Annotated in this window: 101 protein-coding genes, 2 tRNA genes and 1 other RNA gene (2 of these 104 cut by a window edge); 46 read left to right on the top strand and 58 right to left on the bottom strand. The window is 62.8% G+C overall.

Annotation, left to right across the window (positions count from 1 at the left end; translation table 11 throughout):
* On the top strand, positions 1-807 hold the 3' portion of the coding sequence (locus K3146_RS08295) for a LacI family DNA-binding transcriptional regulator (RefSeq protein WP_221545796.1). It extends 222 nt beyond the left edge of the window; only the last 807 of its 1,029 coding nucleotides appear in the window; its start codon lies off the left edge, out of view; the stop codon is at positions 805-807.
* Between the two features lie 83 nt (positions 808-890).
* Complete coding sequence (locus K3146_RS08290; RefSeq protein WP_221545795.1) at positions 891-4,223, top strand: amidohydrolase family protein; 3,333 nt, start codon at positions 891-893, stop codon at positions 4,221-4,223.
* Positions 4,224-4,293: 70 nt separating this feature from the next.
* Here K3146_RS08290 and K3146_RS08285 read toward each other — a convergent pair whose 3' ends face one another.
* From K3146_RS08285 to K3146_RS08245, 9 genes are all read right to left on the bottom strand, one after another.
* Entirely contained in the window at positions 4,294-5,616 is a 1,323-nt protein-coding gene (locus K3146_RS08285) for a methyl-accepting chemotaxis protein (protein ID WP_221545794.1), read from the bottom strand.
* 71 nt (positions 5,617-5,687) lie between these two features.
* Positions 5,688-7,466, bottom strand: a complete 1,779-nt coding sequence (locus tag K3146_RS08280; protein WP_247711127.1) for a methyl-accepting chemotaxis protein — start codon at positions 7,464-7,466, stop codon at positions 5,688-5,690.
* Positions 7,463-9,001, bottom strand: coding sequence for a putative bifunctional diguanylate cyclase/phosphodiesterase (locus K3146_RS08275; protein WP_345724029.1), 1,539 nt, complete (start codon positions 8,999-9,001; stop codon positions 7,463-7,465). The genes K3146_RS08280 and K3146_RS08275 overlap by 4 nt, the downstream gene beginning before the upstream one ends.
* A gap of 135 nt (positions 9,002-9,136) precedes the next feature.
* The gene (locus K3146_RS08270) at positions 9,137-10,009 is read right to left on the bottom strand and encodes a CheR family methyltransferase (RefSeq protein WP_221545793.1); all 873 of its coding nucleotides are present in this window, start codon (positions 10,007-10,009) and stop codon (positions 9,137-9,139) included.
* Positions 10,000-11,091: a chemotaxis-specific protein-glutamate methyltransferase CheB gene (gene cheB / locus K3146_RS08265; protein ID WP_345724026.1), complete on the bottom strand. Its 1,092-nt coding sequence runs from the start codon at positions 11,089-11,091 to the stop codon at positions 10,000-10,002. The genes K3146_RS08270 and cheB overlap by 10 nt, the downstream gene beginning before the upstream one ends.
* Before the next feature lie 21 nt (positions 11,092-11,112).
* Complete coding sequence (locus K3146_RS08260; protein WP_221545792.1) at positions 11,113-11,478, bottom strand: response regulator; 366 nt, start codon at positions 11,476-11,478, stop codon at positions 11,113-11,115.
* A gap of 56 nt (positions 11,479-11,534) precedes the next feature.
* Positions 11,535-11,969 carry a chemotaxis protein CheW gene (locus K3146_RS08255; protein ID WP_221545791.1) on the bottom strand — a complete coding sequence of 145 codons (435 nt, stop codon included), beginning with the start codon at positions 11,967-11,969 and terminating at the stop codon, positions 11,535-11,537.
* A complete protein-coding gene (locus K3146_RS08250) occupies positions 11,966-14,353 on the bottom strand; it encodes a chemotaxis protein CheA (RefSeq protein ID WP_221545790.1) in 2,388 nt (795 codons plus the stop codon). The genes K3146_RS08255 and K3146_RS08250 overlap by 4 nt, the downstream gene beginning before the upstream one ends.
* Before the next feature lie 50 nt (positions 14,354-14,403).
* The gene (locus tag K3146_RS08245; protein WP_221545789.1) at positions 14,404-15,771 is read right to left on the bottom strand and encodes an MATE family efflux transporter; all 1,368 of its coding nucleotides are present in this window, start codon (positions 15,769-15,771) and stop codon (positions 14,404-14,406) included.
* Positions 15,772-15,894: 123 nt separating this feature from the next.
* Here K3146_RS08245 and K3146_RS08240 point away from each other — a divergent pair, with 123 nt between their 5' ends.
* A complete protein-coding gene (locus tag K3146_RS08240) occupies positions 15,895-16,659 on the top strand; it encodes a class II aldolase/adducin family protein (protein ID WP_221545788.1) in 765 nt (254 codons plus the stop codon).
* A gap of 41 nt (positions 16,660-16,700) precedes the next feature.
* On the top strand, positions 16,701-17,267 hold the full coding sequence (locus K3146_RS08235; protein ID WP_221545787.1) for a (2Fe-2S)-binding protein: 567 nt from the start codon (positions 16,701-16,703) through the stop codon (positions 17,265-17,267).
* On the opposite strand, the gene K3146_RS08230 is transcribed toward K3146_RS08235, so the two are convergent.
* Entirely contained in the window at positions 17,264-19,339 is a 2,076-nt protein-coding gene (locus K3146_RS08230; RefSeq protein WP_221545786.1) for a TonB-dependent receptor, read from the bottom strand. The two genes, K3146_RS08235 and K3146_RS08230, sit on opposite strands and share 4 nt — an antisense overlap.
* A gap of 164 nt (positions 19,340-19,503) precedes the next feature.
* Between K3146_RS08230 and arsC the strand changes: the two genes are divergently transcribed.
* Positions 19,504-19,848, top strand: coding sequence for an arsenate reductase (glutaredoxin) (gene arsC / locus K3146_RS08225; protein WP_221545785.1), 345 nt, complete (start codon positions 19,504-19,506; stop codon positions 19,846-19,848).
* Here arsC and K3146_RS08220 read toward each other — a convergent pair.
* Positions 19,845-21,206, bottom strand: coding sequence for an MFS transporter (locus tag K3146_RS08220; protein ID WP_221545784.1), 1,362 nt, complete (start codon positions 21,204-21,206; stop codon positions 19,845-19,847). The genes arsC and K3146_RS08220 overlap by 4 nt on opposite strands.
* Before the next feature lie 111 nt (positions 21,207-21,317).
* Between K3146_RS08220 and K3146_RS08215 the strand changes: the two genes are divergently transcribed.
* On the top strand, positions 21,318-21,935 hold the full coding sequence (locus K3146_RS08215) for a class I SAM-dependent methyltransferase (protein WP_221545916.1): 618 nt from the start codon (positions 21,318-21,320) through the stop codon (positions 21,933-21,935).
* Here K3146_RS08215 and K3146_RS08210 read toward each other — a convergent pair.
* Complete coding sequence (locus K3146_RS08210) at positions 21,932-22,765, bottom strand: DUF7847 domain-containing protein (RefSeq protein WP_221545783.1); 834 nt, start codon at positions 22,763-22,765, stop codon at positions 21,932-21,934. The two genes, K3146_RS08215 and K3146_RS08210, sit on opposite strands and share 4 nt — an antisense overlap.
* A 60-nt stretch (positions 22,766-22,825) precedes the next feature.
* Here K3146_RS08210 and lipB point away from each other — a divergent pair, with 60 nt between their 5' ends.
* Both lipB and K3146_RS08200 read left to right on the top strand, forming a co-directional pair.
* The gene (gene lipB, locus K3146_RS08205) at positions 22,826-23,497 is read left to right on the top strand and encodes a lipoyl(octanoyl) transferase LipB (RefSeq protein ID WP_221545782.1); all 672 of its coding nucleotides are present in this window, start codon (positions 22,826-22,828) and stop codon (positions 23,495-23,497) included.
* Positions 23,494-23,796 (top strand): hypothetical protein, encoded by a 303-nt coding sequence (locus tag K3146_RS08200; RefSeq protein ID WP_221545781.1) that lies wholly within the window; start codon positions 23,494-23,496, stop codon positions 23,794-23,796. The genes lipB and K3146_RS08200 overlap by 4 nt, the downstream gene beginning before the upstream one ends.
* 3 nt (positions 23,797-23,799) lie before the next feature.
* Here K3146_RS08200 and K3146_RS08195 read toward each other — a convergent pair whose 3' ends face one another.
* Together K3146_RS08195 and K3146_RS08190 are read right to left on the bottom strand one after the other, a co-directional pair.
* Positions 23,800-24,678, bottom strand: coding sequence for an HpcH/HpaI aldolase/citrate lyase family protein (locus tag K3146_RS08195; protein WP_221545780.1), 879 nt, complete (start codon positions 24,676-24,678; stop codon positions 23,800-23,802).
* Between the two features lie 46 nt (positions 24,679-24,724).
* Positions 24,725-25,834, bottom strand: a complete 1,110-nt coding sequence (locus K3146_RS08190) for an alkene reductase (protein ID WP_221545779.1) — start codon at positions 25,832-25,834, stop codon at positions 24,725-24,727.
* Between the two features lie 55 nt (positions 25,835-25,889).
* On the opposite strand from K3146_RS08190, the gene K3146_RS08185 reads away from it, so the two are divergent.
* On the top strand, positions 25,890-26,807 hold the full coding sequence (locus tag K3146_RS08185) for a DMT family transporter (RefSeq protein WP_221545778.1): 918 nt from the start codon (positions 25,890-25,892) through the stop codon (positions 26,805-26,807).
* On the opposite strand, the gene K3146_RS08180 is transcribed toward K3146_RS08185, so the two are convergent.
* The 4 genes from K3146_RS08180 to K3146_RS08165 form a co-directional block, all read right to left on the bottom strand.
* Complete coding sequence (locus K3146_RS08180) at positions 26,808-28,124, bottom strand: DUF2254 domain-containing protein (RefSeq protein ID WP_221545777.1); 1,317 nt, start codon at positions 28,122-28,124, stop codon at positions 26,808-26,810. It lies immediately after the preceding gene.
* A 34-nt stretch (positions 28,125-28,158) separates the two neighbouring features.
* Entirely contained in the window at positions 28,159-29,145 is a 987-nt protein-coding gene (nadA, locus tag K3146_RS08175; protein ID WP_221545776.1) for a quinolinate synthase NadA, read from the bottom strand.
* Between the two features lie 84 nt (positions 29,146-29,229).
* Positions 29,230-30,009 carry a hypothetical protein gene (locus K3146_RS08170; protein ID WP_221545775.1) on the bottom strand — a complete coding sequence of 260 codons (780 nt, stop codon included), beginning with the start codon at positions 30,007-30,009 and terminating at the stop codon, positions 29,230-29,232.
* 106 nt (positions 30,010-30,115) lie between these two features.
* On the bottom strand, positions 30,116-30,991 hold the full coding sequence (locus K3146_RS08165; RefSeq protein ID WP_221545774.1) for an MBL fold metallo-hydrolase: 876 nt from the start codon (positions 30,989-30,991) through the stop codon (positions 30,116-30,118).
* A gap of 48 nt (positions 30,992-31,039) precedes the next feature.
* Between K3146_RS08165 and glpK the strand changes: the two genes are divergently transcribed.
* The gene (gene glpK / locus K3146_RS08160; protein WP_221545773.1) at positions 31,040-32,506 is read left to right on the top strand and encodes a glycerol kinase GlpK; all 1,467 of its coding nucleotides are present in this window, start codon (positions 31,040-31,042) and stop codon (positions 32,504-32,506) included.
* Here glpK and K3146_RS08155 read toward each other — a convergent pair.
* Positions 32,503-32,964: a DUF1465 family protein gene (locus K3146_RS08155; RefSeq protein ID WP_221545772.1), complete on the bottom strand. Its 462-nt coding sequence runs from the start codon at positions 32,962-32,964 to the stop codon at positions 32,503-32,505. The two genes, glpK and K3146_RS08155, sit on opposite strands and share 4 nt — an antisense overlap.
* 82 nt (positions 32,965-33,046) lie before the next feature.
* A complete protein-coding gene (locus K3146_RS08150; RefSeq protein WP_221545771.1) occupies positions 33,047-33,253 on the bottom strand; it encodes a YdcH family protein in 207 nt (68 codons plus the stop codon).
* Positions 33,254-33,405: 152 nt separating this feature from the next.
* On the opposite strand from K3146_RS08150, the gene K3146_RS08145 reads away from it, so the two are divergent.
* From K3146_RS08145 to tilS, 5 genes are all read left to right on the top strand, one after another.
* The gene (locus tag K3146_RS08145) at positions 33,406-33,561 is read left to right on the top strand and encodes a YdcH family protein (RefSeq protein WP_221545770.1); all 156 of its coding nucleotides are present in this window, start codon (positions 33,406-33,408) and stop codon (positions 33,559-33,561) included.
* An 87-nt stretch (positions 33,562-33,648) separates the two neighbouring features.
* Complete coding sequence (gene ptsP / locus K3146_RS08140; protein WP_221545769.1) at positions 33,649-35,919, top strand: phosphoenolpyruvate--protein phosphotransferase; 2,271 nt, start codon at positions 33,649-33,651, stop codon at positions 35,917-35,919.
* 142 nt (positions 35,920-36,061) lie between these two features.
* Positions 36,062-36,895, top strand: a complete 834-nt coding sequence (locus tag K3146_RS08135) for a helix-turn-helix domain-containing protein (protein WP_221545768.1) — start codon at positions 36,062-36,064, stop codon at positions 36,893-36,895.
* A 106-nt stretch (positions 36,896-37,001) separates the two neighbouring features.
* Complete coding sequence (locus K3146_RS08130) at positions 37,002-37,874, top strand: tetratricopeptide repeat protein (RefSeq protein WP_221545767.1); 873 nt, start codon at positions 37,002-37,004, stop codon at positions 37,872-37,874.
* Position 37,875: 1 nt separating this feature from the next.
* Positions 37,876-38,862, top strand: coding sequence for a tRNA lysidine(34) synthetase TilS (tilS, locus tag K3146_RS08125; protein WP_221545766.1), 987 nt, complete (start codon positions 37,876-37,878; stop codon positions 38,860-38,862).
* Here tilS and eda read toward each other — a convergent pair.
* From eda to rimO, 7 genes are all read right to left on the bottom strand, one after another.
* Entirely contained in the window at positions 38,859-39,473 is a 615-nt protein-coding gene (gene eda, locus K3146_RS08120) for a bifunctional 4-hydroxy-2-oxoglutarate aldolase/2-dehydro-3-deoxy-phosphogluconate aldolase (RefSeq protein WP_221545765.1), read from the bottom strand. The genes tilS and eda overlap by 4 nt on opposite strands.
* On the bottom strand, positions 39,470-40,441 hold the full coding sequence (gene glk / locus K3146_RS08115; RefSeq protein WP_221545764.1) for a glucokinase: 972 nt from the start codon (positions 40,439-40,441) through the stop codon (positions 39,470-39,472). Before glk ends, eda begins: the two co-directional genes overlap by 4 nt.
* Before the next feature lie 4 nt (positions 40,442-40,445).
* On the bottom strand, positions 40,446-42,260 hold the full coding sequence (gene edd / locus K3146_RS08110) for a phosphogluconate dehydratase (RefSeq protein ID WP_221545763.1): 1,815 nt from the start codon (positions 42,258-42,260) through the stop codon (positions 40,446-40,448).
* Positions 42,253-43,701 (bottom strand): glucose-6-phosphate dehydrogenase, encoded by a 1,449-nt coding sequence (zwf, locus tag K3146_RS08105; protein WP_221545762.1) that lies wholly within the window; start codon positions 43,699-43,701, stop codon positions 42,253-42,255. The genes edd and zwf overlap by 8 nt, the downstream gene beginning before the upstream one ends.
* A gap of 98 nt (positions 43,702-43,799) precedes the next feature.
* On the bottom strand, positions 43,800-44,597 hold the full coding sequence (locus K3146_RS08100) for a transglutaminase-like domain-containing protein (RefSeq protein WP_221545761.1): 798 nt from the start codon (positions 44,595-44,597) through the stop codon (positions 43,800-43,802).
* Positions 44,598-44,834: 237 nt separating this feature from the next.
* The gene (locus tag K3146_RS08095) at positions 44,835-47,180 is read right to left on the bottom strand and encodes an EAL domain-containing protein (RefSeq protein WP_221545760.1); all 2,346 of its coding nucleotides are present in this window, start codon (positions 47,178-47,180) and stop codon (positions 44,835-44,837) included.
* A gap of 246 nt (positions 47,181-47,426) precedes the next feature.
* Entirely contained in the window at positions 47,427-48,800 is a 1,374-nt protein-coding gene (gene rimO, locus K3146_RS08090) for a 30S ribosomal protein S12 methylthiotransferase RimO (RefSeq protein ID WP_221545759.1), read from the bottom strand.
* A 92-nt stretch (positions 48,801-48,892) separates the two neighbouring features.
* Here rimO and K3146_RS08085 point away from each other — a divergent pair, with 92 nt between their 5' ends.
* Positions 48,893-49,303, top strand: coding sequence for a DUF1761 domain-containing protein (locus K3146_RS08085; RefSeq protein WP_221545758.1), 411 nt, complete (start codon positions 48,893-48,895; stop codon positions 49,301-49,303).
* Positions 49,304-49,333: 30 nt separating this feature from the next.
* On the opposite strand, the gene K3146_RS08080 is transcribed toward K3146_RS08085, so the two are convergent.
* The 4 genes from K3146_RS08080 to K3146_RS08065 form a co-directional block, all read right to left on the bottom strand.
* Positions 49,334-50,440: a potassium channel family protein gene (locus tag K3146_RS08080; RefSeq protein WP_221545757.1), complete on the bottom strand. Its 1,107-nt coding sequence runs from the start codon at positions 50,438-50,440 to the stop codon at positions 49,334-49,336.
* Between the two features lie 43 nt (positions 50,441-50,483).
* The gene (gene surE, locus K3146_RS08075) at positions 50,484-51,248 is read right to left on the bottom strand and encodes a 5'/3'-nucleotidase SurE (RefSeq protein ID WP_221545756.1); all 765 of its coding nucleotides are present in this window, start codon (positions 51,246-51,248) and stop codon (positions 50,484-50,486) included.
* Positions 51,245-52,525, bottom strand: coding sequence for a serine--tRNA ligase (gene serS, locus K3146_RS08070; RefSeq protein WP_221545755.1), 1,281 nt, complete (start codon positions 52,523-52,525; stop codon positions 51,245-51,247). Before serS ends, surE begins: the two co-directional genes overlap by 4 nt.
* A 125-nt stretch (positions 52,526-52,650) precedes the next feature.
* Positions 52,651-54,963: a TonB-dependent receptor gene (locus K3146_RS08065; RefSeq protein WP_221545754.1), complete on the bottom strand. Its 2,313-nt coding sequence runs from the start codon at positions 54,961-54,963 to the stop codon at positions 52,651-52,653.
* Between the two features lie 122 nt (positions 54,964-55,085).
* On the opposite strand from K3146_RS08065, the gene K3146_RS08060 reads away from it, so the two are divergent.
* Both K3146_RS08060 and K3146_RS08055 read left to right on the top strand, forming a co-directional pair.
* Positions 55,086-55,733, top strand: a complete 648-nt coding sequence (locus K3146_RS08060) for a TetR/AcrR family transcriptional regulator (protein WP_221545753.1) — start codon at positions 55,086-55,088, stop codon at positions 55,731-55,733.
* Between the two features lie 20 nt (positions 55,734-55,753).
* Positions 55,754-56,017, top strand: a complete 264-nt coding sequence (locus tag K3146_RS08055) for a hypothetical protein (protein ID WP_221545752.1) — start codon at positions 55,754-55,756, stop codon at positions 56,015-56,017.
* 127 nt (positions 56,018-56,144) lie between these two features.
* On the opposite strand, the gene K3146_RS08050 is transcribed toward K3146_RS08055, so the two are convergent.
* Positions 56,145-56,219, bottom strand: a tRNA-Val gene (locus K3146_RS08050).
* 70 nt (positions 56,220-56,289) lie between these two features.
* A complete protein-coding gene (gene sppA, locus K3146_RS08045; RefSeq protein ID WP_221545751.1) occupies positions 56,290-58,170 on the bottom strand; it encodes a signal peptide peptidase SppA in 1,881 nt (626 codons plus the stop codon).
* 111 nt (positions 58,171-58,281) lie between these two features.
* Here sppA and K3146_RS08040 point away from each other — a divergent pair, with 111 nt between their 5' ends.
* Both K3146_RS08040 and K3146_RS08035 read left to right on the top strand, forming a co-directional pair.
* Positions 58,282-59,307, top strand: coding sequence for an aspartate carbamoyltransferase catalytic subunit (locus K3146_RS08040; RefSeq protein WP_221545750.1), 1,026 nt, complete (start codon positions 58,282-58,284; stop codon positions 59,305-59,307).
* Positions 59,304-60,533, top strand: a complete 1,230-nt coding sequence (locus K3146_RS08035) for a dihydroorotase (protein WP_221545749.1) — start codon at positions 59,304-59,306, stop codon at positions 60,531-60,533. Before K3146_RS08040 ends, K3146_RS08035 begins: the two co-directional genes overlap by 4 nt.
* A 69-nt stretch (positions 60,534-60,602) precedes the next feature.
* Here K3146_RS08035 and K3146_RS08030 read toward each other — a convergent pair whose 3' ends face one another.
* From K3146_RS08030 to K3146_RS08020, 3 genes are read right to left on the bottom strand one after another with little or no spacing between them, the layout of a single operon-like run.
* The gene (locus tag K3146_RS08030) at positions 60,603-61,928 is read right to left on the bottom strand and encodes an SPOR domain-containing protein (protein ID WP_221545748.1); all 1,326 of its coding nucleotides are present in this window, start codon (positions 61,926-61,928) and stop codon (positions 60,603-60,605) included.
* A gap of 42 nt (positions 61,929-61,970) precedes the next feature.
* Positions 61,971-62,684, bottom strand: a complete 714-nt coding sequence (locus tag K3146_RS08025; RefSeq protein ID WP_221545930.1) for a hypothetical protein — start codon at positions 62,682-62,684, stop codon at positions 61,971-61,973.
* A gap of 31 nt (positions 62,685-62,715) precedes the next feature.
* Entirely contained in the window at positions 62,716-63,438 is a 723-nt protein-coding gene (locus tag K3146_RS08020; protein ID WP_221545747.1) for a ParA family protein, read from the bottom strand.
* Between the two features lie 279 nt (positions 63,439-63,717).
* Here K3146_RS08020 and K3146_RS08015 point away from each other — a divergent pair, with 279 nt between their 5' ends.
* The 3 genes from K3146_RS08015 (at position 63,718) to bfr (ending at position 65,873) form a co-directional block, all read left to right on the top strand.
* Positions 63,718-64,992 carry a DUF418 domain-containing protein gene (locus tag K3146_RS08015; RefSeq protein ID WP_247711124.1) on the top strand — a complete coding sequence of 425 codons (1,275 nt, stop codon included), beginning with the start codon at positions 63,718-63,720 and terminating at the stop codon, positions 64,990-64,992.
* 70 nt (positions 64,993-65,062) lie between these two features.
* Positions 65,063-65,257, top strand: coding sequence for a (2Fe-2S)-binding protein (locus K3146_RS08010; protein ID WP_221545746.1), 195 nt, complete (start codon positions 65,063-65,065; stop codon positions 65,255-65,257).
* A 124-nt stretch (positions 65,258-65,381) separates the two neighbouring features.
* Complete coding sequence (gene bfr / locus K3146_RS08005) at positions 65,382-65,873, top strand: bacterioferritin (RefSeq protein WP_221545745.1); 492 nt, start codon at positions 65,382-65,384, stop codon at positions 65,871-65,873.
* Here bfr and K3146_RS08000 read toward each other — a convergent pair.
* The 5 genes from K3146_RS08000 to K3146_RS07980 all read right to left on the bottom strand — a co-directional run bounded on the left by K3146_RS08000 (position 65,870) and on the right by K3146_RS07980 (position 70,500).
* Positions 65,870-66,082, bottom strand: a complete 213-nt coding sequence (locus K3146_RS08000) for a hypothetical protein (protein WP_221545744.1) — start codon at positions 66,080-66,082, stop codon at positions 65,870-65,872. The genes bfr and K3146_RS08000 overlap by 4 nt on opposite strands.
* A 130-nt stretch (positions 66,083-66,212) precedes the next feature.
* Positions 66,213-67,991, bottom strand: a complete 1,779-nt coding sequence (locus K3146_RS07995; RefSeq protein ID WP_247711123.1) for a tetratricopeptide repeat protein — start codon at positions 67,989-67,991, stop codon at positions 66,213-66,215.
* 76 nt (positions 67,992-68,067) lie between these two features.
* Complete coding sequence (locus K3146_RS07990; RefSeq protein WP_221545743.1) at positions 68,068-68,556, bottom strand: DUF2721 domain-containing protein; 489 nt, start codon at positions 68,554-68,556, stop codon at positions 68,068-68,070.
* Entirely contained in the window at positions 68,549-69,988 is a 1,440-nt protein-coding gene (der, locus tag K3146_RS07985) for a ribosome biogenesis GTPase Der (protein ID WP_221545742.1), read from the bottom strand. The genes K3146_RS07990 and der overlap by 8 nt, the downstream gene beginning before the upstream one ends.
* A 215-nt stretch (positions 69,989-70,203) precedes the next feature.
* Positions 70,204-70,500: a DUF3297 family protein gene (locus tag K3146_RS07980; RefSeq protein ID WP_221545741.1), complete on the bottom strand. Its 297-nt coding sequence runs from the start codon at positions 70,498-70,500 to the stop codon at positions 70,204-70,206.
* Between the two features lie 153 nt (positions 70,501-70,653).
* Between K3146_RS07980 and K3146_RS07975 the strand changes: the two genes are divergently transcribed.
* Together K3146_RS07975 and tig are read left to right on the top strand one after the other, a co-directional pair.
* Positions 70,654-70,738 (top strand) — tRNA-Leu (locus K3146_RS07975).
* 60 nt (positions 70,739-70,798) lie between these two features.
* On the top strand, positions 70,799-72,358 hold the full coding sequence (gene tig, locus K3146_RS07970; protein WP_221545740.1) for a trigger factor: 1,560 nt from the start codon (positions 70,799-70,801) through the stop codon (positions 72,356-72,358).
* Between the two features lie 74 nt (positions 72,359-72,432).
* Here tig and K3146_RS07965 read toward each other — a convergent pair whose 3' ends face one another.
* From K3146_RS07965 to K3146_RS07955, 3 genes are read right to left on the bottom strand one after another with little or no spacing between them, the layout of a single operon-like run.
* Positions 72,433-73,797, bottom strand: coding sequence for a cation:proton antiporter (locus tag K3146_RS07965; RefSeq protein WP_345724004.1), 1,365 nt, complete (start codon positions 73,795-73,797; stop codon positions 72,433-72,435).
* 6 nt (positions 73,798-73,803) lie between these two features.
* Positions 73,804-75,291, bottom strand: coding sequence for an amidase (locus K3146_RS07960; RefSeq protein ID WP_221545739.1), 1,488 nt, complete (start codon positions 75,289-75,291; stop codon positions 73,804-73,806).
* 42 nt (positions 75,292-75,333) lie between these two features.
* Positions 75,334-77,400 (bottom strand): TonB-dependent receptor plug domain-containing protein, encoded by a 2,067-nt coding sequence (locus K3146_RS07955; protein ID WP_247711122.1) that lies wholly within the window; start codon positions 77,398-77,400, stop codon positions 75,334-75,336.
* Between the two features lie 305 nt (positions 77,401-77,705).
* Here K3146_RS07955 and K3146_RS07950 point away from each other — a divergent pair, with 305 nt between their 5' ends.
* The 3 genes from K3146_RS07950 to K3146_RS07940 all read left to right on the top strand — a co-directional run bounded on the left by K3146_RS07950 (position 77,706) and on the right by K3146_RS07940 (position 80,596).
* The gene (locus tag K3146_RS07950; protein WP_221545737.1) at positions 77,706-78,419 is read left to right on the top strand and encodes an ATP-dependent Clp protease proteolytic subunit; all 714 of its coding nucleotides are present in this window, start codon (positions 77,706-77,708) and stop codon (positions 78,417-78,419) included.
* 180 nt (positions 78,420-78,599) lie between these two features.
* Positions 78,600-79,856: an ATP-dependent Clp protease ATP-binding subunit ClpX gene (gene clpX, locus K3146_RS07945; RefSeq protein ID WP_221545736.1), complete on the top strand. Its 1,257-nt coding sequence runs from the start codon at positions 78,600-78,602 to the stop codon at positions 79,854-79,856.
* Positions 79,857-79,924: 68 nt separating this feature from the next.
* The gene (locus tag K3146_RS07940) at positions 79,925-80,596 is read left to right on the top strand and encodes a glycosyltransferase family 25 protein (RefSeq protein WP_221545735.1); all 672 of its coding nucleotides are present in this window, start codon (positions 79,925-79,927) and stop codon (positions 80,594-80,596) included.
* A gap of 117 nt (positions 80,597-80,713) precedes the next feature.
* Here the strand turns inward: K3146_RS07940 and K3146_RS07935 are convergent, their stop codons facing one another.
* The 7 genes from K3146_RS07935 to K3146_RS07905 form a co-directional block, all read right to left on the bottom strand.
* The gene (locus K3146_RS07935) at positions 80,714-81,286 is read right to left on the bottom strand and encodes a fasciclin domain-containing protein (protein WP_221545734.1); all 573 of its coding nucleotides are present in this window, start codon (positions 81,284-81,286) and stop codon (positions 80,714-80,716) included.
* Positions 81,287-81,368: 82 nt separating this feature from the next.
* Positions 81,369-82,082, bottom strand: a complete 714-nt coding sequence (locus K3146_RS07930) for an anti-sigma factor (RefSeq protein WP_221545733.1) — start codon at positions 82,080-82,082, stop codon at positions 81,369-81,371.
* Entirely contained in the window at positions 82,079-82,648 is a 570-nt protein-coding gene (locus K3146_RS07925) for a sigma-70 family RNA polymerase sigma factor (protein ID WP_221545732.1), read from the bottom strand. The genes K3146_RS07930 and K3146_RS07925 overlap by 4 nt, the downstream gene beginning before the upstream one ends.
* On the bottom strand, positions 82,648-83,586 hold the full coding sequence (locus K3146_RS07920; protein WP_221545731.1) for a cation diffusion facilitator family transporter: 939 nt from the start codon (positions 83,584-83,586) through the stop codon (positions 82,648-82,650). Before K3146_RS07920 ends, K3146_RS07925 begins: the two co-directional genes overlap by 1 nt.
* A 190-nt stretch (positions 83,587-83,776) precedes the next feature.
* Entirely contained in the window at positions 83,777-84,445 is a 669-nt protein-coding gene (gene mtgA / locus K3146_RS07915) for a monofunctional biosynthetic peptidoglycan transglycosylase (protein ID WP_221545730.1), read from the bottom strand.
* A gap of 43 nt (positions 84,446-84,488) precedes the next feature.
* Complete coding sequence (locus K3146_RS13465) at positions 84,489-85,088, bottom strand: sortase domain-containing protein (RefSeq protein ID WP_221545729.1); 600 nt, start codon at positions 85,086-85,088, stop codon at positions 84,489-84,491.
* The gene (locus K3146_RS07905) at positions 85,085-87,175 is read right to left on the bottom strand and encodes a marine proteobacterial sortase target protein (RefSeq protein ID WP_221545728.1); all 2,091 of its coding nucleotides are present in this window, start codon (positions 87,173-87,175) and stop codon (positions 85,085-85,087) included. The genes K3146_RS13465 and K3146_RS07905 overlap by 4 nt, the downstream gene beginning before the upstream one ends.
* A 162-nt stretch (positions 87,176-87,337) precedes the next feature.
* Between K3146_RS07905 and K3146_RS07900 the strand changes: the two genes are divergently transcribed.
* Complete coding sequence (locus K3146_RS07900; RefSeq protein ID WP_221545727.1) at positions 87,338-88,087, top strand: helix-turn-helix domain-containing protein; 750 nt, start codon at positions 87,338-87,340, stop codon at positions 88,085-88,087.
* 57 nt (positions 88,088-88,144) lie between these two features.
* Here K3146_RS07900 and rpoH read toward each other — a convergent pair whose 3' ends face one another.
* Together rpoH and K3146_RS07890 are read right to left on the bottom strand one after the other, a co-directional pair.
* Positions 88,145-89,104 carry an RNA polymerase sigma factor RpoH gene (gene rpoH, locus K3146_RS07895; protein WP_247711121.1) on the bottom strand — a complete coding sequence of 320 codons (960 nt, stop codon included), beginning with the start codon at positions 89,102-89,104 and terminating at the stop codon, positions 88,145-88,147.
* Positions 89,105-89,172: 68 nt separating this feature from the next.
* Positions 89,173-90,117 carry an RluA family pseudouridine synthase gene (locus tag K3146_RS07890; protein WP_221545725.1) on the bottom strand — a complete coding sequence of 315 codons (945 nt, stop codon included), beginning with the start codon at positions 90,115-90,117 and terminating at the stop codon, positions 89,173-89,175.
* Between the two features lie 16 nt (positions 90,118-90,133).
* On the opposite strand from K3146_RS07890, the gene K3146_RS07885 reads away from it, so the two are divergent.
* The 7 genes from K3146_RS07885 (at position 90,134) to K3146_RS07855 (ending at position 97,310) form a co-directional block, all read left to right on the top strand.
* Positions 90,134-90,529 carry a M67 family metallopeptidase gene (locus tag K3146_RS07885; protein ID WP_221545724.1) on the top strand — a complete coding sequence of 132 codons (396 nt, stop codon included), beginning with the start codon at positions 90,134-90,136 and terminating at the stop codon, positions 90,527-90,529.
* 36 nt (positions 90,530-90,565) lie between these two features.
* Positions 90,566-91,225 (top strand): histidine phosphotransferase family protein, encoded by a 660-nt coding sequence (locus K3146_RS07880; protein ID WP_221545723.1) that lies wholly within the window; start codon positions 90,566-90,568, stop codon positions 91,223-91,225.
* Positions 91,222-91,971, top strand: coding sequence for an N-acetylmuramoyl-L-alanine amidase (locus tag K3146_RS07875; RefSeq protein WP_221545722.1), 750 nt, complete (start codon positions 91,222-91,224; stop codon positions 91,969-91,971). The genes K3146_RS07880 and K3146_RS07875 overlap by 4 nt, the downstream gene beginning before the upstream one ends.
* 80 nt (positions 91,972-92,051) lie before the next feature.
* The gene (locus K3146_RS07870) at positions 92,052-95,315 is read left to right on the top strand and encodes a S41 family peptidase (RefSeq protein ID WP_221545721.1); all 3,264 of its coding nucleotides are present in this window, start codon (positions 92,052-92,054) and stop codon (positions 95,313-95,315) included.
* Positions 95,316-95,354: 39 nt separating this feature from the next.
* Positions 95,355-95,746: RNase P RNA component class A (rnpB, locus tag K3146_RS07865), an RNA gene on the top strand.
* A 48-nt stretch (positions 95,747-95,794) separates the two neighbouring features.
* Entirely contained in the window at positions 95,795-96,484 is a 690-nt protein-coding gene (locus K3146_RS07860) for an aquaporin (protein WP_221545720.1), read from the top strand.
* A 43-nt stretch (positions 96,485-96,527) separates the two neighbouring features.
* Positions 96,528-97,310, top strand: a complete 783-nt coding sequence (locus K3146_RS07855; RefSeq protein ID WP_221545719.1) for a hypothetical protein — start codon at positions 96,528-96,530, stop codon at positions 97,308-97,310.
* Between the two features lie 24 nt (positions 97,311-97,334).
* Here K3146_RS07855 and K3146_RS07850 read toward each other — a convergent pair whose 3' ends face one another.
* Both K3146_RS07850 and K3146_RS07845 read right to left on the bottom strand, forming a co-directional pair.
* Positions 97,335-98,690 (bottom strand): UDP-glucose dehydrogenase family protein, encoded by a 1,356-nt coding sequence (locus tag K3146_RS07850; RefSeq protein ID WP_221545718.1) that lies wholly within the window; start codon positions 98,688-98,690, stop codon positions 97,335-97,337.
* On the bottom strand, positions 98,691-99,494 hold the full coding sequence (locus tag K3146_RS07845) for a metallophosphoesterase family protein (RefSeq protein ID WP_221545717.1): 804 nt from the start codon (positions 99,492-99,494) through the stop codon (positions 98,691-98,693).
* 275 nt (positions 99,495-99,769) lie between these two features.
* Here K3146_RS07845 and K3146_RS07840 point away from each other — a divergent pair, with 275 nt between their 5' ends.
* Both K3146_RS07840 and K3146_RS07835 read left to right on the top strand, forming a co-directional pair.
* The gene (locus K3146_RS07840) at positions 99,770-100,522 is read left to right on the top strand and encodes a TorF family putative porin (RefSeq protein ID WP_221545716.1); all 753 of its coding nucleotides are present in this window, start codon (positions 99,770-99,772) and stop codon (positions 100,520-100,522) included.
* 112 nt (positions 100,523-100,634) lie between these two features.
* Entirely contained in the window at positions 100,635-101,072 is a 438-nt protein-coding gene (locus K3146_RS07835; protein ID WP_221545715.1) for a VOC family protein, read from the top strand.
* An 18-nt stretch (positions 101,073-101,090) separates the two neighbouring features.
* Here the strand turns inward: K3146_RS07835 and nhaA are convergent, their stop codons facing one another.
* Entirely contained in the window at positions 101,091-102,308 is a 1,218-nt protein-coding gene (gene nhaA / locus K3146_RS07830; RefSeq protein WP_221545714.1) for a Na+/H+ antiporter NhaA, read from the bottom strand.
* Positions 102,309-102,390: 82 nt separating this feature from the next.
* Between nhaA and K3146_RS07825 the strand changes: the two genes are divergently transcribed.
* From K3146_RS07825 to K3146_RS07805, 5 genes are all read left to right on the top strand, one after another.
* The gene (locus K3146_RS07825) at positions 102,391-103,791 is read left to right on the top strand and encodes a glycosyl transferase family protein (protein ID WP_247711119.1); all 1,401 of its coding nucleotides are present in this window, start codon (positions 102,391-102,393) and stop codon (positions 103,789-103,791) included.
* Complete coding sequence (locus tag K3146_RS07820) at positions 103,788-104,210, top strand: hypothetical protein (RefSeq protein WP_221545712.1); 423 nt, start codon at positions 103,788-103,790, stop codon at positions 104,208-104,210. The genes K3146_RS07825 and K3146_RS07820 overlap by 4 nt, the downstream gene beginning before the upstream one ends.
* 56 nt (positions 104,211-104,266) lie before the next feature.
* Positions 104,267-105,172 carry a sulfite exporter TauE/SafE family protein gene (locus tag K3146_RS07815; protein ID WP_221545711.1) on the top strand — a complete coding sequence of 302 codons (906 nt, stop codon included), beginning with the start codon at positions 104,267-104,269 and terminating at the stop codon, positions 105,170-105,172.
* Positions 105,169-105,918: a TIGR02186 family protein gene (locus K3146_RS07810; RefSeq protein ID WP_425594593.1), complete on the top strand. Its 750-nt coding sequence runs from the start codon at positions 105,169-105,171 to the stop codon at positions 105,916-105,918. The genes K3146_RS07815 and K3146_RS07810 overlap by 4 nt, the downstream gene beginning before the upstream one ends.
* Positions 105,919-106,039: 121 nt before the next feature.
* Positions 106,040-108,022, top strand: coding sequence for a helicase HerA domain-containing protein (locus K3146_RS07805; protein ID WP_247711118.1), 1,983 nt, complete (start codon positions 106,040-106,042; stop codon positions 108,020-108,022).
* A gap of 79 nt (positions 108,023-108,101) precedes the next feature.
* Here K3146_RS07805 and K3146_RS07800 read toward each other — a convergent pair whose 3' ends face one another.
* Positions 108,102-108,836: a 7-carboxy-7-deazaguanine synthase QueE gene (locus tag K3146_RS07800; RefSeq protein ID WP_221545710.1), complete on the bottom strand. Its 735-nt coding sequence runs from the start codon at positions 108,834-108,836 to the stop codon at positions 108,102-108,104.
* A gap of 102 nt (positions 108,837-108,938) precedes the next feature.
* Positions 108,939-111,803: a valine--tRNA ligase gene (locus tag K3146_RS07795; RefSeq protein ID WP_221545709.1), complete on the bottom strand. Its 2,865-nt coding sequence runs from the start codon at positions 111,801-111,803 to the stop codon at positions 108,939-108,941.
* 104 nt (positions 111,804-111,907) lie between these two features.
* Between K3146_RS07795 and K3146_RS07790 the strand changes: the two genes are divergently transcribed.
* The 3 genes in view from K3146_RS07790 to K3146_RS07780 are tightly spaced (at most 3 nt apart) and all read left to right on the top strand, a layout consistent with a single transcriptional unit that may run on beyond the window.
* Positions 111,908-113,017 carry an ABC transporter permease gene (locus K3146_RS07790; RefSeq protein WP_221545708.1) on the top strand — a complete coding sequence of 370 codons (1,110 nt, stop codon included), beginning with the start codon at positions 111,908-111,910 and terminating at the stop codon, positions 113,015-113,017.
* Entirely contained in the window at positions 113,017-113,919 is a 903-nt protein-coding gene (locus tag K3146_RS07785; protein ID WP_221545707.1) for an ABC transporter ATP-binding protein, read from the top strand. The genes K3146_RS07790 and K3146_RS07785 overlap by 1 nt, the downstream gene beginning before the upstream one ends.
* A 3-nt stretch (positions 113,920-113,922) precedes the next feature.
* Positions 113,923-114,410: the 5' portion of an MlaD family protein gene (locus tag K3146_RS07780; RefSeq protein WP_221545706.1), read on the top strand. 460 nt of this gene lie beyond the right edge of the window; the window shows 488 of its 948 coding nt (coding positions 1-488); its start codon is at positions 113,923-113,925; the stop codon falls past the right edge of the window.

Genomic DNA, 114,410 nt, shown 5'->3' with positions numbered 1-114,410 from the left:
GTCGTGATCGGGCGCGATGGGCAGGGACCGGCAGCGATCAACCCCTTTTACTACAGCCTTCTCGGCAGCACCTGCGCTGCTGCAGCGGAGCGCGGCTACGAAGCGCTGGTATCCTTCCAGGCGAAGGAAGACGAGCTCTTCGGCCACTACGTCGGACGCCGCCAGGCCGATGGCGTCGTCGTGATCGGAACCGCAACCAACCGGCCCGCGTGGGACTATTTCCGCGAAGTTGCAGCCGGCAGCGATGCCATCGCGTTTTGGGGTTCGCCCTTCGACGATGCGGTGTGGGTGCGTTCCGATAATGCCGAGGGCGGGCGGCTAGCGGTTGAGCGACTTGTTGCGGGCGGAGCGAAGGACATCGTCTTCGTCGGTGATCCCAATTCCTCCCAGAAACAGTTCCGCGAACGCTACGAAGGGTATCGTGTCGCGATGGAGAAGGCAGGCCTTGCCGTACGCGATCCCGCGATCGCCAAAGGCGAAGACAGGGTGTCGCAGGGGCGCAGTTCGGTCGGCCAGCTGTGCGACAGCGGTGAGAAGTTCGACGGACTATTTTTCGCCTGCGACGCGATGGCGCTGGGGGCACTGGAAGAATTGTCCTCGCGCGGGGTGGATGTGCCGGGCAAAGTCGGCGTTGTGGGCTTCGACGGCCTTGGTTCGGGCGAATTCAGCAGCCCGCCTCTGACCACGGTCGAGCCAGACTTCGCCGAAGCGGGTCGCCTCCTCGTCGAAACTGCGCTGGCGGGCGAGGGGGAGCGTGCCGAACGACGCGTACCCGTTCGCCTCGTGGAGCGTTCGAGCGCGAAATAGCGCGGTTCGTCGAAAGCGCGTTTGCCAAGCGGCGCGCGCAAGGTCTAAGCCTCCCCGCCTTATCTCAAGGGGAGAGATCTTCGATGAAAACCAGCATTGCTTCCGCCCTCGCGCTCGTCCTGTGTGCGGGAACCGTTCACGCACAGAGCCAGGAGCCGGAGCCGAGCCCGAACCCGGTCGAGGAACAGGAAGTCGATGCCTCGCAGGACGCGCTTCCTCCCGAGGGTAGCGGCGAAGCGGTCGATGCTGCCGCTGCCACCGTGCCGATGCCGGATGCTGAAAAGAAGGAAGAGGGCTGGGACGTTACCGCCCCGCGCGGTGCCACTTTACGCGAAGTGGCGATCGATACGGACGAAGGCACCTGGATGGATGTCGACGTTTCCCCCGATGGACGAACGCTGGCCTTCTCAATTCTGGGCGACGTCTACACCATGCCGATCTCGGGCGGGACGCCCACCCGGATCGCCGAAGGGCTTGCCTGGGAAATCCAGCCTCGCTTCTCGCCCGACGGGTCCAAGATCGCCTTCATCTCGGACCGCGGGGGCGGTGACAATATCTGGCTCATGAATGCCGACGGGTCGGACAAGCAGCAGGTCACGAAGGAGGACTTTCGCCTCTTGAACCAGCCCAGCTGGTCGCCCGACGGGCGCTATATCGTCGCCAAGAAGCATTTCACCACGCAGCGCAGTGCAGGCACGGGCGAGATCTGGCTCTATCACGTGTCCGGTGGCGGCGGGGTGCAACTCGTCAAGCGCGCCAGCGAGGCAGTTCAGAAGGAGCTGGGCGAGCCGATCTACGCGCCAGACGGGAACGCGATCTACTACACCCGCAACGTCACTCCCGGTGCGACCTTCATCTATGCGCAGGATTCGACCCAGGGCACGTTCAATATCGAGCGTTACGACATCGATACGGGCGAGGTAACGACGGCAGTAGGCGGCTTTGGCGGCGCGGTCCGGCCGACGCCTTCGCCCGATGGCAAGAGCATCGCTTTCGTGCGGCGCGACAAGGACCAGTCGCAGCTCTGGGTGAAGAACATATCGACTGGCGAAGAGCGCATGATCTACGGCGCGCTCGACCTCGATCTGCAGGAAACCTGGGCGGTCTATGGCGTCTATCCGATGATGGATTGGATGCCGGACGGCGAGAGCATGGTCGTTTGGGCCGGCGGTAAGCTGCGCCGTGTATCCGCCGACGGGTCCGGTGCGCAGGAAATCCCCTTCCGCATCACCGACAGCCGCATGGTCGCCGAAGCTCCGCATCCGGTGATCGAAGTCGCACCGGAAAGCATCACGACCAAGATCCCGCGCTTCGCCAGCGTCTCTCCCGACGGGCGCCGGGTGGTGTTCGAGAGTATGGGCAAGCTTTACACCAAGCCGGTCGGCCGCAGCTCCGCCCCGCAGCGCCTCCTCTCGGGTGGCGGCGACAGCCTGGAACTTTGGCCGACATGGTCGCGCGACGGCAGCCGCATCGCCTTCGTACGCTGGACCGACGACGGGCTCGGGCAGATCGTCACGGTCGACGCGCGCGGCAGGAACGAGAGAGCCGTTACGCGTCAACGGGGCCACTATGCGGTCCCGCAATTCTCGCCCGATGGCGACACGATCGTCTTCGAGAAACGCGGAGGCGGTTATCTTACCTCACCGGAGTTCTCCGAGAATCAGGGTGTTTACGCGATCGCGGCGAGTGGTGGTTCGCCGAGGCTTGTCGCGCGCGATACGGCAACGCCGCAATTCGGTGCCGATGACGACCGCATCTTCATGCTCGCGCAGGAAGGCGGGAACCTCCAGCTGATCTCGGCAGACCTCGATGGCGAGGCGCGCCGGGTCCATGCGCAAGGCGATCTGGCGAATGATTTCCGGGTTTCTCCGCGCGGGGACTACGTCGCATTCCGGCAGAACTACGAAGTCTTTGCCATGCCCCTGCTTCCGGGCGGCCAGACCGTGACGGTGGGGGAGAAGGCGAGTTCTCTACCGGTGACCAAGGTCAGCACCGGCGGCGCGGACTATATCGGCTGGGCGGAGAACGGCTCGACCCTCCACTGGTCTATGGGTCCGGTGCTCTACCGAGCCAGCACCTCCGCGCTTACGCCGACATCTCCCGGCAGTGAGGCACCTTCTTTCACGCCGCCCGATACGGGCACGTCGCTTGCCCGCACCGTCCGGGCCGACAAGGCTGAAGGCACCGTGGCAATTACGGGCGCGCGCATTCACAGCATGGCGGGAGACGGCTCGGGCACGATCGAGAATGGCACGATCGTCATCGAAGGCGACCGGATCGCAGCTATCGGGGCTGCTGCCTCGATCCAGATCCCTGCTGGTGCCACGGTTGTCGAGGCCAATGGTCGCACGATCATTCCCGGCCTTGTCGATGCGCACGCGCATGGACCGCAGGGGACGGGCGATCTCATCCCGCAGCAGAACTGGTCGTTGGTGCAGGATCTCGCCATGGGCGTCACCACGATCCACGACCCGTCATCTTCGGCAAGTATGATCTTCGCAGCCGCCGAGCGCCAACAGGCAGGCAGCCTTCTCGCCCCGCGGATATTTTCGACGGGCGAGATCATCTACGGGGCCAAGGCACCCAGCGTCTACGCTCGGATCGACAGCTACGAGGATGCGCTGGCCCATGTTCGCCGGATCAAGGCGCAGGGCGGGATCAGCGTCAAGAACTACAACCAGCCTCGCCGTGAACAGCGACAACAGGTCGTTGCAGCGGCCCGGGCCGAGAACATGCTTGTGGTCGCGGAAGGCGGTTCGCTCTTCGGCATGGATATGAACCTCATCGCCGACGGCAATTCGACTCTCGAACACAACATCCCTGTCGATGTGATGTACGAGGACGTGCTGCAGATGTTCGCCGGTTCGGACACGAACTATACGCCGACGCTGACGGTAACCTACGGAGGTCTCGCGGCCGATCCCTATTGGCGCCAGGCGACGGATGTATTCGACAATCCGCTGCTGGTTCATACTCCGCCCAAGATCCTTCTCGCATCGACAGCCCGGCGGACCAAGGCGCCCGACTGGGCGTTTGTCGATGACAACTCGGCAAGGGAGGCGCGCAAGCTCGCGCAGCGGGGGGTGAAGGTCAGCATCGGTGCGCATGGCCAGCAGCCGGGCATTGCGGCCCATTGGGAACTGTGGAGCTTTGCGCGCGGGGGCATGTCTCCGGTCGAAGCGCTGCGCGCTGGCACGATAGAGCCGGCCAAGTCGCTGGGTATGGAGCGCGACATCGGGAGCCTCGAGGTCGGCAAGCTGGCGGACCTCGTGATCCTCACGGCAGATCCTGCGGAGGACATCCACAATTCGGACGACATCGCGCAAGTGATGATTGGCGGCCGCCTCTACGATGCGAGCACCATGAACGAGGTCGAGACCGGCGACGAGCGACGCCTCCCCTATTGGTGGGAGTGAAGGAAAGGGCGGCTCCGGCACAGTGCCGGGCCGCCCCTTAAGCCCATCTCCTGAGCGCCGGTTTCACGGCCTATGCTGCGCGAATGTGCTTGAGGAATTCGTCTACTTTGGCACGCAAAGTCGATGCCTGAGCTTCCAGATCGCTGGATGATGCCAGGACCTGGCTCGCGGCCGCGCCGGTTGCGACGCTGGTATCGCGCATGCTGTCCAGGTGACCAGAGACCTCATCCGTGCCCTGTGCGGCGCGATCGATACTGCGTGCAAGGTCTTGTCCGGCGACCGACTGCTGGTCGACCGCGCTGGCGATCGAGATAGCCGTCGTCTCCAGCTGCTTGATCTGATCGCCGATGGAGCGCAGCGCGGAGACGCTTGCACCGGTCGATTCCTGCATCGTGCGGATCTGATCGGAGACCTCTTCGGTCGCCCGGCTGGTCTGCGCCGCCAGTTCCTTGACCTCGCTGGCGACCACGGCAAAACCGCGGCCCGCTTCACCGCCGCGTGCAGCTTCGATCGAAGCGTTGAGGGCGAGCAAGTTCGTTCGCTGGGCAATCGACTGGATAAGTTCCACGATCTGTCCGACCTGTTCGGCGGAAGAGGCGAGGGCGGAGATGGTCTCGTCGGCCTGCCCGGCGTCGTCGGAAGCCTTGCGTGCCAGTTCTGCAGAATGGGATGCCTGGCGGCTTATCTCACCGATCGACATGGCGAATTCGTCCGACGCAGCCGCTGCCGCAGTAACGCCCCCCGATGCGGTTTCCATTGCACCGCTGACCTGGTTTGCCTGTCCTGCAGCACCTTCGGCCGCCTGCGCCATGGATGCGGCAGTCGCGTTGAGCTGGCTCGATGCGGCAGCAACACCGCCGACCACATCGCCGACGCTCTTCTCGAAGCTGTCGGCCAAGCGCATCAGCTCTTGCTTGCGCTGCTCGGCTGCCTGCTTGCGGCCGCTGAACAGTTCGTCGAGCTTGTGGCCGGACTTGGCAAAGACCTCGAGCGCCCGCGACAGGTCACCGATTTCGTCGGGGCGATTGGTGTTGCGGACCTGGATGTCACGCGCACCCTCTGCAAGACGGCCCATCTCGGTCGCAACGTGCTGGAAGGGCTCGATTATGTGCGTGAGAATGAACCGAAGACTATACAGCCCTCCGAAGAGAGACAGCGCCATGAAACCGATGATCCAGCCCTTCGCCGTGCTCGAATACTCGGGGTAGGACAGGCCGATCAGTGCTGCAGCCCCGACCGAAACGACGCCGCCGAGCGTGAAGAAGGAGGCGATGATCGACTTGGCCGAGAGGGACTTCTCCATGAACCAGCCGTGGAGCCCGGAATGGGTCGTCGAATCCGCGAATGTCGCCATTTCGACATCCGCGATTTCGCGGGTCAATTCCTCGGTCATGATACTACCTTGAGCATTCACGTTGCTACCCCCCATTCTTCGGCGCCGTCCCGACGCTGCGATTTGTTCGATCAGGCCGCCCGCACCTGTTGCAGGAACTGGTCGACCTGCTGGCGTAGAACGCCCGCCTGCGATTCCAGCGATGTGGCCGAACCGAGCACCTGGCTCGCGGCAGCGCCGGTCGCCACGCTGGCCTCGCGCACCTGCGAGATGCTGCTGGAAACCTCATCGGTGGAACGTGCGGCAAGATCGATGCTGCGGGCCAGATCCTGTCCTGCGACCGATTGCTGATCGACCGCGCTGGCAATCGAGATCGCGGTGGTTTCGAGCTGCTTGATCTGGTCGCCGATGGACCGCAATGCGCTGACGCTCGCACCGGTCGAAGCCTGCATCGCCTGGATCTGCTCGGCCACCTCTTCGGTGGCGCGGCTGGTCTGTGCGGCCAATTCCTTCACCTCGCTGGCTACAACGGCAAAGCCGCGTCCAGCTTCGCCGCCGCGAGCGGCTTCGATCGAGGCGTTGAGCGCGAGAAGATTGGTGCGCTTGGCGATCGACTGGATGAGTTCCACGATCTGGCCGACCTGGTCGGCCGAAGTGGCGAGCGCCGAAATCGTTGCGTCCGCACCCTCGGCATCGTCGGAGGCCTTGCGGGCGAGCTCCGCCGAGTGCGAGGCCTGGCGGCTGATTTCGCCGATGGATATGGCAAATTCGTCGGATGCAGCCGCGGCAGCGGTCACACCGCCCGATGCCGTTTCCATCGAGTGCGTTACCAACTGGCTTTGCTGGGTCGCCTGCTCGGCTGCTGCGGCCATCGTCGATGCCGTTGCGTTGAGCTGGCTCGATGCCGCTGCGACGCCGTGAACGACCTCACCCACAGTGCTCTCGAACTGCTTCGCGAAACGCTGCAGATCCTGACCGCGTTCGGCGCGCAGGGTCTCCTTTTCGGCTGCCATTCTCTCGAAGCGGAAGGCAGCTCGAAGGAAGACATGGAGCGAACGGGCAAGGCCGCCCAACTCGTCACGGCGTTCGAGGCCAGGAATTTCGATTGACTTGTCACCCGTAGCGAGACGCTCGGATGCATCGGTGAGCTGGCTTACGGTGCCCGAAATATCCCGCGCGATGATACGGGTGGATGTCAGGATCAGGCCGATGCCCAAAGCAGCAACGATCACGAATGCAACCAGGAGCCAGGTGATCGTGGTTTCACCGGCTGCGTCGCTACTCTCACCGCTGACGAAGAGGGTGGTCTTGAGCTGCTTGGCCAAGGCGCTGAAGGCGATACCGTGTTCCAGGGCGCGTTCAGCGATTTCGGCACGGCTCGCGACGTCGATCGCCGCGCGCTGGGCGGTCAGATCGTTCTGCATCCGATCGAGGCCGTTACGCAAGTCGTCGATAGTAGCGAGTTGATCGGGAGCGATGTCGAGTGCGCCGTCCTCGATCGAGTTGAGGTCGCGACGTGCCTCGTCGAGACTTTCGCCGGCCTGGACGAGGGATGCGGTGTCACCCGAATAGGCATAGCGCTGCATATGGAGAAGGGTTTCCTCCGTGTCGTTCTGCAGCTCGGTCGACAGGATCAGCATTTCGCTGATCTGCATGCGTTCATGACGCAGTTCGATCGCGATCCATCCGCCGACCGCGATGGACAGCAGCATAAGCACGACCGCACCGATATTGGCATAGGCCACAAGGCTCAGCTTGCTGCCGATCGAGAGATCGGCAAACCTGCCGCGGATACCTTCGCCGCCTGCGCCGATGTCGGCGAGGATCGCTCGGTCTTCGGCGATCTCGTCCGAGTAATACTTGCTGGTGTCGGAATCGATCGAATCGAATCCGCCCGTCATCGCATTCATGCTATCTTGACCCCCTGGTCGTCATTTGCCCCGGTGTCGGCGATAGCGATCGCCTTTCCGAGGTGCTGTTTGATTTCTTCGGCAGGCATGGCCTTGAAATAGAGCCAGCCCTGGATCTGGTCGCATCCGGCGGCGCGAACCATGTCTGCCTGTTCCTCAGTCTCGACGCCCTCGGCCGTGACCGCCATGTCCATCGCCTGCGCCATGGTAATGCTGGAGAGCATCATCGCGCGGCTCGATTCGTCCTCGCTTGCCTGCATGACCAGGCTGCGGTCGATCTTCAGCTTCTCGAAGCGGAACTGGCGCAGGAATCCGATCGAGGCATAGCCGGTCCCGAAATCGTCGAGGGCAATGCTGACGCCGAAACCGCGAATGAGGTTGAGACTGCGTTCGGCAACGACGGGGTCGAGCACGAGGCAGGTCTCGGTGATTTCCAGCTCGAGGCGTTCTGGGTCGAAACCGGTCTCTTCGAGTATGTGTCCGAGCTGGATCGGGAACTCTGGATTGCGCAACTGGGCGGCAGAGATATTGACCGAAAGTGTCACCCCCTCCCACTCGAGCGCGTCGCAGCAGGCGCGGCGCAGGACCCACAGGCCGATAGGGTTGATCAGGCCCGATTCCTCGGCAACCGGGATAAAGGTATTCGGGCCGACCGCCTTTCCGTCGGCACGTTCCCACCGCATCAGGCTTTCTACGGCGACGATCTTGCGCGTCCGGCTGTCCACCAGCGGCTGGTAATGCATCCGGAACTCGCCCAGTGTGAGGGCGCGGCGCAGGTCGTCGTCGAGCTGCTTGATCTGTTCGCGGCTGCGGTCGAATGCCTCGTTGAACCAGGTGCAACGCATCTTGCCGCCCCGCTTGGAGGCGTACATTGCCACATCGGCCCGGCGCAGCATTTCCGAAGAGGTTACCGTTTGCCCCGGCGCATTTCGAGCGAGGCCGATGCTGGCGCCCAGCGTCAGGCGGCGTTCCTCGACCTTGATCGATTTGGCAAGCCGCTCGATGATCCTGCGGCAATGCCCTTCGAGCAGCGTGCCGGCGAGTTCTCCGTGCATCATGATCGCGAATTCGTCGCCGCCAAGGCGGTAGATGTCGGCATCCGCGCCGCAGATGTCGCGGATGATCTGGCCGATGGCGCCGATGGTCGCATCGCCGACGATATGGCCGTAGTGATCGTTGATGATCTTGAAGCCGTCGAGATCGACGATTGCGAGAGCGAGCTCGTGCTCGGCAGACATGCTGGCGGCAACGTCCCGGTGCAGTGCGCGTCGGTTAGGAAGGAGCGTCAGGGCATCGCTGTTGGAGAGGCGTTCAAGCTTGCCGAGATGCCTGATCCCGAGCACGGCGAACCCGCCCACGCTCGCCAGGAAGGCGATCAGCCCGCCGCTCAGTACCGAACGGATCGAGGCGATGCCCATGTCCGGTCCCACCACTGCGAGGAGTGCGGTCGTGCCCACGATGCCCGCCAGCGCAGCGAGCGGCGCGAAGATCATGACGCGCGTGCTTTTCTGAGCCAATTCGGTATGTGAACGCACGCAAATTCCCCTTGGCATACCAGGCGTATTTTGTTCTGTCTTTTCGTTACCGCGCATTCGCTAATTAACGGTAAACTCAATATTTACCTTGCGCGTAGGGCAACCCAGATGTCCTAGTGATCGGGGCCAATTCGATCAGGCCGTGGCGGCCCGCGGAGCGAAATCGCCAAGCACCGCTCCCACTGCGCTGGTGGCGACTTTGGGCAGGTACATTGCCGAGCCGCAGGGTGCGGGTTCGAACTTGTCTGTCTGCCCGACGACGGTTTCACCGGCGCCGAGCATGAGGAATCCGTCAGGCGCAATGCCTCCAGCCAACCGATCGAAGGCGTCGCGGCGGGTCTGGGGATCGAAATAGAGCAGGCAGTTGCGGCACAAGACGAGGTCGAAGCGACCAGGCGGCGGCAAGTCCAGAATGTTGCGCTGCTCGAAGCGGGTCATGCCGAGTACACGGTCGGACACCTTCCAGCCCTTTCCGGTCTCGGAGAAGAAGTTGAGCATCTGGGCAACCGAAATTCCGCGCTGGATTTCGAACTGCGAGTAGATCCCTGTGCGCGCCTGTTCGATGGCCTTGCCCGATACGTCTGTCCCGAGGATTTCGATCGTCCAGTCGTTCCAGCGCCCCGGCTGTTCGCAGAAGGTCATCGCCAGGCTCAGAACTTCCTGCCCCGTGGAGCATCCGGCCGACCAGATCGAAAGCTTGCGTGTCGATGCACGCTTCTTTGCCAGCTCGGGAAGGACCGTATTGGCGAGCGTCGCGAAATAGGCGTGATCGCGGAAGAAGTAGGTCTCGTTATTGAGCAAGGCTTCGACGACGCGCGTCGCGAGGCGGTGCTCGCCCGGCCGCTCTAGCATGCAGGCGAGCTGGTCGACATTCTCGATCCCGAACTCACGAAACAGGCCGGACAGTGCGGTGGAGATACGCCACCTGCGGCTTTCAGTCAGAGTCTGTCCGGTACGCGAATTGAGCAAGTCGGCAATGATCGTGTGGGAAGCGTCTTCTAGCGCCATGCATCGGCTCCCACGCTGGCAAGGACTCGGTCCGCCAGTTCGGCGGGAGGAAGGACGGCGGATGCAAGTCCCCGTTCGGTGATATCGCGCGGCATGCCCCAGACTGCGCAGGTGTCTGCGCTCTGTGCGTACATGGAGCCTCCGGCGGCGATGATCGCATCTGCCCCGTCAGTCCCGTCGCGGCCCATGCCGGACAGGAGGATGCCGGCCACCTTGCCTTCGTAGGCTTCTGCAAGAGTTTCGAACATCGGGTCGACCGATGGCGTGCAGCCGCTCTTCACAGGGTGGTGGGCGAGGCCGGTCACGAAACGGGCGCCCTTGCGGCGTACGACCATATGGCCGTGACCGGGTGCGATCACGATGGTGCCGCGGGTAATCTCGACACCCTCGTCCGCCAGCACTGCCTTGCGGCCGGCGGCCGTTTCCATCTGGCTGGCGAAAACGGGGATGAAGCTTCCCGGCAGGTGCTGCGTGATCAGGATCGGCAGGTCGAAATTCTTCGGGATCTGGCGAAGGAACAGGTTGAGCGCGTGGATGCCACCGGTCGATGCACCGATGGCAAGTACTTGCGGCTTCTTGCCCGCCCGGCGCTGCGCCGGCGCCGGTGCAATCGGAGCTGGCCGCTCGTAGGGAGCCAGTCCCTTCAGCGCACGGATCTTGGCGATCAGTTGCGCGCGGTAATCGTCGTTGAATCCACCGGGGCGGGGTTTGAGCATGGTGTCGGCGGCGCCCATGCGCAGCGCCTTGACCGTATGCTCGGCACCTTCTGCGGTGAGCGAGGAAATGACCAGGACCTTGGTGCGCGGTGAGGCCGCCAGGATCTTGGGAAGCGCCTCTATGCCGCCCATTCCGGGCATTTCGAGGTCGAGCAGGGTCACGTCGACGCGATGCTTGCGCAGTTCCTCGAGGCCGCGTTCCGCGGTGCTTGCACTCGCGACAATAGTCATTTCCTTCTCGCGCTCGATCATGCGCGAAAAGACTGTTCGCACGGTCAGCGAATCGTCGACCAGCATCACCCGCACCGAGGCGGGGGCAGGCGACGCGCTAGCCGTATCGGTCCTGGTAGATCGGAGCGCGGTCACCACGGCTCACATCCTTTCGGATCAGGCCATGCCGACGAGCTGAAGCTTGATCTGCAGGGTTTCGTGGTCGAACGGCTTCATCACGTATTCGTCGGCACCGGCGCTGATGGCCTCACGGATGTGCGCAACGTCGTTTTCGGTGGTGCAGAACACGACCTTCGGCTTGTCGCCACCTTCCTTGGTACGCAGTTGCGTGATGAATTCGATCCCGGTCATCACCGGCATGTTCCAGTCGAGCAGGACCACGTCGGGCATGCTCTCAAGGCACTTGTTGAGGCCTTCCTGGCCGTTTTCCGCTTCGTCGACCGAGAAGCCGAGAGTTTCGAGAATGTGACGCGAAACCTTCCGGATAACGCGCGAATCGTCGACGATAAGACAGGTCTTCATTTCATGTGATCCCTTAACTTGCCTGCTCCTGTTACCAGCAGGCGGTAACCAATCGCTTAAGCTGCTTCCCGCAGACCTCCGGAGACGAGCTGTTCGATATCGACCAGCAGCGTGGGGCCGCCATCGGTCTCGACCATCCCGCGGGCGGCGCGCTGCCATCCGTCTCCGAATCCGCCGGGGACTTCGACCGGCGCACTGTGCGCTTCACCCACGTCATGCGCTTCCTCGACGAGGAGCGCGTAGAGATGGCCTTCGATCTCGACCACCGCCGCGCGCTGTTCCGCCGATTCGCATGCCATGTCGAGGCCGAGCGCGAGCGAACAGTCGATCACGGTCAGCGCCTGACTGCGCAGGGCAGTGAGACCGAGAATGAAGTCGGGTGTGCCCGGGATGGGCGTGATGTTTTCGATCTCGATCACCGACTGGACCTGCACGGCGTGGATCGCGGCACGTCGTCCGGCGATGGTGCACATCAAAAGCAGTTCGTTCATGCCGCCCTCCCGGTGCGGATGCGGCGAAGAGCTGCGAGCAGCCCGTCGCGGTCGTAGCGGTAAATGGTGTCGTCTCCGGCATCCTCGGGATCCGGGCGCAGACGGATGGTCTCGCGCGCCTCGCCCTTCGGAGCGTCGCCATCTTCGGCGAGCGCGATGGCGAGGTCTGCCTCGGTGTCATCGTCTTCGGCGATGCGATAGCCCGCGGCTTCAACCAGCGGTTCGAGGATGGTTTTCGCCCATTCGCTGTCGCCGGGAATGCGGCAGGTCAGCGCCTGCTGACGCTTTCTTGCAGTCCGATACCGCGCGAACACGGCATGGCCGTCGAGCAGCGGAATGGGCTTGCCGCCGATGAGAGTCACGCCCTCGATCGACTTGTCGGCCTCGCTCGGTACGACATCATCGGTGATGTCGGCGGCATCGAGAACCTCCCTGACCGCATAGACCAGCTCGTGGTCCCCATCGGAGAGGCGCAGCAGGCGGATCTTCTCTTCAGGGAGCGGTCCGAGATCGTGACCTGCAAGCGTGAGGATCTCGCCATCGATGACCGCCTGCGAGCGATCGCCTTCGATGTCGATGGCGTCCACCGAAATGGTATCGATACGGCGCACGAGCTCGAGGCGTACCGCGCGGTGCCGACCGTCGAGGCCGGCGAACATCATCACCGGTACGGCGCGACTGCGTTCGCTGCGTTCGTCCTTCTCGACCTCGGTCGCCTTGGTGCGCACTCCGCCGGTCATGCCCCTCATCTGCGCAATCGAAGGCAGATCGATGAGCATCATCGGGCGACCGTCATCGAGCAGCGTTGTGCCGGCATAGAGGCGCGTATCCATAATGGCCGGCGCAATCGGCTTCACCACGACGTCCTCGTGATCGAACACACGATCAACCGCGAGCGCGAAAACATCGTCGCTTGCGAGCCTCACGAGGATGAGAGTCTTCTCTTCCCAGATGCATTCCTTGCCGGTTTCGGTGCCAAGCACTTCGCCGAGCGAGAGGCAGGGAACGCGCTTGTCGCGGAAGGTGACCAGGCGGCGATCCCCGGCCTGTGCGAACTCTACATGGCTCGAATTGCCGAACACAATCTCTTCGACATAGCTGCGCGGGATCGCATAGTGCTGATTACCCGACCCCACCGTGAGCGCGGCGATGATCGAGAGCGTCAGCGGCAGCTGGAGGTGGAAGCTCGTGCCTTCTCCGGGCTTGCTCGACACTTCGATGGAGCCACCAACGCGTTCGATGTTCGCGCGGACAACGTCCATGCCGACACCGCGGCCCGAAACAGAACTTACCGCCTCTGCGGTCGAGAGGCCCGGTTCGAAAATCAGGTTCTGCTTCTGCTTCTCCGACATCTTCTCGATTTCGGACTTGGAGTAGAGCCCGGCAGAAATGGCCTTCGCGGTCAGCTTGTCCAGATTGATGCCGCCGCCGTCATCGGTGATCACCAGGCTGATCTGGTTGCCCGACTGGCGCGCCGCGAATTTCAGCAGGCCGATTTCGCGCTTGTTGGCCTTGAGGCGGGTGGCGGGGGTTTCGATGCCGTGGTCGATCGCGTTACGGATGATGTGGGTCAGCGGGTCGCGGACCATCTCGATCATCTCGCGGTCGAGTTCGACCTCGCCGCCTTCGAAATCGACCATGACCTGCTTCCCGAGCTCATTCGAAAGATCTCGGACCAGACGAGGGAGCGAGGAGAAGAGATGCTCGAGGCGCTGCATGCGCATGCGCGTGATGGAGGTGCGCACGTCGGCCAGGATGGCAGAGAGGCGTTCGAAGGGGCCGTCGATGGTCGGCTGTTCGCCCGCTTCGCGCAAGCGGCGAGCAAGGTCGTTGCGCGCGAGAACCATGTCGGAGACGCCCTTCATCACCTCGTCGAGGAGATCCACCGGCAGGCGGATCGAGCGCTGGACAGTCTGGCGCGGGGACTTAGCGGCCGCGCTGTCGCCATTTTCCTTCTCGGACCTGCCTGCGTCGTCTTCCTCGGAAACTTCGAGGTCGCTCTGGACCACGACTTCGGCGCCGGGCTCAAGCGCCGCGATCAGGTCGTCATCGCCGCTGCCGGGAAAGTCCTCGCCGGCCTCGATGCAATCGGTCATCTCCGAGATGCGATCGATGACCGCGAGTACCGCGGTCACGAGTGCGCTATCGGGTTCCCGGCGACCGGCGCGGCATTCTGCCAGCGCATCTTCGGCAGCATGGCTGAGTTTTTCGAGGCGGGGAAAGTCGAAGAAGCCGCAGTTGCCCTTCACCGTGTGCACGAAGCGGAAGATCGTATCGATGCGACCCTTGTCGGAAGGATCGGCTTCCCAGGCGACGAGTTCGCTGCCGCTTTGCTCCAGCATTTCACGGGTTTCGGCGACAAAATCCGCCAGCAGTTCATCCATCGGTCTTGGACCCCCCAGTTCTCTTTAGGGTCCGCTATGGAGCAAGATGGTTAACGTTTCGTTGGGTGCGTTTCCTCGCCTTGCGGACCGCTACGCAACACGCGCCAGACTACGAGCGAGGCCAGCAGTCCTCCGGCGACATTCGCCGCCAGTTCGGCGCCATAAATCGCATCGGCACCCCAGCTCGCGCGCAAAAGCCAGGCAAAGGGCAGCATCATCAGGAAAACGCGGGCCGCGCTCTGGGCCAAGGCGTAGCCTGCGCGGTCCACCGCATTGAGGGCGCCGTTGGCGACGATCAGAAGTCCGAAACCTGCATAGCCCCAGGCGGCGATCTCTATGTAACGCGAGAAGTGGTCTACCACAGCGGGCTCGTCCGTGAAGAAGCCCGCAAACCAGTCTCCGAAAGCAAACAGCAAGATGGCGGTAGCGAGGCCGTAGCCGACGCAGAACAATCCCGCAAAAAGCATGGCGCGCCTGGCGCGGTCGGCTCGGCGTGCGCCCCAGTTCTGGCCGACGATCGCGCCAATCGAGCCGGACAGGGCAAGGAGGGGGACAACCGCAAAACTCTGCAAGCGACCTGCCGCCCCGAAGCCGGCCACCGCTGCCTCGCCCTGGCTCGCGAGCAGCGCGGTAAGGATCGACAGGCCGATCGGATTGATCGCATTCGAGAATGCAGCCGGTCCGGCGACGCTGATGATCGCCTTGCTCGATCCGGCCATGTCGCATTCTCGCACCAAGGTCGGATGGATGGCCAGCTGCGTCCTGCCGATGAAGAAAAGCGCGGCGAGGATCGCAACGAAGAAACCGGCAATGGTCGCATAGGCCGCTCCGGCCACTCCGAAGCCCTCGAAGCCGAAGGCTCCGGTGATCAGTATCGGATCGAGTACCCAGTTCACCGCCGAATAGGTGATCGAGATCAGGGAGACATAGCGGGCCTCTCCCTGTCCGCGCAGCACGCCCTGCAAGCCCATCTGGGTGAGCAGGACTGGCATGCCCAGCGCGTAGGGCCGCATGTAATCCTGAATGAGCGGGAGCAGCTCGTCGCTTGCCTGCATGAGGCGGAAGAGCGGGTCGAGAAGGGCGAAAAGAGTGAGGCCGAGGATGATCCCGGCAGTGAGGGCGAAGGCGACCCCGAAATTGGCGCGTCGTTCAGCGCGGGCGACGTCTCCTTCGCCAAGCGCGCGCGAGATGACCGAATTGATCCCGACCATCACCCCGACGCCAAGGCTGGAAAGCGCGATGGTGATCGGGAATATAAAGCTGACCGCCGCCAGTTCCTGCGATCCCAACTGGCCGATGAAATAAGCATCGATGAGACCGACCGACATGATCGCGGCAACGCCCACGATCATCGGCAGGGTCTGTGTGACGAGATGGCCGCCGATGCTCCCGCGGGTGAGTTTGGCCGTCTCGCTCATTGCTTTGGGGCGCTAGCGGGATGGGGCGCGGTTGGGAAGCGCTCTCTTGCATCCGAAAACCTTGCCCGTACCCCCTGAGCCATGCGATAGAGGTTTCAAAGAGAGACCGAAGGAGAGCCCGCCATGGCGACGCAGATGAAACCCAAGTTCGAATGCAGCGAGGAAGAATGGAAGGTTCGCCAGGATCTGGCAGCCTGCTATCGCATCTTCGAGCACCTCGGCTGGGGCGAAAGCATCTACAATCATATCTCGGTTGCTGTGCCGGGAGAGAAGGACACGTTCCTGATCAATCCCTTCGGATTGCTGTATGACGAGGTCACCGCCTCGAACCTGGTGAAGATCGATGTAGAGGGCAATAATGTCGGCCAGTCACAATACATGGTGAACAAGGCCGGTTTCACGCAGCACGCGCACTTCCACAAGCATCTGGGCGAGCGGGCGACCGCGATCTGCCACGTCCATACTACGGCGACCATGGCGGTTTGCAGCCATAAGGACGGGCTGGTGCCGACGAATTTCTATGCTTGCAACTTCCAGGGACAGATCGGCTATCACGATTTCGAAGGCGTTACCGTTCGTCCCGAAGAAGGCGACCGGTTGGTCGAGAATCTCGGCGATCACTCGATCCTGATGCTGCGCAACCACGGCCCGGTCGTGATGGACAAGACCATTCCCGGCATGTTCGTGAAGATGTGGGCCCTCCAGCGCGCCTGTGAAATCCAGGTGGCCACGCTTAGCCAGGGCGCGCCCAATGTGGTCACGCAGGAAGTCGTCGATACCCACCAGCGAGATCTTGCCGTGATGCAGAGCCAGGGCGGTGCCGGCGTGTTCGACTTCGAGGCGTGGAAGCGCCGCGTGTCGAAGATCGACGACAGCTGGAAGAGCTGAGACCTCTCGACATTTCATCCGATTGAGGTGAAAGCGCGGCCATGTCGCGAATGACGGTCAACGAACGGCCCATCGAGTTCCTGATGGATCCGGAAACGCCCCTCTTGTGGGCATTGCGAGACGCTGCGAACCTCACGGGAACGAAGTACGGCTGCGGCAATGGCGATTGCGGCGCCTGCGTCGTGCATATCGATGGCGAACCGCTGCGCAGTTGCCTGGTCACGATCGCCGAGGCCGAAGGTCGCTTCATCACCACGGTCGAAGGCTTGTCCGGAAGCCGAGCCCATCCGGTCCAGCAGGCGCTGGTCGCCGAGCAAGCGATCCAGTGCGGTTTCTGCACCTCCGGGATCGTGATGGCGGCGGCGGCGCTTATCGAGCGCAATCCCGGTGCCAGCGAGGAAGAGATTAAGGCGGCGATCCCGAACATCTGCCGCTGCGGCGTCTATCCTCGGCTCGTGCGGGCAATCCAGCGGGCAGGGCGCGTCGCCCGCAGGCAGGAACGCATCAGTGCTGCGCCCGCACCCGGCATCAGTGCGGAGGACGCGGCTGTCGAGGTGCCTGCGCTGAGCGCCCCCGATCAGGACGCCCAGCGCGGCTCACCTGACTAAATCTCGAGGCGAACCCCGATCCGCGCGCTGAATGGCTCGGCGGGCTGGATGTTATTGTCGCCGTGGGCGCTCGGGTAGTAGTCCTCGTCGAACAGGTTCTCGACGTTAATCTGGAAACTCAGCCGATCGCTGACCGTGTAGTAGGCCGCCGCGTCGACGCGCCAGTAGCTCGGCAGGACGACGTCGTTCGAGAAACTCGCGAACTGATCGGACTGGTGGATCACACCGAGGCCGAAGCCGAGCTGCTCGGTCACATCGAAGCGGTTCCAGGCGCTGATCGAGTGCTTGGGAAGCTGCTGCAGGCGCTGGCCAGCCGGACCGAAGCTGCTGTCGCTGGTCAACTCGCCATCGAGATAGGTGTATCCGAGATTTGCTTTCCAGAAATCGGTCACTTCCCCTACCGCACCGACCTCGAAACCTTCGGTACGGCTCTCGCCGGTCAGTTCGGTAATGCCTAGCTCGTTGGTGAAGCGCGTGTTGCTCCGTTCGAGACGGAAGATTGCCGCGCTGACAAGGACATTGTCGAGCGGGGCCCATTTGGCGCCGATCTCGTAATTGGTGAACTTCTCCGGTTCGAACTGCGCGTTGCCGGGGGAGAGCAGGAAGAACTGGTCGCCTGCTTGCGGAAGGAAGCTTTCGGCAAAGCTCGCATAGACTGAAAGGTCGGGCGACGGTTTGACAATCAGGCCGACGCGCGGGCTGAATTCCTCATCTACGCGATTGCCTTCGACACCGTTGATATCGACAGTTTCGAGATCGAAGCGATCGAAACGCAGTCCGCCGACCAGTTCGATGTATTCGCCAATCTGCAGCTGCTCCTGCACGTAAATCGAGAAAGTCGAGAGCTGGCTGTCATTCTGGCGCGAGGTCGGGTTGAGCGTGTATGCGGGGATGGTGATCACATCTTCCAGCGCGACTTCATTGGTGGTGTCGAAGCCGATCGTTTCCCTCGTGTTGAGAGAATCCTGACTGCTGGCCTCAAAGCCGAACAGGAGCGTCGTTTCCAGATCGTCGGAGCCCGCCTGCCAGACGAAATTCGCCTGTCCGATCCAGTTGGTGCGGGCCTGCGAATCCTGGTAGCCGGACAGCGTAACCATAGTGCGGTCGTCGCTCGTTCCAGTGGGCAGGAGATTTCCGTAATACTTGTCGTAGTCGGCAAACTGGACACTGGCATTTGCCGACAGGCCACCGTTGAAATCATGTTCGAGACGCAAGCGCGCGATATGCACTTCAGCCTCGGCACGATTGAAGTCCGGGTCACCGAAGAAGGTGCTGTCGAAGCCTGTCAGAGGGCCGCCTTCGAACGACGGAACGCCGCGGTCGGTGACACGCTCGTCATTGTCATAGGTATAGTTGGCGACCAGCGTGGTGTCGGGGCCGAGCGAGGCAGTCAGGGTGGGCGACAAACCGATGAAGCGTCCTTCGTAGAAGTCGCGATCGTTGTCGAACTCCTCGTAGGTCGCGTTGAGTCGCAGCGCGAGGCCATCCGATACCGCCTGGTTCACATCGGCAGAGAGAACGAAGGCACCGAAGCTGTCGGCCGATGCTTCCGCGCTGAAGGCCGTCTTGAACTCGGCGCGCTTGGCCACGCGGTTGATCGCGCCGCCGCCCGCACCGCGGCCGAAGATCAGCGCGTTGGCACCTTTCAGGACCTCGACGCGCTCGATGTTGTAGAGCGAGCGATAGTATTGCGCATCGTCACGCAGGCCATCGATGTAAAAGTCGGCAGTCGATTCCTGACCACGAATGAAAACCTCGTCGCGGTGCCCTTCGCCGGTTTCCATGCTGATGCCCGGGACATAGCGCAGCGCATCATTCAACTGGTGGACGGCCTGGTCTTCCAGCTGGTCTTCGGTGATGAAGCTTACCGCCTGCGGCACGTCGATCAGCGGCGTGGGCGTTTTGGTGCCGGTCGATCCATCATCGCTGCCATAGCCGTCGATACGCTCTCCTTTCACGACAATGTCGGCGGGCAGGTAATCGCGCTCACCGTCGGCAGCGACTTCGGCCACGGCCGGTGCGGAAAAAGCCGTGCTGGCAAGGAGGATGGCGATCTTCGAGTAGTGCCTCATACTGTTCTTTCTATTCTTGCGAACGATTCTCAATTTCTGCCATCCTGCTATTGCGAGCCATTCGCATTAGCAACCCTGAATCGTGATTTCGCTGATGAAAAAATCGCAAGGGACGCTTTCACTCATCGCAAGGGTCGATTAGCGGGGAGGCAAAGGAGATCCCGATGAAAGCCACGATTTGGCACAACCCCAAGTGCGGCACCTCGCGCAAGACGCTCGCCATCCTCGAGAACCTGTCGAAGGTCGATGTCGAAGTGATCGAGTATCTCAAGGACCCGCCGAGCGTGGAGAAGCTGGCGCAGCTCTACAGAGATGCCGGGATCACGCCGAACGAAGGCCTGCGGATGCGCGGCACCGACGCACAGGAGCGCGGCCTGCCCGATGCAAGCGCAGAAGAGGTGCTCGCGGCCATGGCAGCCGATCCGATCCTGATCGAACGCCCGCTGGTCGAGACGGACAAGGGCGCGCGTCTTTGCCGTCCACAGGACCAGGTGCTGGAGATACTCTAGCGCCGCTCGCGCGTGAGCTTACTGTCGCTCTGCAGGGTCGCCCAGCCGTAGGCGAAGACCATCAGGCAAAGCGCGACGATCAGGCCAAATCCCAGCCAGTCGGAATGGCCATAGAGCCAGACGCCTAGTGCTGGCGCGTAGATGAAGCTTGCACCCGCGACGCTGGCCGTGACACCCGACGCCTGCCCCTGCTCGGCGCGAGTGACGGCGAGCGATGTGCCCGCCGTGCTGCCGGGACGAAACAGGCCAAATCCAAGCGAGGCAATGGCATAGGCTAGGGCGATGGCATGGAGGTTGTCGGCAACCCCGAGATAGGCCGCGCCGCAGGCCGCAATGGCGATGCCGGACAAGGTGGCCGTGCGCGGGCCGAGATTGAAACGGGGGATTATGCCCCATTGCGCAAGCAGGGTCGCGATCGCCCCGCACATCAGCACCAGGCCCACCGGACCAGTCCCTTCGGCTGGAGTGCCGCGCAGGCCAAGGCGGTCGAGCACGAGGAATCCGGTAATCCCGAGCACCATCGCCTGCGCGTGCCCACCTAGCAAGCCGACCGTCACCCATGGGCGCAGGCGCGGCTCGAACCAGCGCAGCTTGTGCGGCTCGACTTCCTCGTCGTCTTCGTCGTCTTCGTCGTCTTCGTCCTGATGCGAAGAAGTGGAACCGCCGGCATAGGGTGCGTCATAGGTCTGGCTTCGCGCGGGGAATTGCGGCTCATCATTGGGCAAGCGAAGCCGCAGCGCCGTCAGCGTGGCGAATCCGATAAGCGCAAAGATGATGAAGGGGCCGGTCAGCCCAACGAGTGGCAGCACCATGAGCGGGGCCAGCGCGGGCCCGATCACCGTCCCGAGGCCGAAGCTCGAGGCGATTAGAGAGAGGGCTTGCGTGCGCTCGGCTCGCGGCGTTCGGCTCGCCACATAGGCCTGCACTGCCGGTGGGGCAGCGCTGCCGAACCCACCGTAGAGGCTGCGCGCGACAGCGAAAGCGATTAGCGCCGCCGTCCCGCCGAGGATCCCGGCGAGACCCAGCCAGAGCGCAAGGCCGCAGAGCGCCATGGAAGCGATGAAGCCGATTAGTCCCACCGCCATCATGGCCTTGCGACCCCGCCTGTCGGAACGGTCCGCCCAGATCGGCGCGCAGATCACCCAGAGCAGTGCGGACCAGCTGTAGGCGAGGCTGATCCAGACATCGTCGATATCGAGCGCGGTTCCGATCGAGGGCATGACCGACTGCATCGCCGTATTGCCGGCGGCCGTCGTCAGCATGACTGCAAAAAGCAGCGCCATGCGTTCGCGCGAGATATGACGCCGCGCAGGAGGCAGCTGTGACGCTACGGAACTTTTCGGATCGGCATCGGCCATGGTTTACGGCTAGGCCTCTCTCCGCATGCTTGCAATGCTTCCCGCGCACTGCCAAACCCGCAAGCTCGATTGGGGTTGCACGAGGATTTTTTCTTGTCGGGTCAACAAGGTATCGGCGCGATCGAGCGTCGCACGCTGAAGGATCGCGCTGCTCGGCTGTTCGGTCAATGGGGCGTCTTCTTCAAGGGTTTCCTCGAAGAGCCGAAGATGGTCGGATCGATCATTCCTTCATCTCGCTTCACCATTCGCAAGATACTCGGCCCGGTCAAATGGGATGAGTGCAAGGTCTTCGTGGAGTATGGCCCGGGTGTCGGCACGTTCTGTCAGGAAGTGCTGGACCGGCTCCCGCGTGACGGTCAGCTGATCGTGATCGATACCAACCCGCTCTATATCGACTATCTGAAGAAGCATTTCCGAGACAGCCGCTTTTCGGCCATTCATGGATCCGCAGCGGATGTGGAGGAGATTGTAAGGGCGCATGGCCACGATCATGCCGACTACGTGCTTTCCGGCTTGCCGTTTTCGACTCTGCCCGAAGGCGTCGGCCCGGCGATTGCAGCGGCAACCTATCGGGTGATCCGCCCGGGCGGCGCGTTCCTCGTCTACCAGTTCTCCGCCAAGGCACGCGACTACATGGCGCGCCATTTTGAGCGCATCGACAGCGGTTTCGAAGCGCTCAACATTCTTCCTTGCCAGCTGTTCTGGGGCTGGAAGCGAACCGAGGGTTAGTCAGTCGGCGGTACGCCGGCTGCTTGCGCGTGATCGCGCAGCCGGGTGAACTGGCGATAGACCGCTGCCAGCAGGCATGCCGATATGATCGCTGCGATCGCGTTGATCAGACTGGTGCTGATAGCTTGACCGAATTCCTGGCTCTCGGGTCCGCCAAACGCAAAAACGAGCATGAAGAGCAGCCCGATCAACACCGAGATCACGAAATAGGCTACGACGATCAGCAGGTAAAAGAAGAACAATCGCAGGCTGTTGCCCTTGGTGAGTTGCCACGAACGGCGCAGTGCGACGAGCGGATTGAGTTGACCCTCGATCGCGATGACGGGGGTGCTGAGAGATAGCTTGGTAAGCGCATAGCAGAAGAACACGAAGGCAGCGATCGCGCCAAGCACGCCAAGCGCGGCAATCCCTGTCGCAAGTGGTATCGCCACCAACAGGACGATGAGGATGCCCAAACCGAACCCAATGATGAGGGCTGCCGCAATATAGCTAGCGACCGAGCGGGCTCCATTCCCGATCGCCTCGGCGACCGTTGGTCTTTCGTGCCGCCTGAGCATGGTCAGCATGGCTAGCATCCCGATGCCCTGCACGATTATGAGCAATAAGAGCGCCCACCAGTAATTGGCGAACATGTCGTTGACCATGGCTTGCATCCGGTCCGAATTGGGATCGAAATCTCCGTTGATCAGCTCGCTCATGCCGGGAATCCATAGCTGGGCTGCGGTGTAGGGGACGAAATAGAACACCCCCGCGATTACAGCGAGCAGGCTGAAAGTCTCGCGTATGAGGCTCGTCGTGTCTTTCCACGCAGTGTCGAGATCGAACTTCATCGGGATTCCCCTCTTTCTTCCCCCTTGATAAGCGCGAAGACAATCGCCACGCAATCGTCGATGAAAGCGCAACTCCCCGAAAATCTCGAATGGCGAGCCGAGCAGGGCCAGGTGCCCTATCGAGATGCGCTGTCGGCGATGGAGGCGCGCAACGCCGCGATTTCCGCGGGCGAGGCGAGCGAACTCGTCTGGCTGCTCGAACATCCGCCGGTCTATACTGCCGGAACCAGTGCCGACGGCGCCGAACTGCTCGATCCGCGGTTCGAAGTCGTCGAGGCGGGGCGGGGTGGTCGCTATACGTATCACGGTCCAGGACAGCGCATCGGCTACGTCATGCTAGACCTCAAGGAACGCGGCCGCGATGTGCGTTGCTTTGTCCATTCGCTCGAGGGCTGGGTCATCGCCACGCTGGGCGATATCGGCGTCGAATGCTGGCGTTCGGCAGGACGCATCGGCATCTGGACGCGCGATATCGACGGGCGGGAAGCCAAGATCGGGGCGATCGGCGTCCGCGTCCGCAGGTGGATCACGATGCACGGTTTCTCGGTCAATCTCGCACCCGACCTGTCTCACTTCACCGGGATCGTGCCATGCGGGATCGAGGAATTCGGCGTGACAAGTCTGGAACGGCTCGGCATCGATCTTGCGCCTGCTGCCTTCGATGAGGCATTGAAGGACCGCGCAGGCGATTTCCTTGCCGCGCTCGAAGGAAAGGCCTGCGCGCTGCCATGAACCGATTTGCGATCCTTGCTGCAACCTGCCTCGTCCTGGCGGCTTGCGGCGACAACTCCGCGCCAGCAGAACAGGTCGACGAGAATGCGACCGCGCGTGGTGAAGTGCTGGGCGGTTCGATCAGCGACGACATGCTGCCGCTCGATACGGTAACCTCGCAATCGCCCCCTTTGCGCGAGGTGCGTGTGGAAAGCGCGGCGTCGGAAGAGCCGGACGAGGAACCCGATGCGGCGGTGCAGGGAGAGCCTGAACCTGTCGAAGAGCCCGCACCCGCAGAAGAAGCGGAGCAATCCGAGTAGAGCCTAGTCCTCGCCGAGCAGGGCCGTGGCCTTGGCGAGTTCTCTCTGGCCGATCATTCGCCCGCGAAACACAACCGTTTCCGATCCCGGATTGAGCTCGAACAGGCCGGTCATTTCGCGTGCTTCGGCCAGCTCTTCGCTCGTCGGAGCAAAGGCATTGTTGATGCCGTCAATCTGTGATGGGTGGATTGCCAGCATTCCGGTGAAGCCGTCGGCCCGTGCTGCGTGAAAGGCGCGCACGGCGGCTTCCTCGTCGCGGCGATCGCGGAAGGGGGCCTCGATCACCTGCAGACCCTGTGCATGGGCGGCAAGGAGCACCTGTGCGCGAACCATGGCGAGCGGATCGGTCCACAATCCCCCGGGCCCTCGCATCCTGCGCGCCCTGAGCGATCGCGCAAGGGCTGCCGCATCCCAAGAGAGGCCCGTTACGCGCGGATGCAGTTCCTCGGCAAACTGGCGAAGCTGGAAGGCCGAAGCCGGGCTGGAGCCCAACTCGGGCATGATCTTCGTCGAATTGGGACGCAGGCCCGCACGCCCTTCGAGCTCATAGAGCGCGGCAGCCAGGTTCTTCAGTTCCTCGACATTCGTGCATTCGGCCAGGACCACGCCATCGGGCGCACCCTCGAGCGCGGCTTCGAGGTCGGCGCGCCAATAGTCGCTCGACATGGGGCCGATACGGATCCAGCGTGAGGCCGCGCGCATCGAGGTGATCCGCTCGCCATGCGTGAGCAGCCAATTCCTCGCTGCCAGACGGATCGGCAGCTTGGCCTCTGGGCTTGAAACCGCGCGCGCGAGATCGAGCACGACGACGTCGGCGCCACTCAGCGCCGCCTCGCCCAATGCCTTTTCCTTGTCCGCCGGGACCAGCAGCCACGAGCGCATTGTCACCTCCGTCGAGCGCGAAACGCCCCCGAACGGCGCGAATCACTCAGGCTTCAGTGTGCGCTTCCTTGGTTAGCATCGGGTAATCGATATAACCTTCGGGGCCCGGCAGGTACCAGCTCTGCGGGACGTTGACGTTGGGCTGCAGATCCGCGCCGAGCCTGAAGCGTTCCGGAAGGTCGGGATTGGAAATGAAATCGCGGCCCCAGCTGACGGCATCGCAGCGATCAGCCTCGATATCGGCCACTGCCTGATCGGGCGTGTAGTCGGAATTGAGGATCAGCGGACCCGAATAGGTCTGGCGGATGAGCGGGCTTTGCTTGGGGACTTCGGTAGCGCCGAAAGTGCCATCCGGACCCGGTTCGCGCAGTTCGAGAAAGGCAAGGCCGAGGTCCTCGACAACCCTGGCCGCGGCTCCGAATGTGGCAGCAGGATTGCTATCATCGCAGCCCTGCGTTTCGCCATTGGGAGAAAGGCGCACGCCGACGCGGTCCGCGCCCCAGACATCGACCAGCGCACTCAGGACTTCGCGCAGGAAACGGGTGCGATTCTCGGGGCTGCCGCCATATTCGTCGTCGCGCAGGTTCGTGCTGTCGCGCAAGAACTGGTCGACGAGATAGCCATTCGCACCGTGCAGCTGGACGCCGTCGAAGCCGGCCTTCTTCGCGTTTTCGGCGGCGTGCCGGTAATCCGCGACCACGCGGGCGATCTCGTCCTGCGACAGCTCGCGCGCCTGTTCGTAATCCTTGCGGCCCTCGAAGGTATGGGCATGGCCGGGCGCCTTGGTCGCACTGGCCGAGACGGGCGGGTTGCCACCGAGGAAATCGGGATGCACCAGCCGTCCCATGTGCCACAGCTGGAGGACAATCGCTCCGCCTTCCTCGTGAACCGCTTCGGTCACCGGCTTCCACCCTTCGGTCTGCGCCTCGCTCCAGATGCCAGGGGCTGCGGGCCAGCCGAGGCCCTCCACGCTGATGCCGGTTGCTTCGGAAATGATCAGCCCGGCCGAAGCGCGCTGGCGGTAATAGGTCGCCATCATCTCGTTAGGGACCGACCCCGGCTGGGTCGAACGACCGCGCGTGAGTGGAGCCATGAAAATCCGGTTCTTGGCCTCGATTGCACCGAGGGTGAGCGGCTGGAACAGGGTGTCATGCATAAAGGCATCGTCCTTTTTGGCTGGCCTTGTGTGACAGGAGAGCTAGGGGGCGAACATGGGTGAGACAACCGCCACTGCCGACAAGAATGGCTTTCAGGCAGGCGCATGGCACTTTGCCGCGTTGATAGCCGGAAACATTGCGCTGGCCCTGGGGCCGTGGCTGGTGCGATTGTCCGATACCGGCCCGATCTCCGCTGCATTCTGGCGGCTGTTCCTGCCGATTCCCGTGATTGCCTTCTTGGCGTGGCGGACGCGGACACCTGGAAAGCTCGACCGGCGCATGGCCCTGTTAGTCGTGGCGGCGGGCATCTTCTTCGCCATGGATCTTGCAAGCTGGCATGTCGGGATCGAACGCACGCGGCTCGGCAATGCCGTGCTATTCGGCAACTCGGGCAGCATCATCCTGATGCTCTGGGGACTGGTGGCGCTCCGCCGCGCCCCGTCCTGGCGCGAAGGTGGGGGCGTGATCGCGGCGCTGGTCGGCGCGGCCATCCTGCTCGGTCGAAGCCTCGAAATCTCGACGACGACTTTCGTGGGCGACTTGTTCTGCCTGTTCGCCGGGCTTTGCTATGCCTTCTACCTGCTACCAGCGCAGCGGGCGCGGGCAACGCTCGGTCCCTGGAGCGTCCTGCTACTGGTAAGCCTGGCCGCCTCGCCGCTCTTGCTTGGAATGGCTGCATTTGCAGGAGAACCAATTCTTCCGGGCGCCAAGGGGTGGGAGCCGGTCGTGCTCCTTGCGTTTTCGAGCCAGATCGTCGGGCAGGGACTGCTCGTATATTCGCTCCGCAACTTCCCACCGCTTATCATTGGTATGGCGCTGCTGACTCAGCCTGCCATCGCCGCCACTATTGGCTGGCTGGTTTTCGGCGAAATGCTGGTGGCGCTCGACATTCTCGGAATGGTGCTCGTCGGAACAGCCCTGATCCTCGCACGCGGAAGCCCACCGCCCAAGCTGGCGAGCGGCGGTGGGTAATTACCAGAATTCCCGATTGAACTCGGCATGGTGCTTCTCGAAGCGGGCGAGATCCGGTCCGACGAGGCTGAGCCGGGCCTGTTCGGCAAGATCGTCCGCTTCGGCTTTCAGCACCTTCTGACGTCGCTCGTCCTTGATCGGCCCGGCTGCCTTGGCCAGCGTATCCAGCATGATTTCCGCTGCAATCGGCGAGGTCGCCACTGCGCTCCGTATCGAACCGAAACCGCGTTTGACGTAGTGCTCGAAATCGTCGGGGCAGGGGATGACCGGGCAATCCTCGGCATCCTCTCCGCAGATGTCCTTGCGCAGGTCCCGCCTCCCGATCTCCGAAGTCGCCGCGCCGAGCCAGTGTAGTGCCGTGATCGCGGTGAAAGGATCGTTGATACCGGGCGAGAGCGCGCGCAAGCCGATTTCGACCAGCTCGTCGATCAGAAACTGCGGGTCCTGTTCGGGCGTCCGGGTGGAACCGAGCGTGAAACAGTCGCGCACCCGTTTCTCGATGCACTCGGGTTCGCAGCCGTCGATATCCATGAAGGGCATGTCGCGGTGCACGAAATCGCCTGTCCTGACTCGCAGCGAGAAGGTGCAACCACAGTCGCGTGCAATCTCTTCCAGATCCTCGAAGTCGATCAGCTGGACATAGCCGGTGGCCCAGGCCTTCAGCGGCTTGCCACCCTCTGGCTCGCGCGCATCGGAAAACTCGTCCTCGACGGGGTAGGTCTCGCGAATGCCTTCGAGGAGCCGGCGGCCAATCCCTTCGAGCACCTTGTTGATGCGGATCGAGGATGGAATGTGATTGAGGAAGAATACCAGCACCGCCACGCACAGCGCCATGAGTAGATAGGCCACCAGCAAGGAAAGCTGGGGGGTAAATCCGGGCAATGCGGTGGCCACGGCATCGCCGCTGGTGGCTGGTGTCTCGTCCTCCGCCCGCACAGCGCGCAGCACGATCAGGGCGTAGACGAAGCTGCCGATGAAGGTAGCGAGGCTGATCTGGTTGCCCCGGTCCTCCATGAAGTTGGTCAGGAGGCGCGGTCCGTAATTCCCGCTGGCATAGGCGACGGCGGCAATGGTGATCGAGAACACGGTTGATGCCACGCCGATCATGCTGCCCGCCATCACGGTGAGCATGTCCGCCGCCCCCTTTGGCCGCGCCGGGACGATCCAGTCGACGTCGTTGAGGAACTGGGCGAAACCGGACCGGTCGAGCCAGACCATCACCGTGGCGAGGATCGCCGCGAGCAGCGAAAAGAGCGCGGGATAGAACCAGTAATTGGCGTTCAGCCGGGCCCAGAAGAAACGCAATTCCGCTGTCATGAAGGGCTAAACGCGCGGAGCGCGGAAGGGTTGCCTACACCTTGCCCAGATCACCTTTCCCGATCGTTCCACTGGCCATTTCGAGCATGCGGTCGAGGCTCTGCTTGGCCTTGAGGCGCAGCCCTTCTTCGATCTCGATGCGCGGCTCCAGCGTGATTAGGCAATCGTAGAGCTTTTCCAGCGTGTTCAATGCCATGTAGGGGCAGATGTTGCAGCTGCAGTTGCCGTCTGCGCCGGGTGCGCCGATGAAGGTCTTCTCCGGCAGCGCCTTTTCCATCTGGTGCATGATGTGGGGTTCGGTTGCGACGATCAGGGTGTCGCCTTCGAAAGTCTGTGCGAATTGCAAGATGCCGCTGGTCGAACCGACGTAATCGGCATGCGCCACGATCGTCGGCGGACATTCGGGATGGGCGGCGATCGGGGCATCGGGATGCTGAGCTTTGAGCTTCAGCAGCTCGGTTTCGCTGAAGGCTTCGTGCACGATGCATACGCCCGGCCACAGCAGCATCTCGCGCCCGAACTTGCGGCTCATGTAGCCGCCAAGATGGCGGTCGGGACCGAAGATGATCTTCTGGTCTTCGGGAATTTGGCTGATGATCGTTTCGGCGGAAGAACTGGTGACGATGATGTCCGAAAGCGCTTTCACCTCGGTCGAACAGTTGATGTAGGTCAGAGCGATATGGTCGGGGTGCTTTTCGCGGAATGCCTTGAACTTGTCCGGCGGGCAGCTGTCTTCGAGGCTGCAACCAGCATCCATGTCCGGAAGCACCACGATCTTCTCGGGCGAGAGAATCTTGGCAGTGTCGGCCATGAACTTCACGCCGCAAAAGGCGATTACGTCCGCGTCGGTTTCTGCTGCCTTGCGCGAAAGCTCGAGGCTGTCACCAACGAAATCGGCCAAGTCCTGGATCTGCGCGCTTTGGTAATAATGCGCCAGGATGATCGCGTTCTTCTCCTTGCGGAGGCGATCGATGGCGGCAAGCAGGTCTTCACCGGTCGGTTTGGTGTTTTCGGCGGTCATGATTTCGTCCCGTCTGAATCGCGTTTGTGGCGCTTATAGACGGAACGAGCCGGCTGGCGAGGGGGTTCCTCGCGAGGCCTGACGCTATATCGAGAAGCCGGGTGGGAGGAAGGCTTCCATAGGGCGCTCAGCACCCGGACTGCCAGCGATCACCTGCTCGGTCAGCGAAATGCCGAAACCCGTATGCGCAATCGCCACCGAAATCGCGAAGACCGCTATATAGAGGCCAAGACCCCACCAATAGGCAGGATGGACGCGGCCCTGGCTGCGCTTGTCGGCGATCATGCCGATGACCGGGAAGATCATCGTGCACAGCGTCGTGATCAGCCACGCGTTCGGTATCATGAGCGGAAGGGGGAGCAGGCGGCCGAGCCCCGGGCCGGTGAGGATCGCCATGCCGCACAGCATGAGGCGGCGATGCCAACCGGTATAGCGGCGACGGCGCAACGCCCAGAAAGTGAGCCCTCCGAACAGCCATACCAGCATGGTGTTGCTCCACAGGAACTCGCTCACGTGGAAGAAGAACGGCCCACCGGTTCGGCGCGCGACGACCACCATGATCACCGTGCCCATGATGACCATCAGCGGTACCCATAGATAGGCGAGCTTCCCGAACTGGGCGTGGAGCGACCAATTGCCCGCCGATGCGGTGAGGTGCTGGCCGCAATAGATACCCAGCCACGACATGAAGATCACACCGTGCAGGTGGTAGGGTAGTGGCACATCGAAACTCGACCGCCCCATGGCGAGCTGGATTGAGAATCCCGCCACGATGACGAAGCTCATCACGAAGGCCATGATGGTGAAGAAGCGCGTGTTTCCGCGGATCGCCTGATCCTGCCTCGTGGCGGCTGCGGTTGCCATGATCGGTATTCCTCCCCCTGATGGAATCTCGCGACCGGAATTTTCTCGTTTCGCGGATGCTATCGGGCCACCTTTGGCCGGTCAATCAAGGGTTTGGGGATAAGCTTCAGGCTGCTTTCCAGAACTCGCCGCTGCGTGCGACCAGACCGCGACGCTCGAGGTCGATCAAATGCGCGGTCACGGACATCTTCGCGGCACCATGCAGGCGCTCGTCCAATCCCTTGTACATCTTGGGAACGAAATCTGCGGCCTCGTGAGGGCCCTCGCGCAAATGGCGCAGGATCTGATTCTCGCGCTGGCGCCGGTGCCCGATCATTCCTCGCACCAGCTGGCGCGGTTTCTCGATCGCTTCGCCATGCGCAGGGTAATAAACCTTGTCCTGTTCGCGCCCGTAGAGTTTTTCGAGGCTCGACATGTAATCGGCCATATCTCCATCGGGCGGCACGACGACGCTGGTCGACCAGCCCATCACATGGTCGCCGGTAAAGACGGCGCCGCTCTCCTCCAGCGCGAAGCAGAGGTGGTTGGAGACGTGGCCGGGGGTCGCGATGGCGCGCAGCGTCCAGCCCGGGCCGGTCATGGCCTCGCCATCTTCCATCACCCGGTCGGGTTCATAAGTGCGATCGAAGCTCGCATCCGCACGTGGCCCGCTGTCGTCCAGCACCAGAGGTGCGCAGCCGACGATCGGCGCACCCGTGCGCGCTGCCAGCGTCTTGGCCGCGGGCGAATGATCGCGGTGCGTATGCGTGCACATGATTGCGCAGACGTGTTCCTCGCCGATTGCCGCATCGAGCGCGAGCAAGTGCTCTTTCTCGTCCGGGCCGGGATCGATCACCGCGCAGCCATCGCCGATGCCGACGATGTAAGTCTGGGTGCCGGTATACGTGTAGGGCGAGGGATTGGGCGCGAGCACGCGGCGTACCAGCGGCTCCAGCTGCATCGCTTCGCCTGTCGGCCATGGTTTGGGAGGAGGGCCTGCCATGTGCCAAGCCTGTAGCGATTACCGCAGCTTGTCGATAGGGAGGGGCGCATGGGAGAAAAAATTCTGGTCCTCGACGCGGGGACGACTTCGACGCGGGCAATGGTCTTCGATCGCCATGGGCGGATGGAGCGGGTGGCTCAGGCCGAGCTGACGCAGCACTATCCAAAGCCCGGCTGGGTCGAACATGACGCCGCCGAAATCTGGGACAAGACGCTCGCCTGCATGCGCGAGGCGGTTGGCGATGGGGCGGCCAGAATTGCGGCCATCGGCATTACCAACCAGCGCGAAACCGTTGTAGCCTGGGATCGAACGAGTGGCGAACCTCTCGCCCGCGCGATAGTCTGGCAGGACCGGCGAACTGCGGGATTCTGCGCGAAGCTGAAGGAGCAGGGTCACGAGGCCGAAATACAGAAGCGTACGGGTCTTCTACTCGACCCATATTTCTCGGGCACCAAGATGCGCTGGATGCTCGACAATGACGAGGGGGTGCGTTCTGCTGCAGATTCTGGGGCGCTTGCTTTCGGCACCGTGGAAAGCTGGCTGGTCTTCAAGCTGTCGGGCGGAGCCTCGCATATCAGCGATGCCAGCAATGCCAGCCGCACGCTGCTGCTCGCTCTCGATGGCGAACAGTTCGGCGAGCGGTTGTGCGAGCTTTTCGGCGTCCCGCGCGAAGCCTTGCCGCAAGTGGTCGACACGCATGGCCGACTTGCGGAATGCGACAGCCAGTGGCTCGGCACGTCGATTCCCATCTGCGGTCTCGTGGGAGACCAGCAATCGGCGACCATCGGGCAAGGTTGCCTCGGTTTCGGCGAGACCAAGGCGACATACGGTACTGGTGCATTCGTCCTCACCAACAAGGGCAGTGAGCTGCCGCATTCCGACAATCGACTGCTGGGAACGGTGCTCCACCAGTCCAATGGCGAGCGGACCTATGCGATCGAGGGAGCCTGTTTCGTGGCCGGGAGCCTCGTCCAGTACCTGCGCGACCAGCTCGGCCTGATTGGCAGCGCAGCGGAGACAGAGGAGCTCGCGCGCTCAATCGAGGACAGCGGCGAAGTGGTCATCGTTCCCGCGCTGGCAGGGCTTGGCGCACCGCATTGGCGGCCAGATGCCCGCGGGGTCATTTCGGGTCTCAGCTTTGCCAGCGGCAAGGCGCAGATCGCCCGCGCGGCATTGGAGGCGATGGCGCACCAGACGCATGACCTCGCCTCGGCATTCGCTGCCGACGGCGCTCCTTGGGCCAGCCTGAAGATCGACGGCGGGATGAGCGCCAACGACTGGATGGCGCAGGATCTTGCCGACATCCTCGACCTGGATGTCGAACGTCCCGATTTCGTCGAAACGACCGCGCTCGGCGCGGCAATCTGCGCGAGTGTTGGTGCCGGCTTGCACAGCTCGTTACAGGAAGCGGCGACGGCGATGCGCGGCGATGCGAGAACCTTCGCACCAACCATGGATGAGGATACCAGGAACGACCGCCTCGCCCGTTATGCACGGGCGCTGTCGGTGGCCTAGCGGCCCGAAAAGGCCTGGGCGATCCGGCCCTGCAGGTCGCTGACGGGATCATTGACGGAGCTGGCCATCTGGCGCTGCTCTTCGTCGAGCCGCGCTACCCTTTCATGCAGGCGTTCCGTGTCGCGGATCAGTGCGCGCGTCGCTGGCTCAAGCACTGCCATGTTCTCAGGATCGGAGGGGCGGTCATCGCCGAGGCGCCCGTGCCTGAGCAATTGCAGCTTGCTCATCTCGCCTGAATAATAGGCGCGCTGGTTGAGCAGCCAGGCCATGATGTGCATGACCCTGGTCGTCGTCCGCATACCCTCGATCGAAAGCGCAAGGCGGACCTTGTCGGGCGAATTACCCTTGCTCGCCTCATCGCGCAGGTCGAAGACCGCACGCGCCTCGTCGGCCAGCGCAAGCGCTTCTTCGTAGAGGTCTTCGACGACCTGTTCCTGAATCGAGCGGTGCATGTCCATCGAACGATGCGCTAATCCAAAGGGTCCGCAAGTTCTAAGCGCTTGTGCGGTGCTGTCCCGCGCTGGAACGAGCGTCTAGCCCTCAGGCGATGATGTCGGGAATGAGATTGTCCTCGATCGCCGCAATCCGGTCCTTCAACTGCAATTTGCGCTTCTTGAGTCGCGCAATCTGCAGCTGGTCGACGAAACCGCCTTCGCCCGCTTCGCTCAGTGCCGCGATCGCGACATCGAGGTCACGGTGCTCGCTCCTGAGCGATTCCAAGCGCTTGCGAAGTTCCTGTTCGTTCACGACCGTCCTTTGCGAATCTCGTCTCGTCGCATGGCGTTTCTACGGGGCTTTGTAAATTCGCCAAGCTGTGGTTTGATAGTCAATTCGCGGTCCGTGCCGCACGGCACGAGTCGCTCCTGGGGTCGCAAAACTCTTTTACAGGAGAAGCACTGATGCAATCATCCCATGTCGAAGCACTCAAGGCCAAGCATGCAGGACTGGAAGCCCGCCTGCACGATGAACAAGCAAGGCCCTCGCCCGACATCGCGATGATCCAGCAACTCAAGCGGCAAAAGCTCAGGATCAAGGAGGAAATCGCCGCGCATTGAGCTGCACGCGATAACTTGCGGGGCTGGAAGGAATTCCCTTCGCTGCCCCGCTTTCGCGCACCTCGTTTTTTGCTATAGCTGCCGACCATGTCAGCAGCAGCATCCGCCCGCCAGATCCTCACGCAGTTGCACGAGGTTATGGCCGGTCGCCACCATGCCCAGCACAAGCTCGACCGCGTGGTCGACATCATCGCCGACAGCCTGACAAGCGAGGTCTGCTCGATCTACCTGCTGCGCGAAGGGCTGCTCGAACTCTACGCCACGCGCGGGCTGAATCCCGAGGCCGTGCACGTCACACGCATGGGCATTGGCGAGGGCCTGACCGGTACGATCGCCAAGAATATCGAAACGCTGAACCTCGCCGAGGCGAGGGCGCATCCCGACTTTGTCAATCACCCTGAAACAGGGGAGGAGAAGTTCCATTCCTTCGCCGGTGTTCCGATCGTCTATCGCGAACGCGCGGTCGGCGTCCTTTGCGTGCAGCATGTCGAGCCGCGGCGTTACGAGGATGTCGAGATCGAGGCGCTACAAACAACGGCGATGGTGCTGTCCGAACTTATCGCGCACAAGGAATTGGTCGACGACGAAGAGGCTATCGATCTCGACGAGGTTTCCACCGAATGCGAGGTGTTCGAAGGACTGGCGCTGGTAAAGGGCCTCGCCGCAGGTCAGGCCGTCTTCCACCAGCCGCGCGTCGAAATAGACCAGGTCGTGGCCGAGGACATCGAGGCTGAACGCCAACGCGTCTATCGCGCCTTCGACAAGATGCGCGACCAGATCGACGCGATGGGTCGCGAACCCGAATTCGGCAAGGGCGGCGAACACGACGAGGTCCTCGAGACCTACAAGATGTTCGCCTATGACGAAGGCTGGAGCCGCCGCATCAACGAGGCGATCGACAGCGGGCTTACGGCCGAAGCGGCGATCGAGCGCGTCCAGCAGCGCACCCGCATGCGCATGCGCGAAATCGACGACCCGCTCCTCGCGGATCGCATGCACGACCTCGAAGACCTGTCGAACCGCCTCCTGCGGATCGTGTCGGGACAGCTTGGGACGGCGGCCTCGCAGGGACTTCGGCGCGATACGATCCTGTTTGCGCGAAACCTGGGGCCTGCTGAGCTGCTCGAATACGATCGTCGCCGACTGAAGGGCGTGGTGCTGGAAGAGGGCTCGCTTACCGCGCATGTGGTGATTGTCGCGCGTGCCATGGGTATTCCGGTACTCGGCCGCGTGGCGCGTATCCGCTCGCGAGTGACCGAGGGCGATGAAGTGTTGGTCGATGCCGACAAGGGCACGGTCACGCTGCGCCCTTCGCAGACGCTTCTCGATGCGTTTGACGCGCGCTTCGCCAAGAGCCGCGAGCGTGCGGCGACCTATGCAGAGCTGCGTGACGTCGAACCCTTCACCCGTGACGGTACGCGCATCACGGTGATGATGAATGCCGGTCTACGCGACGATGTCAGCGCCTTGCAGCTGACCGGGGCAGATGGGATCGGGCTGTTCCGGACCGAATTCCAGTTCCTCGTTTCCTCCACGTTACCCGCTCGCGACCGCCAGATGCGGCTATACCGCGATGTTCTCGATGCTGCCGATGGCAAGCCGGTGATTTTCCGTACTGTCGATATCGGCGGCGACAAGGCCGTGCCCTATCTCGACAATGATACTGCCGAGAAAGACGAAAATCCGGCCATGGGTTGGCGTGCCTTGCGGCTGTCGCTCGAACGCGAAGGGCTGCTCAAGGCGCAGGCAAGGGCGTTACTGGAGGCAGCGGCCGGCCGACAGCTCTCCGTCATGTTCCCAATGGTATCCGAACCGTGGGAATTCGATGCAGCCAAGGCGATCTTCGAAGAGCAGGCCAACTTTCTGCGCGAGCGGCGAAAGCTCATGCCGGAGAGCATCGAATATGGCTGCATGCTCGAAGTGCCGTCGCTGGCAGAGGTGCTCGACCTGCTCCTGCCGAAGCTCTCGTTCATCTCGATCGGCACCAACGATCTTACGCAGTTCCTGTTCGCCGCCGACCGGGCAAACCCCAAGCTTGCCGAACGCTACGACTGGGTCAGCCCTTCGATACTGCGTTTCCTCGCCCGGATTTCGAACCAGATGGTGGGCAGCAATGTGCGGATCGGTGTTTGCGGCGAGATGGGTGGACGCCGCCTGGAAGCCCTTGCCTTGATGGGGCTTGGTTTCACGCGTTTCTCGATCACGCCCGCCGCAGTGGGCCCGATCAAGGAACTGGTGCGCAAGGTCTCGCTGCCGCAACTCAAGGACCAGATGCAGCAGTGGTTGATGAGCCCCCCTGCAGACATGCGGGCGGCATTGACGCGGTGGGCCGCGGCGAACGACATCGAGATGGAGTGATTTCGTCGCGCATCCCGCGCAATTCGTCCGTTTCCCGCGGATTGCCGAACATGCGTGCAGTTGACATAGTGACTGCATCCTCGCTTCAGGCGTCGTGACGGACGCGGGAACGGCCGCAGGGGTTCAGGAATTCGGGATTCGCATGGAAGAAGAAGACGTCAACGTCGAAGAAGAGCTGATGCTGCGCCGCCGCGTGGGCGAGCGGCTGCGCGAAGCACGCGAGGAAAAGGGCCTCACGATCGAGCAGGTCGCGGCCGAAACGCGCATACCACTGCGGCATCTCGAAACGATCGAGGCAGGCGATTTCGCGGCGCTCCCGGCGCGCACCTATGCCATCGGATTCAGCCGGACCTATGCCCGCACGCTCGGCCTCGACGAGCATGAGGTTCTCGACCAGGTTCGTGAGGAGCTGGCCGAAGGCGATCCCAACGCGGTCGAAAAGCCGGACAAGTTCGAGCCAGGCGATCCGGCGCGAGTGCCGGGCCGCGGCCTCGCATGGTTCGCCGTGCTGGCGGCCGTCCTGCTGATCGGCGGCATCTATGCTTTCTATTCCAGCTATTTCGCGCCCGGGCTTGGGCCCGCGCCGCTGGAAGACCCGCAGGAAGAAGCAATCGCCGAGGAGACGCCGGATCAAGTCGAAGCTGCCGCCGCGCAGCCGACCGGTGGACCCGTGGTCTTCACCAGCGAGATGGATGGTACCTGGGTCAAATTCTACGATGCACAGGGCCGCCGTCTCTACGAAGCGCAGATGAATACGGGCGACAGTTTCACCGTGCCCGAGGATGCAGAAGGTCCGCAAGTGTGGACCGGTCGCCCCTACGCGCTGGCCATTACGATAGGCGGGCAGCCGGTCCCCAAGATTACCGAAGAAGACACGGTCGTGCGCGATGTGCCAGTAACCGCCGAAGCCTTGCTTGCCCGTGACGATCCGGCGCCTGCGGATGCCGAGGCGGGGGCAGCGACACCGGCCAACTGATCCGCTGCTGCCACGGCAGCGGATATCCCGCTTCATCCCCTCGACAGCTTCGCGGGGTTACGCCAGATTCCTCCGGCAAATTCTCCAACAGGAGCCCGATAGTCTCATGATTGCACGTAGCGCACGCGCTCTTGGCCTCGGCGGCATTGCCTTGGCCCTCATGGCCACCTCGATGCCCGTGGCCGCTCAGGACAACAGCGAAGCCCGCATTCGCAAGCTCGAAGCCGAGGTCCGTGCGCTCCAGCGCAAGGTCTTCCCTGGCGGCGATGGGCGCTATTTCGAGCCGGAAATCACCGGGGCTCCTGTGACCACGCCAGCTGCCACTACCACCACGCCATCGACAACCGCCGTGACGGATATCCTTGCGCGTCTCGATGCTCTCGAAAGCCAGCTCCAGCGACTGACCGCCCAATACGAAGTGGGCGGCAATGCGTTGCGCCTGCTGGAAGAGCGCATCGAAGCGCTGGAAGCGGCCAATGCTCCGCCGCCCGAGCCGGAACCTGAAGAAACCGCTGCCCGCGAACCCGAAGCGCGCCCGAACCCGGCACGGGTTGCCGCTGTCCAGGCCATCGCCAAGCCGCAGACCGACGATGCGGGAGATGACGAATATTCCTACGGCTTCCGCCTGTGGGATGCCGGCTTCTTCCCCGAAGCGCAGCAGCAGTTGACCATGTTCGTAGAAGAGTATCCCAACCATTCGCGCACGAGCTTCGGGCGCAATCTGCTGGGCCGCGCCTATCTCGACGATGGCAAGCCGACCGAGGCTGCGCCCTGGTTCCTGCGGAACTACCAGGCCGACAAGAACGGTGCGCGCGCCGGTGACAGCCTGCTGTATCTCGCCGAATCCATGATCGCCCTCGAGGATACCAGCCGCGCCTGCATCGCACTGGCGGAATTTGCCGAGACCTATCCCGCACTAGCGACGGGACGGCTGAGCGGCCCCTATGCGACCGCGCGCAGCAAGGTCACCTGCGGCTGACATGGCCGTTGCGCCGGAACTGGTCGAGCGGTTCCGGGCCGACCTGACAGCTTTGTGGCTCGATATCGACGAGCCCGATGTGAAGCTGGGTGTCGCCCTGTCGGGCGGTCCTGACAGCCTCGCATTGCTCCTGCTCGCGCATGCCGCGCTGCCTGGACGCGTCGAAGCGGCGACGGTCGATCACGGCTTGCGCCCCGAAAGCGCGAATGAAGCCAGCCAGGCAGCTGCGATCTGCGAAGCGCTTGCTATCCCCCACGCGGTCCTGCGCGTCACGGTCGCTCCGGGCAATTTGCAGAGTGAGGCGCGCCTAGCGCGCCACCGCGCTCTCGCGGATTGGGCTGAGGAGCGCGGGGTGGAGACCCTGTGCACCGCCCACCACCGGGAGGATCAGGTCGAGACCATGCTCATGCGCCTGAACCGTGGCAGCGGGCTTTCGGGCCTCGCAGGCATTCGCCCCGCCGGACTGGCACCCGAAAGCGACCTCGTTGTGCTACGACCGCTCCTTTCTTGGAGCCGGGCGACGCTCGAGCAAGTGGTGGAAGCCAGCGAATTCGAAGCTGTGCAAGACCCGTCGAATGCCGACCGCGCCTACGACCGTGTGCGGATGCGGCAGGCGCTCGCCAATGCGGACTGGATCGACCGGGATTGTGTAGCGCGCTCCGCCCAGGTGCTGGCGGATATGGAAGACTGCATTCTCGGCCTTGCAGCCGAGGACCTCGACCTGGCTGGCGAGTTTTCAGACGAGCGCGTTTCCTATCGCCCGCTGGAGCGATCGGCGGTCTATCGCCCGTCGATCTGGGCCGAAGTTATCCTGCAAGTCTTCGAGCACCTGGATCGCACAATTTCGCGCTCGGACGCTGTTCGCATGGCCGAGAGCCTGATGGATGGACAGCCGCTCAATGTCGGCGGCGTCCATGCCAGTACTCGCGGGACGGATCGCGAAACGGTCTGGACATTCGCTCCGGAGAACCCCCGGAGGACCGGTTAGCTTCCGAGACCAGCGGCTTCTCGCGCAACCTGCTCTACCGCCGCTTCGTCGACTGCGCCGCGTGGTGCGACCCAGCTTCCGCCGACGCACAACACGGGGTCGAAGCCTAGCCATTGGGGCGCGTTCTCAAGCGTGATTCCGCCAGTCGGACAGAAACGGCACTGGCCGAAGGGTGCGGCGAGGGCCTTCAGTGCTGGCAATCCACCAGCCGCCATGGCCGGGAAGAACTTGAAATGGGTCAGCCCCAGGTCGAGCCCGCGCATGATGTCGCCCGCATTGGCAATTCCGGGCAGGAAGGGTATGCCCTCACGGATCGCTGCCTTGCCGAGCGGTTCGGTGAGGCCCGGTGACACGATGAATTCGCTGCCTGCAGCAATCGCGTCCGCCAGTTCCTGCTGGTTCGTGACCGTACCGGCTCCGACGATCGCGCCCTCAACCTGCTTCATTGCCCGGATCGCATCGAGGGCGGCGGGCGTGCGCAGAGTGACCTCGAGAACCCTCAAGCCCCCAGCCACCAATGCACGGGCGAGGGGAACGGCGTGCTCCACCTCGTCCACGACGATGACCGGGATCACCGGAGCGGTCTTCATGATGTCGGCAATGGCGGTCATGCGTGTTCCCTGACAAAGGCTGCGGCAGCGCCATAGAGGCCGGGCTGCGGATGGATGATAAGCTTGACCGGGATCGAGGCCATCAGCTCCTGGAAACGGCCCTTGGCCTTGAACCGCTCGGCAAAGCCCGATTTCAGTAATGTCTCGCGGATGCGGTAGCCAAGGCCGCCGGCAATCACGACGCCGCCGAAGCCGCCCTGCGCCAGCGCGATGTCTCCTGCGACACTGCCCAGCGACATGCAGAAACGATCGACCGCGGCGGCGGCGAGGCTGTCGCTGCCGTCCTGTCCGCGCGTCCAGATGGCGATGTCGTCCTCCTCGGTGACCGGCTTGCCCTCCATTGCAGCGAGCGTCTGGTAGATATCGGAGATGGCTGGGCCTGCGACCACGCGCTCGACCGATACGCGCGTGTGTCGCTTGCGCAGTCTTGCCAGGATCGCATCGTCGATCTGGTCGAGCGGGGCAAAATCGATGTGACCGCCTTCGGTCGCCGAAACGCGATAGGTGCCGTCGGGTTCGCGATAGAGATGTGCAACGCCAAGCCCGGTGCCCGGGCCGAGAACGCTTAAACGCCCGGTGGGGGCAAGCGGCTTGTCGGGACCGGTCAGGTGGATGAACTGGTCTTCGCTGCAGCGAGCAACGGCATGCGCGACCGCCTCGAAATCGTTGACGATGCAATAGCTCTCGACCCCGAGCTTTTCCTTCACCAGCGACGGGCGGATGATCCAGGGGTTGTTGGTGAAACGGATCACATCGCCGCCGACAGGTCCCGCAATCGCCATGCTGACGCGTGGCGGGACCGATCCGCCCATGCGTTCTCGAAAATCTTCCCAGGCGGTCTGGAAACTCGCGTGATCTTCAGTGTGGATCGTTTCCGGTTCGCCGAGCGTGATCGATCCGTCATCATGCGCCGTCGCAATCGCAAAGCGTGCGTGTGTTCCACCGATATCGACCGTAACCAGTTCCATGTCGTCAAAGCCCCGCCATTGCCATCATCGAAGAAGCACCCTGTTCGGCCCCGTCCGCATGGGCGCGGAACATGGCGAAAAGCTCGCGCCCCATGCCCGTTTCGGCCTGCGGTTCGGCGGCGGCTTCGCGTGTGTCGAGGTCGGCCGTCGTCGAAAGCGAACCGGTTTCGGCACAGACACGGACGATATCACCGTCGCGCAATTTCGCCAGCGGGCCGCCGCCAAGGGCTTCGGGTGTGCAGTGGATTGCAGCGGGTACCTTGCCGCTGGCGCCTGACATGCGTCCATCGGTGACGAGCGCCACCCGGTAGCCACGATCTTGCAGGACGCCGAGCGCGGGGGTGAGCTTGTGCAGTTCCGGCATGCCGTTGGCGCGCGGCCCCTGGAAGCGCACGACCACCACGACATCGCGGTCAAGCTCGCCCTTCTTGAAGGCTTCGTTGACACTCGGCTGGTCCTCGAAAACCCGGCACGGAGCCTCGACCGTCCAGCGTTCTCGATCGACGGCGGAGGACTTGAAGCAGGCACGGCCGAGATTGCCTTCGACCAGCCGCATACCGCCATCGGCCTGGAATGGATCGGAGGCTGGACGGAGCATTTCCGTGTCGCCACTGGGACCCGGATCACGCCAGACGAGCGCGTCCCCATCCATACGGGGCTCGCGCGCATAGGCCTCGAAGCCGCCCTCCGCGACAGTCAGAATGTCCGGATGCGCAAGGCCTTCTTCGAGCAGCGTGCCGATGACATAGCCCATGCCGCCGGCCTCGTGGAAATGGTTCACATCGCCCGAGCCGTTCGGATAAACACGCGCGACAAGGGGCACGACCGAAGACAGTTCTGCGAGATCGGTCCAGTCGAACTTGACGCCCGCCGCCCGGGCCATGGCCGGAATGTGGATCGCGTGGTTCGTCGAGCCACCCGTCGCGAGCAGGCCGATCGCGGCGTTGATAATCGCCTTTTCGTCGACCACACGGCCCAGCGGTCGGAAATCATCGCCGTCCTTGCGGATCTCCGCCAGGCGATGCGTCGCCTTGCGGCTGAGCTCCTGCCGCAGTTTCGCGCCCGGAGGCACGAAGGCTGCACCCGGAATATGGAGACCCATCATCTCCATCATCATCTGGTTCGAATTCGCAGTGCCGTAAAAGGTGCAGGTTCCGGGCGAATGGTAGCTGCCCATCTCGCTCGCCAGCAGTTCGTCTCGGCCGACCTTGCCTTCCGCGTAGAGCTGCCGCGTGCGCTGCTTTTCTTTGTTCGAGATGCCCGTGCCCATCGGTCCGGAGGGTACGAAGACAGCCGGCAGGTGACCAAATCGCAGTGCGCCCATCAGCAGGCCGGGCACGATTTTGTCGCAGATGCCCAGCAGGGCGACGCCGTCATACATGGCGTGGCTCAACGCCACGATGGTGGAGAGGGCGATGGTGTCACGGCTGAAAAGCGACAGCTCCATGCCGGCTTCGCCCTGTGTCACTCCGTCGCACATGGCAGGCGTGCCGCCTGCAACCTGCAGGGTTGCACCGACCTCACGCGCCCAGATCTTCATCCGCTCGGGATAGCGATAGTAGGGCTGGTGGGCCGAAAGCATGTCATTATAGGCGGTCACGACGCCGAGGTTCGGCCCGCGCGCAGCCTTGATGGCAGCCTGGTCTTCCTCGGCCCCGGCAAAGGCATGCGCGAGGTTCGAGCACGACAGTGAATGCCGATTCACCTGCTTGTCGCCCTCGCGGTCCATCAGTTCGAGGTAGTCACCGCGCGACTTGCGCGAGTTCTCGATCACGCGCTGCGTGACACGGTGGATGGTATCGTGAAGCGGTTTAGTCATCGTGCCAGGTTACCCCGTCGCGTTCTGCAAGGGCCACGGCGGCGCTGGGTCCCCAGGTGCCCGCGGCATATGTCTTCGGCTGGGTTTCGTTCGCTGCCCACAGGGCGCGGATATGATCGATGAAGTCCCACTGCGCCTCGACCTCGTCACGGCGGACGAACAGCGTCTGGTCGCCGTGAACCAGGTCAAGCAGCAGTCGCTCGTAAGCGATGCGGCGCACGGTATCCGAGAAGGCATCCGGCATCGCGATATCGAGCGGGACGGGACGTAGGCGCAGCCCGTCGCTGCCGAGTCCCGGAACCTTGGCCATCATCGACAGCTGGATGTTCTCTTGCGGCTGGATCTCGATCACCAGGCGGTTCGGCTGGGTCTTGGCGCCGCGGCCTTCGAAAATCGAATGCGGAATGCACTTGAACTGGACCACGATTTCGGTGACGCGGCGCGGCATTCGCTTGCCGTGGCGCAGGTAGAAGGGAACGCCCCGCCAGCGCCAGTTGTCGACATGGGCCTTGAGCGCGACATAGGTTTCGGTGTCGCTGTTCTTGCCCAGTTCCTCGTCGTAGCCGGGGACCGATTTTCCTTCGACCGCGCCAGCACGGTACTGCCCCGTGACTACCTCATTCGCGTTGAGCGGGCGCAGGGCCCGCAGGACCTTGACCTTCTCGTCGCGCACGGCGGTTGCGTCGAAATTCGTGGGCGGCTCCATCGCCACCAGCGCGAGCAGCTGGAGCATATGGTTCTGCACCATGTCGCGCAGCGCGCCGCTATCGTCGTAGTAGGCGACACGCGATTCCAGACCCACCGTTTCCGCCACCGTGATCTGGACGTGGTCGACGTAGTTCGAATTCCAAACCGGCTCGAGCAGGATATTGGCAAAGCGCAACGCCAGCAGGTTCTGGACCGTTTCCTTGCCCAGATAGTGGTCGATGCGGAAAATGCGGTCTTCGCTGAAAGCCTTGGCGACCGCGTCGTTGATTTCGCAACTCGATTCCAGATCGGTGCCGAGGGGCTTTTCGAGGGCGATGCGCGCATTGCCTCTGGTCAGGCCGACACGCTCAAGGCCGGCAATAGTCGGCTCGAACAGGCTGGGCGCGGTCGAGAGGAAAATCGCCAGTCCGTCATAGTCGCCGACTTCCTTCGCGAGTTCGTCATAGCCTTCGAGCGTCGTCGCATCGACCGGGACGTAGCTCAGTCGGTTGAGGAAATCGGCCATCGGGCCGCGGCGGTTCTTCGGGAGGTATTTCTCAAGGGCTTCCCGCGCGAACTGGCGGAATTCCTTGGTGGTCATCTCCGAACGCGCGGTGGCCACGATGCGAAGATCGGGATTGAGCAGGTGATCGGCGTGGAGGGCGCAGAGCGAAGGCAGGAGCATCCGCTGCGACAGGTCGCCGGTCGCCCCGAAGAGCAAGAGCCGGTCGGCGGTGAAATTCAGCTCCTGCATCGAGCGTCCATTGACTGTGTTTCTCCCTTTGCGGGCGGGTTACCAGCGAGGGCGATCATGCGCCAGCCTGCCGCATTCCTATTCACCCTCCTGCCCTTTCAGGTGGTTGTCACCAAGACGTGTTTGTCTCCAAACTCGTTCTGCCCGAAGCTGGTGAGAAAGCTGACGTCCGCCGCATCGCGACCGACCCCGATCTTTACCGTTTGCGCGGGGTCGGCCATCCCGGTTGCATCGATCAGCTGCCACGTCCCGCCGCCTTCAGTGTCCGGATCGTCGAGGAATACTTCGGCGACGGCATGAAAGTCGGGAGGATCGACACCCGGTGCATAGCACGCAACGTAGCGCGCAGGGATCGTGCTTGCGCGGGCGAGGGCGATCAGGACATGCGCGTAGTCCCGGCAGATTCCTCGCCGTTCGATAAAGCTGTCGAGCGCTGTCGTTTGTGGTCCGGATGCGCCGGGAGAATAGGCAAACTTGCGCGAGAGCCAGTCGCAGATCGCGACGATCCTTTCGCCGCCGTCGGTTCCCGCGAATTCCTCGCTGACGAAAGTCTGGAACCTATCTGCAGCACAGTATCGACTGTCGAAGAGATACTGCACAGCTTCTCCCGGCATGTGATGTGGTGCTAGCCGTCTCAACGCAGCGAGATCGGGCAGTAATCGCTTCAGCTCGACCTCGGCCCTGTATGATACTTCGAATTCACCGTCCGCCCGGACCCAGATTCGCTCGCCAATGTCATCCTGTGCGGGAACCCAGGCGCAATGTTCTGCGGGTGTGAGGTCGGTGCTGGAGGATAGGATCTCCTGTTCCGGAATTGCTGCTGCCTCGAATTGCAGCAGGATGTCTGTGCTCTGCGGCAGTCTGAAGGTGAACCTGGTGTCGATGGAGATGGCCATATCGCCCCAACGGCACAGCCCCAAGTCCGTTTCATGTGGCGCTCATTTCCAGTCTGAACCTGAAGCGAAAAAGGGCCCCGCGAGGGGGCCCTTCGAAACTCGTAGACTTGAAATCAGTCCGGCGCGCTTACTTGCGTCCGCCGAAGAGATATTCCCAAATATTGATCAGCATGTGCGCCTCCTGTTTTCTGACAGGAGGTAACTATCTGTTAACCATAACTGTTTGTAAAGCGTTAACTATGCCCTGAGGCTGTCGATATCATCCAAGTCCTTGAATTGCATAACATTTTCCAAACTCATGGGGCGCGCAAGAATATAACCTTGGACGTGTGTGCAGCCCATTTTCGTAAGCATTCTCAGGGTTTCTTCGTCCTCGGCGCCTTCAGCGACCACGCCGATTCGCGCCTTGCGTCCCATCTCGACGATACTCTCCACGATCGCCCGGGCCTTGGCACTCTTCGCCATGTTCCCGATGAACAGCCGGTCGATCTTGACCTCGTCGAACGGCAATTCGAAGAACGTCTCGAAGTTGGTCTCGCCCACGCCGAAGTCATCCATAGAGATGCGTGCGCCGAGTGACCGGAGCTCGTTCAAAACCATCTGCGCGGTCTCGAGGTCCCCGATCCGCGAAGTTTCGGTTACTTCGAGGATCATGAAGCGCGGATCGAAGCCCGTGGCCTGGATGACGTTGCGAACCATTCCGACGATGCGCATGTCGCTGAGCAGCGTTGCCGAGATGTTGATCGACATGCTGATCGAGCGACCCTGGAAGTGCATCAGCCGGCCGGCTGCACACGCGTGCTCGAGGACATAATCGGTCAGCGCGTCCATGCGGCCGGCCTTCTCGCACTGGGCGATAAATTTCATCGGAGGGATAAATCCGCGATTGGGGTCTTGCCACCGCACGAGGGCTTCGACACCGGTCATGGTGCCGGTGCGGGTGTCGATCTTGGGCTGGTAGACGCAGAAGATTTCTCCCGCGGCCATTGCCTCGTCGATCCGCGCGCGTAGCGAGATGTCCCACAGCTCGTCGAAATGCGAGCCGTTCTCCGCCATCTTGATCGGCTGGAGCGCTTCGGAACTCTCTTCTGCCGCGGCGACCGCAGCAGCCAGCCGGGCAGCGGGGTCGCCATCCAGACGCGCTACGCCAAAGCTGATGCCCACATCGACAGACGATCCGGCGACGTTCACCGGGGCAGCGAACATCGCTCGCAAGCCTTCGAGGTGTTCGGCAAGCGAATCCCCGTTCTCTTCTTCGGAGTGCCACGCCAGATAGTGACCCTCTGCGTAGACGGCCAATTTGGTATCGGTCGCGCGCAATCGATCGACCAGCTTCAGGATATACTGCGCGCGCTCGCTGCGGGGCAGCGTTTTGAGAACATGTTCATAGCCGTGGATTCGCGCGACAACGAGATGGCCTTGCCGATTAGTGTTTCGTGCCGTCGCGACTTCGAGCGCCCGCAGTTTGGGCAAGCCTGACTCGTTGTCGACCATCGCAACGCGGTCCTTCCAGCGCGCGCGAGAGCGGATTATCGCATAGACCGCGAGCAGGACGAAACAGTAGGATAGTTCCAGGCGTATTCCGACATAACTTCCAGCATAAAAAGTCGCCGGGACCGACAGGAACATGAAAGCGTAGACTAGGCCGCGCCGTTTGGTCGAACGCGCTCCGACGACCAACAGTGCTGCGAACACTGCAATGAATATCGCCAATGCGGGAAATGCGGCAATATGAACCGTCCTGCCCGATTTCAGTGTCTCCGCCGCATAAATGTCGGCATAGCTGAAGGGCACCGACCAATCGCCCGGGATCCGCTGCTGGTCCTTGCCGCGCCCCGCATGTTCTCCGATTACGACGGTGCGACCGGCGAGCTTCGCCTCCGGGATCTGTTTGGCGATCTCATCAAGATCGATCGCGGGGATGTCGGCTGACGCTATCCCGTAATTGATCGGGAAACGCTGCGAAGGAGAGTTCTCGGCGCCAGCGATCGACGCCGAAAGCGACGGGAGGGTGCGACCATCGACACGATACGAATAGTTGTCCTCCCACCTGAAGCCCAGCCAGTTGCTGCCGCGGCGTGAAGCAACGGTCTGCGTAGCGCCCGCAATTTCCGGGATGGTAGCAATTGCGGATATCTCGGTCTCGGAATCCGCTTCGATATGCTCGACCAGCGAAACGCGTGGGCCGAGCGAGGCAATCGCTTGTGCAAGTTTTGCGTCGGCGCGTTCGGTAGAGGGTTCGCTGAAAATGACATCGATATAGACACGGCCAACGCCCAGCCGCTCAAGCTCGGTGAGTGCCTCGGCGAGTTCTTCGCGGTTCTCTGGTGACACTGGGTCTGCAACATCCGCATCGGCAGAGACGAAAATCACGTCACCCGAAGGCGCACGTTGCGCGAGCTTCGATTGGAGCGTCCATCCCAGCTGATCGACCGGATCGAGCATGGCAAAGAGCAGGAGAACGAAACAGATAATCCCTGCTGCGATAAGGTGAACCAGTCGCTGGGCAAGCCCTGCCGGCAAGCCGAGCAACGGCTTGAGCACAGGCGCAATGGCGCGAAAGGGGGCGCGAGCGACGTTCATCTCGCACCCGTATGGTCAGATTAGGATTAAGAATGTTTTGACGCGGGCCCAAATTTTTTGCCTGAGCCCTGCCAATCCGCGCCTTGCAATGGTTAAGGGCGAAGTAGGGATTGAGGTAAAGGCAACACGCGCAGTGCCCGCGAATTTCTATGCTTGGGTGCGGAATTTTGCCACTTTAAACAGTTTCTTACCAATGTTTCGGTGCCGTTGAAGCTGTTGGTTAACGCGCCAAAAAACAGCAGAAGCTCAGGCTATTACACCATAGAGGTCGTGCGCATCCGCATCTTCGACCTCCACCGTGACGATATCGCCGGCCCGCGTATCGGAAGGAACCGTGCGAAGGTAGACCGCGCCATCGATTTCAGGTGCATCGGCCTGGCTGCGGCCAGTTGCACCGATGTCGCCATCTTCGTCCGGCTCTCCCACCTCGTCGATAATGACCGGAATGGTCTTGCCGACCTTTGCCTGAAGCTTAGCGGCGCTGATGCGCTCGGTCACTTCCATGACCCGTGCATAGCGTTCCTCCTTGACCTCTTCCGGTACGGGGTCGGGAAGTGCATTCGCTTGCGCCCCCTCGACAGGCTCGAAGCGGAAGGCGCCGACGCGGTCGAGCTGCGCTTCCTCGACCCAGTCCAAGAGATACTGGAAATCGTCCTCGGTCTCGCCGGGGAAACCCACCACGAAGCTGGATCGGATCGCGATTTCCGGACAGATGTCGCGCCAACCCTTGAGGCGCTCGAGTACTTTTGCCTCGTTCGCCGGACGCTTCATCGAGCGCAGCACCTTGGGGCTCGCGTGCTGGAAAGGGATGTCGAGATATGGCGTCAGCAGTCCTTCCGCCATCAACGGGATGACAGCGTCGACATGCGGGTAGGGATAGACATAGTGCAGTCGCACCCAGGGCGGTGTGCCGCCACCGATGTCGAGCTGGCCCAACTCGCGCGCGAGATCGGTCATGTGCGCGCGAACCTCGCGGCCCTTCCAAGGCTTGCTTTCGTGCCGCGTGTCCACGCCATAGGCGCTGGTGTCCTGACTGATGACCAGCAGCTCCTTCGTGCCTGCCGCAACCAGCTTCTCAGCCTCGCGCAGCACCGCATCGATCCGTCGGCTTGCGAGTTTGCCGCGCAAATCCGGGATGATGCAGAAGGCGCAGGAGTGGTTGCAGCCCTCTGAAATCTTCAAATAGCTGTAGTGGCGCGGGGTCAGCTTCACATCGGGCTGCGGAATGAGGTCGATGAAGGGACCCTGTGAAGGCGGAGCGTGCTCATGGACGGCTTCTACCACCGCCTCGTACTGATGCGCGCCGGTCACGGCCAGAACGCTGGGATGCGCGGCACGGATGGCGTCGGCTTCCTCGCCCAAGCAGCCGGTCACGATAACGCGGCCATTCTCGGCAATCGCCTCGCCGATCGCCTGGAGGCTTTCTTCCTTGGCGCTGTCGAGGAAGCCGCAGGTGTTTACCAGCACCACATCCGCGCCAGCGTAGTCGGGGCTCATCGCATAGCCATCGGCGCGGAGGCGCGTTAGGATGCGTTCGCTATCGACCAGCGCCTTGGGGCAGCCGAGGGAAACCATGCCGACCTTCTTCTGGTCGGGGATCGGGGTGGTGGAGGTGTTCATGCCAATGTCCGTGGATTTGCGCGGCCCCCTACACCGCTTCGCCCATTTGCGCTAGCACCCGCTTGGGTTGCACATGGGAGAGGATTGAAGACATGAACCTGTTCGATGTGAACTGGCTGGCGGTGGTGCTGGCCGCATTGAGTGGCTTTCTGGTTGGCGGGCTGTGGTACGGCCCGGTCATGGGCAAGAGTTGGATGGCCGCAGTCGGCAAGTCCGAAGAGGACATCAAGCAGATCAACCCGGCCAAGACGTATGGTCTGACCTTCCTGCTCGCTCTGCTGGCCAGCTGGACGCTGGCGCACACCTTCGCGAGCTATGCCAAGGACCTGTCTGTGACGGTCAAGATACTGACCGGCTTTGGTGTGGCGCTGGGCTTCATCCTACCGGCGCTTTGGACCAACTACTTGTTCCAGGACGCGGACAGGCGACTTTACCTGATCGATGGAGGCTACTGGCTGTTGTTCTTCACAGCCATGGCGGCGGTACACGCATTCATGCCGTAAGTCGCGTCAGGTCTGGCCCTTGCGCCAGACCTAACCGTCGCTGGAGTGGCCATCGCCGCGGGAGGTGCCATTCTCTGTCGCGACAATCTCTACGATGATGTCCCCCTTCTGCAGGTCCTGGCACTCATCTTCCCAGAAGCCGATCGCACGTCCATTGCGATAGACGCGCAGACCGCGTCCGCCGCTGTTGAGTTCGTTGATCGCACAGCCGCACTCATCCTCGGTGATCTCGCGCTCGACCAGCTGCACCCGGCCTGAAACGCTGGCGAGGTCGGCGAGATAATCGGCGATGTGTTCACCCTTGGCGCTGCCGGCAAGCAACAGGCCGGTGAAGCGGACGGGATTGATGACATTGTTCGCGCCTGCCTGGCGGGCGAGCGACTCGTTATCGTCGGCACGTACGACCACGCTGATCGGCACTTGGGGAGCGAGCGCGCGGACGGTCAGAGTGATCAGGATCGTCGTATCGTCACGACCAGCAGAGATCAGCACGTTCTTGGCCTGGTCGATGCGTACCGCCTTCAAAGTCTCGTCGCGCGTCGCGTCAGCAGCCATGACATTGCAACCGAGTGCTTCCGCCTCTGCCAGCCGTTCTTCGCTCGGGTCGATCACGACGATGCAGGATGGATCGGTGCCGCGTTCGACCAGTTCGTCGACCGCTTCCGAGCCCGATATGCCGAAGCCCAGCACCACGATGTGGTCGGACAGCTTTTCCTGGATGCGGGCCATGCGCCATTTCTCCCAGCTGCGCTTGATGATGAAATTGTAGGCTGTGCCCACGAAGATAAAGAATACCGCGAAACGGATCGGCGTCACGATGACCGCCTCCACCAAACGCGCGCGGTCGGAAATTGGAGCAATGTCGCCGAAGCCGGTCGTCGTGATCGAAATCATGGTGAAATAGATCACGTCGAGGAAGCTGACTTCGCCGTCGAGATTGTCGACCAGCCCTTCGCGATCCCACCAGTGGATCATGACCACGATGAAGATCAGGAAGAGCGCGGCGCCCAGTCGAATGCCCAGATCGCCCCAGACGGGCAGCTTGAGCGCGCGGCGCAGCGGCTTGAAGCGTGGGCCGCGAAAGGTGCGCGGCTGCTTGTCCGGCACGATGCGGTCGAGTTGCTTGTTCTCTCTCATCTGGCGCCTAGGTGGGCAAAGCGAGAGGGGCGGTCAAGTGCGCTCAGCCTTCGTAACGTTCACCGAGCGCCTGCATGGACGCATGGTGGGTCAGATCCAGCTGTAGGGGCGTGACCGAAACGTAACCGTCTGCAATCGCTTCCAGATCGGTGCCATGGTCGGGCGTGTGCTCGATCGCCTGGAGGCCGAACCAGTAGTACTTGAAGCCTCGCGGATCGCGCCCTTCGACCACCGTCCCGCGCGAATAGTCATGGAAGCCTTGAGCCACAGCGCGGATGCCCTTCACATCGCCTGGCGCGCGCGGCGGGAAATTGACATTGACCAGAGTGCGATCGGGAAGGGGGGTATCGAGCAGCGGCCCGAGAACCCTGGCGCCCCATTCCTCTGCAGCGGCAAAGGACATGTCGTTGCCTGCATCGTCCCGGCCGATGACCTGGCTCAAGGCGATAGAGCGGATGCCGGCCAGTGCGCCTTCGATGGCGGCAGACACCGTACCCGAATAGGTGATGTCGTCGCCTAGGTTTGCACCGCGGTTAACGCCTGACAGGATCACGTCGGGCGGACCGTCCATAACCTGACGCAGGCCCATGGTAACCGAATCGGTGGGTGTCCCGGTAACAGAGAAGCGCCGCTCGCCGTGCTTGCGCAGGCGGACAGGCTTGGTCAGCGTAAGCGCGTGGCCCATGCCCGACTGTTCTTCGTCGGGCGCACAGATCCAGATATCGTCGGAGAATTGGCGAGCGATAGCTTCGAGGACTTCGAGGCCTGGGGCGAGGATGCCATCATCGTTGGTGAGAAGGATCTTCACGCGGCAGGCTCCAGCTTGGTCACGCCGCCCATGTAGGGCGCGAGGCATTGCGGAACCGTGACGCTGCCGTCTGCCTCCTGGTAGTTCTCCATCACCGCGACAAGTGTGCGGCCCACAGCGAGACCCGAACCGTTCAGAGTATGGACGAAGCGGGTCTTCTTCTCGCCCTCGGGCTTGTAGCGCGCGTTCATGCGGCGAGCCTGAAACTCGCCCGTATTCGAACAGGACGAGATCTCGCGATAGGCGCCCTGTCCTGGAAGCCACACCTCGAGGTCGTAGGTCTTGCGCGCGCCGAAGCCCATGTCGCCTACGCAAAGCAGCACTTTGCGATAAGGCAGGCCCAGCGCCTGGAGGATACCCTCGGCACATCCGGTCATGCGCTCGTGCTCAGCCTCGCTATCCTCGGGGCGGCAGATGCTGACCATCTCGACCTTCTCGAACTGGTGCTGGCGAATGAAACCGCGCGTATCCTTGCCCGCCGAGCCCGCCTCGCTGCGGAAGCAGAGCGTGTGTGCGGTGAGGCGGATGGGTTCGGCCGGTTCAGGGATGATCTGGTCGGCGACCGAAGCTGTAAGGGGGACTTCAGAGGTGGGAACGAGCCAGCGACCATCTGTGGTCTGGAAGCTGTCCTCGGCAAACTTTGGGAGCTTGTCAGTGCCGTACATCGCATCGTCGTTTACCAGCACCGGCGGGTTGCATTCGGTGTAGCCGTTTTCCCTCGTCTGCTTGTCGAGCATGAACTGGGCGAGGGCGCGGTGGAGACGAGCGATATCGCCGCGCAGGAAGGTGAAGCGCGCACCCGACAGAGCCGCGCCAGTCTCGAAGTCCATGCCCAGCGCCGGGCCGATATCGGCATGTTCCTTCGGCTCGAAAGCGAAATCGCGTTTCTCACCCCAAACGGCGATCTCGACGTTGTCGTTCTCGTCCGCGCCCTCAGGCACATCATCGGCGGGGATATTCGGCAGGCGCGCGAGCAGGTCGGTGAGCTCGGCACCAGCAGTAGCCTCGGCCTCTTCCCATTGCGGCATGCTCGCCTTGATCTCGGCTACCTCGGCCTTGAGCGCCTCGGCTTTGTCCTTGTCGCCCTGGCCCATCGCCTGGCCGATTGCCTTGGAAGCTTCGTTACGGCGGCTCTGGGCCTCCTGCACGCGGGTCTGCGCCTCGCGTTTCTTCGTATCGAGTGCGAGGATGCGATCCGCGACTGGCTCACCACCGCGCCGCGTCGTGGCGGCATCGAAAGCTTCGGGATTGGCTCGGATATAGGCGATATCGTGCATGGGGCCGCGCTATGCCGATTGCGCGTGCGCTTTTCCAGTAGGGAAACGCTTTGCCGCGCGGTCAAAAGGGAAGGGCGGCGAACCGGTCACCCGGCCGCCGCCCCTCGGGAGGAAGCGAGAAGGGTCTAGAACCTGATCTCGCCGGTGATGAAGAAGCGGCGCGGATCGCCATAGAATCCGGTCACATTGTTCTCGATCCCAAGCTGCGTGTTGAACACGAAGTCGTAGCCCGCAACGACATAGCGCTTGTCGAACAGGTTCTTGCCGTGGATCCCGATCGAGAAGCGATCGAGGTCGTCGGTGTAGACAATGCTCGCATCGGCGAGGACGAACCCGTCCTGGTCGATGAAGGGTGTCGGGAATTCGAACTGCTGGCTGTCGCTGCGCATCGATAGCGAGCCGAGGAAATCGATCATCCCTGTGCCGATCGGAACGCCGAGATCGAAACCTGCGTGGACCGTGAACTCGGGAGTGTTCTGGACCCGCGTCGCATCCGCCTGGTCGACATCGGCAATGATGAACTCGTCATACTGAGCGTCGATATAGCCGAGCGACCAGTCGAAGGTCAGGCGGCTGCCTTCCCCGGCAAAATCACGTCCGACAAGGGCCGAAGCCTCGATCTCGATCCCGTTGATGCTCGCGCTGCCGGCATTATCGGTAATCCCGGCGAATGTGTCGGCGAGGCCATCGCCATTCGTGTCGACACCCACCGAACCGGGCACCTGCACGTCCTTATAGTCGGAGATGAATCCGGCGACGCTGACATTCAGGCGATTGTCGAGCAGCGAGGCTTTCCAGCCGAGCTCATAGCTGTCGACCGTTTCCGGTGCGAAGCGCATGTATTCGAAAATTTCGGCTTCAGTCACGGTGCCGTTTCCATCAAGGTCGTCCGCCTGGGTCGTTTGGCCGCGCGGATCGAAGCCGCCGCCCTTGAAGCCCTTGGAATAGGTGAAATAGATGTTGTGGTCGGGAGTCGGCTTGAAGCTGATCGAAGCGCGCGGAGTGAATTCGTCGAAGGTTTCGCTGCCTTCGAAATCGCTCGTCACCGCGATCGCCGTGCCATCGCCATCGAACAGCTCCGAGAAGCCGCCGATATAGGTCGTGCGAAGCACGCGGCTGGTACGCTTGTCGTTGGTATAGCGACCGCCGAGGGAAATGCTGAGCTGGTCCGCAATATCGAAGGTGAAGTCACCGAAGATCGACCAGGTTTCAGTATCGACGTCGCCGAAGGTCTGGGCCGTCAGCCCGGGCAGCGAGACGAAATCGCCGACGACCCAGATGCCCGCGTCGAATGCGGTGAGCGCATTGGCGTCCAGATAATATGCCCCGAGCACGCCAGAGAGCCTGTCCCCTTCGTAGAGGAGCTGGAGTTCCTGGCTGAACTGGTCGTTCTCGTAGATGGCAGGGACGTCGAGATCGACGACCGGGAGGCTGTCGAAATCGATTGGCGTCGTCGACTGGTCTTCGCGGTAGCCCGTTATCGACTTGATCGTCAGCGTATCCGACAATTCAAGCGCGACATTGAGCGAACCGCCATAGGCCTCGACCTCCTGCTCGACGATATCGAGGCCGGCCCGCGTGTCGTAGACATCGTCGAGAACCGGTGCTCCGGTGATCACCCCGGGGAGGAATCGATGTCCTTGCCGCGGGTCGCTATTGTCCTTGACGTAGTCGCCGGAAAGACGTGCGAAGAGCGGACCGCTTTCGAACTCGATAGTGCCGCGCGCAGCCCAGACATCCTTGTTGTAGTTCTCGACGCCATCAAGGTTGAGATTGTCGCCAAAACCGCCGCGTGAAAGACGTGCGGCGCTCGCACCAATGCGCAGATTGTCGCCTACCGGGGTCGAGGCGGTGATAATGGCATCTGCCTGGTCGTAGGAGCCATATGTGGCCCGGACCTTGACCTGAGTCTCATCGGGCAGGCGAGCAGTGACGTATTTGATCGCGCCACCGATCGTGTTGCGGCCATAAAGCGTGCCCTGCGGCCCTCGTAGCACCTCGATGCGCTCGACATCGTAGACATCGAGGACGGCAGCCTGCGGGCGGTTCAGATAGACGTCATCGACATAGAGCCCGACGCCGGCCTCGAAGCCTGCAACCGGATCCTGCTGGCCGACGCCGCGAATGAAGGCTGTGAGTGTCGTGTTCGTGCCACGGCTAACCTCGAGCGTCAGGTTAGGGACGACCTCGCCCACCTCGGTCAATTCCAGCGTGCCCCCGCGTACCAGAGCTTCGCCCGATAGCGCCGTGACCGATATCGGCACGTCGATCAGCCGTTCCTCGCGGCGGCGAGCCGTAACGATGATGACATCGTCCTCTTCGGCAGTGGTTCCGGCCACGGTGCCTTCGTCGGCCTGAGCAGCAACGGGTGCAGCCCAGCACAAGGAAGCAGTGCCTGCGAGCAAGGCGACAAGCGGACGGTTGGCGTGAAGACTCATGAAAATCCCTCCCAGATGGCTCTCTTGCCGCCCTGATATTGAAAACTGAACCACCTTTCAAGTTTGTTCTTGCCTTGCGCTTGTTTGTCGGTCTAGCCAAAGGGCAGTGGAAGGGATGGGACATGGCTGCAAGCGCACCCGATGATCGCAAGACGCCGCGCACCGAGCGCGGACGCAAGACCTTGCGCAAATTGCTGGATGCGGCCGCGGTCGAGTTCGGAGACAATGGCTTCCACGAGGCGTCGATCAGCTCGATCACGCGGCGCGCAGGCGTGGCGCTGGGAAGTTTCTACACCTATTTCGACAGCAAGGACGAGATCTTCCGCGCGCTCGTCGCCGATATGAGCGAGGCCGTGAAATCCGCTGCGCGCGACGCGATCGAGCCGGAGATGGACCCACTGGAGATCGAACGTGCGGCGCTAGAGGCATTTCTTCTGTTCGCCGGCGATCACAAGGAAATCTACCGCATCATCGACGAGGCTGAGTTCGTCGACCCCGATAGCTATCGCCAGCACTATGAAACGGTGGGGGAGCGGATCGTCGAGCGCCTCCAGAAGGGAGGGGCCACTGGCGAGATGCGCCAAGGACTGGGCGAGATAGAGGCCTGGGCCCTAATGGGCATGAACGTCTTCTTGGGGCTGCGATACGCGATCTGGCGCCAGGCAGGTGATCCAAGCGCCAGCGAAGTAGCGAGAATGGCCAATCGCATGCTCGAAACGGGTATCGGTAACGGCGCAGACCAGGGAACGCTTGCCGCTCCAAACCGTTGATCGGTCAAAGGAGATTTCACATGATTGGCAAGATTATCGGCGCTTATGCAGGCGACAAACTGGCGAAGAAGGTCGATGGTTTCGGCATCGGCGGTGCTGGAGGAGCAGCGCTCGGCGTAGTTGCCGCCAGCGTCCTGCGCAGAATGAGCCTCCCGGCCATGCTCGCGCTTGGTGCAGGTGGCTACGTGGCAAAGAAGATCCTCGACAAGAAGGGTAACGAAAGCGCGCCAGTAGAAGAGGATGCGACGGCCGAGACATCCACCAGGAAGGCCAAGGCTGCCTGATCTGCGACAGATCTGAAAGTTATTGAGAGGCCGTCCCGATCGGGGCGGCCTTTCCGTTATCGGTTGGAGTCGCGCACGCGCAAATCCTCTCCCCCGCCCAGGGCGACCAAAGCAATGAGGTGAGAAATGGTGGGCGCGGCAAGGATTGAACTTGCGACCCCACCCGTGTGAAGGGTGTGCTCTACCACTGAGCTACGCGCCCGCCCGATGCGGCGCGTGAGCGCCGGGCAGGGGCGCGCCTTTACGCGGCGAATCGCCCCTTTGCAAGCGGATCAATCGCCGAAAAAAGCCGCCAGTCTCGAGAGGAATCCATCAAAGCTGCGGGTGCCGTGCGCCTCACTTCGCGCGGGGGAGGGGCAGGTAAGGCAATAGGCCTGGGCACCCTTCGTCGCGAGCAGCCGCTGCACATCGCCGAGCATCATCGCAATGCCGGCCTGCTCGCGTTCGGCTAGCATAGCGAAGACGTCGCGTCCTTCCGCTTCTTCCTCGCCGATCAGCCAGCGTTGCAGGATAGTATCGGTCGTGCTGCGCTCGTCACCCAAGTAGAGCGGCGACCACTCGCCCTCGGATAGCTCGGCCTGCCCGGCAACCCATTCCAGCGCTTCTTCCATGCCGCCATATTCATCGACCAGCTGGATCTGGCGAGCCGTCCCGCCATCCCACACACGGCCCTGTCCGATGCGGTCGACCTGTTCGGTTGAAATGCGTCGTGCCTTGGAAACACGATTGAGGAAATCCCGGTAGCCGTTCTCGATAGAGGCCTGGAGTATCCGGTCGACCTCGGGCGTGAAGCCGCCGATTGGATCAGGCTGGCCCGAAAGCGGACCTGTCCGCACGCCATCGCTGGTCACACCGATGCTGGCTGCCGCATCCTCGAAGCTGGGGATGACGGCGAAAATGCCGATCGAACCGGTGACGGTGTCAGGCTCGGCGAAAATGCGGTCCGCCGGGGTTGAGACCCAGTAGCCTCCGCTTGCCGCCACATTGGCCATCGACACAGCGATGGGTATGTCGCGCGCCTTGTGACGCAGGATGGCAGTACGGATTTCCTCGCTCGCCAACACCGAACCGCCGGGCGAATCCACCCTCACCACCAAACCAGCCAGGTTGCGGGAGAGGGCTTCGTCGAGTAGCTGCGCGATTCGCGTCCCGCCTGCCGTACCCGGCCCCGCTTCGCCATCGACGATCTCGCCAGCGACAGTGATGACGCCGATCGCGCGACCGTCGCGCGGCCACGGATTCTCGTCGAGCCACGCAGCGAGCGGTGTCGAGGGGAAGGCGCCCGGCTCATTGCTCCAGTCGTCCTTGCCCACGAGTTCGGCAACACGCTCCTTGAACTCGACGCGTGTGCCGAGTTTGTCGACGAGACCCGCGTTGAGCGCGGCGACCGCGAAATCGCCATTCGCTGCTTCGACCCAGCTGACCGGATCCTGGCTCACGAGATCGAGATCGGCTGCCGGGCGTGCCTTCTTCACATTGGCCTGCCATTCTTCCCAAAGCGCACCGTAGAGGGCCCGCGCGTTCTCGCGCGCCGGTTCGGACATACCGGTTTCGGTCCAAGGCTCCACCGCACTCTTGTAGGTACCGACGCGGTAGACGCGCGCCTTGATGTTGAGCTTCTCGATCAGGCCAGCGTAATAGCGGCGATGTCCGCCGGGCCCGGCTACGAAGGCTCCGCCCAGGGGATTGACCCAGACTTCGCTTGCATGCGCGGCAAGGAACACCCCGTCGTCGGCATATGCCGTAGCGTAGGAAAGCACGGGCTTTTCGGCCGCTCGCACGCGGTCGAGCGCTTCGCCGATATCCTGCAAATGGACCTGACCTGCACCGAGGAAACGATCGAGATCGAGGACCACTGCGGTGATCCGTTCGTCCTTCGCCGCAGCATCGAGCGCGCGAACGACATCGCGCGCCTGGTGTTCGGCAACCGGCGCACTGCCTGACAGGAAAGCGTCGAAGAAATCGACCGGCGTGCGCTCTTCAACGACGACGCCATCGAGTTCCAGCAATAGTGCCCCTTCGCGCACTTGCGATGGACCTGGACGCGCGGTCAGGATCGCGAACAGTACGGCGAAGAACAGCAGCATGAACAGCAGAACGAGGCCGTCCTTGATACCGACCAGCAGACGCCAGACCTTGCCTGCGAAATGCATGAAAATACTTCCCCTGAAATGTCTTGATCTCCAACCTAGGGAGCGCGGTGGCATTGCGCCACAGGAATATGCTTGAGGGGTTGAAACCAGTCGACTAAGGGCGTGGCTTTAATGGCAATGACGGACACCTCGCCTCATGCGGCCCGCTATCCGGCGGGCGCGCAGGCATTTCCGCACCGCGACCTGCTCGGCATCGGGCAGCTCGAGCGGCACGAAATCCTTTTCCTGCTCGACGAGGCGGAACAATGGGTGGAGCTCAACCGCCAGCGCACCAAGCATGTCGATGCGCTTGCCGGTCTCACGATCATCAACGCGTTCTTCGAAAACTCGACGCGCACGCTGTTGAGTTTCGAGATCGCTGGAAAGCGGCTGGGCGCGGATGTCGTCAACATGCACGCTGCGCAGTCCAGCGTGAAGAAGGGCGAGACGCTGATCGATACGGCGATAACGCTCAATGCGATGCGCGCCGATGCAATCGTGATCCGTCACGGATCGAGCGGGGCAACCGGGCTGATCGCGGACAAGGTCGATTGCCCGGTGCTCAATGCAGGTGATGGCCAGCATGAGCACCCCACCCAGGCTTTGCTCGATGCGCTGGCTCTGCGGCATGCCCTGCGCGAGCGAGGCGAGACGGCCAACGACTTCACCGGTCTGACCGTCGTGATCTGCGGCGATATCCTGCACAGCCGGGTGGCGCGTTCGAATCTGCTGTGCCTTCAGGCTCTGGGCGCCACCGTCCGCTTGTGCGCCCCGCCTGCGCTGATGCCCGCCGGGATCGAGGCGATGGGGGCAGAAGTCTTCCATGATTTCGACGCGGCACTCGACGGTGCTGACGTAGTGATGATGTTGCGCCTCCAGACCGAGCGGATGAGCGGACAGTTCATTCCCTCGGCACGCGAGTATCACCACCTCTACGGCCTCACCAAGACGCGGCTGGCAGGGGCCAAGGATGATACGCTGGTGATGCATCCCGGCCCGATGAACCGCGGCGTCGAGATCGACAGCGAAGTGGCCGACATGATCGATCGCTCGATCATCACCCGACAGGTCGAGATGGGCGTGGCGATCCGCATGGCCTGCCTCGATGTGCTGACCCGCCGCGCGCGAGGGGTCGCAGGTTGGGGAGACGCGGCATGAAGCAGTCTGCTCCGGTGACGATCAGCAATGCCCGCTTGGTCACGCCCGATGGCGTGCACGATGGTGCCTTGACGATAGAGAATGGCAAGATCGCCTCACTTGGCGACCTAGCTGCAGGTGAAGGTGAGACATTCGATGCCAAGGGGCAGGTCCTGGCACCCGGACTGGTCGACCTAGGCGTCTTCGCGATCGACAAACCCGCCTTCCATTTCGGTGGGATCACGCGCGCAGCGCTGATGCCGGACCAGTCGCCGCCGCTCGATCTGCCGAGCCGGGTCTCGTACATTTCAAAGAGCGGCAAGCCCGATTTCTGGGTCCACCCATTGGCTGCAGCCACGCGCGGCCTTGAAGGCCGGGAAATCGCCGAAATCGCACTCATGCGGGATGCCGGGGCGAAGGGGATCGCAACGGGCCGCCAGTGGATTGCCGATAGCGGCGTGATGCTGCGGCTGCTGCAGTATGCCGCCATGCTCGATCTTCCGGTCATCGCCCATGCAGAGGACGCTGCGCTGGTCGGCGACGCGGTTGCGACAGCTGGCGAATATGCGACCCGACGTGGGTTGCCCAGCGCGCCCGCCGAGGCAGAAGCGATCGCGATCGCGCGCGATCTTGCGCTGGCGGACCTCGCCGGTGCGCGAATTCATTTCCGCCAGGTTACGACGCGTGCGGGCCTGGAGTTGATCCGCAAGGCAAAGGCCTCGGGACAGTCAGTGACAGCCGGCGTCACGCCCGCCCATTTCATGCTCTCGGATCTTGCAACCGCCGATTTCCGTACCTTCGCCCGCCTTTCACCCCCGCTGCGGAGCGAAGATGACCGGCAGGCCGTGCGCGAAGCCATCGCTGACGGCACTATCGACGTGGTCTCGAGCGGTCACGATCCACGTGGTCCGGAAGACAAGCGCCTCCCCTATGCCGATGCAGAACCCGGGATGGCGGGAGCGGAGACGCTGCTCGCCATGGTGCTCTCGCTCGTGCTCGACGATGTCATTGACCTGCCCCGGGCCTTCGAATTGGTTTCGACCAATCCGGCAAACCTGTTCGAAGTGAAGGCGGGTGTGCTCGCCGAAGGATATGAGGCCGATCTCGCGCTGGTCGATCCCGACAAGCCCTGGGTGATCCAGAGCGCCCGTATGGCCGCTACGGCTGGCAACACGCCGTTCGATGGACAGCCCACGCAAGGTCGCGTCACCGCGTTGTGGAAGGGCGGGGCGAGGATCGAGCTCTAGCGCAAAGAAAAGGCCCCCGCCGGACGAATCCGGAAGGGGCCAGGCTCGGTGGTAATGTCGACGCGAATATTACCGCGCAGCGACCCGTACAACTGAATCGAGCTGACCCGGGAGCGGGTTGCTCTGGGCGTAGGCGATGCAGCCGCCGCCCTTGCCCTTGACGCTCGAGCACATCGAGCGGGCCGAATCCTTGGCGTAGTTGGCAGCAGCTACACGGTAGTAGATCTTGCCATTCACGCGCGCCTTGCTGATGACGCGTTCTGCGCCTTCGAGCTCGGGATACATCGCCTGGAACTGGCGCCAGCCTTCCAGCGCGTCTTCCATCGTGAAGTAGGAGCCGAGCTGGATGTTGTAGTCACCCTCTGCCAGCGAGAGGCGCGGGGCAGCTGCGGCAGGCTTGCGTTCTGCCGAAGCAGCAACCGGAGCCGGTGCCTTGGCAGGTGCGGCGACCGGAGCGGCGGCCTCGGCCGGTTTCGGCTCTTCGGCCAGCGCGGCGATCACGACCGGCTGCGGCGCAACCTCGTCCTCGACCAGCGCGGGATCGTCGAGATCGATCTTGATGATCGGTGCTTCTTCGGGCTTGGTAGCCGGCAGTTCCTCGGCGAACGCAAAGTCCGGTGCCGGTTCTTCAACCGGGTCGGCCTCGAGTGTTTCCGCTGCGAGCATGTCAACGCTCGGATTGTTGTTCAGTGCGAGCTGTGCCGGCTGACCCTGGTCTTCTGCGATCTGGACGCCAAGCAGGCTGGCGACACGGACGCGGAAATATTCGGGGCGAGCAAGCGCGCCCCATTCGGCCATGCGTTCACCAACCTTGTCGGCCGGAACGTCCTCGGAAACCATGATGCGGGCTTCGCGCCACTGGCCGCTCATCGCATAGGCATAGGCAAGGTTCTGGCGAACCTTGGCCGTGTTCTGACCGCCGCGAAGGGCGTTGGAGAGAACATGCACGCCGCGCTGCGGCTGGCCGGCGAGTGCGACTGCGAGGCCGAAATCTGCCGGGTCGAGAGCGGCTTCATGACGTTCGAGAGCATAGATAGCACCAGCGCGGTCGCCCATGCCGGTAAGGGCGAGCGAAAGGCTGACGACCGTGCGCGGCGAGGTATCGCCGAGATCGATGGCGTCCTGGAAAGTCTGCGCAGCCGATGCGAAGCGGCCCGCTTCGAGGTAGGCATTGCCCAGCAGCGTACGCGAATAGGCATCGCGCGGGCTGGCGAGAACGGCGGCCTCGGCGTGGGTAACGGCCTTGTCGGCCTTGCCCTTCTTGAGCGCGACCTCGGCCTTGCTCGAGCTTTCGCTGAAGGACGGTGCCACCTTGCCGGTGCAGCCGGCCAGAGCCGTGGTTGCAAGCGCCGTGGTAACGGCGAGCCTGACAAAGGTGTGGTTCCTGGTCGTCATTTTCTTACCCCTTAGGAAGGCGATCCCACGTCCTCGTAAGTTCTAGTTGGCTCCGCGCTGCACCTGGGCAGCGAGAGCGGCGATTTCCGGCATTTCGGCCAAGAGGCCGTCGAGAGCATCGGTCACCAGTTGCTGGGCGCTGCTGCCGCGAACGGTGCAGGCGAGGCGCAGCATCAGGTGACGCTCCTGATCGAGACGCAGCGTGAAAGCCGCGCGCTTGCCCTTGGCGACCGCCTTGCTGCGGGTCGGGGCAGGCTTGAGATTTTTGGGTAGTTCGACCTTGGCGAACGCTTCCGTGTCCTCTTCGAGGTCGTCTTCATTGTCGGCCTGGACCGGCAATTTCCCGTCGAGCTTGTCGGCAATGCGATCGAGCGATTCGCGGACCTGGTTGGACGCGCTGTTACCGTCCTTGGTCTGGAGCGGCGAAATCGGCACGACGCGATTGTCGTCTTCATCGGCGAACGCATCCTGCGCATCGCGCTCGTCGAGCGGGGGGAGGGCAGGCTTCTTGATCAAGCCCGATTCGGCAAGCGAACCGGAAGTGGGCGAGGATGCGGCTGCTGCCGGTGCCTGCTCGAACTGCGGTGCGGGCGCATCTTCGCCCATGTCGTTCCAGCCCAAATCCTCGAGGTTTGCGGCCGCGGCTACGCCGTCGACCGGCCCCAGTGCTGCTGATTGCGGACGCATGGCAGGCTTGGCGCCGCCCTTGCGTGCAAGCAGGGTCGAGGAGAGGGATGCGAAATTGGCGTCTGACATCCGGCTGGCCTCCGCCTTTCCTTAGCTGCTCTTACTGGGCGACCCGACGGCCGAAGCCACCGGCGGGACGATGGGCACCGGGCTGCGCCACAGCGGATTGCTGGTTGGGCGCGGCAAAGACGGTACGGCGGAACTGCTTTTCCAAGCGATCCGAGATGTATTTCCAGAGAGCGGTGACCTCGGCAGCCGAGCGGCTTTCCGGGTCGACCTCCATAACCGTGCGACCGTCGATCATCGAAGCGGCGAAGTCGGTGCGGTGGTGAAGGGTGATCGGAGCGACGGTGCCGTGCTGCGAGAGCGCGACGGCGGCTTCCGAAGTGATCTTGGCCTTGGGCGTGGCTGCGTTGACCACGAAGATCAGCGACTTGCCAGCGCGTTCGCACAGGTCGACCGTTGCGCCGACAGCACGAAGATCGTGCGGGCTCGGGCGGGTCGGAACCACGATCAGCTCGGCAACCGAGATGACCGACTGGATGGCCATGGTGATAGCCGGCGGCGTGTCGATGACGGCGAGCTTGAAGCCCTGCTGGCGCAGTATGGCAAGGTCGGCCGCGAGCCGGGCAACAGTGGTTTGTGCGAAGGCGGGCAGTTCCGCTTCACGTTCGTTCCACCAGTCGGCGAGCGACCCCTGCGGGTCGATATCGATCAGGACAACGGGTCCGGCGCCCGCACGCTGGGCCTGAACGGCCAGATGTCCCGAGAGCGTGGTTTTACCCGATCCGCCCTTCTGTGATGCCAAAGCCAGTACACGCAAGGCTAGGTCCCCCTGTAGCGCCTGTGTCAATCAATCATGCCGCGTCTTGCGGCGGTCTCGTTGAAGGGGGATCGCAGACTACCACTAATTTAGGGTTAACAACGCGAAACAATTGAACCCGGGTGGGGTGGCGAGCCGTCGATCGGCGGGAGGGGGAGGTAAGGGCGGTGAACCGGTCGAATCCCCACGAAAGGTGTGAGTTTCTCTGTCGCTGATTGTGGCGCAAGGGCTTCCGCAGGCTAGGTCGGCAAGCCTGTTTGGGTAGAAATCGGGACGAACATGGATGATTCGAGAATAGCTGCGCAAGAATGCCCCCGGCCAGCGGCGCTGGAGGGCGGCCGGATTGCGAGCCTCGACTTCATTCGCGGGATCGCGGTGATGGGCATCCTGGTGGCCAACATCATGTCCATAGGCCAGCCCCACCCCGCCTATGGCTATCCGGGGGCCTTCACGACGGGCCACTCGCCAAGCGAAGACTGGATGTGGGTCGCCCAGTTCATACTTGTGGACGGCAAGATGCGCGGCCTCTTCGCGATCCTGTTCGGGGCCGGCCTCTGGCTATTCCTCGAGAAGGCGTGGGAGAAGGGCGCAACACGTATGCTCCAGGTCCGGCGGCTCCTGTGGCTGGGCCTGTTCGGTCTGATTCACTTCTATTTCGTGTGGAGGGGAGACATCCTCTTCGCCTATGCGTTCTCCGGGGTAGTTGCAGTGTTCCTGCTGCTCGACCTCTCGCCGAAGCAGCAGATCGGCCTCGCCATGGTGGGGTATGTCTCGGGCGCCATCTACTTCGGCTCGACGATGGGATTCGTGCAGAGCGTGGTCGACGGTCCTCCGCCCGATAGCGCGGCACTGCAGCAGGTGAGGGCGGAATTCATCGCCGGAGCAGAGGCCGATCTGGCCGATGGTCAGGACGAGGCAGCGATACTGCAGGACGGCAGTTACTGGGACTTCGTCGGGCACAATTTCGAATGGCACGCATGGGATCCCACAATCGAGTTCACCGAGTTCCCGTTCGAAATCCTTCCTCTCGTTCTGTTGGGGATCGCTCTCTTTCGCTTAGGTCTTTTCACCGGGGACTGGTCACCGAGTAGATTGCGCCGGTGGGGTGGGAGTTTGCTCATGGTTGGAGCGATACCCACGGCTTGGATTGCGCTGGCGACCAAGGCTGGAGGGTATACCTACTACGGAACCTACGCCGCGCTTGTGGGCTGGTCGCATCTTCCGCGCCTCGCCATGACGCTTGGTTTCCTCTTTCTGCTCGTCCTCTGGGCGCCAAGAGCCGGAGGATGGCTCGGGAAACGTGTCGAGGCGGCCGGTCGCGCGGCTTTCACTAATTACCTCGGCACATCGATCGTCATGCTGTTGGTATTTGGAAACTGGGGCCTCGACCTGTTCGGACGGTTGGGGCGTAGCGAGCTGTACCTCGTAGTCCTGCTCGCCTGGTCGATCATGTTGGGCTGGTCGAAACCCTGGCTCGACCGCTTCCGTTACGGGCCACTCGAGTGGCTGTGGCGCTGCCTGACCTATGGTCGGATGTTTGCCCTGAGGCGGTGAAGACTTGCTATTGAGAATAATTCGCATTACATCTGCTCTTGCGAATCAATCGCAAGGGAAGTCGAAGCGCATGTACGTCTGTATCTGCAACGCCATCAGGGAAAGCGATCTGCGCAATGCCGCGCGCCGGTGCCCGGGCGATGCAGAAGCTTGCTACTCCGCCTTGGGCAAGCGTCCAAATTGCGGAACGTGCCTCGCCGATGCCGATGCAATTGTCTTCGAAGAGCGCGAAATGGCCTTCGAGCCGACCACCGTCGCAGCCTAGTTCCCGCTACTGAAAATCGCTCGCAACTGTCGGATTTCCGCCATTTTTCCGCCTTTCCACCCTTGTCGCGAGGAATGCCGCGGCGCATAAGGCGGCGACTCGAATTGCAGCGGAGATAAGCGCCATGAAGGGCGATCCCAAGGTTATCGATTTCCTCAACAAGGCGCTCACCAACGAGCTTACCGCGATCAACCAGTACTGGCTGCACTACCGTGTCCTCGCCGATTGGGGCGTGACCAAGCTGGCCGAATATGAGCGGCATGAATCGATCGACGAGATGAAGCATGCCGATGTGCTTGCGGAGCGCATCCTTTTCCTCGGCGGCCTTCCGAACTTCCAGGCGATCCACAAGCTCAAGGTCGGAGAGACGGTCGAGGAAATCCTCAAGGCGGACCTCGCGGTCGAAATGGAGGCGATCCCGCTGCTCAAGGACGCGATTGCCCACTGTGAAACCGTGCGCGACTACACCAGCCGCGAGATATTCGAGCGCATCCTCGAAAGCGAGGAAGAGCATGTCGACTTCCTCGAGACCCAGTTCGACATGATCGAGCGGATGGGCCTGCAGAATTACGTCCAGCTCAACTCGAAGGCCGCCGGAGAGGGCGAGGACGGCTAGTCCGCCACGATCTCCCAGAAGGTCGCGTGATCGCCGCCGTGCTTGGTCAGGCGTCCGAGCCTGCGTTCACCCTCCCATAACTCCGCGCTACCATTTGCCACGTTGATGTCGGCGACGGCGAGGGCGGTCTGCACGTCGAGCGCCTCGATCAACAGCGGGCTACCGTCGGCCGAATGGCGTTGCTCGAGCGCCAGGTGAATGCGTGGCATGGGGTCCTCCTACTGTCCGCCTTCCATGTTTGGCCCGCAAGAATGAACGGTGAGCAACCGTCCGACTAAGGTCTTGCCACAGGCACGCCCTGACCGCGAATTGATGTGCATTCGCGACGGGACGAGCGTGCTAGAGCCGCTCCATCGAGAGCCATGCCGTGTCGCCCTGCCAGATCTCCTCCAGTTTGGCCTTGGCGGCCTTGGCTTCGACCCGGTTTCCGGCTGCCGCCTGTGCCTTCGACAACCCGTAGAGCGCCCAGCCATTGTTCGGGGCCTGGAACAGCGCCTTGCGGAACGCGGCGACGGCTTCTTCGTGACGGCCCAACTTGTACAGCGCCGCGCCGCGCGATTGGGCGACTGGATAGTACCAGAAGGGCGGCTCCGAATAGGGAATGGTCGCCTCGATGCTCTCCGCCAGTTCGAAGTAACGGACAGCAGCCGACGGATCGCCCGATGCGAGCGCCAGCCGTCCGCGTGCGGCAAGGCCGGCCAACTTGACGAGATCGGGTGCGGGGAAGAATTGCTCCGTCATCGCCACGACATCGGGCGCCTCGATCAGCGCATCGATCTCGGCAATCGTCGCTTCGGCAGAAGCCTCGTCCCCGGCCAGCGAGTGACCCACAGCGCGCGCATAGAGGCGCATCGCATCGACATAGGCGAGGTCGGTCTTCTCCTTGGTCAGTGCCAGGATCGCTTGCGGCGAGCCCGAATGCGCCAGGGCGAAGTGGGGCGCGGCGTGAATCGCCTGCACCCATGCGAGCTCTCGCGCGATATCGGCGTCGAGGATGGCCTCAAGACGCGCCGTTTCGCTAGCGACAGCCTGCATGTTTCCCACCATCAGCGCGCTGACCAAGAGGAAGTGGACGTTATGCGGGTAGTAGCCGTAACGGTAGAGCGCATCCTCCGGTGCACTTGCCAGATAGGCCTCGTCCGCGCGAGCTGCGGCGATGTTGGCTTCGATCGAATCCGCGTAGCGCCCGATCCGGTAGTAGATATGCGCGGGCATGTGGACGAGGTGGCCGAGCTTGCGCGGCCCGCTCCTGTTGAGCTCGTCTGCCGCAGCTTCGGCCCGGCGCGGGTCCGGGCCGTTCTCGAGCAGGTGGATCAGCAGATGCGAGGCCTGCGGATGCTGCGGATTGCGCGCGAGCACCGTCTCGATGCGCGAGACCGCCATGCCGATGCGCGGCTGCGGCTCTTTCTCCGCCGTCCAGTAATTCCACGGCGTCGTGTTCATCGCCGCCTCTGCCGCGAGGATCTGCAAGTCGTCATTCCCCGAGTTCGCATCGGCAAGTGCCGCCATGGCGTCGGCATATTGCGCGTTGAGCGCGGCGCGGTCGCCTTCGAGCGCATATCGCTGCTTCTGCGCCGCGATGATCGCGCGTTCGGTCTCGCTCGCACTCGCTGCAAGCTCGGTCGCGCGCTCGAGCGCGGCGAGGGCATCGCGGTTGGCCGCGTCATCCATCCCCGCATTGATGTTGGGACCATTGGCGAGCGCGACACCCCACCAGCACATTGCGCAATCGGGGGCGAGGCGGGCTGCCTCGCGGAAACTGCGGATCGCGGCCTTGTGGTTGAAGCCGTATGTGAGCGCGATGCCCTGATCGAAATAGCTGCGCGCCTCTCCGGTGAGGCCCGTCGCTGGAAGGTCGTAACGACCGGTGTCGCCGATCAGCCCGATAGCCGCCGAAGTCGCCAGCTGGCCCGCGCCGAAGGAGCGGGCGAGCGCGAGGCGCTTGTCGAGCGCGTCGGCACCGGTGAAGAACCCCCGGCAGGCGTTGCGGCCAGGCAGGGTGGGATCGAGCGCGGCAAGCTGCGCATCTGAAAGCGCTGCCGAGGTCGGCGTGGTCATCGAGCCGGACAAGGCAAGCGGGGCGGCAAGGGCAAAGCCCAAGGTAGCGGCGGTCTTCATGGATTTCTCCTCCTCCGCGACCCCTAGGATCTTGTTTTTCTTTGGCTCCTAGCACCCCGGAGCCGAGTCGGCCAAATCAGGGCCCGAACTTGCGCTCGTCCATGCGCTCGCGATTGCGGCGTGCTGCCACTCTTGTTTCGAGTAGGAAAGAGGCGAGGCCCGCCATCAGCAGGCCCATGGTCAGCACCCATGCAAAAGCAACCAGCGTGCCGAGCGGCGCCTTCACGAATGCGCTGACGAACAGCAACATGATCACGATGCTGATCGTAAAGGCGGCCGCCGTGCTCAGCATCACCGCGCGCTGGGCGTGGATACGCCGTTGCTCCAGAGCAGGCAGCTCGACAAGGAGATCGTTCGCCTCGTCTCCGTCGCTCGCCTTCAGGATCCGCTCGATCTTGTTCGCGACCCAGATCAGGCGGTTGGTCATGACGTTCATGACCGCACCGATCCCGGCGAGCAGGAAGGCTGGCGCCATGCTCAGCTGGACGACATTCTGCACCCGGATCGACGAGCTGGTCCGCTCGAGCAACTCGATACCGGGAATCAGCAGCAGGGCGTCAATCACGGCCTTCCCCGCCGCTGAACTTGCCGCCACCTCCGCGGTTGGAATCGTAAGGGTTCTTCGGGCTCTTCAACACCACGCGCACAGGAACCGCATCGAAGCCGAGCTTGGCGCGGATACCGTTCACCAGATAGCGTTCGTAGCTCTTGGGCAGATCGTCGAGGCGCGTCCCGAACACCACGAAGCGCGGCGGGCGCACGCTAGCCTGCGTGATGTAGCGAAGCTTGATCCGGCGGCCACCCGGTGCGGGCGGCGGATTGGCGGCCAGCGCATCGTCGAACCAGCGGTTGAGTGCCGCAGTGGGGACGCGGCGGCTCCAAGCCTCGCGCAATTCGAAGGCGGCGGAGAGCATGGTGTCGATGCCCTTGCCGGTCTTGGCCGACACGGCGAACAGCGGCACACCGCGCACCTGGCTCAAGCCTTCGTTCAATGCCTCGCGGATGCCGTTGAACAGCGAGGAGGCGTTTTCGGCGATATCCCACTTGTTGATCGCAACCATCAGCGCGCGACCTTCTTCCAGCACCTGGCTGGCAATCTTGAGATCCTGGTGCTCCAGCCCCTTGGTCGCATCGAGCAGAAGTACCACGACTTCGGCGAAATCAACCGCGCGCCGCGCATCGGCGACAGAGAGCTTTTCGAGCTTGTCGACAACCTTGGCGCGCTTGCGCATGCCGGCGGTGTCGATCAGGCGGATCTCGCGCTGCTCGTTTGCCTTGGGGTCGAACCACTCCCAATCGACGGCAATCGAATCGCGCGTGATGCCGGCCTCGGGGCCAGTCAGCAGGCGATCCTCGCCGAGCATCCGGTTGATCAGCGTAGACTTGCCCGCATTGGGTCGCCCGACGATGGCGAGCTTGAGGGGGCCAGAGAGGTCTTCCTCGTCGAGCTCCGCTTCGAGCTCGGCAGCGGCTTCGGCGGCTTCCGCCTTCGCGCCGATGATCGGCCACAATCCGCTGAACAAGTCGGCAATGCCTTCACCATGTTCGGCGCTGATGCCCATCGGCTCACCCAAGCCCAGGCTATAGCTTTCGAGAATGCCGGGTTCTGCCGCCTTGCCTTCTGCCTTGTTGCAGGCGAGCACGACGGGCACATCCTGCTGCCTGAGCCAGCGGGCGATCTCCTCGTCGAGCGGGGTGATCCCGGCGCGCGCATCGACCACGAACAGCGCGGCATCGGCGCCTTCCAGGCTCACCTCGGTCTGCTTGCGCATCCGGCCGGGCAGGCTGTCGGGGTCTTCGTCTTCCCACCCCGCCGTATCGACGATGGTGAATTCCAGACCTGCGATTTCAGCATCGCCCATGCGGCGATCGCGCGTCACCCCCGGCTGGTCGTCGACCAGCGCAAGCTTCTTGCCGACAAGCCGGTTGAACAGCGTCGATTTGCCGACATTGGGTCGGCCGATGATGATGACGGTGGGTTTCGCAGTATCGGTCATGGTCTCGCCTTGCGGGCAGGTGGGCGATTGCCGGGGCTTTGGCAAGGGCGCGGGGGTGTTCCAACAGGATGGAACAGATGGAACACGGTCCTGAAAAGAAAAACGCCACCGGGCATCTGGGTGCCCCTGGCGGCGGAATTGCTTGGGTTTGGGCGGCGGGGCAGGCTCATCTCATCGGGCCTGCCACACCTGCCGCGAAGTAGGAAAGCGGCTGCTCAGCCGGCCTTGGCGACGGGCGGATTGTCGCCAAGATCTTCGAACCATGCTTCGACAGGGCCGTTCAACTTCAGCGTCAGCGGATTGCCATGACGGTCCACGGTCTTGCCTGCCTGCACGCGCACCCAGCCTTCGGAGATGTTGTACTCCTCGATATCGGTGCGAACGCGGTCCTTGAACTTGATGCCCACGCCGCGCTGGAGAACGTCGACGTCGAAATGCGGGCTCTTCGGGTTCACCGAGAGCTGCATCGGAGGGGTCTGGGGCTTGTCGCTTGCGCTGCTATCTTCGCTCATGGCGCGCGCCTCTACTGCGGTCGGGCACCACCCGCAAGACTTCCTGTCGCAAGGCTTGTGCGACGCGCTTGCCCTTTTGGTCTCATCCGACTAGAGGCACGCGCCTATATGCGCGGCGGGCGACCGTCGGCGCACAGCCCCGTTTTGCGGTTTGCGGGCGTGGCGGAATTGGTAGACGCGCTGGTTTTAGGTACCAGTATCGAAAGATGTGGGGGTTCGAGTCCCTTCGCCCGCACCAGTTTCGCCCTCACGCAGGCCTCTTGCACCGACAGACAGTAAACTTACGAGTTCCAACCCCATGCAGATCAAAGAAACCGCCAACGAAGGCCTCAAGCGCGCCTACGCGATCACCATCAAGGCCAAGGAAATCGACGAGCGTGTCGATTCGGAGATCAAGAAGATCGCCCCGCAGGTGAAGATGCCCGGCTTCCGCCCCGGCAAGGTGCCCGCGAACCTGGTGCGCAAGATGCATGGCGAACAGCTGCACGCGCAGGCCGTGAACGACATGATTCGCGAATCGGTCGACAAGACCATGGCGGACAACAAGCTCAAGCCGGCGATGCAGCCGAAGGTGGAGCTGGGCGAAGGCTATGAGGAAGGCAAGGACGCCAGCCTGACGATCGAACTCGAAGTGCTCCCCGAAGTCGAGACTCCGAGCACCGACGATATCAAGATCGAGCGCCTGACCGTTCCCGTCTCCGACGAGGAAGTGATGGACGCGATCGGCAAGCTTGCCGAGAACAACAAGAGCTACAAGGACGCCGCGAAGAGCAAGAAGGCTGCCGAAGGCGACCAGCTCATCATCGATTTCGTCGGCCGCGTCGATGGCGAGGAATTCGAAGGTGGCAAGGCCGAGGATGCAGCACTGGTGCTCGGCTCGGGCATGTTCATCCCCGGCTTCGAAGACCAGCTGACGGGCGTGAAGACCGGCGATAGCAAGACCATCGAAGTCACCTTCCCCGAAGATTACCAGGCGACGCATCTCGCTGGAAAGAAGGCCGAATTCGACGTCACCGTGAAGCAGGTGAAGGTCGAGGGCGACACCAAGATCGATGATGATTTCGCCAAAAACTTCGGCCTCGACGGTCTCGACAAGCTGAAGGAACTCCTGCGCGGCCAGCTCGAGCAGGAAACTGCCGGTCTCACCCGCACTCAGATGAAGCGTTCGCTCCTCGACCAGCTCGCTGCCGGTCACGACTTCGCCGTACCGCAGGGCATGGTCGATGCGGAATTCGACCAGATCTGGACCCAGCTCCAGCAGGAAGCCGCTCGTTCGGAAAACCCCGAAGAGATGCTGAAGGAAATGGACGCCGAGAAGGACGATTATCGCAACATCGCCGAACGCCGCGTGCGCCTCGGCCTGCTGCTGTCGGAAATCGGCCAGGCAAACAATGTCCAGGTCACCTCGCAGGAAATGAGCATGCTGATCCAGCAGGCGGCACAACAGTACCGCCCCGAAGATCGCGAACGGTTCATCCAGTACGTCCAGCAGGAGCCGATGGCTGCCGCACAGCTGCGCGCCCCGCTTTATGAAGACAAGGTCGTCGACTTCCTCTTCGACAAGGCCGAGATCACCGACCGCGAAGTGACGCGCGAGGAACTCGAAGCAGCGATCGAGGCGGAAGAATCCGAAGACGCCAAGAAGCCGGCGAAGAAGAAGGCTCCGGCCAAGAAGAAGGCGCCTGCCAAGAAGGCAGCGGCGAAGAAGTCCGACGACAAGAAGGACGAGAAAAAGCCTGCCGCCAAGAAGGCCCCGGCCAAGAAAGCTGCGCCGAAGAAGGCTGCCGAGAAGAAGCCCGCAGCCAAGAAGCCGGCTGCAAAGAAGGCTCCGGCAAAGAAGGCCGCTGCGAAGAAGTAATTTCGCGCAGGTCTTTCGGGATCAGAAGGGCGGCGGGAGCGATCCTGCCGCCCTTTTCCGTTCTGGCTCGACTTCTATTCGGGCTTGGTCGCCGGCTCGATGGCCAGCTTGCGGTCGTCAGGAGCGAGGCAGGCCATTTCCTCTTCCTCGCCCGCGTGGATATGGGCGCGCTTGCGCTCGACATGGGCGATAAACGGTCCGGCAACGATGCCGTGCACGACGATCGACAGCAGGATAGTGAAGCTGGCCGTGGCCCACAGCACGTCCAGCCCCTCGAATTGCGCGTGGTTCTGGCCATAGGCGAGGTAATAGATCGAGCCCATGCCGCGCACGCCAAGGAAGGCTACCGCCAGCTTGCCTACCAGCGGCAAGTCGCAATGCGCCTCTGCCAAAAGGCCGGCGAGCGGCCGGATCGCGAATACGAGCGCGATGCCCACGAGCGCGGCGGGGCAGGTTAGCGAGGCGAGCACGCCGCTGGCCAGCATGGCGCCGAAGCCGAACAGGACCGCGACCAGCACGATTTGCTCGATCTGGTCGATGAAATGGTGGCTTAGCTTGTGATAGCGGCTGCGGTTTTCGCGCTGGCGGGCAGTCACCGCGCCCACGAATACCGCGATGAAGCCATAGCCCTCGGCCAGTTCGGCGAGGCCGTAGGCGAGCAGGAGCGTGCCGAGCACGATCAGCCCCTCGCTGGTCGAATATTTCGGCTGGTCGGCGCTGTCGCCTTCCTCGATCGCTTTCATCGGGGCATCGGCTTCGCGTTCGAATACGTACCACGCGCCCGCGCGCCCGACCGCCCAGCCGACTGCGACGCCCGCAGCTATTCGCCACACAAGGTCGAGCGCGATCCACTCGATGGTCCACATGCCGAGCGAGGTCATGCCGACCGCGGCGATGGCGAGATAGGTGAAGGGGAAGGCAAGTCCGTCGTTGAGACCCGCCTCTACCGTCAGCGAGAAGCGAACATCATGGCGCTGGTTGTCGCCCGGCGGCCCGACCTGGACGCTGCGTGCGAGCACAGGATCGGTTGGCGCCATCGCCGCCCCCAGCAGCAGAGCGCTCGCTACCGGCAGTCCCAGTGCCCACCAGCCGAGAAACGCGACTGCCGCGATCGTCAGCGGCATGGCGATCACGAGCAGGGGCCATATCTGACCCCAGTTTTTCCAGCTCACCGGCCGGTCGATCGCAATGCCGGCTGCGGCCAGCGAGGCTATGACGATGAACTCGGTGACATACTCCAGCGCCAGCGCATCGAACCCGTCGTAGGTCGGGTTGATATTGGGCAGCTCCATCGGCAGCGAATAGAGCAGATATCCCGCCGCCACATAAACGATCGGCAGCGAGAGCCAGAAGCGGGCCAGCCATTTCTCCAGCGTCACCGCCAGGATCAGGCCGAGCCCGAATATCACGAACATCAGGATGCGCGGATCGAACTCCACGCGCTATCAGTCCGCCTGCTGTTCTTGCGGTGACCAGGGCTGGAAATCGGGCTCGGGCAGTTCGGCGCTGCGCACGCGCTCATAGGCGGCGCCCAGTTGCAGCACATCGAAATCGGCCCATTTGGCGCCGAAGAAGCTGATCCCGACCGGCAGGTCCTCGATCGCGCCCATCGGCACGGTGAGGTGCGGATAGCCCGCTATGGCCGCAGGCGAACCGAAGCCGACGCTGCCATTGAAATTGTCGCCATTGACGAGATCCGTGGTCCATGCGGGGCCACGCGTGGGCGAGACGAGGAATGCGACATTGTTCTCTGCCATCAGCATGTCGAGCGTCTCGGCGCCCGCAATCCTCACCCCGGCTTCGCGCGCTGCCTCGTAAGCCTCGCGGTCGGTGGTTTCCTCGGCCTGTTCGAAGAGGCTTTGCCCGAACCAGCGCATCTCCGCTGCAGCATTGGCCTCGTTGAAGGCGATGAGGTCGGCGAGACTGCGCGGGGCGTCTTCGGCCGGAAGGCTGGCAAGATACTTGCCCATCTCGTCACGCAGTTCGAACATCAGCACGGTGAAGCTGTTCGAGAACATCTCGTTGTTCACTTCGAACTCGATATCGACGAGTTCGGCCCCCGCTGCTTCGAGATCGGCGAGGGCGGCGTTGAATACGGCCTTCAGATCGTTCCGATTGCCTACCTGGTTCCGCATGACGCCGATCCGCACGCCTTCGAGCGAGAAATCGCCAAGCCCGGTGTGATAGTTCTCGCGGCGCGGGACACCGACGGTCGCGCTGTCCTGTTCATCCTCACCGGCCAGCGCCGTTACAAGAAGCGCGGCATCGGCCACGGTACGGGTCATCGGGCCCGCGGTGTCCTGTGTGCTCGAGATCGGCACGACATGGCGGCGGCTGACCAGCCCGACGCTCGGTTTGAAACCGACGATGCCGTTGATGCTGGCGGGGCAGGTGATCGAACCATTGGTCTCGGTGCCGATAGCCGCCCAGGCCAAACCAGCTGCCACCGCGGCCCCGCTGCCCGACGACGAGCCGCAGGCGTTGCGATCGGTGGCGTGCGGGTTGCGTACCAGCCCGCCCACTCCGCTCCAGCCGCTGGTCGAATTGTCGTCGCGGATATTGGCCCATTCGGACAGGTTGGTCTTGCCCAAGACCACGCCGCCGCTAGCCCGCAGGTTCGCAATCATCGGCGCATCACGACCGGTGTTGTTGTCTGCCAGGGCCAGGCTGCCTGCCGTCGTCGGTAATTCGCGCGTCTCGATATTGTCCTTCACCAGCACCGTGCGCCCGGCGAGCAGCGTGCCTGCAGCCTCTGCCTCACGCGCCTCAGCAGGGGCATCCGGATTGACCGAGATAACCGCGTTCAATTCCGGTCCCGCATCGTCGAGTGCGGCGATCCTGTCGAGATATGTCTGCGCGTCCGCCTCCGCCTGCTGGGCAAGCGCTGATGTCGAGGCGAGGGCGAGGGCGAGCGGGAGGGTGCGGATGAGCATGGGCGCACACTGCCACCGTCCTTCGGGAATGCAAGCGGATCGCTAGAAGTCGCCGCTTACCGAGAAGCGGAAGATCGGACCGATGCGACGGTCCATTTCCTCGTGAAACAGGATGTCGCCATCGGGCCGTGGATCTTCGAAGACGGTCCGCTCGAAGAAGTTGCTTGCGCCGAGTATGTTGCCGGCGGTCGCGCGGACGGTGAGGCCAAGCACGTCCTTGTTCTCGACGAACAACCTCGCGAAGACCGGCCCCTCCCAGCCCCGGCCGAACTCGTAGCGGCGCGAATAGGGTGCGGGATCCTGAGAGAATATCCCGGCGCCCCAGGCCCAGGCGGTAGAGGGTATGTCGTGGCGGAAGTCGGCATCGATAACGCCGCGCTCCACGTTGGACAGGTCACGACTCTCTCCGGTGAATGGATCGGTCACATCGGTCCAGCGCTTCACTGCTCGCCCGTCGATGCGTGCGCCTTTCAGGCCGAGGGGGTCGAGATTGATGGTCGCGGTCAGTTGCACCTTGAAGCGTTGCGCATCGCCGATATTGCCGCGCGCCTCGCCGCCATCGGCGGTCGGGAACCAGTCGATCCAGTCTTCGAACCAGCCTTGTTCGAGGTCTAGGCTGAGCGAGCCCCAGGGGCCGAGGCGCTTGTTCGCCTCGAGCTCGATAGCCCAGGTCTGGAAGGGGATGAGTTCGTTGTTGCCGCCATTCTCGTTGTCGTCATTGAGCGAGACCGAGGCCAGGAAATCGCCGAAGGATAGCTGGCTGACCCGGCGTGCAAGCGTCAGCGACATGTCGAAATCGTCCGATGGCTTCCACGAGGTGGCAATGGAACCCTTGGGACGTTTGAATGATCGCGAATTTGCCGCCGAACCGGTCTGCTCGATGCGCGAGAACTCCATAGCGCCGATGACCTGGACCGAAAGCGTCCGGGAGAGCTCGCGCGAAATGGAAAGGCTGGTCTCGTAGCGGTCTTCGGTGACGCCTCCCGTCCCGGCAGGGAAGTCCAGTTCGACGAAATCGCCCGCTGCGTTGAGATCGAACAGCGAGGACACGCGGTCGAGCCGGTTGAAGGCTGCCTCGCCCGAGAACTGCCAATCCGCATTGAGCATGTTCCAGCCATATTCGAACCTGCCGATCCGTTCGCCAGCGCCATTGGTCTGCAGGAAGCGCGATCCTTGCGCATCGGACCCATCGTCGAACCGGTCGATCACCGTGCTGGAGAAATTGTCGCGCTCGAAACGCTCGAGGCCGATCAACTTGAGCTTGCCCGGTCCGAGCGGGAATTCGATATCGGCACCGATTTCGTATTGCGGGCCATTCTCGCGAATGCGTGCAAATCGGTCACGCTCGAGCCCGGCGGCGGTAACCGCCAGTTCCGGTTCGTTGCGGTAGAAGAAGTCCTCTCCATAACTCAGGTTGAGATTTGCAACTATCTCGTCGCCGAAGTCATAGCTGAAATTGGTCGAGAGCTTGGGATTGTCGAATGCACCCGAGAACTTGATGTATTGCTCTTCGATCAGCGTTCCGTCCGCCGCGGTGATCAGCACCGGACCATCGGCACCGAAGCGATTGTTGTCGTTCGAAAGGGAGACAGTGTAGTCGAGCGCGCCACTGGTCCCGGTCAGGGATATTTCGCCGCCGTAGAGCTGGGCCTCGGTATTGTGAGCGCGAAAGCCGGTGCGCCATTCGAACTGACCCGAGGCGCCGGTGTTGGTGTAAATGACATTGGCGACAAGCCCTGTCAGTCCGGGAATGTCGAGCGTGTTCCCATCAACCAGCTCGATCCGCACGATGTCACTGGCCGGGATGCGCCGAAGTTGGTCGCGCAGGCTGTCCGACTTGCTCGAAAAGCGCTCTCCGTTGACGATGACGTTCTGGTCCGCCTGGCCGAGGCCGCGCTGGCCCTGGTCGTTGCCGCCGGATATCGAGAAGCCGGGGATCCGGCTGACCATGTCGAGCGCATTGCGAGGCGCGAACTGGGCGAAAAAGTCAGGCTCGTAGATGCGCGCGGCATCGGAAGGTTCGGCCAGCGGGGCAGGCGTGCCTGCGGAATCCTCGGCGTCTTCGGCCGCAAGTGGGGCGCTGATCGCTGCACCAGCAGCGATGGCCAAGACACTGACTCCCGGTCGAAAACGCATGCAATCTCCTCAGCCCCGGATTTCGTCTACAGCTGTAGCCGCGGCGCCCAAGGTGGCGTCGACAAACGGCACTCGAACGCCGACAAAACGCATCGATATCCGACCAACGGCGAGCAAGATTTCAATTCGAGACCGAAAGGGCGCCCGGTCTTTGCGACTGCGGGCAGGGGAAATTACGCAGTGGCTGGGGGTAGTTGCGCGAATGCGTGGTTAACCCCCTTGAACATCCGCCTGCCTATGGCGACATAGGCGCTCGAAATTCTATCGGAAGGAAATCCATGATCGACCTGTTCGGAAGCGATGCGCACGGCGCGCAGGGCCAGTTTGACCGCGATCCCGTGACCGGGGCGCTGGTCCCGACGGTGGTCGAGCAGTCGAGCCGCGGCGAACGCGCCTTCGACATCTTCAGCCGCCTGCTGCGCGAACGCATCGTTTTCGTGACCGGCCAGGTCGAAGACACGATGGCCTCGCTCATCGTGGCGCAGCTGCTGTTCCTCGAGAGCGAAAACCCCTCCAAGCCGATCAGCATGTACATCAACTCGCCCGGCGGCGTAGTGACCGCCGGCATGGCGATCCACGACACCATGCAATACATCAAGCCGCGCGTGTCGACCGTCTGCATCGGCCAGGCTGCCTCGATGGGCAGCTTCCTGCTTGCCGCCGGTGAGCCGGGCATGCGCATCGCGCTGCCCAACGCTCGCATCATGGTTCACCAGCCCTCGGGTGGTGCGCGCGGCATGGCGTCGGACATCGAAATCCAGGCGCGCGAGATCCTGCGGATCCGCAAGCGCATGAACGACCTTTACGTCCAGTACACCGGCAAGAGCCTGACCGAGATCGAGAAGGCGATGGACCGCGACACCTTTCTCGAGGCCGAAGAGGCAATGAAGTTCGGCATCGTCGACAAGGTGTTCGAAGCGCGGCCGGAAACCGAAGGCGACGACGAGCCGACCAAGGACGAGGACAAGGGTTCGGGCGGCGCGCCCGAGTAAGGCCTTGGCATCGTCCCAGTCCCACCACGGGACTGTGGCTTGCAGGACATAGTTAATCGGCAAGCATGCACCTTCAGCTTATGGCAAGGGATTGCTGTTAGGTGAGATGTTGACCGAATCCCTGACCGGCCTAGAGTCGGCGAATCCCTGATTTCTAGGGCTAGCGGGGGCAAAGCAGGAATGACCGAGTTGAGCGGAACCGATAGCAAATCCACACTGTACTGCAGCTTCTGCGGCAAGTCGCAGCACGAGGTGCGCAAGCTGATTGCGGGCCCGACCGTCTTCATCTGCGATGAATGCGTCGAACTGTGCAACGACATCATCCGCGAAGAAACCAAGGCCGGCATCTCGGGCAAGAAGGACGGCGACGTCCCGACCCCGTCGGAAATCTTCGAAACGCTCAACGATTACGTGATCGGCCAGGACCGCGCCAAGCGCGTCCTCTCGGTCGCGGTGCACAACCACTACAAGCGCCTGAAGCACGGCGGCAAGGCTGGCGATGTCGAACTCGCCAAGTCGAACATCCTGCTCGTCGGCCCGACCGGCTGCGGCAAGACGCTGCTGGCACAGACGCTGGCGCGCACCTTCGACGTGCCCTTCACCATGGCCGACGCCACCACGCTGACCGAAGCCGGTTACGTGGGCGAGGACGTGGAGAACATCATCCTCAAGCTGCTCCAGGCTTCCGACTACAACGTCGAAAAAGCGCAGCACGGCATCGTCTATATCGACGAGATCGACAAGATCACCCGCAAGGCGGAAAACCCCTCCATCACCCGCGACGTGTCGGGTGAGGGCGTGCAGCAGGCGCTGCTCAAGCTGATGGAAGGCACCACGGCCAGCGTCCCGCCGCAGGGCGGTCGCAAGCATCCGCAGCAAGAATTCCTGCAGGTCGACACCACGAACATCCTGTTCATCTGTGGCGGCGCATTCGCGGGCCTTGAAAAGATCATCGCTGACCGTCTGCAGAAGCGGTCGATTGGCTTCGGCGCGCATGTTGCCGACCCGGACAAGCGCCGCGTGGGCGAGCTGCTGGAAAAGGGCGAGCCCGAGGACCTTCTCAAGTTCGGCCTCATCCCCGAATTCGTCGGCCGTCTGCCGGTCATCGCCACGCTCCGCGACCTCGATGTCGATGCATTGGTTACCATCCTGACCGAACCGAAGAACGCGCTGTGCAAGCAGTATGCGAAGCTGTTCGAGCTCGAGAATGTGGAACTGACCTTCAAGGAAGACGCGCTGCGCCGCATCGCCGAGAAGGCCATCGCCCGCAAGACCGGCGCCCGCGGCCTGCGCTCGATCGTGGAAGGCATCCTGCTCGACACGATGTTCGACCTGCCCGACATGGACGGCGTGACCGAAATCGTGATCGATGCCGACGTGGTCGAAGGCAAGAAGGACCCGATTCAGGTCCACGGGCCCAAGGAAGAAGCGGCGTAAAACTCAATACTCTTGTCGAATCTCGGCCAATGGGCTGCTAAGAGGCTTGGACCGAGGCAGGGGTGTGCATGATTTTCGACCACTACGACCGCGTCAGGATCGTAAACCTACCTGAACGTACCGATCGCCGCCGCGATATGGAACGCGAGTTCCAGAGAATCGGCATGGGCGATAGCGACAAGGTCGAATTTTTCCGCGCCATCCGCATGACCGAGCCCGGCCCGTTCCGCCGCGTAGGCTCGCATGGCAATTTCCTCGGCCAGTTGCAGATCCTCGAGGAAGCGCTGGCAGCTGGCGAATCCGTCGCAATCCTCGAAGACGATTGCCGGTTCCAGCCCGCGATCCACGACTTCGTGCCCGCACCGGACACGGACATCCTCTATGGCGGCTATTCCGGCGCGAGCGATCTCGACGACCTGGAGAACGCCAATATCATCGGTTCGCACTTCATGGCGTTCTCGCTCCCCGCGATCGAGAAGCTGGTGCCCTTCCTGCGCTCGCTGCTGGATACGTCGACACAGATCGACCCGAAGATCGTCCGGTCCGATTTCGATCCCGCCATCCGGCCGCCGATCGACGGGTCTTACGTTTGGTTCCGCCGCTACCATCCCGAACTCAAGACCGAGTTCGCCGATTTGGCGCACCAGCGCCCCTCGGCCACCGATGTCGGCGACCGCAAGTGGTTCGACCGCGCCCCGGTCGTGCGCCAACTCGCAAATCTCTTCCGCCGCTTCATGTAGGCGGAACTCGCGCACACGGAGATGCAGACCCCGCCAGCCCGGGAATCCGGACGGCGGGGCCAGTAACGCCGCTCTCTGCAGGGGAGGTGACCCGAGCGACGCTGTTGGGAATGTGCCTCAGCCGGGGAGGAAGACGCCGTTGGTGACGTGGATCACGCCATTGGTGGTCTTCACATCGGCCATCGTCACGGTGCTGGTGCGGTTTGCGCCATCGGTGATGACGATATTGTTGTCGCCCGAGAAGCTCGCTGTCAGCGTGTCGCCGGCCACGGTTTCAAAGCTGTAGCTGCCGCCGTTCTTCTTGATCGCAGCCGACAGGGCCGATGCCGGGATCCGGCCCGCGACGACGTGATACTTCAGGATGTCCTGCAGCTGGTGCTTGTTCTCCGGTTTCAGAAGCGTGCTGACCGTGCCATCGGGCAGGGCGCCGAAAGCATCGTCGGTGGGGGCGAAGACGGTGAAGGGTCCGGGCGACGACAGCGTGTCGACGAGGTCGGCAGCCTGGACTGCGGCAACGAGCGTTTCGTGCACGCCGGTCCCGATCGCGGTCTGGACGATATCGGCCTGCGCCTGTGCGGGCTTGGCCTTGTGGTTGTGGGCGAGTGCCGGAGCACCCGTGGCAACGGCGAAACCGCCCATGGCCAGAATGGATGCGGCCGCTGCCGACTTGAGCTGGGTGGAAATAGACATTGATGTACTCCTCTTTTCACAAGGCCCCGTCCTGCCTGTGCGAAGAGTTACGAAGCGTCCGGCGCGGCGGATGCAAAAAAGTTCAGATGATCTGCATTCGTCCTTCGGCGACCACCGGTCCCGCCTCGGCATCGGCCGGTTTTCCGCCTAGCGGCTCGCGTGTGAGGAGCAGGGCGGAGCCGTCTGCAAATTCCTGCGCAACGACTTCGTCCAGCTGCAACCGGCGCTCCTCGCCCGGAGCGATCACGCCGAGCGACAGCAGCGGTGTTCCTTCGGTCTGCGGGACCAGCCAGAGTTCGTGGTCGTGGACGCCGTCTGCCGCCAGCCCGCTCGCCGAAACGAGAAGTTCCCTGCGGTCGGGCAGGTAGGTAACGGCGAGGCGAAGTTGCGTGTCGCCAATCGGGATCGAGGCTGCAAGTGGTGCCTGCTGGCCCGCCGGTGGGGGCACCTGCGAAGGCGAGAGGACGATTACCGAAATCGCGGCGACTGCAGCAGCCGCTGCTGCGCCTGCGGCAATCTTCCAGCGCCGCAGGCGGGTCGATAGCGAGATGATCTCGGCGGCGTCGCCACTCTGGCCGAGTTCGCGCTCGATTTGCTGCCACACCTCTTCGCGTGGAGTTTGCGGGTCGATCGTATCCAGCAGTGGAGCGAGGCGCGCCTGCCATTGCGCGACCTCGGCCGCAAATCCGGGGTCGGACGCCTCGCGTCCGCGCGCAGCAAGCAGTTGCTCGCCCTCGAGCAGGCCAAGCGCATATTCGGCCGCCAGGATATCGTCGGGAGTGGCTTCGTCGTTCATTCGCCCCTCTCCATACAGGTTTTCAGTTTCTGCAGGCCACGGCGGACCCAGCTCTTCATGGTTCCCAGAGGCACGCCCTCGTCCTCGGCGATTTCTGCATAGGTGCGCCCTTCGAAGAAAGCCGTGCGGATCGCTTCGCGCGGGTTCTCGTCCAGCTTCTCGAGACACACATGGACACGTGCCTCACGTTCGGCATCGATCATCATGCTGTCTGCCAGCGGCGCGGTGTCGGCCAGCGGTGCGGCCTGCTCTTCGCCGACGCTTCCCTTGCGGACTTTGCCGACGCGCAGCCGGTCCACCGCACGATTGCGCGCGAAGGTGGCGAGCCAGCTGATCGGGCTTGCCCGTTCGGGATCGTAGCGGTCCGCTCGCCGCCAGAGATTGATGTAGACGTCCTGCAAGGCGTCCTCTGCTTCCTTTTCGTCCTTCAAGATACGGAGGCAGATTCCGAAAAGTTTCGCCGAGGTCGCGCGATAGATTTCCTCGAGAGCAGCCCGCTCTCCTGTGGCAAGCCGACGCATGGCGGCTTTCAGGCGGTCGCGTGCTTCCTTGCTCGCAGGCGTCATCAACACCGGGCCGTGCAGTGGATGCGCGACTGCTCGATCTGGATAGTCGCATGCCCGATACGGTGATGGTGTGCGAGTTCTTCCCCGATGCGGGCGAGAAAGCCGTCGCCCGGGTGACCATCGGGCATGACCAGATGCGCCGTCAGCGCGGTTTCGGTGGTCGACATTGGCCAGATATGTAGCTCGTGGATCTCGATCACCCCGTCCAGCCCGGCAAGATAGCCGCGTACCTTGCTCTCCGAAATGCCTCTCGGCACGCCGAGCAGGCTCATGGCTACGCTATCCTTGAGCAGGCCCCAGGTTCCCCAGGCGATGACTGCCACGATCACCATGCTGACCAGCGGATCGATCCAGTTGGCGCCGGTCAGGATGATCGCAATGCCCGCGATCACGACGCCGAGCGAGACAAGCGCGTCGGCGGCCATGTGCAGGAAGGCCCCGCGGATATTGATGTCGTGCTTACGCCCGCGCAGGAAGAGGAGGGCGGTGCCTGTGTTGATGGCGATGCCGATCCCTGCGACGATGACCATGGTGGTACCTTCGACCGGAGCCGGCTCTGCCATCCGGTGGACCGTCTCGAATGCGATCGCCCCGATAGCGACCAGCAGCAGGCCTGCATTGGCCAGCGCCGCAAGTATAGTCGAACTCTTGTAGCCATAAGTGAAGCGCTCGGTGGGCGGGCGCTTGGCCGCCACGCTCGCGCCCCAGGCCAGCAACAGGGCGAGCACATCGGACAGATTGTGCCCGGCATCGGCAATCAGCGCCATCGATCCCGACAGCCAGCCATAGATCGCCTCGACGATCACGAAGCCGGTGTTGAGGATGATTCCGATCAGGAAGGCGCGGCCGAAATCTGCCGGAGCGTGCGAATGTCCATGGCCGTGGGCGTGTCCATGATCGTGGTCATGATCGTGTGTGTGGCTGTGTCCGATACCCACTGGCAGCGCAGTCCTTCCCTTCGTCCCTGTCCGGCGGATTAGGCGAAACCGGGAGGAGGCTTCAAGAAAAATCCACGGTAAATCAACGCGATACGAAATATCAGGACTGCAATGTTATAACATTCAATAGATTGCGCAAGGCGCAAGTCGATGATTTTCCAAGGATTGGTCTGGGCTCGCGATGACAGGGCTAGTCGTAGACGCAGGCGTCCAGCCCGTCGCGGCGGACCACACCGATGCGCGCTGCAATGGTATTGCCATGCCCGCGCAGCCAGCCTTTCGGGTTTTTCACCGAGCGTTCCTTGGGCAGCGGAAGGGCAGCGGCCATGCGCGCGGCCTCGAGCGGGGTGAGCGCGTGCGCGCCTTTGCCGAAGTAACGCTGCGCCCCGGCCTCTGCGCCATAGGTCCCGATCCCCGTCTCGGCGACGTTGAGATAGACCTCCATAATCCGGCGCTTGCCCCAGACCTTCTCGATCAGGAGCGTGAACCAGGCTTCGAGCCCTTTGCGGAAATAGCCCCCGCCTTGCCACAGGAAGACGTTCTTCGCGGTCTGCTGGCTGATCGTCGAACCGCCACGAATGCGCCCGCCCTGGGCATTGCTCTCGATGGCCTTCTCGATCGCCTCGCGGTCGAAGCCGTCATGGGTGCAGAACTTCCCGTCTTCGGCCGCGATGACGGCACGCACCAAATTGCGATCGATGTTGGAGAGGCTCTCCCAATCCTTGGTGATGCCATTGCCATCCATCACCATCGTCGCGGTGACGGGTACGGGCACGAACTTGAAGAGCACTACCAGCACAAGGCTGAGGCCGACGAAACCGGCAGCCAGTTTGACGAGGAAAAGCGTGATGCGCCGCATGGGATTTCGCGCATATGCGCGCCCGGCCAGCCACGCAACGATTTCAGGCGATGCGCCTAGCCCAGGCTACCCTGCGCAGCGGCCCCGGCTGGTGCGCGTCGAACGGGAAACAGGTAGCAAGCAGCAGCATTTCCGCGCGCGGCTTGCTGGGAAGCGCAAAGCGATCCCACTCGACGGTTTGCAGCGCAGTCACCTCGAAGCGCGCCACCGATCCGTCGACGCGTTCGAGTGTCAGCTCATCGCCAACCTCCAGCTCGCGCATCCAGGCGAAATGAGTTTCCCGATGCGCGCCGAGCAGCGTCACGTGGCGGCCATGGCGGGTCGGGAACTCCGCCGGCCCAAAGGCCATCGCCTCACCCGATCCGCCCGACAGCACGATGTCGCTCTCGCCCAGCCGGTCGGCGGTCAGCCGCGCCACGGCGCTCGCATCGGCCCAGGGCCAGGGCCTGATGGCCGTTCCGCTTGCCAAGCCCTGTTCGAAACTGTGCGCGAGCAGGATTTGCGCGACCACCGCCTTCGCCGGGTACCACGCGGCCGAGACCGCCTTGGCCCCGCCCACCGTCAGCAAGAAGCCGGCGAGCGCGAGCAGGAGGGCGCGCCTCCAACCGCGCCCTCCCTCCGGGGAAAAGCTGAGCCGGTTCACGCGACGCGCATCCTGCGGCTCCACAGCAGGGCGAGGAGGCCAAGCAGCATGAGCAACAGGCCCTGGAACAGCGCGCTGCGGAAGGGGAGCGAACCGCGCGGGAGATCGAGCTGCTCGCCCTCCTCGGCCTCGCTTGGCGGTACTGCATGGCTGGCGGACAGCTGCTGGCCGAACAAGTGATCGAAATCCCAGCCGGCCGGCAGCAACAGCGGCAGTTCCTCGCGGGTCAACCGCTGACCTTCGGGGCGCGAGGGTGTTTCGTCCACGGCCACGAGGCTGGTGCGGTCGGTCACGATGTGGAACTGCATGCCCAGCGCCTCGACCTGGCTGTCAGCCTCGGTCCCGTCGATCTGGTAGGACCAGCGCTGCGCCTCGATGTCGGAGATCCTGCGCCGCGCCCACAAGCGGGCGACCGAGCCGCTTTCCTGCGCTTCGTCGAGGTCGAGCGTGTTGCTCCAGCGTTGCTTGCCGACAAGGCCGGTTACCGTGAGCCTGCCCGACAGCTTGGCTGTGCGCCCGAGCAGCACCAGCGGTTCGCCCGCGTAGAGATCGGGCAGCACCCTCGGCGTGAGGTCGAGGCCATTGCCGCTCACCGACACGGCAAGCTGCGTCACCACCGGCTTCGACAGGCGATTGAGCATGCGGCGCATCTCGCTTTCCGCCTCGCCATCGCGTCCGACATGGGTGAAGGTCCCACGGCCGGCCTCCGCCATGCGGCGCATCAGGTGGCTGTTCGGCGCCGATCCAATACCGACCATGAACACCCGGCTGCGACCGAGCGAGGTCGATATTTCGCCCATCATCTCGCGCTCGTTCGACAGGCCGCCGTCGGTCAGGAAAATGATCTGGCGGATGGCCTTGCCCTGCGGATCGTTGTCGCGCAGCGCGGCGCGCAGGGCGGGGAGCATGTTCGTGCCGCCCTGTGCCTCGAGGTTCTCGGCATAGCGGCGCGCATGGGACACGTTGCGCGGCGTCGCCTGCACCGCGTCGGAATGCAGCATGGTCATCGAATCGTCGAAACGGATGATGTTGAAGCGATCTTCGGGCCTCAGCGTGGAGAGAGCGTAGACGAGGCTCCTGCGCGCGGCGGGCATGGATTCGCCCGCCATCGAACCGCTGTTGTCGATCACGAAGATCATCTCGCGCGGCGGCATCTTCTCGCGGGTCGTCGGGGTTGGCGGCGTGATTGTCGCCATGACATACTCCTCGCCGTCGAAGGACTGGCGGAAGAGGCCGACCTTCGGAGTGCTGCCCTCGGTCTCCCAGCGCAATACGAAATCGCGGTTCGCCGGCACCTCGCCCCTGCCGAGCTCGACGCGTGCAGTCTGCGCGGTGCGGCTGATCGCGATGTCGTGATAGGGGCTGTCGATATTGGTCGGCGCGAACCCGGGAGCGAGCGCGACCGAGATGCTGACCGGGTTCAGGTCCTTCGAGATCGAGGGATGGGCAATCGGCGCGTTGACGTCCAGCGCGTCCTTCACTGCAGCCGTGCCGGTGATCGTATGCGGCGGGACGTAACGCAGGCCCGCAACCAGTGGCAGCCTCAGTTCATAGCGACCCTCGACCTGTCGCACGGGCGCCTGGAACTCGATCTGTACCAACACCGTTTCGCCCGGTCCGATATTGGCGACCGAGTTGCGGAACAGGTTGGGCCGATGCTGTTCGACAAGGCCGGCCTTCTGACCTTTCTCCATCGCCTCTTCATAGATCTCGCGCGCTTCCTCGCGCGGCTTGATACGACCGATGATGATCCGCTCGCCTACCACCATCTTGAGCGTGTCGACGGCGCCGTTTTCGGGCAGCGGATAAAGATAGGTCGCCTCCATCCACTCGTCCGATGTGTTGCGGAACGCCTGCGTCACGGTGACGCGGGCCACTTGTCCGGAAACCTCGGCCTTGATGTCGGTACCAAGCCGGACTGCGGGGAGTTCGGTGGTGCTGCCCTTGGCGCGCAGCATCAGGCCGCCGGGCTGCTCTTCCGCCGATTCCTGCGCTCCGGCGAAGGACCAGAAACCGGCCGCGAACAGCAGGATCAGCAGCGTGGCGAGGAACCGGAACAGGGTGGGCGCGTAAACAGTTCGTCGCATGTAAGTCTCCGTTCATCTTGCTTCACTTATCCCATATGTCGAGGGAACGGCGCCGCGCCACGGGATAAAACGGCCAGTTTCGGCCACTTGGGGCAACAGATCGGAAGACGGGTGCAGAGATGTGCGGTTTTGTCCGGAAACCGCATGCGGAAAGGAGAGGAAATGGCGTCCTTGGCCATGCAGGAAGCGTTCGACAGCGAGATCATCGGCCTGAGGCTGCGGGAGGAGATCGCGCGCCGACGAATGTCCCGCCAGACGCTTGCGGAGCGCGCTCGGCTCAGTCTTTCGACACTAGAGAAAGCGCTCGCCGGTCGCCGCCGCTTTACCCTTGCCACCATCGTGCGGCTGGAGGAGGCGCTCGGTGCTCCGCTGCGCGACCTGGACGAACCAGCCATCGCGCCCGCACCCATGCTCGCTCCGGCGGAGATGGGTTCCTACTCACGCCCGGCGGTCGAGTGGATCGAGGGCGATTATCTCACCCTGCGCCCCAGTTTCGGCACACCCGATGCGATCTATGCCTATTGCACACAGATCCGCTGGAGCGAGCGCAAGGGGCATCTGGTCTTCACCGAGAGCGACCGCGTTGATGAAGGCTTCGAGCAAGCCGGCTTCGTGTCGATGCCGCACCTCTCGGGCCATGCCTATTTGATGACCGGGACAGCCGGGCAATACCGCATGATCGTCCTCGGCCGCGCGACGCATGAGGGACGGATGTACGGCTTGCTCACCACGCTCCAGGTCGGCGTGGGATCGCAGCTGGTCCCCGTGACATCGCCCATCGCTTTCGTGCCTGTCGATCAGGTCGAGGGCCTGGCACCGGGTGTGCTCGCACAGGATACACCGGCAGGACGCCTCGCGAGCGATATCCTCGATACGGCGACCGCTGCCGATTTCTGCCGCTTGAGGACATGAAAAAGGCCCACGTCGCTGTGGACGCGGGCCTTTTCGATTTCAGTGCAGCAATAAGCCTCAGGCGACGCCCGGGAGCAGCCTTTCGCCGGCGATGGCCTTCATCGCCTTCTGCAGCTTCTCGAACGCGCGCACTTCGATCTGGCGGATGCGTTCGCGGCTGACGTTGTAGACCTGCGAGAGCTCCTCGAGCGTCTGCGGGTTCTCCGTCAGGCGGCGTTCGGTGAGGATGTGCTGCTCGCGCTCGTTGAGGGCTTCCATGGCCTCGCCCAGCATTTCGTGGCGAACCTGCGCTTCTTCGGCATTGGCAACGGTTTCGTCCTGCAGCGGACGGTCGTCGGTCAGCCAGTCCTGCCATTCGCCCGAACCTTCTTCGCCATTGCGCATTGGGACGTTGAGCGAACCATCGCCGCCCATCATCATCCGGCGGTTCATGTTGACCACTTCCTGCTCGGGCACGCCGAGGTCGGTCGCAATCTTCTGGACATCGTCCGGATGGAGGTCGGTGTCCTCATAGGCGTCGAGGTTCTTCTTCATCCGGCGCAGGTTGAAGAACAGCTTCTTCTGCGCGGCGGTGGTGCCCATCTTAACGAGCGACCAGCTGCGAAGGATATATTCCTGGATCGACGCCTTGATCCACCACATGGCATAGGTGGCGAGGCGGAAGCCGCGATCGGCTTCGAATTTCTTCACGCCCTGCATCAGGCCGACATTGCCTTCGGAGATTAGGTCCGAAACGGGCAGGCCGTAGCCGCGATAACCCATGGCGATCTTCGCCACGAGACGCAGGTGCGAGGTTACGAGCTGCGCAGCAGCCTCGCTGTCCTCATGCTCTTCATAACGCTTGGCGAGCATATATTCCTGCTCTTGCGTCAGCACGGGGTACTTCTTGATTTCGGAGAGATAGCGGTTGAGGCTCTGCTCACCACCGAGCGCCGGAACGCTCAAACTTCTAGTGTTACTCACTCTAACCCTGACCTTTCTTTCGTCGACCTCGCTCGCCGGACCCCTGCTGGGCATCCGGTCTTTCGGGCCACTTGGTTACATATAGCGCAAACGGCGCGAATTTGCATCAACTTTCGTCGATTTCAACGAGCGGTTTCGTCGATCAGTTCCCGCATATCTGCGGGCAATTCGGCGCAGAAATCCAGGCTTTCTCCGCTGATAGGATGTCTGAATCCGAGCCGCGCCGCATGCAGCGCCTGGCGCCGGAAATCGAGCTCGTCGAGAACGCAGCGAAGCGGTTTGGGAGTGCGGCCGTAAACAGGGTCTCCCAATAGCGCATGACCGATTGACGCGCAGTGAACGCGCACCTGGTGGGTGCGCCCGGTTTCGAGGCGACATTCGATCAGCGCCGCATGGTTCAGGCGCCTGACCGTCTCGTAATGCGTGACGGCATGCTTCCCGCGCGTGCTGTCGTCGGGAAGAACCGCCATCTTCTTGCGATCCTTGTCGGAACGCCCGATCCTGCCTGAGACGGTGCCGGATGGCGGGTTGGGGTGGCCGGCGCACACGGCCAGGTAACGGCGCGTGATCGAATGGTCGGCGAACTGGCCGGCGAGTCCCTCGTGCGCGGCATCGCTCTTGGCGACGACGAGCAGGCCCGAAGTGTCCTTGTCGATCCGGTGGACGATGCCCGGGCGCGCGACGCCGTTGATGCCCGACAATTGCCCCGCGCAATGATGCAGCAGGGCGTTGACCAACGTGCCATCGGGATTGCCCGCCGCCGGATGGACGACCATTCCCGCAGGCTTGTTCACGACCAGCAAATGCTCGTCCTCGAACACCACGTCGAGAGGGATGTCCTGCGCCACGGTCTCCAGCGGTTCGGGCGGGGGCAGGGTGATGCGATAGGCTTCGCCGCCCGAAAGCTTGGCGGAGCCCGATCTTGCATGTTTGCCGCCCACCTCGACCGCGCCGTCGGCAATCAACCCCTTCACCCGCTCGCGCGACAAGCCTGTCGCTTCCGCCAGAGCCTTGTCCAGGCGTCCTGCGGTTTCGAGCGTTCCGGTGAGGACTTCGTGCGAAGACATGCTAGGGCCATGCGCGATGACGCTGGAAGTCTCAAGCCAACTTCTCGAAACCCTGCTGGCCGAAGCCGCCGCGGCGCATCCGCGTGAATGCTGCGGGATCCTGCTTGGCGAGGGGGAGAGGGTGGAAACCTCTCTTCCAGCAAAAAATATTCATCCGGCGCCCGAGAACCACTTTGAAATCGACCCCCAGGTGCTGATCGATGCGCATCGCGATGCTCGCGCTGGCGGCCCGCAAGTCGTTGGCTACTACCATTCCCACCCCAACGGCTTGCTTGAGCCCTCGGCCACCGATGAGGCCACGGCGGCAGGTGATGGGACCATCTGGGCAATTATCGCGGCAGGGCGCGTCACCTTATGGAGGTCAGGGGATGCGGGGTTCGCTGCGCTTCCCTATGCCGTTTCGGCTCGCTAGAAGGCTGCCCACACCCGCTTTTCGATACGGAATTCCATGAACGAACAAGACTCGATCGACCTTGCTGCAATGCTTTGCTCGCGCCTGTGCCACGACATGCTGAGCCCTGTCGGCGCGCTCAACAACGGGCTCGAGCTGTTGGCGATGGAAGACGATCCGGAGATGCGTCGCAACGTGATCGACCTGCTCGAACAGAGCGCGAAGACCTCGACCAACAAGCTGAAATTCTTCCGCCTCGCTTTCGGTGCAGCTGGCGGGTTCGGTGACCGGGTCGACGTCGACGAGCCCAAGTCGCTGATCGATGCGCTGGTGGCGGACAAGGACAAGATCGAAATCAACTGGGCGATCGAGGCCGCCAACCTCGCCAAGCCGGCGGTAAAGGTCCTGCTCAACCTCTCGCAGATCGCCATCGATGCGCTGGTGCGCGGCGGCACGCTCGATATCGGGGCGGAAATCCGCGACGGCAATTGCGAGATCGTGGTCCGTGCCACGGGCACCAAGATTGGCTTCGACGACAATATCGGCAAGGCGCTCGACGGCAGCCTGCCGCATTCCGAACTTTCTAGCCGGACTGCGGCGGCGCATATGATCGCCTTGCTGGCAGAGCAGGCGGGCGGCGGCGTGCAGTATGCCAAGACCGACGAAACGCTAGTTCTCGGCGCGGTCCTCCCCGAAGCCAAGGACCTTATCGGATGAGCTCCGATTTCGGCGAGATCGGGGCGGGCCTGCCGGAAGCAAACGACGAACTGGTCGACCGCAAGGTCCTCTCGCCCAATCACGACGAGCGCAAACTCCCCATCTCCATGGTGGTGATCCACTACACCGAGATGGAGGACAAGGGCTTCGCCATCGAACGCCTGTGCGATCCCGAAGCGAAGGTTTCCGCGCATTACCTGATCGGCAGGGGCGGGGAAGTCGTAAGGCTGGTGCCGGAAGAGAAGCGCGCCTGGCACGCCGGCCTGTCCTACTGGCGCGGCATCAAGGACGTGAATTCGGCGAGCATCGGCATCGAGCTCGATCATCCGGGCCACAAATACGGCTATTGCGAGTTCCCGGAAGCGCAATTGGAGGCGCTGGTCCCGCTCGTGGCGCGCATGGTCAAGCAGTACGACATCCCGCGCGCCAATGTGGTGGGTCACTCGGATGTCGCGCCCGCTCGCAAGATCGATCCGGGCGAGCTCTTCCCGTGGGACCGCCTCGCCGAGTATGGACTGTGCCTGCCGCGCCCGGAAAAACTCGAACGCGGCGACCCCTTCGACAATGATGCGAGCTTCTATCTCGCGCTCGAACGCTATGGCTACGACATCACCGATGGTCACAAGGCGGTCGAAGCCTTCCAGCGCCGCTGGCGCCCGGAGAAGATCAATGGCGTGATCGACGGCGAAATCCGCGCGATCCTGTTCCAGCTGCTCCTCGACCGGGACCGGGGACTCTCCCGCTAGCCCGAGTTGTTCCGCCCGCCGGGCACTTCACAAGCGCCGCGTTAAGTTGCACAACTCCCTGACCAAATAGGGAGAAGAGAATGCTGCGGAAGTTTGCGCTTGGCCTGCTGGCCACCACCGTCATGGCCTCGCCGGCAATGGCTGAGACAAAGCTGCTGCGCGACCCGGCGCTTTCCGACGAACACCTAGCGTTCGCCTATGCCGGAGATATCTGGATTGCCGATCCCGACGGTTCCAATCCGCGCCGCCTGACCAGCCATGCCGCCGACGAGCGCGATCCGGTATTCTCGCCCGATGGCTCGATGGTGGCCTTCAGTGCGAATTACGATGGCAATTACGATGTCTTCGTGGTCCCCGCCGCAGGCGGCACGCCCAAGCGCCTCACCTGGCATCCGGGCAGGGACATTGCGAGCGACTTTACGCCCGATGGCCGGTCGGTCGTCTTCCAGTCGGCGCGCGAGGTCGGAAATGGTCGCTCGGCGGAACTCTACCGTGTCCCTGTTGGTGGTGGATTCCCGGAAAAGATGTCCGAGATAAAGAGCATCGGCGGGACTTTCGATTCGGTGTCCGGACGCTTCGCCAATGTGCCGGGTATCAGCGGCTACAACGGCCTGTGGGGTGGTAGCGCGGGCTGGCGCGGCTATCGCGGCGGCACAGTACCTTCGATCGAGGTGGTCGATTTCGATGCCGACACGCTGAACGAAATTCCCGGCGAAACTACGACCGAATTCGATCCCGAATGGATGGACGGAAATTTGTTCTTCCTCTCGGACCGGAGCAACAAAGTCTTCAATGTTTTCCTCGCCGATCCGGCGGGCGGCGCTCCGACTCAGGTAACCGCCGAGACCGAATGGGACGTGCGTGCCTTCGATGCACGCGGTGGCCGGATCGTCTACGAGGCCGGCGGCGAGCTCAAGTCACAGGATCTTGCCACCGGGCAGGTAACCGTGCTGCCGATCACACTCGCGCCCGACCTGCCGATGCGCCAGCCGCAATGGAAGAATGTCCGCGGCCAGATTGAGGAAGTGCGGCTGTCTCCTTCTGCGAAGCGCGTTGCGGTGACTGCTCGCGGCGAAGTGTTCACCGTCCCGACCGACAAAGGCAGCACGCGCAACATCTCCGCCTCCTCGGCCACGCGCGACTATACAGGTATCTGGTCGCATGACGGGACCAGGCTTGCCTATGTAACCGACAGCGATGGCCAGCAGACTCTGGTGATCGAGGACCAGAGCGGGATCGAACGTCCGCGTCGCATCGCGCTCGGCAGCGATTTCTATCGCCTGATCGACTGGGGAGGCGAGGGGAAATACATCATCTATTCGAGCAATCGGCTTGCGCTGCATGGGCTCGATGTCGCGACGGGGCGCAGCTGGACCATCGCCACGAGCCCGCGCCGCAATGGTGACAACGATGCCGCAATCTCGCCCACCGGCAAGTGGATGGCCTACACGACGCGCGGCACCAACTTTAACGCGGCGCTCTACCTCTACGATCTCGATACGCGCCAGTCCTATCCGGTGACCGGCGAGTTTGCAGACATCTCCTCACCAGCCTTCTCCAAGGACGGCAAGCTGCTGTTCTTTGCTGCGTCGACCAATGCCGGACCGCAGCATGTCGGCCTCGACATGTCGAGCCAGGAGCAGCCTTATCGTGCGGGCCTCTATGCGGTCGTGCTCGAACGGGCCGGAAAATCGCCGCTGGCTCCCGTGCTGGCGGACGAGAGCGCTGAGAAACCAGGTGGCGACGAAGGCAAGGATGACGACAAGAAGGACGCAAAGCCGCTTGTCGATCCTACGAACCTGATGCGTCGCACGGTGGCCCTGCCAGTGCCTGAAGCCGCCTATGGCAGCCTTGCGACAGGCAAGGACGGTGCGCTCTATTACGTGAGCTATGTCCAGCCCGGAAACACCAATGCGCCTCCGGGAAGCGGTAGCCAACAGGCCGATGCGGCCCTGATGCGGTTCGACTTCGAGGAGCGCGAGGCAGCCGAGCTGATGCGTGGTGTGGTCGGTGTGCAGACCGATGCTTCCGGCGAGAACCTGCTGCTGGTCAAGGCAGACGAGAGCATCGCCACCAGCAAGGCGGGCGAAAAGCTGGAGGCTGAGCCGGTCGACCTTTCGGGCCTGAGAATGAAGATCGATCCGGCGGCCGAATGGCAGCAGATCTTCGACGATGTCTGGCGCATGGAGCAGGCGTATTTCTACGATCCGAACATGCACGGCCTCGATTGGCAGGCCGTCCGGCGCAAGTACGAGCCACTGCTGGCGCATGTCGGACGCCGCGAGGACCTGAACGAATTGCTGGTCGAGATGATCGGCGAGATGCATGCCGGGCACAATCGCACCGGCGGCGGTGATGTGTATGACGGGTCGAACAGTTCGCCCGGCCTCCTGGGCGCTGACATCGCGCTGGTGGGCAATCGCTACCGCATCGAGCGGATCTTCGATGGCGAACAGTGGAATCCATTCATAGATGCCCCTCTCTCGGCTCCCGGCGTCGATGTTCGTGAGGGCGACTACATCCTCGCGGTGAACGGTCGAGAGCTCACCGGCGCCGACAATATCTTCGAGGCCCTGTCGGGCGCTGCGGGTACGCAGATCTCGCTCACGGTTGCAAACGCCCCGGGCGGCGAGCGCCGGACGTCGACGGTTGTCCCCGTCGGCGACGAGCGCGGGCTGCGGCTCTGGTCGTGGGTCGAAGACAATCGCCGCAAGGTGGAGCAGGCGACCAATGGCCGGGTCGGCTACGTCTACATGCCCAACACGGCAGGGGCGGGATACACCTTCTTCAACCGGATGTATTTCGCGCAGTCGGACAAGCAGGCGGTGATCCTGGACGAACGGTCGAATGGTGGTGGCCAGGCGGCGAACTACATCATCGATGTGCTGAGCAGGCCCTATCTTTCCGGCTGGAAGGATCGCGAAGGCCTGGTCTTCAACACTCCGGGCGGTGCCATTCACGGGCCCAAGATCATGCTGATCGACCAGGACGCCGGCTCGGGCGGCGACTGGATGCCCTATGCTTTCCGCGAGGCGGGACTCGGCCCGCTCATGGGAACCAGGACCTGGGGCGGGCTGATCGGGATCAGCGCGAATCCGCGGCTGATTGATGGCGGCTTCGTGACCGTGCCCTATTTCCGATTCTTCGACACGCAAGGGCGCTGGTCGGTCGAGAACGAGGGTGTCACGCCGGATATCCCTGTGGAACTGGACCAGCTCGCGCTCGACAAGGGCCGCGACACCCAGCTCGAGGCTGCGATCGCCTGGACGCTGCGCGAACTCGAGGAGAACCCGCAACGCGATCCCAATTGGGCACCCGCCTATCCGACCGAGCTGGGCGAATAGGCTTGGAATGATGGCGCTGCGTGGCTACATCGCGCAGCGCCAGGGGGCCGGGCAGCCGCGTGACCTAGTCGCGAGGAAAGTCCGGGCTCCACGAAACAAGGGTGGCGGGTAACGCCCGCCGTGGGTAACCACAGGGAAAGTGCCACAGAGAGCATACCGCCGATGGCCCGCAAGGGATCAGGCAAGGGTGAAAGGGTGCGGTAAGAGCGCACCGGGGTTCTGGTAACAGCGCCCGCATGGCAAACCCCACCCGGAGCAAGGCCGAATAGGGGCGGCGCGCGAAAGCAGGGGTGTTTCTCCCCAGTCGCCCGGGTTGGCTGCTTGAGTCTTGAAGCAATTCAAGACCTAGACGAATGGCTGCCGCCGCGCGGCAGGTCGTGAAAGCGATACCGCACGCGGGACAGAACCCGGCTTACAGGCCCCCTGGCACTTTCCTTTGCACTGCGGTTTTGCCAAGGATCTCCGCGTCGAAAAAGCGCATGCGGGGACGGGAGGATTACTTGCAACGTAGGCTGGTAGCGGAGGCTCTGGGGAGCTTCTTCCTTTTCGCTGGCGTCGTGGGTTCGGGCATCATGGGGGAAGCCCTGTCGGGCGGGAATATCGCCGTCGCGTTGCTTGCCAACTCGGTTGCGACCGGAGCGATCCTGGCGGTCCTCATCGCGATGCTCGGCCCGATCTCCGGTGCCCACTTCAATCCTGCGGTGACGCTGGCCTTTCTGATCCGGCGCGAAATCGCGCCACTGGAAGCGGCCGCCTTCGTGCTGATGCAGATCGGCGGCGGCATCCTTGGCGTGTGGGCCGCGCACTTCATGTTCGACCTGCCCGTCTGGCAGCTATCCGAGAAGGTCCGCACAGGCTCCGGCCAATGGCTTGGCGAGGGCATTGCGACCTTCGGCCTAGTGCTCACGATCCTCGGCACGATCAGAGTGGCAAAGGCGTGGGTTCCGGCAAGCGTGGCGCTCTATATCACTGCGGCCTACTGGTTCACTTCCTCGACCAGCTTTGCCAATCCGGCCATAACCATCGGCCGTAGTCTCACGAACAGTTTCGCGGGCATCGCGCCCGCCGATGTTGTCGGGTTCGTCCTTGCACAATTCGCCGGGGCAATAGCCGCCACGGTCCTGAGCAGCTGGCTCTTCAGGGGAGAAGTGCGAAGCGGCGAAGAATAGTGCTCTGAGGAACCAAGCACGGTGTCCGGCGATTGGCCCGGTCATGAGCACATCGACCCATCGCAGCGCCGCGCAGCGTATCGCCATCATCCTTGCCGTCGTGATCCAGATCGGGGCGACATTCCTGCCGCAGCTCGGCTTCGGCGAGCCGATTGGCGAGCGTTCGGACAGCGTTCGCACCCTCATCACGCCGGCGGGATGGGCCTTTGCGATCTGGGGGCCGCTGTTTTTCGGCTCGGCGGTCTACGCGATCTGGCAGGCGCTGCCCGGACAGCGCGACAACACCTTGCTCGAGCTGATCGGGTGGCCTTCCGTACTGGCGCTCTCGATGCAGGGGCTGTGGGCAATCTACACCCAGTTCGCCAATCTCACGGCGATATCTGCGCTGATCATCCTGACGTCGCTGGTGGCGCTGCTCGACATCCTGCGCAAGCTGGTGGCATTCGAGCGGCCCTTCAGCCGGGCCGAGCGCATCATCGTCACGATCACCTTCAGCGCGCTTGCTGCGTGGCTGACCGCGGCAAGTATTGTGAATATCTCCGCCGTATTGGTCTTTCACGGCATTTTCGACGACGGCCCCTATCCGCTCGTCACGGCGGCCATTGTCGTGGTGGGCGGGGTCATCGCCGCGCTGGCGGTAGCGCGTAGCCGCGGCAATCCGTGGTACGCGCTCGTGTTCTGCTGGGCCCTGCTGGCGATCAATGCCAAGGGCGGGCAGGAGTATGGGGCGATTGCGCTTGCGTGCCTCGTCTCAGGGCTTCTGGTGCTTGGTGCCATGGCGGTCGGCCTCAAGGATCGCGCCAACCGCCATCACTGGTTCGGTTGACGTGACCCGACGGGGCAAAGCCGCCTAATTGCGGCGGCGGTCACCCTTGCGGCGGTCGCCCTGGCCGGTCTCGCCATGGCCGATGCTGGTATAATAGAAGCCCTTCTCACGCATTTCCTTGGCGCGGTAGATGTTGCGCAGGTCTACGAGGACGGGTTCCTTGGCGAGATCCTTAATCCGGTCGAAATCCAGCGCGCGGAAAGCGTCCCACTCGGTGACGATGGTCACCGCATCGGCACCTTCGATCGCCTTGTAGGGATCATCGACCATGGTCACTTCGGGCATTAGCGGCTTGGCCTGTTCCATGCCTTCGGGGTCATAGGCGGCTACCTCAACGCCCGCATCGGTCAGCGCCTGCGAGACCGCGATGGCCGGGGAATCCCGCATGTCGTCGGTGTTCGGCTTGAAGGTAAGGCCGAGCATGGCGACCTTCTTGCCGCGGGCGGCATCCGCACCGCCCAGCGCGTCGAGCACCTTGCGGCCCATGGCGCGCTTGCGGCTTTCGTTGACCTGCACCACCGCCTCGACGATGCGTGTCGGGCTGTCGTAATCCTCGGCCGTCTTGAGCAGGGCGAGCGTGTCCTTGGGGAAGCACGAACCGCCATAACCGGGGCCTGCGTTGAGGAACTTGGGTCCGATGCGATTGTCCATGCCGATGCCGCGGCTCACGTCCTGCACGTTTGCACCGACCTTTTCGCACAGGTCGGCCATCTCGTTGATGAAGGTGATCTTCGTCGCGAGGAAAGCATTGGCGGCATATTTGATCAGCTCGCTGGTGCGGCGACCGGTGAACAGGATCGGCGATTCATTGAGGTAGAGCGGGCGATAGACCTCGCGCATGATCTCGCGGCCGAAATCGTCTTCCGCGCCGATCACGATGCGGTCGGGGCGCTTGAAATCGTCGATCGCGGCGCCTTCGCGAAGGAACTCGGGGTTGGAGACCACCGAGAAGGTGTGGCTGGTGCCGCTGTCCTTCAGGATGCGCTCGACCTCGTCACCCGTGCCCACGGGCACGGTCGACTTGGTCACCACGACCGCGTCATTGGCGAGGTTCTCGCCGATTTCCTTTGCCACGGCATAGACGAAAGAGAGGTCGGCGTGTCCATCGCCGCGGCGGCTGGGCGTGCCCACCGCGATGAAGATCGCATCGGCACCCTTGATGCCTTCGGCGAGGCTGGTGGTGAAGGTCAGGCGGCCCGCCTTGACGTTGCCGCCCACGAGCTCTGCCAGGCCCGGCTCGTAGATCGGCATGATGCCGTCATGCAGCCGGTCGATCTTGGACTGGTCCTTGTCGATGCAGACGACGTCATGCCCGAAATCGGCGAAACACGCGCCCGATACCAGGCCCACGTAGCCCGAGCCCACCATTGCGATCTTCATTTAGGTATCCACCTTCTCAATCTGGATTGTGCCGTCCTCGCCGGCAATTGCCTGAATAGTGCGGCGTCCTTCGCCTTCGAGCACCAATGCCGTCAACCTCCCAGTTCGAAAGGCTCCCGTATCGATACCGATTCGGTGCTGCGTATCGACAACATCTTCAAAAATCGTATGTCCATGCACCACGACGTGGCTCATCGGTTCGGCGAACTTGAGGAAGCGGTCGCGAATCCAGCGCAGGTCCGATGGCTTCTGTTCCTCCACCGGCAGCTTCGGATTGATCCCTGCGTGGACGAACACATAGTCGCCGGCGATGATCAGATCCTCGAAGCTCTTGAGGAACTTGCGGTCCTTCTTGGGCACCGCCTTGTCCATCGCTTCCTGGAGCTCGGACATCTTCATCTTGTCGTATTTCTTCTTGGGAATGCCGTAACTCATCACGGTTTCCCGACCGCCATGCTTGAGGAAGTGGCGCAGGATCTCGCGGTCCTCGAAGCTGTCGAGGAACATTTCCTCGTGATTGCCGGCAAGGTAGCGCACCTTGCGGTCCATCCCCCATTCGCGAGCGAGGGTGATGACGCCCGCGCTGTCCGGGCCGCGGTCGACAAGGTCGCCGAGGAATACGATCGTGGTGTCGGCAGCCCCGAATTCCGCGTCATCCTCCTCGATCGCCGCTTTCAACTGCTCCAGCAGGTCGAGCCGGCCGTGCACGTCTCCGATCACATAATAGCGCTCGCCTTCGGGAACGCGTGCGATGCGGCGTTCAGGCTGGCTGGAAGCGAATATGCGGCGGATGGATTCGAACATCGGACTTACATGGGAAGGTTTTTGGCGCAAGCGAGCGCTTAGGACAGCGCGCGACAGGCGGCAAGGGACGGGCCGCGCAGGAACCCCTTTCGCAGTTGCACAATAGACACGCTATTTGCTGCGATAGCGAAAAGTTTCTGCATCTTACTTGCGTCCCCCCGGCAGCTAGTGCACGATTATGTCGATTTCGCCCGAGGAGCCTTTCCTAAAACCGGGACCCGGCGAAAACGCAGGTGGGACGAAGCACCAATACGAACCTAATCAGGAGTTCGAGAATGCTCACGTCCTTTCGCGGCCTTGCGGCCGTTTCCGCACTTACCCTTTCCGCAGTTTCTGCGCCCGCTTTCGCGCAGGATGACGATGCCGACACCGGCGAGATTGAGCTTTCGGGCAATGTAGCGCTCGTCAGCGACTATCGTTTCCGCGGTGTGTCATTCTCCGATGGCGATCCTGCGCTGCAAGGCGGCATCGACCTCGCACATTCGAGCGGCTTCTATGTCGGCACCTGGGGTTCGACCATCTCGGGCGGCTCGCCCTATGGCGAACTCGAGCTCGACATCTACGCCGGCTTCGGCGGCGAACTGGCCGAAGGTGTCAGCTTCGACGTCGGCTTGCTCTACTACATCTATCCGACCGAGAACGAACTGGCCAACCTCGCCGATGTCGATACCGACTATTTCGAGCCCTATGCGTCTGTCTCTGGTGACCTGGGTCCGGTGAGCGCGACGCTCGGCGTTGCCTATGCCTGGGACCAGTCCTCTCTCGGTGATGACGACAACCTGTACCTCTACACCGACTTCGAGACAGGCATTCCCAACACCCCGCTCTCGCTGACGGCGCACCTCGGCTATACCGACGGCGTATTCGCCACCCAGGCCGATGGCAGCAGCTTCGACTGGGGACTGGGCGCATCCTACGCTGTGACCGATAGCCTCAGCCTCGGCGTGAACTACGTGGATACTCAGGGCCCATCGGTGGAAGATTTCACCGACGCCGGTATCTTCTTCACGATCGGTTACAGCATGTAACCGCTTGCAAATGATCACCGCCGGTCCTTGAGAATTCGCCGGCGGTGTTCAAAGGGGCGTGCTGTAAGGCGCGCCCCTTTTTCTTTGCGCGTCGCATGCCTAGCTTGGGCAGATGACCAGATATCTCCATTCCATGATCCGCGTGGCCGACCCGGAAGCCGCGGTTGCCTTCTTCAAGCTGATCGGGCTCGAGGAAGTCCGCCGCAAGGAAAGCGAGAAGGGCCGCTTCACACTCATCTTCCTCGCCGCGCCCGGTCAGGAAGGCGTGGCGGAGCTCGAGCTGACTTATAACTGGCCACCCGAAGACGGCAGTGCGCCGGAGGCCTATGACGGCGGGCGCAATTTCGGGCATCTCGCCTACCGGGTGGAGAATATCTACGAGACCTGCCAGCGGCTTGCCGATGCAGGCCATACGATCAACCGCCCGCCGCGCGACGGGCACATGGCTTTCGTCCGTTCGCCCGACGGCATCTCGGTCGAGCTGCTACAGGACAGCTATCTGGAACCGGAAGAGCCCTGGGCGAGCATGGAGAATACCGGCAGCTGGTAGGCCACCTGCGACAACAGCTCAGTCGATATAGGGCGAGCGCACGTCGTCGGGATGCGTGGTCGTCATGCGCAGGATCGTGTAGCCGACCGCCGCCGAAATCAGCGATCCCATAAGGATGCCGATCTTGGCTTCCTCGATCAGCAGGGCATTGCCGGCGAAGGCCAGGCCACTGATGAAGAGCGACATTGTGAAGCCGATCCCGCACAGGATCGAGACACCCCAAATCTCGGTCCAGGTGGCCTGGTCCGGCCGCGGGGCGAAACCGAATTTGTCCGCCAGCCAGATTGCGGACAGGATGCCCACCTGCTTGCCGACGAACAGGCCTGCGGCGATGGCGAGCGGCAGCGGCGCCAGGATGCCCGCAATACCGAGATCGCCGAGGTGCACGCCCGCATTCGCGAACCCGAATACGGGCACGATGAGATAGGCGCTCCACGGCGCAAGATTGTGCTCCATCGTTTCGACCATGGTATGGTCGTCCTCGCCCACCATCGGGATGGTGAGCGCGGCAACTACGCCCGCGATCGTGGCGTGGACGCCCGAGTTCAGAACGAAGAACCACAGCACCAGCGCAGCAAGGATGAAGGGCCAGTAAGCTGCCACCTTCATCCGGTTCATGGCGTACATGAAGGCGGTCACGATCACCGCGCCCACCAGCCAGCTGAACTTGATCTTGGCCGTATAGAACAGCGCGATGACGAGCACTGCGCCGATATCGTCGACGATGGCGACGGTCAGCAGGAACAGGCGCAAAGAGGCAGGCACGCGATTGCCGAGCAGGCCGAGCACGCCCATGGCAAAGGCAATGTCGGTCGCAGCCGGGATTGCCCAGCCGCGGGTCAGGCCCTCGGCACCTTCCGCATTGACGAAGAACAGATAGACCAGCGCCGGAATGGCCATGCCGGCCGCTGCCGCGAGCACCGGCATGCGGCGTTGCTGCGATGTGGAAAGCTGGCCCTCGATCCATTCGCGCTTCACCTCCAACCCCACGACGAAGAAGAAGATCGCCATCAGGCCGTCGTTGATCCACAAATGCAGCGTGTTCAGCTTGAACACCGAGGCATCGAAGATCGTGCCGTGGAAGAGGTGGTGATAATCCTCTGCGAAGGGCGAATTGGCTGCAAGCATCGCGGCAATCGCTACGAGGATCAGCAAAATACCCGCCGACGCATCGCTGACGAACAGCGCGCGGACGGGGGCGAAGACGAGGCGGAATGCGGATGGGCGTTCGGTCATGTCGGTGCGCTCTCTTTCGCAAAGCAAAGCGCGTTGCAAGTCTCGAATCCGCGCGATAGTGGGTTCGCAGGGGGAAAACGGGTTGCACACGGGATCAATCGCCATCTTGGATGGCTTCGCTGCGCTTCAATATGAGTTGCTGCTGTTCGCAGCAGTGTTTTTTGCCATCGGCATGGTGGACGAACTGGCGGTCGACGCGATCTACGCGTGGAACCGCTTTACGGGGCGTATCGCGACGCCACGCCTCGACGAACATGTCCTTACCGAGAAGCCGTTGTCCGGCCTTGCCGCGGTCTTCATTCCGGCTTGGCAGGAAGCGGAGGTAATCGGCCCGACCATCACGCACGCGCTGGCATCATGGCCGCAGGACCAGCTGCGCATCTATGTCGGCTGTTATCGCAACGATGCGTCGACCATCGCTTCGGTCGCAGTCGCATCAAGGGGAGACAGCCGCGTCAGGTTGGTGGTCGTCGGCGAGGATGGCCCGACCTGCAAGGCACATTGCCTCAATCGTCTCTATGCGGCGCTGTGCGAGGACGAGGCCCGCAGCGGCAAGAAGGCGCACATGGTCGTGCTCCACGATGCCGAGGACATGGTGGATGCGGCAGCCCTCCCTTTGCTCGACCACGCTGTGTGGAACAGCGACTTCGTGCAATTGCCGGTCATGGCTCTCCCGCCGTCGGATTCGCGATGGATCGCAAGCCATTATTCGGATGAATTCGCCGAATCGCATGCCAAGGCGATGGTCGTGCGCGACCTGATCGGCTGCGCCGTGCCGGGGGCCGGGGTAGGCTGTGCCGTATCGCGCAAGATGCTCGGCAAGCTCGCTGCAGAGGAGCACGGTCGTCCCTTCAGCGAGGACTCGCTGACCGAAGATTACGAGCTTGGACTGCGGATCCATGCGCTTGGCGGCCGTGGGCGGTTCCTGCGCCTGCGGACGGAGAACGGCCGCCTTGTCGCGACCCGGGCCTATTTCCCTGACCGGATTGCCCAGTCGGTACGCCAGAAGACGCGCTGGACACATGGCATTGCGCTGCAAGGATGGGACCGGCTCGGCTGGCAAGGCAACCTGCTCCAGCGCTGGATGACGCTACGCGACCGGCGCGGGCCGCTGGCCGCGATCCTGCTTGGCCTTGCTTATTTCCTCGTACTTTCCGGCACCCTTTCGCACCTCGCTGCCGACGCAGGACTGGGTGGGCAGTTCGAGCCGGGAGGGTTCCTGAGCATACTGTTGTTGGTGACCTTTGCCGGGCTTGTTTGGCGTGTCCTCATCCGCGCGATTTTCACAGGCAGGGAGTATGGGCTGCGGCAAGGCCTGCTCGCCATTCCCCGCGTGCTCGTGTCCAACGTCATCGCGATCATGAGCGGACGCCGCGCTCTGGTCGCCTATCTGCGGAGCCTGCGCGGTGCACCGACGATCTGGGAGAAGACGGAACACCGCGCGCACCCCGTCCTGTCGCGGGCCCAGGAGGAAATGGCATGAGCGCGCGCAAAACCCCCGCACAGGGGCGTCCGCTGGTTTTCCTGGCCATGATCGCCTTTGGCTGGATCGGCATCAGGGCGATTGCCCTGTCCCTGCCAGATGTGCCTGCCGCTTTTACGCCGGACAATGACAACTCCCCAGTCCTGTCCGAAGCCGCTCCTGCCCCTGCGCCGCAAACGGAAGGCGACGGGCAAGCCGCGGGCGTCGCCGCCCCTCGCGTCACCGATGGACTGGTGGAAGGCCTGAGCGAGGTCCCGCCCGCGCACATGTCCCAAGAGATCGACACCGCGCAATCCCTTGCCGGTCACAATTCTCTCTGGATGGCCGCATCCGGCGCGGACCTCCTGTTGGACGATCCGATCGAGCAGGCCGGGAGCGAGGCGTTTCAGCCGTCCGAAAGCGTTTCACTGGCCGAGTAAATATTTTGAGTGCGCTTCAGCTTTAATATAGCCCCCGGCTCCTATAGGGGCTGGGCATGGACGTTTACCTTCCTATCGCCAATTTGTCGGTCAACGGTCTGTGGATCGTGGGCCTTGGCGCGCTGACGGGGGTATTGTCCGGGCTGTTCGGGGTCGGCGGCGGTTTCCTCACTACTCCGCTCCTGATCTTCTATGGGATTCCCCCCACGGTCGCAGCGGCCTCCGCATCGACCCAGGTCACCGGGGCGAGCGTCTCCGGCGTGCTCGCACATGGCAGGCGTAAGGGGGTCGATTACAGGATGGGCCTGGTGATGGTCGGCGGGGGGGTGATCGGCGCGGGCTTCGGGGCGCTGCTGTTCAATTTCTTCCGCGCGATCGGCCAGATCGATGTCGTCATCAATGCGCTTTACGTCCTGCTCCTGGGATCGATCGGCCTGTTGATGGCGAAGGAATCGGTGCAGGTCATCCGCGGCACGACCGGGACACAGGCCAAGCGAAGGCGCCACCATCCGCTCGTCGCGAACCTGCCGTGGCGATGGCGTTTCTACGGCTCGGGTCTGTACATTTCGCCGCTCGCGCCGGCTCTGGTCGGCGTGGTGGTCGGCATACTGACCATGCTGATGGGCGTTGGCGGCGGCTTCATCCTCGTGCCGGCCATGCTCTACATCCTCGGCATGAGCGCGAATGTCGTGGTCGGCACCAGCCTGTTCAACATCCTCTTCGTGACCATCGCAACCACGGTGATGCATTCGCTCACGACCCGCGCGGTCGATATCGTGCTCGTCGCCCTGCTATTGATCGGATCGGTCTCGGGGGCGCAGTTCGGCTCCAAGATCGCGGTAACGGCAAAGCCCGAGGTGCTGCGGCTGGTCCTGGCAGCAATCGTCTTGCTGATCGCCTTCCGCATGCTCCTGGGCCTGTTCTATGAGCCTGACGAAATCTACACGGTGTATCCGCTGTGAGGGCGTTGTTCCTCCTTATCGCGGCCCTGTTCCTGATGGGGCAACGCGACGCGGTGCTCGTGCCCGAGATTTCGCAGCACGAGGTCAAGGTGCGACAGGGCTTCACGGGCACGGAATTGCTGCTGTTCGGCGCCATTCTCGATCCCGGCGGCGGCGCAGGGCAGGGCTATGACATCGTCGTCGTCCTCAAGGGCCCGTCGGAGCCCATCCGTCTGCGCGAGAAGGAACGTTTTGCGGGCGTTTGGGTGAATGCGGAGAGCAGCGATTTCCGCTCTGTCCCGAGCTATTTCGCTGTCGCTTCCTCGCGCCCGATAGACGAGATCGTCGACCAGAAAACCGCCGCGATCTACGAATTCGGAACGCGCTATATCCAGCTGTCTCCGAGCGGCAGTTTCAACCCTGAAGACCAGATGCGCTTTGCCCTCGGCCTCGTCGATCTCAAGCGGCGCCAGGGTCTTTACAAAGAGGACATGGCGGGTGTGAGCATCACCGAGGATGTCCTCTACCAGGCGCGCATTTCGATGCCCTCGAATGTCACGACCGGCACCTATGTCGCAGAAACGTTCGCGATCAGCCAGGGCCGCGTGATTGCTTCTGCCCAGTCGGAGGTCGAGGTCAGGAAGGTTGGGCTCGAACTCTTCGTCGAAGACAGCGCCAACAATCACGGCCTTCTCTATGGACTTGTTGCCGTCATCCTCTCCGTCAGCATGGGATGGGGTGCCGGACGGCTCTTCGCGCGCCTCTGATCGCGCGGCTCGCAGGTTATCGTTGACCCGTTCTTAACCCTTATCGGGCACTACTCTGGCCGACCATTTGCGCGCCGCGTGAGTATCCTCGCGCGCGATCAACAGGGGCCAGAGCAGACAGATGAACGACATGGGCAACGCAAACTTCGGTTCCAACGGAACTCCGGGCCAGCAGCATGGCGAAGAAGCGCGCCCGCGCAGCCTGCGCGACCGGATCCGTCGCTCGCCCGAAGGCGAACAGGCCGGTGGCGGGGTGTCGCGATCGGGTTACGTGCATCAACAGCCGGAACCCGAAACCCCAGTAGCAGAGCAGGCAGACGCGCCCACGCAGCAGCCCGCCGCAGAACAGCCGCCCGTTCAGCAACCCGCACAGGAAAGCGCTCCGCCTCCGCAGCAGGCCGCGTCGCCAAAGCTGGGCGAGGCGCCGCCGCGCCCTTCGGAGCTCGCTGCCAAGCCCGAGCCAAAGCCGGAAGCACAGCCCGAGGAGGAAGAGGCACCGCCGAGCGAAAACGCGCTCCAGCCGATCGGCGTGGTGCTCGAAATCGCCGGTTCGGGCTCGATGATCGCGATCGATCTCCAGCGCCTGACCGAATGCGGCGACGACCCCGACCCTGCCATTGCCATGGCCGGCCAGGTCGGTTCGCAGATCAAGATTCGGGTCGGCAACAGCTGGCTCCTCGCCAGTGTGCGCAACCAGCGCCAGGACCGCAAGGCCGGCAGCATCCTCGCCAATATCGACTTCCTCGGTGAAGGCGTGGAAGAAAAGCTGACCGGACGCCTGCACAGCTTCCGTCGCGGTGTGACCCGCTACCCGGTCCCCGGCGCGATGGTATTCCCTGCGTCGACCAGCGATCTCAAGCAGGTCTATGCCAGCGACGGTCGCAGCGCTGTCACCATCGGCAAGGTCTATCCCACCAAGGACATCCGCGCCGGCCTCTACGTCGACGCCATGCTCGGCAAGCACTTCGCGCTGCTGGGTTCGACCGGTACCGGTAAATCGACCAGCGCCGCGCTGATCCTGCACCGCATCTGCGAGGCAGCGCCCGAAGGTCACATCGTGATGATCGACCCGCACGGCGAATATTCGGCGGCTTTCCGCCAGACCGGCGTGATCCTCGACGTCTCGAACCTCCAGATGCCCTACTGGATCATGAATTTCGAGGAGCATTGCGAGGTGCTGCTGACCAGCGCCGGAAACGAACGCCAGGTCGATTCCGACATCCTTGCCAAATGTCTCCTCAAGGCGCGCAGCAAGAGCAAGCTGGCCCAGACCATGGGCAAGATCACCGTGGATTCGCCCATTCCCTACCTGCTCTCGGATCTGTCGAACGAGATCCAGGACCAGATGGGCAAGCTCGACAAGGCGACCAATTCGGCGCCTTACATGCGCATCAAGAACAAGCTGGACGAGCTGAAGGCCGACCCGCGCTACCAGTTCATGTTCTCCGGCATGCTGGTGGCCGACACCATGGCCGAGTTCATTAGCAAGATTTTCCGCATGCCATCGAACGGCAAGCCGATCTCGATCATCGACGTGTCGGGCGTGCCCTCGGACATCACGGCTACCGTGGTGGCCGTGCTCAGCCGCCTGGTGTTCGATTTCGCTATCTGGGGCCGCGACGACAAGACTACGCCGATCCTGCTGGTCTGCGAAGAAGCCCACCGTTACGTGCCGAGCGAGAAGAATGCCGATGGCAACTCGGTCGGTACCATCCTCGGCCGTATCGCCAAGGAAGGCCGTAAGTACGGGATATCGCTGGGCCTCATCACGCAGCGCCCGTCCGACCTTGCCGAAGGCGTGCTGTCGCAGTGCGGTACGATCATCTCGATGCGTCTCAACAACGACCGCGACCAGGATTTCGTCCGTGCGGCGATGCCCGAAGGTGCGCGCGGCTTCCTCGACGCTATCCCCGCACTGCGGAACCGCGAGTGCATCATCTGCGGCGAGGGTGTCGCCATCCCGATCCGTGTCAGCTTCGACAATCTGGAAGAAGTGAAGCGCCCGGCTTCGGAAGACCCAAGCTTCATCGAGATGTGGAACAAGCCCGGCGGCGAAGAGGACCTCGTCCTGCGCACCGTGCAGCGGTGGCGTTCACAGGGATAACTGTGGTGCGTCCCCGCGCAGGCGGGGACCTCAGGCGAACTCGTGCCAAGCCGACCGAGACCTCCGCCTTCGCGGTGGATCACGTTCCGCGCGTATCCCCGAACAGGTGGATATGCAGCCGGTCGGACATGCGAAAGCCGTGCTCCAGACATAGATCGCAAAGCCACTGCTCGCGCTCACGAAGGGTCTCGCTGTCGGTTCCTTCGGGCATCAGGAAGACGTGTCCGGGCTTGAAGCGGTAGCGATCGCGCAGGGTCAACACCTCCTCGACATCTGCAGGCTCGGCGATCACGAACTTGAACCAAGCGCGCGGGTCGGTTGCATAGGCATCGAGCCGTTCGGGGAGTAGCGCGAGATCTGCCGGATTGCCGCTATGCGCGAGCTTGGGGCTGACGTTGAACTGGTCGATGCGGATATCGAGCCGCGGCGGGGCCTTGGTGGTTCCGTTGGTCTCGATCTCGACCGAAATGTCGGGCAACACGTCGAGCAGTTTCGCCAGCGCAGGCGCCTGCAACAGCGGCTCGCCGCCGGTAATCACGAGCCGGTCCTGTCCGAGCTGCATGATGCGCGCGGCGACTTCTTCCTCGTCGAGCGTGACCTGGTTCGCCTTGCGCTCGAAAGCGACCCCGTCGCGATGGGGGCGATTATCGCCTTCGAACCGCCAGGTGTAGGCCGTATCGCACCACACGCAGGCAAGGTTGCAGCGCGACAGACGCAAGAAGGCGACCGGCATCCCCGCGCTCGGACCTTCGCCTTGGACCGAAGCAAAAATCTCCGGCCCGCCGGTATCATCGGTTGCTAGAACTAAAGCCATCTCTTCCGTTCGCCCTGAGCTTGTCGAAGGGCCGTCCTTCACCTCGATCCAGCGCTAGAAGAAAAAGCGGTGCTTCGACAAGCTCAGCACGAACGGAGATTGCTAGCCCAGCCTTGCCAGAGCCGCTTTCAGTCGCTCGATTTCCGTCATGTGATGCGCGAAGTCCGCGCGGGCTTTCTCGACTGCCTCGGGCTTGGCGCGTTCGACGAAATTCGCGTTGCCGAGGCGGCCTTCGAGCGATTTGGCTTCCTTGGTAGAGGCTTCCATCGCCTTGTTGAGGCGGGCTTTTTCAGCTTCGATGTCGATCACGCCCTCAAGCGGGATAATGAAGGCATCGTCGCCCGCAGCAATCTGCATTGCCGCACCGCCGGGAGCTTCGGAGAAGTGGACCGGTGTGAGGCGTGCGAGGCGTTCGATTGCCGCCGCGTTCTCCTCCACGACCTTGCGGCCCAGCGCCGAGGGGGCAGGGCAGTAGGCTTCCAGCTTCGCACCCGGCGCGATGCCGAGTTCGTTCTTCGCCGTGCGCACCGCGCTGGTGAGCGCGATGAGCCAATCTATTTCCGCCTTAGCAGCCGCATCGACATCTGCCTGCGGATCGGGCCAGCTGGCGGTGATGAGTGGGTAGTTCGGGCGATCGCCCTGCTTCGACCACAGCTCTTCGGTGATGAAGGGCATGAAGGGGTGCAGCATGACGAGGATCTGGTCGAGTGCCCAGCCGGCGACCGCGCGTGTTTCGTTTGCGTGCTTTGGATAGATTGCCGCGTCTTCGTTCAGAGTTGGCTTAATTAGCTCCAGATACCAGTCGCAGAACCGGTCCCACACGAAGTGGTAGATCGTGTTCGCGGCGGCATCGAAGCGCAAATCGGCCATTGCCTGTTCGAGCGCGTTCTTCGTCTCGACGACTTCGCCGATGATCCACTTGTTGACCGCCTGCGTGGCGGCGGGTGCGGCGATACTCGTGCTCGCGCCGATGCCGTTCGACTGGCAGAAACGCGTGGCATTCCAGAGCTTTGTCGCGAAATTGCGATAGCCCTCGACACGGCGTTCATCCATCTTGATGTCACGGCCCTGGCTCTCCATCGCTGACATGAAGAAGCGCAACGCATCGGCGCCGTACTGGTCGATCAGGCCGAGCGGGTCGACGACATTGCCCTTCGACTTGGACATCTTCGCCCCGTCGGCGGCGCGTACGAGCCCGTGGAGATAAAGCCGCGGCCACGGTGCCTTCCCGGTCAGGTGCATCCCCTGCATCATCATGCGCGCATCCCAGAAGAACAAGATGTCGAAGCCCGAGATCAGCAGGTCGTTGGGATAGTGCTTCTTTAGCAAGTTGTGCTGATCGTCGGGAAGATGCTGAGCGCTTGGCCAACCGAGTGTGGCAAATGGCCAAAGCGCGGAGGAAAACCACGTATCGAGTACGTCAGGATCACGCTTGAGCCAAAGCTTCTTCTCGCCCTCTGCGCTGACCTCGATCCTGGCCTCATCATCTTCTCCGCACTCGAATATTTGTCCGGAATCGAAGAAGTGGTTGTCATACTCGGTTGAGCCATCATTGATGGCCTTCTCGATAACCTCCTCAAAGTTCTGGCCGACATAGGCGCGCCCATCCGGCCCATACCACGCCGGAATCCGGTGGCCCCACCAGAGCTGGCGGCTGACGCACCAAGGCTGGATATTTTCCATCCAGTTGAAGAAGGTCTTCTCCCAGCTTTTCGGGACGATCTCGATCGTACCGTCCTTCACTGCCTGGATCGGAGCAACAGCTAGCTTCTCGGCATCGACATACCACTGGTCGGTCAGCCACGGTTCGATGACCACGCCGCCGCGGTCGCCGAAGGGCGTTGCGATGGTGCGCGGCTCTGCGTCGTGCTCGACCTCGTTGCCTTCCTTGTCCTTGGTGACATGCGGGATGAGGAAGCCGAGTTCTTTCATCCGTGCCACGACCAGCTCGCGTGCGCCATCAACACCGTCGCGCTTGAAGCGGTGCATGCCGAGGAATTCGTCCGGCACCAGCCCGTCGGCGGTCTGGCAGACATTGCCTTCCGCATCGAGCATGTTGAGCATGTCGGCAGGCGCGAAACCAGCACGCTTGCCCACGTCGAAGTCGTTGAAGTCATGCCCCGGAGTGATCTTCACGCAGCCCGAGCCGAGCTCCGGATCGGCGTGCTCGTCGGCCACCACCTTGAAGCGGCGGCCGGTGATCGGCTGGAGGATATCCTTGCCCACGACCGACTTGTAGCGCTCGTCGTCGGGGTGAACCGCCACTGCCATGTCGGCGAGCATGGTTTCCGGACGCGTGGTGGCGACGACAAGGTAATCCTTGCCCTCCGACGTGGTTACGCCGTCAGCCAGCGGATAGCGGAAATGCCAGAAGCCGCTTTTCACATCGCTGGTCTCGACCTCGAGGTCCGAAATCGCGGTCTTCAGCTTGACGTCCCAGTTCACCAGCCGCTTGTCGCGGTAGATCAGCCCGTCATTGTAAAGATCGACGAAGACCTTGAGCACGGCCTCGGTGAAATGCGGGTCCATGGTGAACTGTTCGCGGCTCCAGTCCATCGAACAGCCGAGGCGGCGCAGCTGGCGGGTGATCGTGCCACCGCTCTCTTCCTTCCACGCCCAAACCTTGTCGACGAATTCCTCGCGCGAGTAGTTCGTGCGTTTGTCCTGCTTCGCCTCAAGCTGGCGTTCGACCACCATCTGAGTGGCGATGCCCGCATGGTCGGTGCCGACCACCCACAGCGCATCCTTGCCGCGCAAGCGTTCGTAGCGGATCACCACATCCTGCAGCGTGTTGTCGAGCGCATGGCCGATATGGAGCGAGCCGGTCACATTCGGCGGAGGGTTCACGATGGTGAAGGGTTCGGCGTCGGGCCGCTCGGGGCGGAACAGGCCGTTTTCTTCCCAATGCGCGTACCAGCGCTGCTCGATTTCGGCGGGATCAAAGGTCTTGGATAGCTCGGTGCTCATGGCAACGGCCCATGCCAGCGCTTATTGTGCGATGCAACGCCGGAGGGGATGCGAATTGATACGCGCTTGTTTAGCGAGGCATTTCCCCGCATAGCGATTGGCGGATGACAGGTCTGGCGGAATACGAGCTGCACGAGGGCGAGGGGGGAGCGGTTTTGGCGCTTACCGGACCGTATCTCGTGTCGAGCATCGGCGCAGTCGACGAAGACCTGAGATCGCTTGAAGGCGACATTGCACAGGTCGACCTGTCGGGTGTCTCCGAGATCGACACCGTCGGCGCGTGGATGGCCTGCCACATCGCGACGCGTCACAACGCCACGATCACGGGTGCAAGCGAGCGCGCGCAACGATTGCTCGGCGCGCTGGAAGGGATGGATAGCGAGGAGCAGATAGCCGCTCCACGCCTTCCGGTCTGGAGCCGCGTGCCCGAAGCGATGGGCGAAAAGGTCTTCAACGCTCGCACCGGCGTTTACGGCGTTCTCAGCTTCCTTGGCTCGCTGATCCTCGCGACCTGGTCGCTGCTGCGCAATCCGCGCCGGTTCCGCATGGTCGCGCTGGTCAGGCAGGCGGAGCTGGTCGGTGTTTCCGCCCTGCCGATCATCGGGTTGATGAGCTTCCTGATCGGGATCGTGATCGCGCAACAAGGCGCTGTGCAGCTGGCGCAATTCGGTGCCGAAACGCTGACGATTAACCTCGTTGGCCGTATCACCCTGCGCGAACTGGGCGTGCTGATGACCGCGATCATGGTTGCGGGCCGGTCCGGCAGTGCTTTTGCCGCGCAGCTTGGCACGATGAAGCTAACGGAAGAAGTCGATGCGATGCGCACCATCGGGATTGCGCCGATGGAAGCCTTGGTGATCCCGCGCATCATGGCCGCCGTGCTGATGATGCCGCTGCTTGGTTTCTACGCGTCCTGCATGGCGATCATTGGCGGTGCTGTGATTGGCGACGTCATCCTGGGGATTCCCTTCTGGACCTTCCTCTCGCGTATCCAGGAGGTCGTTCCAACCTATGACTTGTGGGTCGGTCTCATCAAGGCGCCGGTCTTCGGGCTGATTATCGGCCTCGCCGGTTGCTATCACGGCCTGCAGGTGCGCGGGAACTCGGAAGAGGTCGGCATCCGTACAACCATGGCGGTTGTTTCTGCGATCTTCGCGGTCATCGTGCTCGACGCATTCTTCGCGGTCTTCTTCACCGAACTGGGGTGGGGTTGATGAGCGAGGAGGAAAACGCCTTCCACCATCATGCGCGTTATCGCGGCGATTATCCGATCGTCGTCGAAGGACTGACCAATCGTTTCGGCGAAATCACTGTGCACGAGGATCTCGACCTCAAGGTGCAGCGCGGAGAGATCCTCGGCGTGGTCGGGGGCTCGGGAACTGGCAAGTCGGTGCTGATGCGCTCGATCATCGGCCTGCAGACACCCAATGCAGGCGATGTGCGGGTTTTCGATAAGTCGATCATCGAAGCCGAACCCGATGAAGAGATTGGCGTGCGCGATCGCTGGGGCGTGCTGTTCCAGGGCGGCGCATTGTTCTCGACGCTGACCGTGGGCGAGAATGTCGAAGTGCCGCTGAAGCAGTTCTATCCGGAAATCTCGGACGAACTTCGCCACGAAATCGCGCGGTACAAGGTGCTGCTCTCGGGCCTGCCCGAAGAGGCCGTGAGCAAATATCCAAGCGAGCTTTCGGGCGGCATGAAGAAGCGCGCCGGTCTTGCCCGCGCATTGGCTCTCGATCCCGAGCTGCTCTTTCTCGACGAGCCGACTGCAGGGCTCGATCCCATCGGGGCTGCGGCCTTCGACCGGCTGACGCGTGAGTTGAAAGAGACGCTCGGACTTACGGTCTTCCTGATCACACACGATCTCGATACGTTGCACGAAATCTGTGACCGGGTGGCGGTGCTGGCCGACCGCAAGGTCATCGCGGTCGATACTGTCCCGAACCTGATGGACCTCGACCATCCCTGGATCCAGGAATATTTCAACGGTCCACGTGGCCGCGCCGCGCTTACCGCGCAAGCGCTCGACGAACTCCGGAAGCACATGGACCTGCCGATCGCGGAACATGCGGTCAAAGCGTTGGACAATGCGTCCTCAAGCAAGGATAAGGCCTAACCAATGGAAACGCGGGCGAATTACGTTTGGGTGGGGGTAGTCACGCTGGCCGTGCTGGCGGCGCTGGCGCTTTTCATCGTGTGGATCGCCCGTTGGGGCGAAGGCGCGCAGAAGGAATATGACATCTTCTTCAAAGAGAGCGTTTCCGGTCTCGCCAACGGTAGTCAGGTCAGCTTCGCCGGTGTCCCCGTAGGGCAGGTCAGCCAGATCGTGCTATGGGACAAGGATCCGGAGTTTGTGCGCGTCCGTATCAGCGTGAAAGACGAGGTGCCGATCCTGGTTGGGACGACCGCAACCATCCAAGGCAGCTTTACCGGCGTGTCCACCATCCTGCTCGACGGTGCGCGCAGTGGTCAGCCTCCGATCTCCTGCGAAACGACCGCTTGTACTGAAGACGTCCCCGTTATCCCCCCGAAGGATGGCGGATTGAACGCGCTCCTTTCCGACGCACCGCTGCTACTCGAGCGACTGGCGACGCTAACCGAACGGCT

It is taken from the genome of Qipengyuania vesicularis (assembly GCF_019711415.1).
Classification (GTDB): domain Bacteria; phylum Pseudomonadota; class Alphaproteobacteria; order Sphingomonadales; family Sphingomonadaceae; genus Qipengyuania; species Qipengyuania vesicularis.
This window is presented reverse-complemented; position numbering and strand designations above follow the sequence as displayed.

Excerpts from the sequence above, each read along its gene's own strand:
- K3146_RS08290 (WP_221545795.1), top strand. The coding sequence starts at position 891 with ATGAAAACCAGCATTGCTTCCGCCCTCGCGCTCGTCCTGTGTGCGGGA.
- K3146_RS08285 (WP_221545794.1), bottom strand. The coding sequence starts at position 5,616 with ATGACCGAGGAATTGACCCGCGAAATCGCGGATGTCGAAATGGCGACA.
- K3146_RS08280 (WP_247711127.1), bottom strand. The coding sequence starts at position 7,466 with ATGAATGCGATGACGGGCGGATTCGATTCGATCGATTCCGACACCAGC.
- K3146_RS08270 (WP_221545793.1), bottom strand. The coding sequence starts at position 10,009 with ATGGCGCTAGAAGACGCTTCCCACACGATCATTGCCGACTTGCTCAAT.
- K3146_RS08260 (WP_221545792.1), bottom strand. The coding sequence starts at position 11,478 with ATGAAGACCTGTCTTATCGTCGACGATTCGCGCGTTATCCGGAAGGTT.
- K3146_RS08255 (WP_221545791.1), bottom strand. The coding sequence starts at position 11,969 with ATGAACGAACTGCTTTTGATGTGCACCATCGCCGGACGACGTGCCGCG.
- K3146_RS08250 (WP_221545790.1), bottom strand. The coding sequence starts at position 14,353 with ATGGATGAACTGCTGGCGGATTTTGTCGCCGAAACCCGTGAAATGCTG.
- K3146_RS08245 (WP_221545789.1), bottom strand. The coding sequence starts at position 15,771 with ATGAGCGAGACGGCCAAACTCACCCGCGGGAGCATCGGCGGCCATCTC.
- K3146_RS08240 (WP_221545788.1), top strand. The coding sequence starts at position 15,895 with ATGGCGACGCAGATGAAACCCAAGTTCGAATGCAGCGAGGAAGAATGG.
- K3146_RS08235 (WP_221545787.1), top strand. The coding sequence starts at position 16,701 with ATGTCGCGAATGACGGTCAACGAACGGCCCATCGAGTTCCTGATGGAT.
- K3146_RS08230 (WP_221545786.1), bottom strand. The coding sequence starts at position 19,339 with ATGAGGCACTACTCGAAGATCGCCATCCTCCTTGCCAGCACGGCTTTT.
- arsC (WP_221545785.1), top strand. The coding sequence starts at position 19,504 with ATGAAAGCCACGATTTGGCACAACCCCAAGTGCGGCACCTCGCGCAAG.
- K3146_RS08220 (WP_221545784.1), bottom strand. The coding sequence starts at position 21,206 with ATGGCCGATGCCGATCCGAAAAGTTCCGTAGCGTCACAGCTGCCTCCT.
- K3146_RS08210 (WP_221545783.1), bottom strand. The coding sequence starts at position 22,765 with ATGAAGTTCGATCTCGACACTGCGTGGAAAGACACGACGAGCCTCATA.
- lipB (WP_221545782.1), top strand. The coding sequence starts at position 22,826 with ATGAAAGCGCAACTCCCCGAAAATCTCGAATGGCGAGCCGAGCAGGGC.
- K3146_RS08200 (WP_221545781.1), top strand. The coding sequence starts at position 23,494 with ATGAACCGATTTGCGATCCTTGCTGCAACCTGCCTCGTCCTGGCGGCT.
- K3146_RS08195 (WP_221545780.1), bottom strand. The coding sequence starts at position 24,678 with ATGCGCTCGTGGCTGCTGGTCCCGGCGGACAAGGAAAAGGCATTGGGC.
- K3146_RS08190 (WP_221545779.1), bottom strand. The coding sequence starts at position 25,834 with ATGCATGACACCCTGTTCCAGCCGCTCACCCTCGGTGCAATCGAGGCC.
- K3146_RS08185 (WP_221545778.1), top strand. The coding sequence starts at position 25,890 with ATGGGTGAGACAACCGCCACTGCCGACAAGAATGGCTTTCAGGCAGGC.
- K3146_RS08180 (WP_221545777.1), bottom strand. The coding sequence starts at position 28,124 with ATGACAGCGGAATTGCGTTTCTTCTGGGCCCGGCTGAACGCCAATTAC.
- nadA (WP_221545776.1), bottom strand. The coding sequence starts at position 29,145 with ATGACCGCCGAAAACACCAAACCGACCGGTGAAGACCTGCTTGCCGCC.
- K3146_RS08170 (WP_221545775.1), bottom strand. The coding sequence starts at position 30,009 with ATGGCAACCGCAGCCGCCACGAGGCAGGATCAGGCGATCCGCGGAAAC.
- K3146_RS08165 (WP_221545774.1), bottom strand. The coding sequence starts at position 30,991 with ATGGCAGGCCCTCCTCCCAAACCATGGCCGACAGGCGAAGCGATGCAG.
- glpK (WP_221545773.1), top strand. The coding sequence starts at position 31,040 with ATGGGAGAAAAAATTCTGGTCCTCGACGCGGGGACGACTTCGACGCGG.
- K3146_RS08155 (WP_221545772.1), bottom strand. The coding sequence starts at position 32,964 with ATGGACATGCACCGCTCGATTCAGGAACAGGTCGTCGAAGACCTCTAC.
- K3146_RS08145 (WP_221545770.1), top strand. The coding sequence starts at position 33,406 with ATGCAATCATCCCATGTCGAAGCACTCAAGGCCAAGCATGCAGGACTG.
- ptsP (WP_221545769.1), top strand. The coding sequence starts at position 33,649 with ATGTCAGCAGCAGCATCCGCCCGCCAGATCCTCACGCAGTTGCACGAG.
- K3146_RS08135 (WP_221545768.1), top strand. The coding sequence starts at position 36,062 with ATGGAAGAAGAAGACGTCAACGTCGAAGAAGAGCTGATGCTGCGCCGC.
- K3146_RS08130 (WP_221545767.1), top strand. The coding sequence starts at position 37,002 with ATGATTGCACGTAGCGCACGCGCTCTTGGCCTCGGCGGCATTGCCTTG.
- tilS (WP_221545766.1), top strand. The coding sequence starts at position 37,876 with ATGGCCGTTGCGCCGGAACTGGTCGAGCGGTTCCGGGCCGACCTGACA.
- eda (WP_221545765.1), bottom strand. The coding sequence starts at position 39,473 with ATGACCGCCATTGCCGACATCATGAAGACCGCTCCGGTGATCCCGGTC.
- glk (WP_221545764.1), bottom strand. The coding sequence starts at position 40,441 with ATGGAACTGGTTACGGTCGATATCGGTGGAACACACGCACGCTTTGCG.
- edd (WP_221545763.1), bottom strand. The coding sequence starts at position 42,260 with ATGACTAAACCGCTTCACGATACCATCCACCGTGTCACGCAGCGCGTG.
- zwf (WP_221545762.1), bottom strand. The coding sequence starts at position 43,701 with ATGCAGGAGCTGAATTTCACCGCCGACCGGCTCTTGCTCTTCGGGGCG.
- K3146_RS08100 (WP_221545761.1), bottom strand. The coding sequence starts at position 44,597 with ATGGCCATCTCCATCGACACCAGGTTCACCTTCAGACTGCCGCAGAGC.
- K3146_RS08095 (WP_221545760.1), bottom strand. The coding sequence starts at position 47,180 with ATGAACGTCGCTCGCGCCCCCTTTCGCGCCATTGCGCCTGTGCTCAAG.
- rimO (WP_221545759.1), bottom strand. The coding sequence starts at position 48,800 with ATGAACACCTCCACCACCCCGATCCCCGACCAGAAGAAGGTCGGCATG.
- K3146_RS08085 (WP_221545758.1), top strand. The coding sequence starts at position 48,893 with ATGAACCTGTTCGATGTGAACTGGCTGGCGGTGGTGCTGGCCGCATTG.
- K3146_RS08080 (WP_221545757.1), bottom strand. The coding sequence starts at position 50,440 with ATGAGAGAGAACAAGCAACTCGACCGCATCGTGCCGGACAAGCAGCCG.
- serS (WP_221545755.1), bottom strand. The coding sequence starts at position 52,525 with ATGCACGATATCGCCTATATCCGAGCCAATCCCGAAGCTTTCGATGCC.
- K3146_RS08065 (WP_221545754.1), bottom strand. The coding sequence starts at position 54,963 with ATGAGTCTTCACGCCAACCGTCCGCTTGTCGCCTTGCTCGCAGGCACT.
- K3146_RS08060 (WP_221545753.1), top strand. The coding sequence starts at position 55,086 with ATGGCTGCAAGCGCACCCGATGATCGCAAGACGCCGCGCACCGAGCGC.
- K3146_RS08055 (WP_221545752.1), top strand. The coding sequence starts at position 55,754 with ATGATTGGCAAGATTATCGGCGCTTATGCAGGCGACAAACTGGCGAAG.
- sppA (WP_221545751.1), bottom strand. The coding sequence starts at position 58,170 with ATGCATTTCGCAGGCAAGGTCTGGCGTCTGCTGGTCGGTATCAAGGAC.
- K3146_RS08040 (WP_221545750.1), top strand. The coding sequence starts at position 58,282 with ATGGCAATGACGGACACCTCGCCTCATGCGGCCCGCTATCCGGCGGGC.
- K3146_RS08035 (WP_221545749.1), top strand. The coding sequence starts at position 59,304 with ATGAAGCAGTCTGCTCCGGTGACGATCAGCAATGCCCGCTTGGTCACG.
- K3146_RS08030 (WP_221545748.1), bottom strand. The coding sequence starts at position 61,928 with ATGACGACCAGGAACCACACCTTTGTCAGGCTCGCCGTTACCACGGCG.
- K3146_RS08025 (WP_221545930.1), bottom strand. The coding sequence starts at position 62,684 with ATGTCAGACGCCAATTTCGCATCCCTCTCCTCGACCCTGCTTGCACGC.
- K3146_RS08015 (WP_247711124.1), top strand. The coding sequence starts at position 63,718 with ATGGATGATTCGAGAATAGCTGCGCAAGAATGCCCCCGGCCAGCGGCG.
- K3146_RS08010 (WP_221545746.1), top strand. The coding sequence starts at position 65,063 with ATGTACGTCTGTATCTGCAACGCCATCAGGGAAAGCGATCTGCGCAAT.
- bfr (WP_221545745.1), top strand. The coding sequence starts at position 65,382 with ATGAAGGGCGATCCCAAGGTTATCGATTTCCTCAACAAGGCGCTCACC.
- K3146_RS08000 (WP_221545744.1), bottom strand. The coding sequence starts at position 66,082 with ATGCCACGCATTCACCTGGCGCTCGAGCAACGCCATTCGGCCGACGGT.
- K3146_RS07995 (WP_247711123.1), bottom strand. The coding sequence starts at position 67,991 with ATGAAGACCGCCGCTACCTTGGGCTTTGCCCTTGCCGCCCCGCTTGCC.
- der (WP_221545742.1), bottom strand. The coding sequence starts at position 69,988 with ATGACCGATACTGCGAAACCCACCGTCATCATCATCGGCCGACCCAAT.
- K3146_RS07980 (WP_221545741.1), bottom strand. The coding sequence starts at position 70,500 with ATGAGCGAAGATAGCAGCGCAAGCGACAAGCCCCAGACCCCTCCGATG.
- tig (WP_221545740.1), top strand. The coding sequence starts at position 70,799 with ATGCAGATCAAAGAAACCGCCAACGAAGGCCTCAAGCGCGCCTACGCG.
- K3146_RS07960 (WP_221545739.1), bottom strand. The coding sequence starts at position 75,291 with ATGCTCATCCGCACCCTCCCGCTCGCCCTCGCCCTCGCCTCGACATCA.
- K3146_RS07950 (WP_221545737.1), top strand. The coding sequence starts at position 77,706 with ATGATCGACCTGTTCGGAAGCGATGCGCACGGCGCGCAGGGCCAGTTT.
- clpX (WP_221545736.1), top strand. The coding sequence starts at position 78,600 with ATGACCGAGTTGAGCGGAACCGATAGCAAATCCACACTGTACTGCAGC.
- K3146_RS07940 (WP_221545735.1), top strand. The coding sequence starts at position 79,925 with ATGATTTTCGACCACTACGACCGCGTCAGGATCGTAAACCTACCTGAA.
- K3146_RS07935 (WP_221545734.1), bottom strand. The coding sequence starts at position 81,286 with ATGTCTATTTCCACCCAGCTCAAGTCGGCAGCGGCCGCATCCATTCTG.
- K3146_RS07930 (WP_221545733.1), bottom strand. The coding sequence starts at position 82,082 with ATGAACGACGAAGCCACTCCCGACGATATCCTGGCGGCCGAATATGCG.
- K3146_RS07925 (WP_221545732.1), bottom strand. The coding sequence starts at position 82,648 with ATGACGCCTGCGAGCAAGGAAGCACGCGACCGCCTGAAAGCCGCCATG.
- mtgA (WP_221545730.1), bottom strand. The coding sequence starts at position 84,445 with ATGCGGCGCATCACGCTTTTCCTCGTCAAACTGGCTGCCGGTTTCGTC.
- K3146_RS07905 (WP_221545728.1), bottom strand. The coding sequence starts at position 87,175 with ATGCGACGAACTGTTTACGCGCCCACCCTGTTCCGGTTCCTCGCCACG.
- K3146_RS07900 (WP_221545727.1), top strand. The coding sequence starts at position 87,338 with ATGGCGTCCTTGGCCATGCAGGAAGCGTTCGACAGCGAGATCATCGGC.
- rpoH (WP_247711121.1), bottom strand. The coding sequence starts at position 89,104 with ATGCCCAGCAGGGGTCCGGCGAGCGAGGTCGACGAAAGAAAGGTCAGG.
- K3146_RS07890 (WP_221545725.1), bottom strand. The coding sequence starts at position 90,117 with ATGTCTTCGCACGAAGTCCTCACCGGAACGCTCGAAACCGCAGGACGC.
- K3146_RS07885 (WP_221545724.1), top strand. The coding sequence starts at position 90,134 with ATGACGCTGGAAGTCTCAAGCCAACTTCTCGAAACCCTGCTGGCCGAA.
- K3146_RS07880 (WP_221545723.1), top strand. The coding sequence starts at position 90,566 with ATGAACGAACAAGACTCGATCGACCTTGCTGCAATGCTTTGCTCGCGC.
- K3146_RS07875 (WP_221545722.1), top strand. The coding sequence starts at position 91,222 with ATGAGCTCCGATTTCGGCGAGATCGGGGCGGGCCTGCCGGAAGCAAAC.
- K3146_RS07870 (WP_221545721.1), top strand. The coding sequence starts at position 92,052 with ATGCTGCGGAAGTTTGCGCTTGGCCTGCTGGCCACCACCGTCATGGCC.
- K3146_RS07860 (WP_221545720.1), top strand. The coding sequence starts at position 95,795 with ATGCGGGGACGGGAGGATTACTTGCAACGTAGGCTGGTAGCGGAGGCT.
- K3146_RS07855 (WP_221545719.1), top strand. The coding sequence starts at position 96,528 with ATGAGCACATCGACCCATCGCAGCGCCGCGCAGCGTATCGCCATCATC.
- K3146_RS07850 (WP_221545718.1), bottom strand. The coding sequence starts at position 98,690 with ATGAAGATCGCAATGGTGGGCTCGGGCTACGTGGGCCTGGTATCGGGC.
- K3146_RS07845 (WP_221545717.1), bottom strand. The coding sequence starts at position 99,494 with ATGTTCGAATCCATCCGCCGCATATTCGCTTCCAGCCAGCCTGAACGC.
- K3146_RS07840 (WP_221545716.1), top strand. The coding sequence starts at position 99,770 with ATGCTCACGTCCTTTCGCGGCCTTGCGGCCGTTTCCGCACTTACCCTT.
- K3146_RS07835 (WP_221545715.1), top strand. The coding sequence starts at position 100,635 with ATGACCAGATATCTCCATTCCATGATCCGCGTGGCCGACCCGGAAGCC.
- nhaA (WP_221545714.1), bottom strand. The coding sequence starts at position 102,308 with ATGACCGAACGCCCATCCGCATTCCGCCTCGTCTTCGCCCCCGTCCGC.
- K3146_RS07820 (WP_221545712.1), top strand. The coding sequence starts at position 103,788 with ATGAGCGCGCGCAAAACCCCCGCACAGGGGCGTCCGCTGGTTTTCCTG.
- K3146_RS07815 (WP_221545711.1), top strand. The coding sequence starts at position 104,267 with ATGGACGTTTACCTTCCTATCGCCAATTTGTCGGTCAACGGTCTGTGG.
- K3146_RS07805 (WP_247711118.1), top strand. The coding sequence starts at position 106,040 with ATGAACGACATGGGCAACGCAAACTTCGGTTCCAACGGAACTCCGGGC.
- K3146_RS07800 (WP_221545710.1), bottom strand. The coding sequence starts at position 108,836 with ATGGCTTTAGTTCTAGCAACCGATGATACCGGCGGGCCGGAGATTTTT.
- K3146_RS07795 (WP_221545709.1), bottom strand. The coding sequence starts at position 111,803 with ATGAGCACCGAGCTATCCAAGACCTTTGATCCCGCCGAAATCGAGCAG.
- K3146_RS07790 (WP_221545708.1), top strand. The coding sequence starts at position 111,908 with ATGACAGGTCTGGCGGAATACGAGCTGCACGAGGGCGAGGGGGGAGCG.
- K3146_RS07785 (WP_221545707.1), top strand. The coding sequence starts at position 113,017 with ATGAGCGAGGAGGAAAACGCCTTCCACCATCATGCGCGTTATCGCGGC.